This window comes from Tissierella simiarum, assembly GCF_018917865.1.
In the GTDB taxonomy this organism is placed as follows: Bacteria; Bacillota; Clostridia; order Tissierellales; family Tissierellaceae; genus Tissierella_C; species Tissierella_C simiarum.
On record NZ_JAHLPM010000017.1, the window covers coordinates 1 to 85207 of the forward strand.

Here is an 85207-nt window from a genome sequence, read left to right on the forward strand (position 1 = left end):
GATTTTTAGTTATGGTTGGCTAGACCTAACTTTATTATATCAAAGGAGGTTTTGTTTTTTTACTCACCGCTAAAAGCTCTTTAGAACCACCCGCATAGCGGGTGGTATTCATAATACAATTAAAAGGACTAAGTCCTATTCAATACAGGACTCAGTCCTCAAAAGTTGGTTAATTAAATTTTGTCTAACTTTTTGGGGGCAGTTCATATAAGGCTCTTCTTAATATCAGCTTTCTTCTATTAATTGCTTAAGGTTTTGTACTTTAATCAAATTCTCTTTCAATTTCAAGTATTTCTCCTGTATTAGCATCTATTTTTACTTCATACACTCCAGTAGAAGCCCTTATGGTAATTTCATAAACCAATATGCCATGCTCAGTGTCTAGCTCAACTTTTAATACTTCTCCTGGAACATATCTTAAAGCAATTTGGATAGCTTCTGCACCATTAATTTGATGAATTCTCCAATAATTATCCCATGAATTATAGTAATTATCTACCATTATAAGTCTCTCCCTTCTAACTTTTATATAATTACTATATTCAATTACTTAAAAATTTGTGTTTTATAATAGAAATAAGGTTTGTTCCATAACATAATTTTAATCGCTATTATTTTATTTACTTTATCTTACCTCTATCTCTTTTATAACTACTATGTCCCATACATTCCTTTATAGAGTCATGAGCGCCAGTTACCACTATATTTTTATGTCTACGATAAGGACAAGTTATATAGCTGCCTTGTTTTTCATTGTATTTAACTTCACTAGCAGGTAATATAAAGCTGTTTCTACAGACTTTGCATTTACATGTTATATACTATTTCACTATCCTCACTCTTTATAAGTTTTATGTAAGCTTTAATTATCATTTATGAGTAAATCTGTTATGATTACTAATTTGTTATAATAAAAAATTCCACCTAGACAATTATGTGAGATGCTCCTAAACTCTTTTATTAAGTTTACTTTTGCAACACATGATTTTGGTGAAACTTTCCACACTATCATATTAACAGATTTAAAATGAACATATCGAACATATTTAAAGATTTTACAAAAATCTATTATGCATCATCCTTACATTATCTGCTGTATCATTCCCTCATATGTACATAGCTACTCCTTCCCAAGTTAATCCATTTATGTATCTTAAGGTTAATATCCGTCTTATTAAACTATCATCTATATTATTCATATAATCATTTATCTCTTCAACTAAATCAATTAATTCTTCTACTCTTCTGTTTAACTTTCTCTGTAGCCTTTCTATTTTATCATTATGGCTTTTATAGTCTATTCCTCTTATTTTTATGCTATGCTCCACATAAGGAAAATAAGGACTAGATCCTTTTACAGTATCAGTTGTCATAGTAAAATCAATATCTCCTATTTATTTTTTTAATATTTCTATCTCACTTTTTAGGTACCTTAATTGTGATAATTACTTTTTATTCATCTTCCTATCCCTCCTCAAAAAAACAACCCGAGGGTCTAATCTCCTTGGGCTTCTTGAGCCTCTACTGTATTAAATTTATTTATCTTCTTACACCTAGGGCATTTTATTTCTGCTATTCCTTCTATTTCTCCTAATTTCTTTCCACAATATTTACATTTGATTTCTTCCAAAGTTGCCTCCCTTGATTTCAATTCCTGTATATATCAAACATCCGTATTTTCTTAGTTCCGACATGAAAATACCGTAAGATTCATCTCTGAATAATACGGTATTAAAATAAATTATTGATTTCTAATATTTTTATTATCAAATTCTATCTTGTAAAAACTTTATCTCTCAATAAAATTCATCAATTCTTTATTAAATTTATCTCGCTGGTCATAGAATGATCCGTGACCGCTATATTGAAATGGTATAAGCTTCGAATTTTTAATGCCTTGGTTTTGTATTTCACCTAGTTGGAATGGAACAACTTTGTCATGAATGCCATGAATAATTAATGTTGGGACATTTATTGTTCCTAAGTCATGAAATAGTTCTTCACGTAGCCAAGTATTTGCTATGGCAGCAGTTGCCCATCCTGCTGCCTGTAAGCCCAATTGTAAGAACCATTGGGAAAATGGTTCAGTTATATGCTGAAAGAAAAATATATCACCAAAATCGTTTAGCATTTTAGGGCGGTCAGTATATGTTCCCTCAATAATTCTGATCACAGTTTCCTTCTCTAAGCCATAAGGAAAGTTAGGAAGTTTGATAAGACTAGGAGCTGCTGCGGCGAAAAGAGCAAGTTTAGATACCCCATATCCATTATGCCTAGACATATATCTGATAGCAATTGCCCCACCTGTTGAATGACCTGCCAGTATAAAATCTTGTAATTTAAGTGTTTCAACTACACATCTAACATCGTCAGCTAATCGATTGTAGTCGTATCCTCTCCACGGCTTATCTGATTTACCAAATCCTCTTTGATCTATCCCAATACATCTGTATCCATTTTTAGGCAGTTCATTAAACTGATATTCAAATAATTTATGGCTTCCAGGCCAACCATGTAAAAACACAATTGTCTTATAACCTTCTGGATTAAGATCCTCCACATAAATTTTTATGTTTTGCTCTACACTAACATAGTATCCCATCAAAACACCTCCTATAGTTAAATGGCTATATTGACATGCTATTCACTTAAATGATAGTTTATGAATGATTGAGTTAAATTTTCAATACCGTATTATTCAGTTTTCAAAAAACATTATTTATATTTTAAATATCATGTTTACATCTCGTTATCGTCATATTTGCCTCCTATGCTACTATCTCATACAACTTCTTTCTAACCTGCTTAGGTATTCTTTCTTCAACTCTAGAAATACACCTATCTTCAAAGGTTACTTTATTATGCAATTCTAGTACTTTATTTTTATATATTAGCTTTATGCTCTTCTTCATTCAACAAACGTCCTATACGTCTTAAACAAAACTCCAACATCTTGTCCAACTTTATCCCTCCGCTAAATAATTTACATATCTTTATTTTATTACATAGAACCTACTAGACATCCCTTAATATAATGTAGTGTAAATTGCATGAAGAACTAATAGGCATCACTTCTATTCATGCAAATTTACAAATTATAAATAAGGATGTGGTCTTAATGGATAATATAGACGTGAATTCCTCTAGGTATCTTGATCCTGAGCATTTTGATCGTTGCCCTCCTAAAGAAGAAGATGGTCAAACTCACGTTCATGAATTTTTAGGTAGTACTAGATTAGCCGAGCAAGGTGAAGATCGTCATAATCACCGATTTGCAGGGGTTACAAGTGAAGCTATTCCAATACAAGGAGGAGGTCACAAGCATGGGCTATTTACAAACACCGATTTCTTTATAGATCATCTCCATGAACTTGCAACTGAAACTGGTCCTGCTATTCCTGTAGGAGGCGGAAAACATGTTCACTTTGTTACAGCTAGAACCACAATAGACGATGGTCATTTCCATGAAGTTGTCTTTGCTACCTTAATTGAAAATCCTATAGGCTAGAGAGTTACACTGGCAATTTGTCTTATATGTGATATATAAGGCAGATTGCCTTTTACTTAGCTAATCTTAAACTAAACATATCTAACTGTTTGGCTGCTGGCTCTAATTCTCTGTAACACTTAGCTGCATCAAATTCTTTTTTAGCTTGTCTTATTTTGTTAAAAGCTTCATGATTCTTTACCTCCTTTACTTTCTCAATTGCATCTTTAGCGCTTATATTTTCACTAAAATATATTCTTTCAGCTTCTTTAGCTATAGCTGCTATTTCTTTATTATTTATTGTTTATCACTTCTTTTAAAAATAATTAATCTTAAACATTAACACTTTTTCTTCAATCTGCATAAACTGTTAAGGAGAGTTTAAATAAAAAATATTTATCTCAAATCCCTTGTTTTCCACATTATTTTTATACTTAAACATTAACAATTTATTAACAGTACTCATATGTTAATATGAGAGTTCTCGTTCACAATTTTTTATTAGGAGGTATTGGTTATGACGGATGGTCAAGGTCGTGGATTTTTCGGTGATGGATTTTGTATGGATGATTCATTACTATTCTTCTTCTTGCTACTAGTAATTTTATTCTGTAGCTGTGGTGGATTTGGTAGATGCTAAATTGCCACATAGATCGGGGTTCGTCCCCGATTTTTTCTTTTTTGATTATTTTCCATTTCCTTTTTAGAGAAACTTACTTTAAATATTAGCAATTCATTAATAATTTCATACTATATATTAGGAGTTAGGTATTCCCTCCAATAACTCTTTATTTTTTACTCCTCATTTATTAATATGTTAAGGAGGTATCGTCATGGTTGATAAACAAGGTCGTGGTGGATTCTTTGGTGGATGTTTTGATGAATCAATAATATTCATATTTTTAATATTGATAATTTTGTTCTGCTTCTGTTTCTAATGTTACAACCTTTTTATAAAAATCTATTTATATATCACACACTAAAAACCATCTTTTATTACTTTGTAGGAGGTGTTTATTATGACTGACAGAAGATTTGATGATTCTCTATTATTCTTCTTTTTGATATTGGTGATTATATTCTGTAACTGTGATTTCTTCTAATCCATTATGATTGAGTCGGGGCTTGACCCCCCGATTCTTTTATGCCCATCTACTTTTTCCTTTCATCCTTGATATTGCTCCATTCACATATCCTATATATTCCTGTTCTTCAGTATCTTTTGATTTAAAGCAACTTTTATATTTAACATACTTCTTGCATTTACTATGACAGTTGAAATGCCTATTTTCGCAGTACAAACATGGTGAATTCATAGTATCCTCCTATGCTTCTTCTTTTTCTTTTTGCTCCTTTACCTTCTTATAATATTCTTCCCTCTTCCTTCTAGCTATATTCTCCAACTGTTCAGCAGTATATTTTTCAGTTCTCCCTTCAAAGTTATGAAATTTAGTTTTTCTAGTCTGAACTTTATTTCCGCTATAGTACTATATATGATAAACAAACATATACTCATCTATTTTCCATTTAATTGAGACAGTGAAAGAGCTTCAAGTAATAAATTTACTTGCCCTTAAGTGAAATGACATAGATTTCATAAATAAGAGTTTGACTGTTGATGAATCTTTGGTGGTAAATGAAAATAAAAATGAGTTGATATTTAAAGAACCTAAAAGCGAAAGTAAAAATAGGATTATTTCTTTATCTGATTAACCTATAGCTATATTGAAAAAACACGAAACTCAACAAAATGAGCAGAAACTAAAATTAGGGAAAATTTACACTGATAATGACTTAGCTTTTGTAGCTGATAACAGACAACCTATCAACCCTTCAACTTTTTCCAAGATGTTTGGAAATATGATAAGAGAAAGTGAATTGCCCCATATAATGCTCATGATCTAAGGCATACTAATGCCCCAAGGCTCATGAGCATTGGGATATCTGCTAAAGTGGTTTCTGAAAGATTAGACCATTCTAATATATCGATTACATTAGATACTTATTTTCATGTATTACAAGATGCACAGAAAGAAGCAGCTGAAAAAATAGACAATTTCTTTAGTTCTACTAAGTAAAAAATACCTACTAAAATAGTCGGGTTTGCAAAATGTTTGCATTTTAAAGTTTTTTAGTGTATAATAAGAATTGTTAAAAACAATAAAATTACTATATTTTTGTCCTAACCAGGGGTATAGTGGTCGGAGAATATAACGGGATGTGGCGCAGCATGGTAGCGCACAAGTCTGGGGGACTTGGGGTCGCTGGTTCAAATCCAGTCATCCCGACCAAATTATAAAAAGGTAGAAAAATTCTACCTTTTTTCTTTATCTTTTATTTATATTATAATACAGATTAACCCTCCACTACCATCATTAATAATCCTTTCTAAAGTTCTTCTGATTTTCTGTCTAGCATCTTCTGGCATAGTGCTTAATTTTCCTTGAAGTTGTTCATTTACTAAATCATACAGAGACTTACCAAATATATTTGATTGCCAAATCTTTGTTGGATCTTCTTCAAATTCACTTAAGAAATATTGTACTAATTCTTCACTCTGTTTTTCTGTACCAATTAAAGGAGATACCTCAGTAGTTATATCTGCCCTCAATAAATGTAGTGAAGGAGCCTTGGCTTTTAACTTTACTCCAAAACGGTTACCTTGACGATATATTTCAGGCTCTGCTAATTCCAATTCTTCTAGACTCGGACTAACTAATCCATAACCAATTTCTTTAGCTTCAGTTAAAGCTTTTTCAATTTTATCATATGCCTTTTTAGTTTGAGCTAGCTTAGAAACAAGACCTAGAATTTGATGATCTCCTTCTATAGTATAACCTGTCATTTCATTAAGTATCTTATAAAATAGCCCTTCTTCTATAACTACATCTGAATATACTACTCCTTCCCCAAGATTTATTTGTTTTAAATTGATCTCTTTAATAATATCTAATTGATTTAAGGGATTTAAACAGTTGGTAACTTCGTTTAATTTTTGTAAAGTTTGTATAGACTCTTTTAGAGACTCTAAAATATTTGATTTAATCCAATGATTTCTTGGAAGCCCTTCTATCCATCCAGGTAAATTTATGTTTACCTCTTTTACAGGAAACTCTAATAAAAGTTTTTCAAACAATTTCTCTACATCGTCTATTTCCATGTTTAAACAGTCTACAGCTACTACAGATACACCATATTTTTCTTCTAAACTTTCCCTTAATGCTATAGTGCTATCTAAATTAGGATGTTTAGAATTTAATATTATTAAGAAAGGTTTCTCTAATTCCTTTAACTCTTTAACCACTCTTTCTTCAGACTTAATATAGTTGGATCTTTCTATATCTGTAATAGATCCATCAGTAGTAATTACTATACCAATAGTAGAGTGGTCTGCTATAACCTTTCTTGTACCTATTTCTGCTGCTTCTTCAAAAGGTATTTCTTTTTCATACCAAGGAGTAGTAACCATCCGTGGAATATCATTTTCTTCATGACCTAATGCACCTTTAACTAAATAGCCAACGCAATCTACCATTCTAACTTTAAATTTTACATTATCCTTTAAAGTTAGCTCAACGGCTTCATTAGGAACGAATTTAGGTTCAGTAGTCATTATAGTTTTACCTGCACCACTTAAGGGCAGTTCATCTTTTGCTCTTTCCTTCTTATGTCTGTTATCAATATTCGGTAAAACTAATAGTTCCATAAATCTTTTAATAAATGTAGATTTGCCCGTTCTGACTGGTCCGACTATTCCTGCATAAATATCGCCATCAGTACGTTCTGCAATATCTTTGTATATGTCAAATCTCTCCACTTTCCTTCCCCCCTTACGAGATTATTATAAGAAATAACATTACTTAACATTATATATATACGTTTGGACTCAAAGAATATTACAAGCTTATGAAAAAAACCTGCTAAAATTAGCAGGTTACCAAGATATATTTTTATCTATAATTACATCTTCCATCTCATGTTTTCTATCTCTTAACATTAAATTTATTACAGAATTTTTAACATCTTTCCCTTCATAAAGTACTCCATAAATTTCTTTAGTTATAGGCATTATAACTCCATACTTTTCAGCAAGCTCATAAGCAGACTTTGTAGTCTTTATACCTTCAACTACCATTCCAACAGTCTTAATAGATTGTTCTAAAGTCTTACCTTCACCTATTAGTATACCAGCTCTCCTATTTCTACTATGCATACTAGTACAAGTTACAATCAAATCTCCTATTCCTGATAATCCAGCAAAGGTAGATGTATTAGCACCCATTTTTTCTCCCAATCTTGCCATTTCTATAATTCCTCTAGTCATCAATGCAGCTTTAGTATTATCTCCACACTCTAAACCGTCAGATATTCCAGCTCCTAAAGCTATAACATTTTTTAAAGATCCTCCTAACTCTACACCAACTACATCAGGATTGGTGTAAACTCTGAAGAAAGGTGTTATAAACAGATCTTGAACAAATTCTGCTACTGTTTTATCTTCAGATGCAGATACTACAGTAGTAGGCATATTCTTTGCCACCTCTTCTGCATGAGAAGGTCCAGAAAGGATAGAATACTTATTTTGTGGTAATATCTCTTTTACTATTTCAGATATTCTTAGTAAGCTGTCATTTTCAATTCCTTTAGCAACATTTACAATAATTTGATCTTTATTTATATATCTTTTACAATTGTATAAAGTTTCTCTAACTCCATGAGTAGGTACTGATAAAAGTATAACATCCTTATTAAAGCTTACCTTTTCTAAATCATTCGTTACCTTTAAGTTAGAGGGCAATTTTACATTGGGTAAATATTTCTTGTTTTCTCTGCTATTTTCTATTTCTTCTACTTGTAACTTATCTCTAAGCCACATTTCCACTTGATATCCTTTTTCCGATAACAGAATCGCCAAAGCAGTACCCCAACTACCTCCACCAATTACCCCTATTTTTTCAGTCATAATAAAAAGTCACCTGCCTATTCTACCTTTTCTCCCAGTTTGTATTCTTTACCTTTTGCTAACCTTTCTATATTTGCTCTATGTCTAAAGATAGCTAAAATTGCTAAAAATAATGTTGTTAAAAAAAATTCTCTATTGAAGGGTCTATTGACTATAGAACCTATAATAGGTGTTATAGCTGCTGCTACAATTGAGCCTAAAGACACATATCTTGTTTTATATATTATAAAGGCGCCTATTAATATACATATAATTCCTGTGGGCCAATGAAGAAAGAATATAACTCCTAAGGAGGTAGCTATTCCTTTACCTCCTTTAAAATTTAAAAATATCGGCCAATTATGTCCTAAAACTACAAATATCCCCCCTAATAAACTACCATTATAGCCCATAAGCTTATAACCAACAAATGTAGCTAATATTCCTTTAGTTACATCTAAAATAAAAGCCAATGCTCCTATTCTTTTACCAAAAGTCCTTAAAGCATTAGTAGCTCCTGCATTACCACTACCATGCTCTCTAATATCTACTTTCCTTAAAATTTTTCCTAAAATATAAGCAGAAGAGAAATTACCAATCAAATAGGATATAGATACAACCATTAAAAGTTGTTTCAAATTAATCACCCTTTTCTCTAAACTCAAATTGGAGTGGTACTCCTGCAAAACCAAAATGTTGTCTTATCTGATTTTCTAAATATCTTTGGTAAGAAAAATGAACAAGTTCTTTGTTTTTTACAAATATTACAAACTTAGGTGGTCTAACGGCTACCTGAGTTCCATAATATATTTTTAATCTTACTCCCTTATCAGACGGTGGCTGATTAAGAAGAACTGCTTCATTTATAATATCATTTAATACACCTGTACTTATCCTTAAATTATAATTGTTATTTACTATATTTATAAGATCGAATAGCTTATTAATTCTTTGTCCAGTTTTAGCAGAAATAAATACAATAGGTGCATAGTTTATAAACCCTAAAGTTTCTCTTATTTCTTTTTCATACTGCAAATAAGTTTTATCTCCTTTTTCTACCAGATCCCACTTATTAACAGCTATAATAATAGCTTTACCATTATCATGGGCATAGCCAGCAATCTTAGTATCCTGCTCTGTTACACCCTCTGTTGCATCTATAACTAAAATACAAATATCTGACCTATCTACAGCAGTTAATGTTCTTACTACACTGTATCTTTCAATTTTTTCGGAAATATTCCTTTTTCTTCTTAATCCTGCCGTATCTATAAAAACATATCTTTCATCTCCATAATTAAAAAATGTATCTATAGCGTCTCTAGTTGTTCCAGGAATATTTGTGACAATTACTCTTTCTTCTCCTAAAATGTTGTTGATCAATGATGATTTTCCCACATTAGGTTTTCCCACAAGAGCTACTTTAATCAAATCTTCATCATATTCAGTATCCTTGTTTTCAGGAAAATGTTCTACAATTTCATCTAATAAGTCTCCAATACCTAACCCTTGTTCTCCTGAAATAACTATAGGATCTCCCAATCCTAATTCATAAAATTCAAATATTTCATTAGGAGTTTTAGGTGTATCAATTTTATTGCAAGCTAAAAGAACTTCTTTTCCTGACTTTCTTAAAATATTACCGATTTCTCTATCTGTAGAAGTAAGCCCATCTAACCCATCTACAACGAATAATATTACATCAGCAGTATCAATAGCTATCTCAGCTTGTTTTTTAATATTACTCATTATAGTATCTTCATTTTCTGGCTCTAGTCCTCCAGTATCTATTAAAGTAAAATACTTATTTAACCATTCAGCCTCTGCATATATTCTATCTCTAGTTACTCCGGGTTTATCCTCCGTTATAGCTATTCTTTTTCCAACAATTTTATTAAACAAAGTTGACTTTCCAACATTAGGTCTTCCAACTATGCAAACTATAGGTCTATCCATTTAATCACCTCTTATTTCTTTAGTATTTCAATTATTTCCTTACCTGATACTTCTGAAGGAATCACCGATACTTCTAACTCCTTACTAATATCTTCTACAGTTAAGTTATCTAAAAATATATCCTCATCCCTTTTTAACATAGATTTAGGAATTATTACACCACTAATATCTTTATAACTCTTTAACTGCTCAATTAGATCTTGACCTGTTACAAGCCCTGATACTGTAATAGTGTGCCCGAAAAAATTGTTAATTATAGGAACTACCTGAAGGTCTAATCCAACAAACTTTTTAATTATCTTCTCTCTTATATTACTCATAAAATCATATGCCAATGTTCCAGTAGCTAAAATATATTTCTTGTTAACATTGATAGGAACCTTTATATTATTTAATTCTTTATCTATTTCATATTCAAAAGATTTCATTAGACCTACTCCATTTTCTAATTGAGGAAATCCTTCGTACTCTTCGTAGTCAGGTGATTTTCTTCCAGATAAAGCAAAAAATTCATCAGAAGCGAATACAAATCTAGTATTTAAAGCTTCTAAGAAATATTTTTGTTTTTTATCAATATAATCTAAAAGCTCTTCTGCAGTTTCTTTATTAAATGGCTTTACTTTATAAAGATTTTCTCTATATTTAGTTATACCTACAGGCACAACTGCTACACTTTCTATGGTAGGGTATAGTTTAGATAAATCTTCTAATGTTCTTTCTAGTTCTATTCCATCATTTACTCCAGGTACTAGAACTATTTGACAGTTTACTTGAAGATTAGCCTCATTAAATCTCTTCAATATATTTAATATTTTTCCTGCGTTTTTATTATTCAACATTTTAACTCTTAGATCTGGATTAGTGGTATGAACACTAACATTAATAGGACTTAATCTATAATTTATAATTCTATCTATTTCCTCGTCACTCATATTAGTTAAAGTAACAAAATTACCTTGAAGAAATGATAATCTTGAATCGTCATCTTTAAAATACAAGGTTTCTCTCATATTTGGAGGTAATTGATCTATAAAGCAAAACATACAATTATTTCTACAACTTCTAGCCTTATCTATTAAAGGATTGGTAAACAATATACCCAGATCCTCATCAAAATCTTTCTCTATTTCAAACTCCCAAATTTCACCATTTAATTTTTCTATAGCCACTACTACATAATCATCAGATATTAGATACTTATAATCTATTATATCTTTTACTTTATTATCATTAATAGATAATAATATATCTCCAGGCTCAATTTCAAGTTCTTCCGCAATGCTTCCTTCTATTACTTTTTCTATGATATTTTTGTCTTCTGTTAACTTTTTCAATTCCATATTTTTCTTTCCACCTTTTTTGTCCAAGCTTAATATTATTCTAATATAGTAAAATATATATGTAAATAGCTAGAACCAATATCCTTTGATTATATTCCCACGCTAAATTATTTATATACCATTACAAATAGGTAAGCCTACAGAATCTTCTGTAGGCTTGTTTACTAATTAATATAGTGGAAACCTATCACATAACTTAATTACTCTTTCTAAAATCGGTTCTCTATCATTACTTTCATTTAAAGCTAAATTCATTATTTCTGCTATTTCTCTCATTTCATCTTCTTTCATTCCACGAGTTGTCATTGCTGGAGTTCCTATTCTTATACCACTAGTTACAAAAGGACTTTCTGGATCAAAAGGTATTGTATTCTTATTAGTAGTAACACCAACTGCATCTAATAAAGCTTCTGCTTTCTTACCAGTTAATCCTTTGTTTCTAACGTCTATTAAAATTAAGTGATTATCTGTTCCTCCTGAAACTAATCTAAATCCTTTTTCTATTAAAGCTTCAGCTAATGCTTTAGAATTGGCAATAGTTTGTTTTTGATAGTCTATAAAATCCTCTTCTAAAGCTTCTCCAAAGGCTACTGCTTTAGCTGCTATAACATGCATTAAAGGTCCACCTTGTATCCCAGGGAATATAGCTTTATCTACTATCTTAGCATATTCTTCTTTACATAATATAGCTCCTCCACGAGGTCCTCTTAATGTTTTATGAGTTGTAGTTGTCACAAAGTCTGCATAAGGCACTGGACTTGGATGTAATCCTGCCGCTACTAATCCTGCTATATGCGCCATATCTACCATTAAGTAAGCCTGTATCTCATCAGCTATTTCTCTAAACTTTTTAAAATCAATTATTCTTGGATAAGCACTAGCACCAGCTACAATCATCTTTGGTTTCTCTCTTAAGGCAATTTCTCTTACTTCATCATAATCTATAGTTTCTGTTTCTTTATTTACGCCATAAGATATAAAATTGAAATAAACACCAGAAATATTAACAGGACTACCGTGAGTTAAGTGTCCACCTTGTGATAAGTTCATTCCTAATACCTTATCTTCTGGTTTTAATACTGAGAAATAAACACCTAAATTTGCATTAGATCCTGAATGAGGTTGAACATTAGCATGATCTGCATTAAATAACTTTTTAAGTCTGTCTCTAGCTAAATCTTCAGCTAAATCTACACAATCACATCCCCCATAGTATCTTTTTCTTGGATATCCCTCTGCATACTTATTTGTCAACTGACTTCCCATAGCTTCCATTACTTGTGGAGTAACAAAATTTTCAGAAGCAATTAACTCAATATGCTTTCTCTGCCTATTTGTTTCCATTTCAACTATATTCATTACTTCAGGGTCATATTTTTTTAAATTTGTAAAATCCATTTTTTCAGTCTCCCTTCATTCTAAAATATAATTCAATGGTATTTGATTAATTAAGAAATAATACTATAATATAATCAAGTAAACCCGTTAACAACTTACATTATCATTATATAGATATTTCATCATATTTACAAGAATATTAAATTTTGGAGGTGAAAAAATGGAGCAAAATGAAAAAAATGATAGAAAAGAAGTAAAGAAACTATTAGTTTTAGCAATATTAGCAGGAAAAATTATGTTAAAGAATGGAGCAGAAACCTATAGAGTAGAAGATACTATTGAAAGAATTTGTAAATCAAGAAAAAATATTAAATATGTAGATGCCTTTGTTACCCCAACAGGAATCTTTCTTTCACTAGAATACAATGAAGAAGTAATGACATATTTACAAAGAATAAAAACTATTTCTATAGATTTAAATAAAATTAATTTAGTAAATGAATTTTCTCGAAAATTTGTTAATTCCTCAATGTCTATAGATGAAGCTTTAATAGAATTGAAAAAAATTGATAAAATACATACTTATAAACTATTATCTAAAGTTTGTTTTGGAAGTATGGCTTGTGCTTTTTTCTCTTTATTATTTGGAGGGACTTTTCTAGATTTTATTTCAAGTTATTTAGTTAGTTTTACAGTATTATTTACTTTAAACAAAATTGATAAGCTAGATTTAACTTTTTTCCTTAGAAATTTTGTTGGTGCTCTTTTAGCATCACTCCTATCCTTCTTGGCAGTAAAACTTGGTATTGGAGAAAATATGGATAAAATTATCATAGGTTCTATAATGTCTTTAGTTCCAGGTGTATCAATAACTAATGCTATTAGAGATACTATGTCTGGTGATTATGTTTCTGGATTATCTAGAGGTATGGAAGCTATTTTTTCTGCTTTAGCTATAGCCTTTGGTGTAGGTATACTGCTTAATTTTTACCTTAGGGGGGTTATATAAATGGAAGTATTAAAACAATTTATTTTATCTTTTTTATCGACTATTGGATTTGCAGTATTATTTAGTATTCCAAAGGATTCTATAGGAAGATCTGGATTTGTTGGAGCTACTGGATGGGTAGTGTATTTTTTAACCTATAATCTATTACAAGGAAAAGTAGCAGGCACATTTTGTGCAGCACTATCTGTAGGTATTTTAGGAGAAATATTGGCACGATATTATAAAAAACCAGCAACGGTTTATATAATACCAGGAATAGTTCCTCTGGTACCCGGTGCTGGAATGTATTATACCATGTTGGCCTTAGTTGAAAAAGATTTTTTAATGGCAGCTAATACAGGTACTGAAACCTTATTTATTGCTGCTTCTATTTCAGTAGGTATAATAATATCTACGACTCTCTCTAGATCCATAAAAAGGGTTAGACAGAAAGATTAGTTTTGTTTAGTGTATTTTAACATGGTGTCTACTAATTTGTCTAAAGCTTCTTCTTCAGTAGCTCCGTCTAAATAACTTTTTAAACAATTCTTCATATAATTTTCTAATATTAATCCACCTACACTATTCAATGCAGCTCTTGCAGCTGCAATTTGGATTAATATATCTCCACAAAACTTTTCTTCTTCTACCATTTTTTGTATTCCCTTAATTTGTCCTTCTACTCTTCTAAGCCGTTTAATAATAGCATCATTGTCTTTAGTCTTTAAAGTCAACCCATTTTCCTCCCTTTAAATATTATAAAATTCTAAGTATCTCCATGGTGTCCTCTTCCTTTTTTTCTATTATCTTATCAATCTTCTTTACTATAAAATAGGAACCACCTAGAAAAATTAAACCGATTAAAAAGCTTATCATTTCATAATTGGCTATTTGTAATTTTTTCAACACTTCCATACTTATTACAATACCTACTAGTAGCATTATAAAGGGAATCATGTAAACTATCATAGCATACTTTAATATATTTTTAGTTTTACCTTTAATCTCTACATAATCTCCTACCTTTGCATTAACTGTATTAGGTAAGTTTACTATATGGGCTGGTTTATTACAAGCTCCACCACAACTTTTACAATTATCACCGCAAGCAGAAATTCTTTTAACAGCTACTTCCACTTTTTCTCCATTTACTTTTTTTACAAAACCTACTTGTTCCATAATATCACCTCCTATAAAGCTATATCCTTTATAACCTCAGAAGCAATTATCAATCCAACTACAGAAGGAACAAAAGCAATACTACCGGGTACAGCTTTTCTTAAATGTGAATTTTCTAGATTTACTTTTTTAGGTACTTCTTCAGACCAAACTACCTTAAGACTTTCTATTTCTCTTTTTCTAAGCTCATTTCTCATTACTTTAGCTAAAGGGCAAACCTTAGTGCTATAAATATCTCCTATCTTAAACATAGTGGGATTAAGTTTATTTCCTGCTCCCATAGAGCTTATAATGGGTATACCTATTTCTTTACATTTAACAATTAAGTCTATTTTTGAAGAAATCATATCTATTGCATCTATTACATAGTCATAAGAAGGTTTAAGAAGCTTTTCTCTAGTTTCTTCATTATATTTTTCCTTATATATAATAACATTTGTCTCCGGATTAATGTCCAAAAGCCTATCTCTCATAACCTCTACCTTTGGTAGTCCTACAGTTTTATTAGTGGCATGAATTTGCCTGTTAATATTAGTTATATCTATTATATCATAATCTATTAAAACAATGTTACCTAAACCAGTTCTCACCAAAGCTTCAGCAGCAAAAGATCCTACACCACCAACTCCAAACACAGCTACAGTAGCTTTACTTAGCTTTTCCATACCATCTGTACCTAATAGCAGTTCACTTCTTATAAATTGATTACTCATTACATTCTCCTTCCAAATATACAGTCTTAATAGCAAGGAAATAATTTACTTCCTTGCTATTAAACTCTTAATCCATGATTAAAATAGTATTATTCTAAATCTAATTTTACATGAACTTCTTCTAATTGTTTTTCTGAAACTGTAGTTGGTGCATTAGTCATTAAACAAGTTGCAGATTGGGTTTTAGGAAAAGCTATAACATCTCGAATATTTGTACTATTAGTAAGTAACATTATAAGTCTATCGAAACCGTAAGCAATTCCTCCATGAGGTGGTGTACCATATTTAAATGCTTCAAGCAAGAATCCAAATTTGTTCCAAGCCTCTTCTTCACTAAATCCTAAAGCCTTAAACATATTTTTTTGAAGATCTGGATTATTGATTCTAATACTTCCTCCACCCATTTCATCTCCATTAATAACTATATCATAAGCTTTAGCCCTAACTTTCTCTGGTTCAGTTTCAAGTAAATCAATATCTTCTTCCATTGGATGAGTAAATGGATGGTGTTTAGCCACGTATCTGCCTTCTTCTTCATCATATTCAAATAAAGGGAATTCTGTTATCCATACTAACTTTAAATCATCTTTTTCAATAATGTCTAATCGCTTAGCTACTTCATTTCTTAAATTGCCTAGACTATCAAATACAACAGAGGATTTATCGGCTACAAATAAAATTAAATCACCTTTATCTCCTTCCATTCTTTCTAATATATTCTTCATTTCTTCTTCACTAAAAAATTTGGCTATAGGTGATGTAATTCCTTCTTCTGTAATTTTAATCCAAGCCAATCCTTTAGCACCAAAAGTTTTTACATAATCTTCTAAGCTTGAAATATCTTTTCTAGTGAATTTATCACCATAGCCTTTGACGTTTATTCCTCTAACAGAACCTTGATTTTCTATAGTACTGCTAAATACTTTAAAACCGCAGTTGGCCACAAGATCTGATATATCCTTTAATTCAAATCCAAATCGTAAATCTGGCTTATCTACTCCAAACCTCTCCATAGCTTCCTTATATGTCATTCTCTTTATTGGTAGTTCTATCTCTATTCCTTTGATCTCTTTAAAAAGATTATAAAGAAGCTTTTCATTAATAGAAATTACATCTTCTACATCTACAAAGGACATTTCAATATCTACTTGAGTAAACTCAGGTTGTCTATTGGCTCTTAAGTCTTCATCCCTAAAACACTTTACTATTTGGTAATATCTATCCATACCAGCTACCATTAAAAGTTGTTTCATTAATTGTGGAGATTGAGGTAATGCATAGAATTCTCCTGGATTAACCCTACTAGGAACTAAATAGTCTCTAGCTCCTTCTGGAGTTGGTTTTGTCAGCATTGGAGTTTCTATTTCTACAAAATTATTTTCATCTAAGAAATCCCTAATAACTTTTGCAGTTTTATGTCTCAGTTTTAGGTTTTCCTGCATTGAAGGCTTTCTTAAATCTAAATATCTATATTTTAATCTCATTGATTCAGAAACATTATCTTCATCCTTAATATAAATAGGTGTTGTTTCTGCTTCATCTAATATCTTTAATTCTTCTGCCAATATTTCTACCTCTCCGGTAGGAATCTCTTTGTTAATTGATTGTCTTATTCTTACTTTACCTCTTACTGCCAATACATATTCAGACCTAATTTTTTCAGCTTTTGCGAATATTTCATCTAATACAGTGTTGTCAAATACTATTTGTGAAATACCTGTAGTATCTCTTAAATCTACAAATATTAAGGAACCTAAATTCCTTTCTCTTTGTACCCATCCCATTAACACTACTTCTTCACCCTTATGTTCTGGTCTTAAATCTCCACACATATGAGTTCTTCTCAAATTTCCCATTTTCTCTCTCATAAAATTACCTCCTCAAAAAATAATAAGTCCCCTCATCTCTGATATTCAGGGACGAGAGGATCATCTCGCGGTGCCACCCTAATTAGGTACTTTCCTCACTCTAAAATTATAACGCATTTCTGCGAACTAATCCTTTCAGATTATTTACTCAAAGATGTCTTCAATAAATATCAGTATCGGATTTCCACCACCACCGACTCTCTATTACTAAGGGATCTACCTACTATTCCTTATCTTCGTATTAATTATGTTTTTATCCATTATAAAATAAAAAATATATAGTGTCAAGGATTGAAGTAGATAATAATAAGTTTTACATTATCTTATCATGCTTCAAAAATCTGGGTAATACACTGAACATCATCAATGACTCTTTCATTCTCTATATAATCAATGTTATTATTGGCATAATAGTTATGCCAGAAACCTATTGCAGGTTTGTTTTCTGCTAATTGTGCTATAATATATTTGCCTTTATATTTTTCTAATAATTTATTTATAGCTTCAGTTCCAAGACCTTTTTTTCTGTAACTTTTTAAAATAAAAAATTCATGTACGCAAAAATCCACATTTTTAGGTACAAATTTTCCTGAATTCAAAAGAATAAATCCTGCTAGATTTTCTTTAGAATATATGAAAAAAGGTTTTAAATCTTCTTCTTTGAAATAGAATTCTATTCCCTCATATTCAAATAACCCTGTATCACCTATTTTTAGATCATTAGTATATTCAGATAAATCATGTAAATATAAAGTCATCAAATTTTTAAAAACACTTTCTGATTCATATGTAATTGGAACTAATTTTACTCTATTTTCAATCATATATATTCCCCCTATCAATAGCATTATATCATGTTGTAACATTAATACCTATATCCTATATCTTATTTAATTAACATTTTAAATGATAAATATTATTATAATTGGGTATTTATTAATAAATTTAAATATTATTTCAGGAGTGAATAGTTAATGGAAACATTAAGTTTATTTGAAAAAATAATTTCTCAGTCTAAAGACATAAATAACTTACCTACATTATCTGAAATATTTGAAGAGTTAGAGAATCAAGCAAAGATAAATAACTATGATTATGATGAAGAAACAGATAAAATGTTTGATAATTGGAATGAATCTAAAATCACATTGTTGGATGGCTCTCAGATAGAATTAATCGCCTATAAAACTTGTATATTACATTCTTTTCATGATATTGAAAGAGAATATTCCTATAGAATTGGTGACAATTTATATCTTTGTGCAAGTTGTCTTACAATTTTAGTAGAGCATAAATATTTATGTGAAAAATACTATACTTACAGTTCTGAAAATTTGCTTTTCCCTAAAAAATGGGATAAAAATAGAGTAATTCTTTGGATTCGAAATTCAGAAAAAAGGCAAGAAGAATACTTTTCAAGAAGAAATAACTATTTAAATTATCAATACGATTATTTTAACGATGAAGATGATAATTATGACGATGAAGATTATTTCAATAATGAAGAATACATATTGTTTCAAGAAGAAGTAAATAAAATTAAAGAAGAGAGAAATAATATATGGAAACAAGAAGAATGTCAAATTCTCTATAAAAAGCTTATTGATTATGCTGGTGGTTCATTACATTTAAAAAAATCTCAATTACAACAAGCTAAAGATATGGCAATTTCAGCAATCCAAAAAAATAAAACTCCAGACTTTAAAAAACTAAAAAATAGAGTAGAACAAGAAAATGAAAAAGATTTAAAACGAAAGAAAAAGAAACAAATGAAAAAGGAACGACAAGGAAACTAGTAGTAGGGAGTCTGGATCAAGTCAGGCTCCCTACTTATATACCTTTTTTATTTAATTGCTTCTTTTAATTTATCTCCAAACTCTTTTTCAATATATAAATCATTTAGCCCCCAAAATTCTTTAAATTTTATATATGATTCTACAGCTTTCTCATTATTCATACCATCAGCTTTTATTGCCCTTATTAATATATTTTTAGGAGTATGTTCCATATCAATAAATTCAAGTAACTGTACTTGATACCCTAGTATTTCTAGTACATTAGCTCTAAGGCTATCTGTCACTAAAGATGATAACTTTTCTTTTATTATTCCATGGCTTAACATTGGTTCTAATATTGGATTTTGAATTTTATCATAAAATTCATGCTGGCAACATGGCACTGAAAGTATAGCCTCAGCTTCCCAATTTACAGCTTTTACTAATGCTGCATCAGTAGCAGTATCACAAGCATGTAGTGTTACCACCATATCCACTTTGTCAAAATCATTATAATCTTTAATATCGCCATGTATAAATTTGAGTCTATTATAATTTAAATCCATAGCTACTTCGTTGCAAAAATTAATTACATCTCTTTTTAAATCAAGTCCTATTATATTTACATCTAAATTTAATACATTTACTAGATAATGATATAATGCAAAAGTTAAATAAGATTTTCCGCATCCAAAATCTATAATATTTAACCCTTTATCTGTCTTTATTTTTGGAATAACATCAACTACCATTTCTAAAAATCTATTTATCTGTCTAAATTTATCATATCTCTTTGAAAGAACCTTTCCATTCTCATTCATTACTCCAAGCCTTATAAGGAAATCACAGGGCTCTCCATCTTCTATTATATAAGTCTTTTTTCTATTATGAGATAAATATACTTTCTCTTTTGTAGGTTTCTTTTTTAATATTGTTACTTTTTCTCTCTTACTTATTAATATATGGTAGTCTGATTCTTTTGCAAAAATTACACCTTGTTTAAAATTTTCATCTAAAAGGTTTACTATTTCATTAATTGATTCAGCAAGCTCTAGATTCTTATGTAATACCTTATTTTTATAATTATAGGCAAACTGAAGTTTCATATTACCTTTTATAAGCACTGGTTTTATAGTAACCTTATTAAAGTTATTCTCATCTTTCTTCCTAACACCACTAAGTACTGCATATATAATTTCTTCATTTAATATAATGTCATTTAGTAATTTTATAACCTCATTCATCTTTATATCTCCTTAATATCATTTAAAATTTTATTCTCAAAATACGCAATAGCAATATTTTTAGTCTTTCATAATTCTTTCAATTTCCTTTAATACAAATTCAGTATATTCATTATCCTTGGCTACCTTACCAATACTATAAAAGTGCATGTAAATCAGTACAGTACAATAATTTAATGCTTTCTTATCATATGAACCATATTTATTATAGCCTTCCAAAAAAGCTTCCCGTTCAACTCTAGTTTTCATAAATCTTTGTAATGGCCGTAAAATCAATGCCCAGGCAATGTCAAATTCTTTCCACCCTACACCACATAGTTCCCAATCCAATACGGAAGAAATATTTCCATCTTTCCATAATATATTTGCATAATGATGGTCTCCATGTATAAAAGTCATTGTTTTAGCCAAAGGTTCGTTTTCAGCCAGCCAATCACCTGCTTTTATAAGGTTAAATTTCTTTAAATATTCATCATCAGGATGAAAATGAAATTTTCTTGGCTTTACATTATCCCAACTTAAATCTAATGAGTGAATTTTTCCAAGATTCTCCCCGAATTTAGGCATATAATGTAAAGATTGATCAAGAATTTCATTTTCTTCATATATAGAAAGTATGTTAGATAGTCGCTTTCCTTGGACTTCTAATGTGGCTATAAATGGATACTTATATTTTATATTACTATCAATAATCTGAGGCACTAATATATTCGAATTGCTAAGTTTATTAATAGCTTCTATTTCATTTTCAATATCTGCACCAATTTGACGAGATACCTTTAAATAAAAATTAATCAGCTCTCCATTTTTTATACCACTACATTGAAATACATCATTTCCTGCATGGGGATAGCCATCTACCGATAAAAGTTTTATATCCTTCGATAAAGGAATCAAGAAAGAATCTATTATTGGCTCTCTCCATTTTTTTATTCCCATATTAATTTCTCCCAACTATATCTTTAAAATTCATTATAGTATACAAGTCTAAAATAATCTTATATGTTTAAACCATATTCTAAGCTTATACACTTTTTTCTCAATGAAATTTCGATTATCTAGCAATAAATCAAACTTACATAATTCAGCTATATAATCAACTACTTCATATATTGTCATTTTATCTGTATTTATATGTTCCTTAAAAACAGGACTACTTAGAGCATTTAGACACCTATCAATTTGCCTAGCAGGCCATGAATTTTTCCCATCGCCTCTTTTCCTTAGTCTTTTAAGTAAAGTTTCTTTGCTTGCCATCAAGGTAAAATGCTTAATATCAACGCCTTTCTGCTGTAGCCTTCCTATTATTTCATTATAATAAATTTCACTTGTAATAGTCATAGGAACAATAATAATACCATTATGATTATTAATAAAATATTCAAGCATTTGATAATTAAATTGTCTCCACATAGGGAAATCTTGAAAATCGTTTAATTTCAATTTCTTAGGTACATTATCTCGAATAAAATATCCAACTTCTTCTGGATCATATACATATGAGTTCTTTAATCGTCTATTCAATTCATAAGCTACATTTGTTTTTCCACTACCAAATGCTCCGTTAATCCAAACAATCATAGTTACCTCCAAGTATTTATCATATATTATTTATTTATTTTTTATAAATTTAAATTAGGAACATTTATCCAATACCTTTGAACAATATTACCATCTTCTTCAATAACTTCATTTTCTAATATTCCACCATTAGCAAGTATAGTCCTAGCTGATGCTATATTATCCTTATCACATGTAACAAGTACTCTTTTAATACCAATCTCTTTACATTTTTCTAGTGCCATTTTAAGCATCATCTTTGCATATCCTTTTTTTCTTTCTGCTGGGCGAATCCCATATCCTATATGACCTCCTGTACTTAGCAAATCATCATTTAAATAATGACGTATGCTAATTGCTCCGAGAATTTTCTCATCACTATTTATTAAAAAATATGTGTCTGAAGAAACATATCCAGACGGACATGTATCTTTATTTCTACAAGATTTAATATAATTCAGCCAAGTAATATAATCCATCTCTCTTCTTTTAATTACACCAGGGTATATTCTTCCTCCAACATTTATCCATTCATTCATCATATTAATATATGCAGCTTCATGTTCTTCAGATGGCAATACTAAATATACTCTATCCAAACTCATTTACCTCCCCTTTCAAATTTTCCTTTTCTGTATCTAAATTTGTTCAATAATTCAGAATTTCTGATAGAAAAGTTCATTTATAAATCTAATCTTTTCTTAAAACATACCAAATATCATCGCCAATAAATCCACAACTTCTATATAATCTTTCAGCATTCGTTTTATTATCTAATTCCCCAGAAACTGTAGTGAAATCAGCATACTGACCTAGACGTTTTAATAATTCAATAACAAGCACTTTTCCCAATTTATTGCCATGGTAATCAGGAAGTACCTGAACCCACTCCAGAGTCCCTTCCTTAATATTTATATCTAGTTCAGCTATTCCGAGAGCAACTGGTTTTTCTCTTTTTTTATCTATTACCCATATCCATAAATTCTTCTGAAATACATGATGTCTTGTCCATTTAGTTACTTCTTTTACGCTAGGTTTAATATTATCATAGCAATGACATATTAATTCTGAGACCATATGTAATTCTGAATCAATATTAACATCTCTAATATAATAATCATCTGAAATCTTAATATCTGGAATATCTCTATTATTATGTATCAATTTAAAATATGCTTTTACACTTGAAAATTTTTCTTTCAAATTATCATTGAGTTGTCTCTCATGGACAACCATCATCTTAAATAGATTTATATCTTTTTCATCTATATCAATATAATTTTTATCTCTATCCCAAAATGTATACAACATATTGCTATTCCAAAGCTTTAGATTTTTAACCTCATCATCTTCTAATATAAAATTACTATTAAAATTATTAATCTGCACTAGTGTTTTCCATAAAGCATTTGGTAGTATTCTACATGGATTTTTAATATAAATATTTGTTAGTGCTTCTGAAAATGATTCTATTCCCATTTTAACACTCCTTCAAATAACTAATTAATAATCATTATTTAGATTATATAGTACTTTATCGATAATTACTTAAAATTTAATAATAAAAAATAGATAGTCTTTGAACCGACCCCCAAAAGTTAGATTTTTAATCTGACTTTTGGGGGTCACCTTACTTCGCTACCTACTTTCTTATATTCTATCATGTATTATGAAATCTTAACTATAATGTTTATATTCTATTTTCATACCAATATACTATATTATCATCCTCAGTACACTTAGCTCCCGATGATTCATATAAGTTTACTGCTGGAATATTTGATTTATTAGTTATAAGAAACATTTTTGAAAGTTCTCTCGTATCACAAATCATCTTCATTTGATTCATCAGTTCTTTCCCAATTCCCATCCTTCTATATTCCTCTAGTATACCTACCTCATGGATGTACATCATATTGTTTTTATCATCATAACGATTTAATTCATATCCTAGTACAAAGCCAATTACTCTTTCGTTATGGTCAAGACAAACGACTAAGTAATTTTGGCTGTTCTTTAAAAACTTTTTAGCTTTTTCTGCCACTGTTTCAATTGAACGAAAATCTTTTACCATTTCTATAACTTTATTAAAATCATTGACATTTAATCGTCTATACTCCATGTTATCCTCCAAATATTTAATACTTCAATTCTTTCATACTCACAAACTCAGCGCCATCAAATTCAAATCTAATAATATAGGGCATAATAGGTCTAATTCTTTCAAAATCTTCATATCCAAAATTTGGATTAAAATACTTGATTATAGTGCTTAATGCTGTACCATGTGTTCCAACTACAATATTTTCTCCTCTATTTTTTTCTAGGATTTCATATAATGCATTAATATTTCTCACTTGAACTTCTTTTAAATTCTCTCCACCTTCCAGCTTATAACCAAAATCTTCCCATTGTCTCATTGCAAAGTTGGTAAAATCATCTACCCATGTACCAATATTTCTCTCTCTCAGATCATATACTAATCTAATCTCTAATCCAATTGAATCAGCAAAACTTTTTATAGTATCCACTGCTCTTTTAAATGGACTTGAATATATTCTAGATATAGATTTATTCTCCAAATAATTTTTTATTTTAATACTGTCTATAATTCCTCTTTCCGTCAGAGGTCTTGTCATATCATCTTTAATCTTAATATCTGGTTCAGCATGTCTCACAAAATATATCTTCGTCATCATAATTATTATTTCTCCTATTAACGCTTTGATATTGTCTAGATAATATTTCCCTATCATCTATGATTGATAGTTTTTGTATAAAAGAAATCTTAGAGAGCCATCTGATTTTTAACCTTATCATTTTATAATTTTTTCATAATTCTTTATAAAATAGCTTAACTGGTGTTTTTCTTCAAAACCTACTTTTTTATATAAGTTAATTGCCTTCTCATTTTTTAAATTAACACAAAGTGTAATAGAATCTATAGAATTAAATGAAAATAACCATTTTAGTCCCATAGTTAATAGCTTACTTCCTATTCCTTTACCTCTATAAGATTCATTAACTGCAAAAAATTCTATATTTCCCTCTCCAAATTCAGGCTCAGCTTCAACATAAATATAACCTGCTAATTTATTGTTTTCTTTACATATAAATACTTTTCTATCCATATTTAATCTTTCTATTATCTCATTACCACTATAATAAGTGTTAGGAAAAACTTTATCATGAAGTTCTTTCATGAACTCGTAATCATCATTAGTCAATTCTATTAATGGCCTTTCTCCTAAATTTTTTATATTACTTCTCTCAAATTCCAATATAATTTCTTCACTAATTTTGCTGAAACCAAGAGTATTTGCTAATTCTAAGCAATTTATATTTTCATTGTTAATAAACATACTTATTAACTTTATTTCTTTTGGAAGTAATTTTAACATCCTATTCCATATTTCAGTTACAATATTCCATTTTCCTTCTTTAATAAAAGGTCCCCATATTTCAGCAGTATTCCTTTCAATATCTGCATCAAATCCTAATACACCAATTATCTCATCTTTTTCTGTGGCAATTAAAAAGCTTCTATCAAATGTAATATCTGTTACATCCTCTATTAATGAATTTTCTATTTCCTCACTATCATTGCCACAGTAAGCAATATGATTTTCTTCTTTTCTATTTAGTTCTGCTATAAAATTACTAATTTTCTTTATATCCTCTTTTTTAGCTAAGGTAAACTCTATCATCATATAGATCTCCTAATCTTTATTCATTTAATACTTTTTCATTTATTCTATCTAGTAACATTAGAATCTTTTCTTATCCTTTTATATATATATACAGGATATCTTTCTATTTTCTCAAATCCAAGTTTTGCAGCTAGGCATATTGATGGCATATTATCTTCTCTAGTCTCCCAAAATGGTTTCTTCTCTTTATTTAACAGATTTTTTATTAGTTCATAAGCTACTATAGTTGCATAGCCTTTATTTCTTTCTTCGTCATCAAAAGTATCAACATCAATAAAATACTTATTATCATTTTCAAAGCCATTATTTATACACTGAGATACCACTTCCCCTTCATCCAATAAAATTATACCGTCTACCTCTTTATTCATTTCATTTATTTTAAAATACTGTTCATATTTTTTAGGTATAATTGGAAACTTCTCTTCAAGAACTTCTTTTTTATCGTATTTAAAATTAAAACTTCTAAACTTTTCTTCATTTAAAGTAAATGTATTTTCATAATGTTTATCGTATAAATAGAACCCTTGTATTTCTTCTTTTAAGATTCTATCATAATCATCATTTAAAGAATAGATTTCAAAGTATTCTTCATTTAAGTCATCTATAATAGGTATAATTTCTTCTTCCATGAATTCTTTAAAAAACTCCCTATTTTTTTCTATATTTTCTAATTCAAAATATGCATAAGCCCATCTTGATATAGCCCACACAATAATTCCCTTAGGATTTTCCTTATTATCAACATAAACTTTCCCAGGAAAATATCCATTAATAACAGCTAGTGCAGGAGTTTGAAAATCAAAATTAAAATAATTGCTTACGATTCCATATTCATCTTTCCTTAATTCTATGTACATAATGTCACCCTCTTTTTTTAAGTATTATAAACTTTTTTACTATTCTCTTTAAATTTCCAATAATTTTCTCATAATTATAAATGTTTTTCATATAAATTTTGTTTGATATCTGTCATCTTCGTGAACTATTCATAAATACTATATCAGAAAATTTTTAAACTAAAATTGCGTCTAGTATTATTGATATCTTCTTTTATTAACTATCTATATTATTTGTTAATAAAAAATTAGATAGATCCTCTAATGATTTGATTATTGGATATTTGCTTTTTAGATCATTTCTTTCATACCTATCAATCAATATAGGTACCATACCAAATTCCTCTGCGGCTACAAGATTTGTTTCATTGTCATCAATAAATATAGTTTCATAAGGTTGTGTGTTCAATTCCTCAAGTGCAATTTTAAATAATACTTTTTCAGATTTATACGAACCATATATTGAAGATATTATAAAAGTTGAGAAATATTCTCTTAGTCCTCTGTTAATAAATACCCTCTCCAAAGAAGGCCATGTGTCGGAAACTATCCCTAATATATAATTTTGATTCAATTTCTTTATTGAAGATTCCACATCATCAAAAAATAAAAATTTATCATCATTATAAACGTTATCTTCTGCTAAATTATTTAAAATGCGATCATCTATATCTGGATATTTAGTTTCTTCCAGAACAATTCTATAAAATTCCCTAAACATTCTAAACTCTTCTTCTTCGTTTTTTATAAGCTTAATTTTATCTGCATAGTCACAAGCTTTCCTTATCCCATCATCAAGTAACTCCTGCTTATCTTTAAGTTTAGATGCATCGATTATTTCATAAAATTTGGGTGTTATAAACCAATGACCAGTTCTAGGTATATTTAAAGTTCTTCCTGAATCAAACAAAATAGCTTTAACATTTTTAATATCTATTATTATCACTCCTCTATAAAAGTTATGAAATTAATCGTGTACTTCATACATAATCACATAATTAATTGTTCTACAAGTTTTGTTAAATTCCTTCTTTTCATAGGAAGCACTCTGCAAGACATCCAAAAAAGCACTCAATCTTCCAATTGAATGCTTTTATGCCTCTAGAAAATTATTTTTTATTAATATCTTTTTCATAATAACTACTTATATTTATAGTTCTTGAACATTTGTCAAAGTATTTGTAATCGGTGGAACTACTTGTTTTTTTCTCGAAAGTATGCCTGGTGCATAGAAAGAATTGTTATCAAGTGTCTTTCCAAAAGCCTTTGCCACTAATTCTTTATTATGTCCTACTACAACCATTTCTGAAGCTTGTTCAAATATATCGGTTAACATTAATATAAAAATAGAATATTTGTATTCCTTTGCTCGTTCTTCCATCAACGATATTAAATCCAATTTCATATCTTCTAAACTATCTGGATCCATAGTATATACTTGGGCTATTCCTATCTTATCTTCATCTATGGTAAATGCCTTGAAATCTTGACTAAGTAACTCTTGTGGTGTCTTTCCTACTAGAGAAGTCCCTGCCTTAAACATTTCCATTGCAAATTTTTCTACATCTAAATCTGCAATTCTTGCTAATCTCTCTAATATCATTTTATCTACATTTGTTGATGTAGGAGATCTAAATAATAAGGTATCAGAAATTATAGCCGCTGCCAATACTCCAGCCATTTTTTTTGAAGGTCTCCTACCATTTTCAAATAATATAGAAGCAATTATCGTAGATGTGCTACCTACTGGCTCATTTCTGAAGTATATTGGATTCCCCGTAAAAACGTCGGCTACTCTATGGTGATCAATAATCTCTAATATTTCACATTCTTCTAAACCGTCTACAGACTGACTACGCTCATTATGATCAACCAATATTACCTTCTTCTTCATACTGGATATTAAATGATATCTAGATATTAATCCGACTACTTTATTGTTATTATTATCATCTATTACTGGATAGGATCTAAATCTCGTTTGAGACATTTGTTCTTTTACATTATCTACTAAATCATCAAGGGTAAATACCACTAAATTATCTGTAGTCATTACATAGCTAAGAGGAACGGATTGAGTTATCAATCTAGATGTAGTAAAAGTATCGTGAGGTGTTGATATGATAGTTATACCTTTTTCTTCTGCTAGGCTTATTATTTCTTCATCTACTTTTACATCTCCAGTTACGATCATTAAAGAAATATCCTTATTGATGGCAAGTTCTTGAGCGTCCTTTCTATCACCGCATATAACTATGTCGTTTTCTTCTATATATTCTACTACAGATTTAGGTTCCATAGCTAACACTAAAAGTTTTCCAGTAATCGGTTTCATTATATTTGGAATTAATATAGATTTAGCGGAAAGAGTATCTATAATATTGTCTATAGAAGTACTTGACTTTCCCAAAATAGTATTGTCCCATACATCTATGTAACTTTGAATTATATCTGATATTGTTACAATACCTGCAAGTTGTTCATTTTCATCTATAATAGGAAGACTATTTAAATTGTTTTTCTTCATTAAGTCCAAAGCCATACGTAATGATATATCTGGACTAACAGGAGCTATTTTATCAAAGTTTAAATCTTCGACACTTAGTCTTACTGTTTCTATAAGCATTGGAGCATCAACTCCAAAATATTCAAGTATGAACTTTGTCTCCCTATTCATCTCTCCAAGTCTTACGGGAATAGCATTAATATCTCCGTTAGCATTCTTATACTCTGCATATGCCAGAGCTGCACATATTGAATCTGAGTCAGGATTTTTATGCCCTGTTATATATATTGTTTCCTTCATATTATCCTCCTCTAAGGTTTATCTTTAGATTTTATATTAAATTATTATATCATTTAAATCCTATAAATACCTTAAATATCGCTCTGGATTATTTAGAAAATCTTTTGTTAAATTTATATGTTTTAAATTATTTTAATTCATTCACCAGAAGTTATATTATAAATAATCTCCAAAATACATTTTATTGATAATTACCTAGTTAACTTGATATAGTTATCATCCTTTACAAATGTTGCATCGAGTGATTACTAAGTTTAAGTTCTACATAAATCATCTCTTATATTTAATTATAAAGTTTTTCTTAATCTTTTTATCTCCTCTATAACAATATCATCCCTGTATCCTAAGGTAATTATAGGATCAATATTGTTTTTAATTAATATTTAAATACAAAATCTCTTCCAACATCTAATGCAGTATGAGCATCAGACCCGTAAACGACCTTTACCGCATAGTGTTCCACTAATTCTGCAAATACACCAGAAGGATAAGTTTCTTTGCAATATGGCTTTCTAATTCCTGCTGTATTAAAATCTACTTCATAGTTCCTTATTTTTATTTCTTTTATAATTTCCTCTAAAAGTTCAACATTAGTATATTCTAAAGGATATTCTGTATTAAAAATCCTAACTAAAGTAGGATGACCTATACGTTTAGGTTTAAATATCCCTAAATCAGCTTTCACTGATTTTAGTAAAGTTTCATAATATCTATCGTATACTTTCTCTACGCTACCTAATTTTTGTGCTAACTTTCCAAATTCTTCAGGACTAGCATCTACACAATAGTATTCATCCCCTACTTTAATAAAATGTACAGATAATATACTATCTTCTATTTTATTGCCATATATATTTAGCAACTCCTTAATTTTTTCCTCATAACCTTCAACATAATCTACCTCTAAACCAGTATTTATTTTTATTACTGATTTAAACTTTTCTTTTATATAATCTAACTCTCTAATATACTTTTCTATTACATCTAGTGTGGGAGAACAATGCTTTAGAAATTCTGGATCCATAAAATTCCCTGGCAAAGGCATATGTTCCGTGAAAGTTATTTCTTCCAATCCTAATTCAATAGCCTTTTGTACATAGAATTCAAAAGAATCTTTTGTGCCATGAGGGCAATATGGTGAATGAATGTGTCCATCCCTTAAAATTATCTTATTATCCATAATAAATTCTCCTTTGTATATCCTTTATTCTCTACCCTAAATTTACTATATTTAATTTTATAGTTAAGCTAAGATATTTTATTATTGTATCCCATAGTTGTTCGAAAGTAAATCAATCTAAAAAGTTATCATGGATTCCAGCTATTATTGCTAAATACTTCTTTACCCATGACCTTTTCTATATGATAGTCAAAGTATTTTAGTTCATCTAATTAATTGATTAAAATATTCATAAGCTTCTTTTGAATCTTTGTGATATAACTTTAGCTCTTCTTTCCTTAGTTCTAAATCAGTTAAGTAACATAACATAGCCTTTTCTTTTGAGTGTTTTATAGCATCGTTAATCTTGTTTACAATTTCTTTACATTCTTCGTCTTTCCAGCTTAGTTTATCGGCTAGAAATACTTCAATTTCTGTTTTACTTGGTTGTTTCCTTGATGTCGTATGATATCTAATTGCATTTAGTACATCATTATCTTTTATTTCAAAGAGATTCTCTGCTATAAATTTAGATATTTTCTGATGTAAAATTGAAGGCGCTTGCTTTTCTTCATCAGTAATATTAATGTTATTTTCCATACAGAATTTTATTACTTCATCCTTTTCCACTACTCTACCTAAATCATGGCAATAACAAGCAATTTCACTGCCTTGTTCTAAGAATCCAAATTGCTGTCCCATATTATGTAGTTCTCTCACTACATCCATGGTATGTTCATATATATCTGACATATTATGCAGCATAAAGTATGCTTTTATATCTTTTTTAAGGTCACCTGTCACTTGAAAACTTAAATATTTATCCATGTTTTATCCCCTTTCGTAATCATTCTATAAATAATACATTATAGTAAATACAGCTAAATCAATTGTATGTATTGTGATATAACTTAAAACAATCTTTCCATCATCTTAAATTCCTCAATTAGCGTTTCTTTTCCTAACTATTCCACATTTCACATCAAAATATTTAATTATATTTCTTTTAAAAACTCTTTAACACATCTTGATACGAATATAGTAAAATGCAGCGTTGTATTGAGAACGCTTTAAATAGCCTTAAACATTTTGAAACATATTTATAAATTTTTATTTGACGATTTTTTGACGTCAAACAAAATAGGGACTTTTTAGTCCCTTTCTTTATCTTATCACAAAATTAATTAATTTAAATCCAAATAAATTTATCACACTTAAAATTATTCCTACGACTGCTAACTTTTTAAAATATTTCATTTATAAAAAACCTTTGATATTCAAAAAACTAAAACATATTATCCATATTAAAAAATATATAATATATTTTCTTTCAATATCTGTATAGAAAGTTTTTATATCATAATTTTCAGTATGATATTTAAAATATTTAGCTAATAAATATCTAAAAACAAAATATATTAATGAAAATATAAATAAGGGTTTGAATAATTTTTTAGGCAAGCTTATAGATAGTGTACTTAGTAAAGATGAAATGATAAAAACAAATATTATAAATAGTATATTTTTTGTATTCTCATTTTTTTTACCATTATAATATTTATTTAAATGTATTTTTTCAAAAAACTTCAACATAATAAATCCACCTTTTATTTACTTTCTCTAAATTTTCCATTACTTCACATTCTACATACCATATTTACCTATCATTTCTATAAATAATCAATAATTCCTGCTAAAATATAGTAAAATATTTGATATACTGTTTTAAGGCTTATATAGGCTTATAGAAAGGCTTTATATATGTAGTATAGTATTTATATTAATGTATGTATAAAAGCTTGTCTAGAGTTAATATATTGGATGGTTTTGATGCAGGTTTTGGTTTTAGAGTTGCAAAAAGAAAAGGAGCTGTCTCAAAATAAAATTTGAGACAGCCCCTTTATTTATTATTTTATATATCCGGAAGCATTAACTGGGCTGTAGTACAAAAAATAAAATTTGTCACTTGTTGTAATTGTATATGTTCTTGCAGTGTTGCCAGGTACTTTAATTGTCCTTATGGTAATTCCTGTCCAGTTATCTTTTTTTATCTTAATTGTTAATTGCTTATCATATTCATTCTTTACATAATATGTGTATTTATTTTTTCCTGTAAATACATATTCACTATACAAGTTACTTCTACTTGCCTTACCCTTAAAATGACACCTACCTTTAGTCGCTACATTCCATAATTTTTTAGGTCTTTGAAGACCTTGTACAATTATTTCATCTCTTGATTGAAGCTCTGATTTTTCTCCAGTAAGTTTTTCTTAAGATATTACTTCGATAACAAAATCATTTTCATCAGCGCCTTTTAACAATTCATCATTACTATCTGCGTATAATGGTAAAGAAAATCCACAAATAACTAATGTAATCGCTAAAAAGATACTTATCACTTTAAAATTTTTCATAAAAATACCTCCTTTATTTTTCTTAATTAATACCTTCTATAGACAATGAAAAAACTCCTTTATCCCCCGATAAGAAAAATAATAAAAATTAGGTCATAGTAAAAGAATTTACCACAATCATTCATATTTATAGATAAAAAGCAACATAATTCTTTGTTTAATTTAATAGGAATATCTTGAAAATCAAAAAAGACCAGGATATCTAGCTTTTATACATTTCTATCATGCTTCTTAAACTTATAACCTTAAGTCCTTTGCGTATACTTTTAATTGATTATCCGGTCTTCCTTATGTAGGATAACATACAAAAAATTAGGGTAGCCTTAAGCTACCCTAACATTTCCCTTCAATCTTTATTACTCAATCCTAATTTGCTAGTTATATTAAATGATAGTGCATAAAGGTACTCTAACTAGAACTAAACGATCAGTCATATTTTCAACGTTAAATACTAAGAACACGTTTCTTCCTACTACAAATGCACAAATAAGCTCTACTTCTCTTCCTGTAGGAATTCTATCAACTATTTGACAACGCATAACTCCTGCTGCTATTAGTGCTGCCGCTTGTGCTGCTGTTATCTCTATTACAATAACGTCTTCAATATCTCTACCTGGAATCTTTATTTCTATTTTAATAAGCAAGAAAAATCTGTCATCTATCCGCGCTACACATGTCGCACCTATCCTAATTGGCTCATTGCATCTTGCTGCATCAATCCCTTGATTATAATCCATTATTCTCGCCTTCCTTTACCTTATATTAGGAAAGTAACTTGTTGCTCTTCTTCTTTCCCAGTACAAGTATATTACGGACCAGTAAAAGTTGTTACTACAATATAAAATCTAAACTTAAATTTCTATCTTATAAATTTTCTATGTAAAATTAAATAAAAAAGTTTCAAAAGATAAAAAAGACTAGGAAATTAATCCTAGTCTCGTTAATAAGGATATGGTTGGAAATGTCCTACTTTATTATTTCTTTTTATCCGTTTTGAGGTATTTATTAATGCTATATTAATAGCTATTAGTACAATTCCTATAGAAAGAAGGGAAAAGCTTATTTTTATATTTTTAGCAGGAGCAAGCATGTTCTTAGTATTTAAAGTTACTTAATGTTTTACTCCATACTACAAGTATATTCTAGATTGATAAAAGTGTTACTATAATATAAACTTTATGCCACAAATCAAAAAAGACCAGGAACTTAATCCTGGTCTAATTAATAAGAGGTCGTTTAAAAAAATGGCTTGTTGTTATTTCCTTTTGCTTACTATTCAATCTTCCTTATACCCTAATAGGTCTTTCCCTTACTTTAAGTACTCTTTTAAATACACAACCCCATCCTCTATTAGTGTATCCAATTCTTTTTTAGATATTAATATTTTTAGTATAGGGTTTACTAAAGTTTAACGTATTATTTTCATTATTACCTAAACAAAAACAGGACGTTTAAAACGACCTCTTTTATTTACTTTTCTCTGCTTTAGGATCTACTATCATTTCATAAGTACCTGTACTAGCTATAGTAATTAATACTGCATTAATAATAGTTAAAACTATACCTTGTAATCCTTGTCCACTTCTAGCAAATATAAAAGTAAGGATTAAGGATATTATAAAAGCATATAATCTCACTGCAGAGTCATCAAACTTTTTCTTTACTATAGATTTAGTAAATTGGACAATCACAGATACCGTCATTACTAATCCTGCAAACGTCGCTAATATTTCTAGTGTAATAAATTCGTTTAACATATTATTTTACCTTCCTTTCTATATAATCTAATGCTTTATCTACAAGAGCCATAGCTTCCCCTCGTGTAATTTTATCGTCAAAACGCTTGTCTGTAATGTTGATTATACTTTTAAGATTGTTGTAATGTTCCTCTGCCCAATGTTTTTTATCAGTCAATGCTTTAGCCTCCTTAATAAGCATAATTTTATCTAATCTTGTACCTGGACAAGTCTTAGTTACTCCTGGACCTTCTCTATGAAACTTTATGGAATCTTCTCCATACTTATTTATAAAATATCTCATTAGCTTTAATATTTCCTCTCTCTGCTTACCTTGTAAAAGATCATATCCTAGATCATTTATAGCTCCTGTTCCTGGTATATCAAAGTTGCCTATCATTTCTACAGCTAATGCTCCTGTATTCCAACCCTTTATACTTGCTGGAGCTATATTAAAAGGTCTACCGGTTACCCAAGCACCATCTGGAAATAGTGTTAAATGTTGCCCTATGTCACTCCATCCATTTGAATTTACATGATAGTTATACATAGATTGTTGGATTGCTATATGATTATTGCCAGTAAAACTTTTATGAGCAGGCTTCCAAGTATGATGTATATGGAGCTGCTTGAATTTATATTTATCTAATTCTTTTATAAGATTATCAAAGTTAAGCATTCTAAAGTTCCCCATCTCATTACCTCCTAATTCTTAAATATATATTTTTTAATGTCTTTAACATCTTCCTGAACATTCTCTATTATATTAAACTTCTTGGATAGTTCCTCTATAATTGATTGATAATTAACTTCTCTTTTACTATTTTCTTTTAACACATAAAACAGCGGGTAGACAAATAGTACCGCAAATATCCCTTGTGTAATTACATATTTTAATATTTCATTCTCCATCCCACACCTCCGAATTTTACATTAAAAAGAACCTGGGTTTAAAACCCAGATTCTTTTTAATTGTTAATATATAGATTTTATTAGCGTTATAATAAACGCTAGATACGCTACCATAAAGCCCATTCTTGTAAAACCTTCTTCATTTAACTTTACAAAACAAACTAATCCTAATCCGATTAAAATAACTAATAAGAACATAATAATCCCCTCCTTTTTAATGTGATACTGGCATTATACATACTAAAAAGGGGAAATCAAATTTTCATCCTATTTTCTAATACGCATTTCCAACCTAGTTACAATATCCTTGTTGTTGTCAATATAATAACAAGTTGTCTGCTTTGGGTTTTCGGATCCACGAGGATTATATGCAAATCCTACGTCGACACCCCTATTACTTGTTGTTGTTAAAAATATAAAACTAGTATCTAGATCAACATTTAGATCAAAATCCTCCTTAAAAACTAAACTTCCTAATTAAATATTAAAAGGTATCTAATCTATGACAAATTAGATACCTTTTAATATAATAGAAAAACTACTATTTCGAATACTTTTTATGTGTTAAAATCATTTCTTTAGTAATTTCTTTTAATGTTTCTGTTGCCATTAATTGATCTTCTGCATGAATTAAAAGTAATGATATATTTACTAGTTCTCCAGAAGCTTCTTGATGAATTAATGAACTATGAAATTCATGGGCTTTTAGTAAACTTGTCTCTGCATCTTTAACATAGTTTTCTGCATCATCAAATTTTTCTTCTCTAGATGCTTTTAAAGCTTTAAATAGAAATGCTCTTGCATCTCCAGCATTAGTAATTAATTGGAATAATATTAGTTCTAAATCTTGCATATATATGTCTCCTTTTCCTTATATTCTTTTTATAACTTATCCTTCTTTATCTTCTAACTAAGTTCGCAATATTTATTAATCAAAAGTTATAGGAGATTTGATTCTCTCAATATATTTATCTAGCCATTCTTTACTTGCAACTTCATAAGTTGTTTTTCCATCTGTATTCTTACATACATAAACTGTAGGTTCTTGATTTTCTGTAACTAGAGAAAAAGAAAAACCATCAATATTTGTTGCTACACCAAATTCACCTTTATTATTTAAGCATACTACTGATAAATCTCCTGATTTTCCTCTTCTTTTGGCTAAAACATTATTTAAATCTAAAACCGCTTTATCTGCAGCATCTTGAGGATGATATCCCTCTCTCATTAATCTAACTATCTCATAAGAAATACAGCCCTTCATTAAATCTTCTCCAAGTCCTGTTGCTGTCGCTCCTCCTATTTCACTATCTACATAGAATCCTGAACCACATACTGGCGAATCACCAGCTCTACCTCTTTTTTTCATAAATAAGCCACTAGTTGATGTCCCTGCAACCATAGTCTTATTTCTATCTAACGCTATCATACCAACTGTATCATGACCGTCATAAGGACTCAAGCCTTTTTCTATTGTTTCTTTAATTCTTTTTTCATAATGCTGTTTTGCTCTATCAGTTAACATGTTTTTTCTCTCAAAGCCATTTTTCTGAGCATATTCTTCTGCCCCGATTCCTACTAAAAAGCAATTAAACCTTTCTTCACTTAATTTTTTAGCTATACTTATTGGATTTCCAAAATCTCTTATTCCAGCTACTGCCCCTATAGATAGTGTATCTCCATCCATGTATCCTGCATCTAATTCAACTATACCATTTTCATTTGGCAATCCTCCATATCCAACTGATTTATAGTAGGGATAGTCCTCAACCATCTTAATTGCTTTTTCTATTGCATTACCTGCCGACTCTCTATTTTCCAATAATTTTGATGCTTCAGTTATTCCCTCAATTGCCATCCTCCATGTTGCTATCATTGCCCATTCCATAATATTCTCCTCCATTCCTAGTTCCTTAATGATATTACATATGCAACAACTATGCCATTCGCAAACCATGGGTATATTTATACATTTACTTATGTTTTATTATATTTCTTTATCTAATAATTGATTTTCTACATTAAGTGTGTTATATAATAATAAATATGTATATTTATATATATTGAATTTAACACAGTATAACTTAATTTCACAATTATCTATACAATAATTAGGGATTAAATTATACACATTATGGTTTACAAGGAGATAGTTTAATATGAAAAGAATAGATTTAGTTCACAATTCTATGAAAACGCTAGATAAAGGTGATGGAGTAACAACTATTGAACTTAGTAGGTTTTTAGGTTTACAGAGATCTAATATAAGTAGAGACTTAAATATACTTGTTGAAAAAGGTTTTTTATATAAAAACAATTCTAGACCTGTAAAATACTTTTTAAATAATACTAATAACATAGATTTTACTGCTAAATCATCTATGGATAATTTATCCTATCTTTATCCTTCTTTAATTCCATCTATCAAACTCGCAAAAACTGCTATTCTTTATCCACCTAATGGAATGAATTGCCTGATTATTGGTGATACCGGTGTAGGTAAATCTATGTTAGCAAAGTTGATGCATGAATATGCGAATTCACTAGATATCAGTAAGAATATGCCCTTTTTACATTTCAATTGTTCTGACTTTTCCAATAACCCTCAGTTATTAAGTGCCCATTTATTTGGAGTTAAAAAAGGTACTTTTACTGGAGCAAATGAAGATAGACCTGGACTAATCCAGCAGGCAGATGGTGGTATTTTATTTCTAGATGAGATACACAATCTTCCTAGTGAAGGACAGGAAATGCTTTTTGTCTTTATGGATACTGGATACTTTAAAAGATTTGGAGAAGTTACAACTAAAATTAAATCTTCTGCTCGAATAATATGTGCAACAAATAGGGATATAAGTTCTTCTCTTCTAGATACATTTATAAGGAGAATTCCAATAAAAATTTATCTTCCAAGGTTAGAGGAAAGATTGTTAGAGGAAAGACTTACTCTTGTAGAATATTTTATAAAAAACGAAAGTATAAAGTTAGGTAAACCTGTTTCAGTTTCCTATAATGCAATGCTTTGTTTATTATCCTATCCTTGTCCATATAATGTAGGACAACTTAAAAATGATATTACTCTGGCTATTGCTAATGCATATTCAGAGTATTTTATCAATAATAAAATACATATTAAAATCAACAGTCCTGATTTGCCAAAGGAATTAAGAAAAATGCTTAATACTCCATTGTTAGAAGAAAGGGCATTATTAGATTCTCTAGATAGTGTTGATTCCTACTTTACTTATGATGAAAACTCACAGATAACTAGTCATTCATTTTTAAAACAAAAACAGCTTATTCTTAACAGTTTTAAAAAGCTAATGATGGATATTTCTAGAGTTACAATTAATAAAGAAACTGATAGCAGCTCTATAATTAATTTGTTTGGAGATTATTTGAGTATCATCAAAAATAATATTTCAAGCTATCAATATAGTCTAAATAGCTCTGCATATGAAGAAGTTTTATCTAACATATCTAGTCTGGATAATAAACTTAAGACATTTCTTAATGATGATATATTGAAAACTTTTTTTCATATTCATCTTGATATGATATATGATAGGATCAATTTAATAAATTTTGATTTTTTTCCTACTTTGAACAAGGTAAAATGTATTTTTCCAGAATACTATACTATTTCTTTAGGTCTAAAGTCCATTATAGAAAAAACCCATAATATAAACTTACTGAATACAGAAATATTGTTTCTGATACTTTTTACAATATATTTACATAAGAACCAGATATCAATGGCATGAATGGGTTAATTTTAACTCATCCATGCCATTATATTTGATTAATTATGCTACCTAGCTAATTCATAAATAGCCCTCGCATAGATTTGGATACATTTTTCAAGTAAAGAAACATGTATAAACTCATTAGCTTGATGAGCTAAGTTCTCATTATCTTTAAACAAAGGTCCAAAAGCTACTGTGTTGGGCATTAGCTTTGCATAAGTACCTCCGCCTGTTGATAATAATTCTGCCTCTTCACCTACTACCTCTTCATAAGCCTTTTTTAAAGACATCACTAATCTATGATCCTTTGGAAAATATAATGGAGCATTATGATTACCTTCATGGAATATAAAATTAGTATCTTTTATCTTATGCTTTATATTATTTAATATATCCTCATGAGATATAGTCACTGGGTATCTTATATTAAATCTCATACGTATTTCTGAGTTGTTTTCATTAATTACTCCAAGATTTAATGTTAATGCTCCCGACTCTTCATCATAGAAATTTATTCCAAGTTTATTGCCATCCCAATCTTTTCCTATTAATTCTGAAAAATCTTCTAAAAACATAGTAAAATCATTTTTTAATTTTAATACCTTGTTTAAGTATAATAGTATATTAGCTATAGCATTTTCACCTAACTCTGGTGTGCTTCCATGAGAAGCTATTCCCTTACTTTTTATTATTATATAATTTTCACTATATTCTAAGTCTATTTTATATATTTCTTTTAGACTTGTATCATTAAGTGCCATAATTAGCTGATTGTTATTATTATGTATTATCTTACATTCACAATAATCAGGAACTATATTAGATCTTTTTCCTCCCTTAATATAATCAATTTCATAATCATCAAAGACATTTTCTAAATTTTGTACTAATTCAAAAGTAAGAATTCCTTTTTCAGAAGTTACTATAGGAAAATAAGCATCGGGAGTAAAACAGTATAGTGGAGATTCTTCCCTCTTTAAGTAATAATCTATATCCTCTGTTCCAGATTCTTCATTAGTACCAAATATTACTCTAACTTTTTTAGATAATTTTATATTTGAATCCTTTAATAGTTTTAATGCATAAAGTGCAGCTAGTAATGGTCCTTTATCATCTAAAGCTCCTCTACCATGGACTTTGCCATCTTTTATTATAGGTTCAAAGGGATTTGTACTCCAACCATTCCCTTCTGGCACAACATCTATATGACCTAATACACCCACGTATTCATCGCCTTGTCCAAATTCTGCATACCCTATATAGTTATTTAAGTTAACTGTCCTAAACCCATATGACTTAGCTATGTCTAATATACAGTTTAAACCTTCTGTTATTCCCGCACCAAAAGGATGATCTTTAACAGAAACATCTTTTACTGTTTTTTTCCTTAATATGCTTTTTAAATCTATTAAAAACTCATCTTCTATTTTAATGTCCTTAATAAACACCATAAAATCACTCCCTAAGACATTTAACTTATCTTAATATCATATAAATAAGATTATCTATTAGTTGTTTTCATTTCTCTCAATAATTCTGAGTTTACTCTTTTACAAAATTCTGTAATAACTTCTACCGTTTGAATATAATCTTTACAATGAATTATTAGTCTAGGTGAATGCATATAACGTGTTGGTATAGAAAGTGTCATTGTAATAATCCCATCAAATGTTTTGTGTATGATACCAGAATCTGTTCCTCCTGCAGTCATAAGGTCATAATTTATATCTAGCTTTAGCTCTTTACAAATTTCTTCTATTTTTTCAATTAATCCTCTGTGTGCTAATGCTGTAGAATCTAATACACTAAGTATAACTCCACATCCTAGCTTTATTTCACCTTTATCTACTGGTGTATCTTTAGCTGTTGTTACATCTAATGCAAAGGCAATATCTGGTTTAATAATCTGGGTTGAAGTTCTAGCTCCCCTCAGTCCAACTTCCTCCTGAACCGTGCCAACTACATAAATATTTGCATCATGCTCAATATTTTGTAGTTTCTTTAATACATCTATACCTACTGCTATACCTATCCTATCATCCCATGCCTTACCTAATAAATAATTTTGATTATTCATAATAGAAAAGTTAACATTGGGAGTAATCATATCTCCTATTTGTATTCCCAAATCTTCCGCTTCTTCTTTTGTTGCTACTCCCAAATCTATGAATAAATCAATTGGTTTAATCACTTTTTCTTTTTCGGAATTTGACATTCCATGAGGTGCACGACTTCCAACAATACCATTAATCTTTTTACCTGCTGATGTGGTTATGGTCATTTCTTGGGAAGGCAATACATGCCCCCACCATCCTCCTACAGGCAATATTTTTATATATCCATTACTATCAATATCTCTTACAACAAATCCTACTTCATCCATATGTCCAGCAATCATAATTTTAGGTCCATTCGGTTTACCTTTTTTTAATCCTATAATTGAACCTAAATTATCATATGAAATTTCATCAATATAATTATTTAGATACTTTTTAACAACTCTACTAACTTCTTTTTCGCAACCTGATATACCGTCAGCTTCACTTAGTTCTTTTAGCATTTGTAAATCTATATTATGGTAAGTTACTTCTTTGTTTTTACTCATGAATCTTCCTCCAAGACTTTAAATTCTTATATTTTTTATACTAAATATAAATATCTTACCTATTTTCAGCTTTAAATTTATTAATGCTTTCTGTGTTCAATGATTTTACAACATTAATGATTGCTTCTTTTGCGGCAATGTAATCATCAACGTCTATTATTGAACTATTAGTATTAATGTTTCTAGCACAAATACAAGTGGTTAAAGTTGGACATCCCACCAATAGTTTATGAATCCATCCAGCATCACTATCACCCATAGAATAAAAATACTGATGTTTTATATGATTTGTTTTACAAATATGGATTAAATGCTGCAACAATGTTCTATTAGGCATCATTGATTTATCATAATAATTAATTAATATTCCTTCTCCTAGTTTTCCTACCGTATCATCACCACTTTTTATATCATTTGCTTGTAAACATTCCATTACAATTCCTAAATCTGGCTTAATTAAGTTAGTAGAAGTTTGAGCACCTCTTAATCCCACCTTATTTTGTACTGTAGAACCAATATATAAATCTACATCTAACTCTATATCCTTTAGTGCTTCTAATAATTCTATACCCATGATACAGCCATAACGATTATTCCAAGCTTTAGAAAGAATTCTTTTACCTTTAGTTAGTACTTCAAATTGTCCATCAATAACAATTGAATCACCAAACTTTATTCCTAACTCTGCAATTTCTTCTTTACTAGTTCCTCCAATATCCACTAAAATTTCACTAGCTTTTATTAATTTATCCTCGTCTGCTTGAGGATTAGGAACAATTATACTTCCTTTAAATTCCTTTCCCTCATGATTTATCAATCTAACCCTTTGTGCTAATACAGTTTGATTTTGAATACTACCTAATGGCAAAACTCTAATTAATCCTGTATCTGTAATTCCATTAACTACAAATCCAACTTCATCCATATGCCCACAAATTATAACTTTTTTAGCATTTTCTTTTCCACAACGCTTTACCGCAAAAACAGAACCTAAATTATCAAAAATTATTTCATCTGTATATTTTTTATAATGCTTTTGTAATACTCTAGAAATATATTTTTCATTTCCTGAAACTCCAATTATTTGAGTAATCTCTTCCATTAATTCTAATGTATTATCATTTAATTTCATAGTTCTTACCTCTTCTCTTTTATTGAGTTGCTTTCCTATTTTGCTAATTTATATATTGCCTGAGCAAATATTTTTGTATTTAATACTATATCGCTAATATCCATATATTCATTAGGATTGTGAGCAATTCCCTTTTGTCCTGGAAATGATGGACCAAATGGTACAATGTTGGGCATAATCTTTGCGTAAGTTCCACCAGTAGTTGTAACTGGAGTTCCATCTAAATTAGTTACTTCTTCATAAGCTTCTTGTAAAGATTTAACTAGAAAACAATCTTTTTTAAATTTAACTGGATTATAATTTTGTAATAGCTCTATGCTTAAGTTTCTACTCATTTTTGATTCTATCTGACTAATTATTTCATCTATCGTACATATTGCTGGATAGCTTAAATCAAACAGAAAATTTAAATGATTATCCTTAATATCCAAATTGTAATTTCTCATTTCCATAATCCCAAACTCTTTATCACTATAATTAATCCCTAACCTATCACCATTTGATTTACTTGATAGAAAATAACTATTGATAAAATTGAAAAATTCTTGTGTAGATTCTTCATAATTTTCTTTATTTATATGGACTCTTATTTTAATTTTTGCTCTCCCTCGTTCACCATAAACTACTGGATACTTGCAATCAGGAGTAAATCCCATAATTGGAGGCTTTTCTCTATCTAAATAATGAGGTATGTCCTGGAATCCACTTTCTTCATCAGTACCAAATATAATACGTACTGGTTTTTTTAATTCTAATTTAGATTCTTTTATGGCGTATAATGCATATAATGCACTTATTATTGGTCCCTTGTTATCAAGTACTCCCCGACTATAAATCCTATCATTTTCAACATGTCCACTAAATGGTGGATTAATCCACCCTTCTTCTGAAGGAACTACATCTAAATGTCCTACAACTCCTATATAATCATCACCATCACCTAATTGTGCATATCCTACATATCCATCAATATTTTTCGTTTTGAAATTCAGTTTTTCAGATATTTCTAATGCTTTTAATAACGCATTATGGACATTTACTCCAAATGGAGCATCTACTATAGGTACATCTTTTACACTTGGTATCTTTACTATTTCAATAATATCCTTTATTAGCTGTTCTTTGAACTCATCTATTTTTTCATTTAAAATTTGTTCCATTGTTTGTCAGCAACTTGTAGTAAATATTTACTACAAAGCTTATTCACCCCTTAATATATATTTTTTGTTATCTAAAAAGGTAGCCTAATTAATTTTAGACTACCTATTTTTTAATAGCATATTTCTTTTAAATACTCACTTATATCTTCCCCATCAACTTTCTTTCTAGCTAAAGAGCAAATATTTCTAAGGGATTCACTTAATCCAGTTCCACCTTTTTTGGGCATAACTACAATATTCACTAAATCTTTATAATCTAAAATAGTTTGTTCATTTTCTTTAGACATTGCAGCTATAGCTGGAATATTAGTTTTTTCATTAATTTCGTAAGCTAATACTGCACACATTTCTGCATATCCTGCATAGTTAAAAGCTGGTCCACATATAACTATATCTGGATTAATTTTTTTCACCATAGCTGTCATTTTTAACTTTACTTCATCTCTATTATCTTTGAAAAAACCATCTCCGCAATATAAGCATGCTACAACCTTCCCATTTACTTCCTTTAAAGCTGGTTCCAACATACTTGCAGATCCTATAGCCATAGATTTACCCCCTAATGGTAAATTAGGGTTTTCTTTGCCTCCTTGACCAGCCTGTACTTGATCGAATATCATTAAAACCTTCATTTCCTTACCTCCTAAAAATCATCAAAAGATAAATCTTCAAAAGAAATATCTTCTTCCTCTTGCAGATTATTTTTTGCATCTTCTTCATCTTTTAGGTATTGTTTATCTAGCATCTTTATAAACGGATAATAAATTACACATCCCAGTACCAATAATCCTATTTGCCACAATCCTGCGAACAAACTTCCCGTTGACAAGTATCCAGAAAATCCTATTGGAGTTGTCCACGGTAATGATACTCCTGTAGTATAAGGAATAATTCCTGCCTTAGTAGCAAATGTGGAAAGTATCAAATTTATTAGTGGAACACCAATAAATGGAACAATTAACACTGGATTTAATACAATTGGTAATCCAAAGATAATTGGCTCATTAATTCCAAAAATTCCTGGAACGATTGATAACTTACCTAATTGATTAATTCTTTTTGATTTACAGAAAAGTAACATAACTATAACTAGCGAAAGAGTACTTCCTCCTCCTCCAAATCCTGTGAAGAAATTTGAAAAGGGATCTGTAAATATATTTGGTAACGGTAATCCAGCTTGGAATGCTTCCAAGTTTTCAATAGTTAGTATTTTAGTAATTGGTGCAAATACTGTATTTGCAACTGCTGGACCGTTAATTCCAAAGAACCAAAATAGCGTACATACTATACTATATACAATTTGAGCTACCAATGTGTTTCCTACACCTTGTAACGGTGCCTGTAATACTGTATATATAAAGTTATGTGCTGTTTCAAAGGGTGTAAATTCAAATCCTATACGAATAAAGAAAAATAGTCCAATAACTATAGCACTTGGAATCAATGCTGCAAAAGAATCACATACTGCTGGCGGAACACCTTCTGGCATCTTAATCGTCCAACCTTTTCTATATGCCCAATTAAATACACTTACTGATGTTAAGGATATAATAAGAGCTAAAAATATACCATTAGAGCCTACATACTCAAAGCCTAGTGCATTCATAGTGGCTGGTCCATCAACACCTTCAAACGGAATTCTTGTTGGCATCAAGATAATGAATGCGACTAAAGCCACAACTGCTCCTTGAATCTTATCACCTTTTATTTCTCTAGAATATGCATAGCCTGTCCCCACACAGGTCAACAAACCAATTATGTTAAAGGTTGCTCTTGAAACATTTATAAACCATAACTCCCAATCTACTCCAAGATATTTTGTCCAAAACTCAGACCAACCTGGAACTGGAAAATTTGCTATTAATAAAAAGATAGAACCTACAATTAACAATGGTGTTGATATCAGAAAACCATCACGAATTGCAACTAAAACTTTATTTTTGCCTAGTCTATCAGCAATAGGCATTAGCACCTTTTCTAATGATGCAAGCATTTTATCTCCTCCTATTTTTTATTTTTTTTAATAAGAATAATTGCAGTTTTTAAAACCTTTTCTGCATTCATCATTCCATAGTCTTGTGAGTCAATTACTGCTATTGGAGTATTAATATCCTTGAATCTCTCTACTGTTTCATCATATAAGTACTTAACTTGTGGTCCTAATAGTATACAATCAGGATTAAGAGTTTCAACAATTTCTTCAAGTTTACCATGTGGAAAAGCTTTTACCTCAATTGGAAGCTCATGAGTATCTGCCACATCCTGCATCTTATTTGCTAATAAACTTGTAGACATACCATGGCTGCAGAATAAATAAATCTTTTTCATCGTTTACACCTACTTTCTCTAATATTATTATTTTATTTGTTTAATAAAAACTTTGTTAACCTCTAGCTTATATTATCCTCTCATCTTAGCTGTTTATCAATGATAGATGCCAATCAATCTTTGTGGCAAACGTTCTCCTTAAAATTTTTATCCTATTATTTTATGTACTCAGTAATTTTTTCTTATCTTTAATCATCACATCCTCCTATTTATAGAAAACATTAATTATAACACATAATTATATTAATCAATTTCTTAACTACCTTTATCTTTTATATAGCAATTCTTATGCCAACTTTAAATTAGTGCTATAACCATATTGTTTTAGGATTCTCTTTATGATTTCTTGTATAGTTTTATCTTCAATTCTAAAAGTGTATCCTATTTCAACACACATCTTAAGAGTTTATTGGATTTGATTTTGATAGTGTATTGTTTTTTTTATATTTCATACACTATTATCCTCAACTCAACACAATCAATATTAAAACAATATTCTTCCTTTTATCAGCATATATAATTAGAGCAGTTATTTGAAAATAGGGACTCAACAGTTTCTTATTATTTGACGTAAAATAATCTATATTTATATAAAAATAAATACTCTTTTCTGGCAAAAATTAAACAAAACCAAAAAAGAGTATATTATAAAAAAATTTTAATAGAAATAATTTAAAATTGGGACTTACAGATTGATAGTTCCCTAAGAAATAATGATTATTAATTATTACATCCATTTTTTTAGACTATTTAATATTCTATTCTTAAATTTATTAGTAGTCGATTTGGTTAATGATTCTTTAAGAATCTCAGGTTGAATGCTTATCAACTCCCATGAATTTCCCTCACATGCATTTACAATCTCATGTACTATTTTTATATTTTCCCTATTTTCAGCTCCCCAGTCATGTAGCAATGTTCCACCCTTACCTCCGCTGATAACTACTTCTATTTCAGCTTCATTGTAATCAGTAAATTTTAGAATAATTACTGACATAAGCGTTGACCAAGTTCTTGCATAAAAGCTCTCTCTCATCAAGACTGCTATGTTTTCTGAACTATACACATGTGGTTTATTGTAATAATATTCATTTCTATAATTATATAAAATATCAATTATGTCTCTTATATTTTCTCCCTTCACAACTAAATTAGACACTTTCATATATATCCTCCATTATTTTTATGGATCTACTTATATTGAATAAAGAATCTATTAACTTACTTTCTAAATCCAGAATTTCTTATAATACTACTATAGTGTACTTAATTTTATGTTTTCTAACTTTTCCTGTATTATATAAAGATATTTACTACTTTTATCTTCTTTAAGAATTCTAAAATATAGACCTCTCAAAAAATTTTTTATATTAATATAAATATTATCATTTTTATCAGAATATTTCCCTAATTTTAAATTTTGTCTGAACCCCACTATCCAGCTTATTATCTCAGATTCACTAAGCATTTCTCTATTCAATATGCTCATTACTGCCGTTATCATACGTTCATCTTCATCATGAATATATATATAATAATCTACTTCTACCTTTTCATAAATTATATTAAGAATTTCTCTTAAATCCTCTTTATCTATTTCTGTACATTGTGCAATCTCATCTAAAGCATCAGATCCATGAGCAACACTATGTGCCCATCCTTTCTTATCTACATACCCTCGTAAATCTTTCTCTTTTCTCATATAGCAAATTAATTTATCCTTTACTATTCCTAAGTCTTCTTTAGTTAAAAAATTGTTTTTTCTATGTGCATACAAAATTGCTGCTACTATTAGCATTGAAAAGCTTCGAGTAAATACTGAATCATCAATATTGCCTATATTGTAAAATAAATGACCGTCATCTAAACTTATTCCTAAAATTTTGTATAATTCATCAACACTAAATACATCATTTACTATCCAATTTGACATTACAGAATATATCAAATCATCCCTTAGTTCACTATCTGTATCTCCTATATATCTTAACATTATCAATGCCAATTCTAATGCATTTTCTCCTTTACCCAACTTATATTCTTCTTTTTTTATTGTTCTCAATTTTTGTATTAAATAGCTTTTATCCATAGTTAACCTCCTTATATAGTATATTTAGGTTTTTAAATGATTTGAAATTCTCCCCATTTTAAATCATTCCATACAAATTATTATTATAATTCTAATTGAAATCTTATACTACCTATTCAATACTTTTTATTAAATTCCTTCTTGAAAACAAAAAAGAGAACATCCTATTATACTATCTAATGTAGTACAGAAATGTTCTCTTTATGTCTAACATTGTATTATCATAATATAAGTGCTTTTTTCTTTCTCTTAATTAATTCCTCTGTTCTTCCTAAATATTCTTTTAAATCTTTAAAATTAGGTACTCTTTCAATTCTATTTTCTTGTGGAAAAAAGATTTTTGATACAGATCCCATACCTACTGCCATTATGGTTTCCTTTTCTTCCATAATTGCCATATTATAAATACACTCCATACCTTCTTTGCTATAACCTACGTTTTCAAAGTTTCCTAATATTTGTTTTTGTCTATATAGATAATAAGGTTCAAGATACATTCTATCTGCAAAGTTAACAGTTTCCTGTATCATCTCTTCTATAATATTTTGATCTTCAATACTATACTCATCTATAGTTTCCTTAAATTTAGATCCTCTTTTAATAGCAAGAGTATGAACTGTTAAATTTTCTGGATTCAATTTTTCTATCTCCATAAGGGTCTTAATGATTTCATTCTTTCCCTCAGAAGGAAGTCCAACTATTAAATCCATGTTTATAACCTTAAAACCAATTTCCTTCGCTAAATAATAAGCCCTTTTTATATCCTCACTGTTATGTTTTCTTCCAATTAACTTTAAAGTTTTATCATTCATAGTTTGAGGATTTATACTAATCCTATCTATATTATTTCTATTTAACATAGTTAAAATCTCTTGAGTTATAGTATCTGGTCTTCCAGCTTCTACAGTAAATTCCCTTATATTTTCTTTTCCAAAGGTTAAATAAATTGCTTCAATAATTTCTTCCAAATCTCTTGATGGAATAGCAGTTGGAGTACCACCACCAATATATACTGTATTAATAATTTTTCCTTCCATTAACTCTTTAACTTTTTTAATTTCATATATAACTTTATCTTTATAATCTTCAATTAAATTCTTATATATATTTATAGGCACCGACGGAAACGAACAATAAATACATCTAGTGGGACAAAAAGGAATACTAACATAAAGACTAAATTTATCTCTATTTAAAGGATAAATATATTGTCTTTGCTTTTTACCTATATTTAAAATCAATTCTGCCTTATGGGGATGTAGCTTATATTCTTTAACTAAAATATTCAGTATTTTTTCTTGATTGATTTCTCTATCTAAAAAATCGTGAACAATTTTAACAGGTCTAATACCTGTTAAAATCCCCCAAGGTACTTTCCTATCAATAATAGATAAAAGGGCTTCGTAAATAGATTTTTTTATACCAATCTTTATTGACTTTTCCATAGAATTTTTGCCTATATCAATGTCATTAATATTTTCCGTTTTATCTATATAAAAAACTCCATTTAAGTAAAGAGTAGTTTTAGCATAAATTTTATTACCTTCTTTATGCAAAATGCTTTCTATAAGATAGCCCTCTTCGTTATATTCCTTTTTGTCTTCTAAAAATAGAATTTCCTCATTAGGAAAAAACACTCTGGTCAGTTCAAACAAATCATATTTAAAATCATGTCCCCCTAAAAAAACATATACCATTTTCATTATCACCTTATCTATCTTTGTGAATTTCATCCATCATATCTATTACTTGTTTCTCAGATATTCCAAACTCCTTAGCTATTTCTTCTTTTCCTGCACCTAATTCAATTAATTCATATAAATCATGTAAATCTGTATTTTCATTATATCTATTTTTCAAATTCTTTTTATTTAACATTATAATAGCCACCTCCTAAAGATAGCTTTCCCTAAAAGATGGCTTACAATTCTATCTTAAAAACGGATTTGAAGATTTCTCATTTTTAATAGTAGAAGATGGTCCATGACCTGGATACACCTGTGTATTATCCGGATATATTACAAGTTTTTCTTTAATAGACTTAATAATTTCTTCATAGGAACCACCAAGAAAATCTGTTCTGCCTATAGATCCTGCAAAAAGTGTATCTCCTGTAAATAAGTTATCACCTATTTTTAAACAAATTCCTCCTGGAGTATGTCCTGGAGTATGAATAACTTCTGCTGCTAAGCCTCCAAACTCTATTTTATCTCCATCTTTCAAAAGAACATCTGGCTCTATTTCTACAGTACCCATAGCCATTACACTAGATAAATTCTTATCTCCATCAATAAGCAATTCTCTATCTTTTTCATGTATCATAACAGGTACTCCCAATTTATCTTTTAATCCTTTTACTCCTCCTATATGATCTGCATGGCCATGAGTTAAAATTATATACTTAATATTTAAATCATTCCTATCAATAGCTGCAATAATATCTTCAACATCTCCACCAGGATCCAACACTATACCTTCCTTTTTATCTTCTGGATAAATTATATAACAATTAGCAGCATATATTCCTGCTGGTATTCTAAGTATTTTCAAATATATCACTCCTAAAATATTTTTTTACTATCTAACATTATAGTTACTGGTCCATCGTTTATAAGTCCGACTTTCATATAAGCACCAAAAACGCCTTTCTCTGTTTTTACCCCTTTTTCGATACACCTATTTATAAACTCATTATATAATTTTTCAGCAATATCCGGTTGAGCTGAGCCGCTAAAATTAGGTCTTTTACCTTTTCTAACATCCCCGTATAAAGTAAATTGAGAGACTACTAAAAGTTCGCCTTCCACATCTAATAAAGATAAGTTCATCTTTTCCATATCATCTTCAAATATCCTTAAGCCTAATACTTTATCAACTAGATAATCTAAATCCTTATTATCGTCTCCTTCTCCTACACCAAGCAAAACTAACAGACCTTTGCCTATTTCCCCAACCACTTCTCCTTCTACTTTAACGTAAGCCTCTGTTACCCTTTGTACTACTGCTCTCATTTAATTTCTTCCTTTCTATACTGTAACTCTATATACATCAATGACACCTTTTATTCTCTTAATCTTTCTCATTAAATCTCTTAATTGTTCTATGTCTTTAATTTCTAAAGTAATATTTATAATTACTAATTTTTCTTTATTCGTTCTAGCATTTAAAGATAGTAATCCTAAGTCAGAGTCTGTAATTTTCTGAGTTATTTCTGTTAATAATCCAGATTTATCAGTAGCCTTGATTTGTATCTCAGCTGGATATGAAGCTTTTTTATGGAAATCCCATTCTACCTCTATAAATCTTTCTGTTCCGTCAACATCACTGACATTAGGACAATCAGTTCTATGAACAGAAACTCCTCTACCTCTAGTTATATATCCAACTATATCATCTCCAGGTACTGGATTACAGCACTTTGAAAATCTAACTTTTATATTATCTAGCCCTTTAATAGTAACTCCTTGGGTAGGTTTTTTCTCTTTCTTCTGAGTACTTTGTTGAATCTTACTTTCAACAAATCCTTTCTCATCTTTAATTTTATAGTAATCATTATAATATTCTTTAAGCTTACTTAATACTTGGTTTACTGTAATACTTCCATATCCTAAGGCTGCGTATAAATCTTCTACTGAGTTTATACTAAGCTTATTGGTAGTTCCTTTTATCCACTCATCCTTTAAAATTTCCGTCAATTTATAACCCTGACGTTTAATTTCTTTTTCTAATATTTCTTTGCCTCTGGTAATATTTAAGTCTCTTTCCTTTAACTTAAACCATTGTCTTATCTTGTTTTTTGCTTGATTACTTTTAACAATTTTAAGCCAATCTCTACTAGGACCATTGCTATTAGTAGAGGTGATTACTTCTACAATATTTCCATTTTTAAGTTTATAATCTAAAGGTACAATTCTTCCGTCAACTTTAGCTCCAACACAGTTGTTTCCTACTGCAGTGTGGACTCTATAAGCAAAATCTACTGGTGTAGATCCATTAGGTAAATTAATAACATCTCCTCTAGGAGTAAAAACAAAGACTTCATCAGTAAAAAAGTCTATCTTTAGAGTTTCCATAAATTCTTTAGGATCTTTTAAATCTTTCTGCCATTCTAGAAGTTGCCTTAGCCAAGTTAGCTTCTCATCAAAATTATCTGCTTTCACTACTCCTTCTTTATACTTCCAGTGAGCAGCAATACCGTATTCTGCTGTTCGATGCATTTCCCAAGTACGTATTTGTACTTCAAATATTTCTCCCTGTGGACCTATAACTGTTGTATGAAGAGACTGATACATATTTGGTTTAGGCATGGCAATATAGTCTTTAAAACGACCGGGTATAGGTTTCCACATAGTGTGAACTATACCTAAAACACCATAACAGTCTTTTATATTATCTACTATAATTCTAATTGCTGTCAAATCAAAAATTTGTTCAAAGCTTTTTCCTTGATAAACCATTTTCTTATATATACTATAAAAGTTTTTTGGTCTACCACTTATTTCGTAACTGATATCCATTTCATCTAATTTCTTACTTAAAGATTCAATTAACTTTTTGACATACGCTTCCCTTTCCCTTCTTCTCTTAGAAACCTTTTCTACTAAATCATAATATCCAGCAGGGTCTAAATATCTTAGAGATAAGTCTTCTAGTTCCCATTTAATCTTAGAAATTCCCAGTCTATGAGCTAAAGGAGCATATATTTCTATAGTCTCTAAGGCCTTTTCTTTTTTCTTAGCATCGCTCATATATTCAAGAGTTCTCATATTGTGAAGTCTATCGGCTAATTTAATTATAATTACTCTAATATCTTTAGCCATAGCCATAACCATTTTTCTTAAATTCTCCGCTTGGTTTTCTTGTTTAGTTTTATATTGAAGTTTCTTTAGCTTAGTCACGCCTTCGACTAAATCAGCTATTTCAGTTCCAAATTCTTCTACAACTTTTTCGTAAGTCGTATTTGTATCTTCTATAATATCATGAAGAAGTCCAGCTATTATAGTAGCTGTATCCATATTTAAGTCAGCTAATATCATTGCCACATTAAAAGGATGTATAAAGAATCTCTCTCCAGAGTTTCTTGCTTGACCTTCATGAGCTGATTCAGCAAAATTATAAGCCTTTATTATTTGTTGCAAATCTGCTTGTGGGTTATATTGCTCTATTTTTAATAGTAAATTCTCTAACATGATATTCACCTGCTCAAAGTTTATTGGTAGTTTAATATTATCTAAATTTTTTATAATGATTATATAAATACCATTTTATACAAGTATTTAATTAAATCTTTAAAATATTATAAATGTATTTAACTTATATTAAATATCATTTTACAATCTATTTCAACTAATATTTTAAAATTTTTATTATGACCATCTATAGTTTTGAATTATAACTTGTAAAGTTGTATTTCCCATATATTCATTTACAGATGGTGTAAATAATATATCCATATTTAATCTGTTATTCAATCCATCGTATAACTTTGCTATTTCCTCTTTTCCATATTTGCGATTTATACTTTCTTCAAAATCTTCAATATTTCCAAAATACAAGCCATCAATAGTCTTCCCACTATTAGATTCCAATATTAACTTAAGTACATTTCTATTATTTCCAAAAACAAATCCTCTTTTAACTTTTAAGCCCTTTTCACCAAATATTGGTTTATTGTTCCCTTTTCCAAAAGGTTCTAATAACTTTAATTCTTCTATTAAATTAAAATTAATAAAATCTAAAGGAAGCTGCATATCTATATATACTTTCGGAATTAAATCATCATCTGTTAAGCTAGTTTCCTTATTTAACCTATCTCTAAGAATATCTATATTACAGGGGTCTAAGGATAATCCTGCTGCCATTGGATGACCACCAAATCTATTTAATAAATCTTTACATTTTGATAGTTCTTCAAACATATTATATTCTTCAATAGACCTGCCTGATCCTTTAACACCTTGTTCTCCCTCTGTAAGTATAATGGTTGGAACATAATATTTATCTTTAATTCTTCCAGCAATTATTCCTGCTATGCTTTCATGAATCTCTGGCTCATAAATAACGAAAACCTTATCATCTTTTAAATTAGAATTCTCAATTATATCGACAACCTTTTCTACACCTTTTATAGTCATATATTTTCTTTCTTCATTAAGCTCCTTAAGATCTCTTGCTAAATCTATAGCTTCATCCACATCATTGCTAAGCAATAGTTTTAAAGATAATAGAGCGCTATCCAACCTACCTGATGCATTTATACATGGTCCAATAATGAACCCTAAATGATATACTCCTAAGTCCTTCCCCTCTATGCTAGTTTCTTTTATAAGTGCTTTTAAACCCATATTATTAGTATTATTTATAAGTTCCAATCCTTTCTTAACTATAACTCTATTTTCATCAATTAGATCTACAACATCACAAACCGTTGCAATTGCCACATATTCTAACAGTTGATAAGACTCTTCAAAGGGTAGATTCATTGCTTTATAAAGCTGTTGTATCAATTTAAAAGCAACTCCTGCACCACATAAACTCTTAAAAGGATATCTACATTCTAATTGTTTTGGATTTACAACAGCATCAGCTTCTAAAGATATGTACTTCTTATGGTTTTCTTCATCTATAATGAAGGGAATATCATGATGATCAGTAACTATTATTGTTAATCCTATTTCTTTTGCTAATTTTACTTGCTCTATAGCAGCTATTCCATTATCACATGTAATTATAGTATCTATTCCGTCTAACTTTGCTTTCTCTATAATTTCGTTGTTTATACCATAGCCATCCTTAACTCTATCAGGTATAACATAGTCTACAACTCCACCACATTTCTTTATACTAGTATAAAGAATAAATACACTAATTACACCATCTACATCAAAATCTCCAACTATACGAATTCTTTTCTTCTCATATATTTTATCTCTAATTATATCTACTGCTTTTTCTAGATCTTTCATTAAAATTGGATTATAAAGTTTATTTAGTTGAGGACTAATAAATCTATCTATTAGATCATAATCCGTTATATCTCTGTTTACAAGTAGTTTAGATACAAATGGACTAATACCTAAGTCCTTTGCTATCTTTCTATGATCTACCTTTTTATTTTTTATAAACCATTTCTCCAAAAATATTCACTCCTATAAATTCTAATAAAAAGTATAATATAATAAAAAGACTTCTATAAATATAGATTAAATTAATGAAGTCCTTGTTAAAATTCATTCTAGGTTAAGTTTATACTAAGAAATTTAGATGTCTCTATATGTTATAAAAAATTTAGATACCTATGCAGATATCTAAATTTTATCATTTTATAATAACTAATTCTAGTTAATATTATCTATTTCTTCATTATTGCTATCTGTCATCTTATTATTCTTTAATTCTCTAATTTCGTCTTCCTTTTCCCCTATCATGATAGTCAATTTATTTCTTTCTTCTTCTATTGAATTTAACTTTTTATTTAAATCCTTAATTTCTTTCTTAAACTTTAAATTATTTACCCAACCTAATAAGGCTACCACTACTGCTCCTAAAATTGCAGAAGCAAAGATAATTATAGCTTGAGATATTTCTACTTTAGTGAAAATAAAATCTATAAGTACTTTATCTCCATTATTTAGAGCAAAAATAGCAACTATTGCTGCAAAGATTAAAGAAAATATAAAACCTTTTTCCACAGCTACACCCCCATAATATCCATATTGTTCCTTATAAGATTTTTACCCAAAATTCAAGTACAAAAACTGCTAAATAGCAGTTTTTGTACTCTCTCTATTTTTTAAATCATACCATAAAGGGCTAGCTATAAATAAAGATGAATAAGTTCCAGAAATTATCCCTATAATTAATGGGAAAGCTAGTACTCTAACGTCTTCAACACCCAATATATATAATACAGTTATAGAAACTAAAGTAGTTAAGGATGTATTAATAGTTCTCCTTAAAGATTGTTTAATACTGTTATTTATAATATTATCAATAGACTCTTTAGGATTTAATTTTAAGTTTTCTCTTATTCTATCAAATATAACTATTGTATCGTTTATAGAGTAACCAAGAATAGTTAATATTGCAGCTATAAAAGCACTATTAACTGGTATTCTAAATATAGCATAAACTGATAAAGTAATTAATACATCGTGAACTAATGCTACAATTGCTGCTATACCAAACTTAACTTCAAATCTCCAAGATATATATATTAACATGGCAACTGTAGCTATAAGAGCAGAAAGCAATGCTTTACTTCTTATTTCCTTGCCCATAAATGGTCCAAATTTTTGAGATTGATAGTTCTTATTTTCTATATTATATTTTTCCACAAATTTATCAATGATATTAGTTATGTCATCATTGCTAAGGTCTAAAGTACTCTTAATAATAATCTCATCTTTTTCAGCACCAGCATGTAAAATGCTTGCATTCTTATCATATTCATCTACTATTTCCTTGGCTTCATCTACAGTAATGGTTTTACCAATTTTTATTTGAATTAAAGTACCTCCTGTAAAATCAATACCATAATTAAATCCTTTCGTTAAAAGCATAACCATACCAACTATTATTATTGCTAATGAAATACCTAAAAATATCTTCTTATTCTTAATAATATTCATATTGTCACCCCTTTTCTACGCTCCATAAAGCTTAGTATTTTTTCCACCAGTTATTGATACCATAAGTTTTAATAAATATTTAGTTATGAAAACTGCTGTTATCATGGAAGCAACGATACCAAGAATTAAAGTAACTCCAAATCCTTTAATTGGTCCAGTACCAAAATAATATAAAACTACACCCGCAATTAAGGTAGTAATATTTGAATCTAGTACTGATGTTAATGCTCTTTTAAATCCGTAATCTATAGAGGTTCTAACAGTTTTTCCAATTCTTAATTCCTCTTTAATCCTTTCAAAAATTAAAACATTAGCATCAACTGCCATACCTATTGATAAAATTAATCCTGCGATACCTGGAAGAGTTAATTTTACCCCAAGAAGCTCCATACTAAATATTACTATTAGTGTATAAATCGTCAATGCTATACAAGAAATAAATCCCGGTAATTTATACATAATTATCATGAATATAAATATTAACAAAATTGCAATGCCGCCAGCTTTAACACTTCTATCAAAAGCTTCTAAACCTAGAGTTGGTCCTATTACTGATGTTTGTAATTCTTTCATTTCTACTGGTAAAGCTCCTGCTCTTATTAAAGTAGCAAGTTTACTAGCACTATCTATATCAAAACTACCACTAATAACGGCTTTACCATCAGTTATAACATCTTGAACAACAGGGCTGGAAATTACTTGATTATCTAAAACGATATAGATTATCTTTTCTTCAATGTTAGTTTTTTCTGCTACTCGTTTCGTAGCAGCTGCAAAATTTTCAGTGCCTTCTTTATCAAATTCCAAAGCCACTACAGGATTTTCTTTTCCCGTATTACTTTGTTGGAACTTTACTTCTGAAGATCTAACATTTTTACCTGTTACAACAACATTTTTATTTGAATCAATAAATTGAAGTTGAGCAGTTTTACCTATTATATCTATAGCTTCTTGTGGATCATCAATACCTGCCAACTCAACTCTTATTCTTTTTTCACCTTCAATAGAAATATTAGGTTCAGAAACCCCTAATCCATTTACTCTTTCATTTATTATAGCTTTAGTTTGCTCCATTAATTTTTGAAGTTCTTCTCCTTTTGCATCCGTTTGAGCTTCTAATATTACATAAACTCCTCCTGCTAAATCCAGACCTAAATCAATAGATTCTTTAGCCTTACCTATTTTATATTTTCCTATTTCAACTCCATTTATGGCTACAAAAGAGCTAAAAGCTACTATAGCTACTATTAATATAAATAGTATAGTATTTTTCATATTCATCTTAATCCCTCCTAGTTATCAAGATTTGCCAATATGGAAATGGCACATTCTATTCTTTTCTTCTCCATTTCACACCCAATTTCATAAGGCTTCATAATATCTTTATGTGAATTATATGCGTTAGCATGACAGCCGCCACTGCAATAAAATCTGGCCCAACAGCTTCTACATTCTTCTTTATTATAAACATTGGCTTTTTTAAAAGTATCTCTTAATTCCGTATTAAAAACTCCCTCAAAAACATTACCTATTTTAAACTCTTCTTCTCCTACAAACTGATGACAAGGATATAAATCTCCTTCTGGAGTAACAGCCATATATTCAGAACCAGCGCCACAACCAACTGCTCTTTTTACGATACAAGGTCCTTGCTTCAAATCAATCATAAAATGGAAAAAGTAAAAATCTTTGTCTTTATTCTTAATCTCTATATACTTCTTCGAAAAGTTTTCATATTCTTCCAATACTTTCTGTAAATGTTCTTCTCTTAAAGCATAATCTTTATCAGGGGAAGTAACTACAGGCTCTATAGAAATCTTTTTAAAACCTTGATTATAGAAATCTATAGCATCTTCTGAAAAATCAATATTATTGCTAGTAAAAGTTCCTCTTATATAGTAGTCTTTATCTCCTCTTTTATCTACCATTGCTTTAAATTTGGGTACAATTATATCATAGCTACCTTGTCCACTAACAGTTTTTCTCATATGGTCATTAACTTCTTTTCTTCCATCTAAACTTAAAACTACATTATCCATATTTTCGTTAATATAATCAATTTTTTCTTCATCCAAGAGAACACCATTAGTAGTTATAGTGAATCTAAAATTTTTATTATATTCTTTTTCTAAACTTCTACCATAGTCTACCAATTTTTTAACTAAATCAAAATTCATCAATGGCTCTCCACCAAAGAAGTCTACTTCTAAATTTCTTCTTGTCCCAGAATTTTCAACTAAAAATTCTAAGGCTTTTTTTCCTACTTCCAAGGACATAAAAGATCTATCTCCTTTAAAATCACCTTGAGAAGCAAAACAATAGCTACACCTTAAATTACAATCATGGGCTACATGAAGACACATAGCTTTTACAATATTATCTTCGTTATATTTAAGATTTCTAATATTAGACTCTTCTGAAAAAAGAAGTCCTCTTTCAGTTAATGTTTTTATTTCTTCATATACATCTACTATAGTCTTTTCATCATAATTGTCTTTAAAAATTTCTTTTATCTCTTGAAGAGATTTGTCTTCAAAATAGTCTATAATTTCATATACTACCTTATCAACTACATGAACTGCTCCACTATTTATGTCAAGAATAATATTTTGATCATTTAAATTAAACTTGTGAATTTTTACTGCCTTACTCATCATAAGCCTCCTAAAAACAGATTTAATGCAAATAAAAAGTAGTGGATAAACCACCACCTTTCACATGCTATTTATTTTCGCATTTTTGATTTCCTACTGTACAGGACGTTTTACATGCTGATTGGCAGGAAGTTTGGCATTCACCACAGCCACCTTTAGCTAAAGTATCTTTTAAGTTACTTCCACTTATAGTCTTAATATGTTTCATCTTTAACCCCCCTTAAACTGGAATTATGCTGTTTATCATTATATCATATATTTTTTCTAATTTAAAGAATTATTTTAAGTTTATACCTATGACCCCCCCTATAACTCCAGTAACCAAAGCTATTACAAATTTGCTTATAGAATAAATATCTAGTATAAAAGGTTTTATAAAAAGGAAGCTAAGGAACATTAGTATTAAGTAATAAATAACTCCTATTATTCCTCCATTAATCCATCCTTTTTCTTTTACCTTCATAGCTGCATATACACTTCCAGATGTAATGCTAATAATCATAACAATGGTATTCAACAACGGTATCCTAGATTCCTTTAAAGAAGTAAAGGTTAATAGCATAGAGAAAACCAAGATTAGAATACAAGTCATTATGTAGGATAATAATAAAGCCTTTGCTAGATATGCACTTCTATCTAATCCTTTAACTTTCATAAAAACACCTCCCTATCTCTACTTTAAATTTATTTATGATAAGGAAGATTTATTACTTAAATAAAAAACTTCCTCATTAAAAGGAAGCTTTTCTGCTAGTCATTGTCTTTAGTATCATTCTCTTCTACACTAGTTTCTTCTTTTTCTTTTTTATTGTTTTTGGATTCATTCTTTTTAACAACATTTCCAATAGCCCATTTAGTTACATCAAGTTTTGTCTTGGAGGAACCAACTTCAATAGTTATTATGTCCTCTTTTGCTCTTATTACCTTACCATAGATACCACCAATTGTGATAATATCGTCTCCAACACGTAGGTTGTTTCTCATTTCTCTAATTTCTTGTTCTTTCTTCTTTTGTGGTCTAATGACAAACAGGTAAAATACTACTAAAAAACCTATTGGTAAAATTAAACCTTGTAATGCTTGTGCGTTCATTTTAAAAACCCTCCCTTTCTAATTATTATTTATTCAACATAAATTAAATAAATCCTTCTTTTTTAATCATTATATCCATATTTTTTATAAAACTCATCTTTATATTCTAAAAGTCTATCTTCTTTTATAGCTTGCCTTATATTTTCCATAAGTTTTATTAAGAAATATAAATTATGAATTGTAGCAAGTCTAGCTCCCAATATTTCATCTACATTGAAAAGATGTCGAATATAAGCTCTAGAATAGTTGGTACATGCATAACAATCACATTCAGGATCTAACTTAGAAAAATCTTTAGTATATTTAGCATTCCTTATAACTAACTTCCCTTGACTTGTAAGTACAGTTCCATTTCTAGCAATTCTGGTAGGCAATACACAATCTGCCATATCTATTCCTCTGATTACCGATTCAAAAAGATAATCTGGAGTACCTACCCCCATATGATATCTTGGTTTATTTTTAGGAAGTAGTGGAGTAGTAAAATCTAACATTTCACACATTAAATCCTTAGGTTCTCCAACACTTAGTCCACCAATAGCATATCCAGGGAAATCTAGCTCTACTATATCTTTAGCACTTTGTTCTCTCAAGTCCTTATACATTCCACCTTGAACTATTCCAAAAAGCCCTTGTTTATCCCAGTTTTTATGATAATCCTTACATCTTTTAGCCCATCTTGAGGTCCTTTCCATGGATTGCTTTGCATATTCATAAGTTGCAGGATAAGGAGTACATTCATCAAAACACATCATTATGTCTGAACCTAAAGAGTTTTGTATTTCTATAGATTTTTCTGGACTAATAAAATGTTTTGATCCATCTATATGAGATCTAAACTCTACTCCTTCTTCTGTTATTTTTCTTAAATCTCCTAAACTAAAAACTTGAAATCCCCCACTATCAGTTAAAATAGGTCCATCCCAATTCATAAACTTATGAAGTCCTCCTGCTTCTTCAACCAGTTTATGGCCTGGTTTTAAGTATAGATGATAAGTGTTACTTAAAATTATTTGAGCACCCAGTTCCTTCACTTCTTCTGGAGTCATGGCTTTCACCGTTGCTCTAGTTCCTACAGGCATGAATATAGGTGTTTCTATTACACCATGAGGTGTATATAGCTTCCCTAATCTAGCTTTACATTCCTTCGATTCTTTCAATAATTCAAACTTTATCGCCATAATTATCCTCCTATTACTTAATTAACATTGCATCGCCAAAACTAAAAAATCTATATTTTTCATTGACGGCTATATTATAAACCCTAAGAATTTCCTCTCTGCCAGCCAAAGCACTTATAAGCATTAATAAGGTTGATTCTGGTAAATGAAAATTAGTGATTAATCCATCAATAACTTTAAACTCATATCCTGGATAAATGAATATATCTGTCCAACCAGATTTTACATCTATATATCCATTCTTATTTCCTACAGTTTCAAGAGTTCTAGTAGAAGTTGTACCTACAGATATAATTCTTCCACCATTTTTTTTAGTTTTATTAATAATATCTGCAGTTTCTTTAGATATTTGGTAGTATTCAGAATGCATATGATGCTCTTCTATATTATCAACCTTTACCGGCCTAAAAGTACCTAGACCAACATGAAGAGTTATATATGCAATAGAAACACCTTTTGCTTGGATCTTATCTAATAAGCTCTTTGTAAAATGAAGTCCTGCCGTTGGTGCTGCAGCAGAACCAATATTCTTAGAATATACAGTTTGGTATCTTTCTTTGTCTTCTAATCTTTCTTTAATATATGGAGGCAATGGCATCTCTCCTAATTTATCCAATATTTCTTCAAATATTCCCTCGTAATCAAATTCTACAATTCTTGTACCATCTTCTCCTATGGATAAAACTTTACCTGTTAAAAGTCCATTTCCAAATTCTATGACTGCATTGGGTCTAGCTTTTTTTCCTGGTTTAACTAGTGTTTCCCAAGTTTTATCTTTCACTCTTTTAAGAAGTAAAAACTCAATGTTTTCTTCCTTCCCTATTCTATTTCCAAATAATCTAGCTGGAATAACCCTTGTATCGTTTAATACCAAACAATCACCAGGATTTAAGTAATCTATAATATTTTTAAACCGTTTATGTTCTACAATACCAGTTTCTCTATCTAAAACTAAAAGTCTTGATTCCTCTCTATTTTCAATAGGATATTGAGCAATCAACTCTTCTGGTAAATCGTAATAAAAATCTTCTGTTTTCATTAAATCATCCTCTTCTATTTGTAAAATTACCAATCATTATATAAAATATCCACTCCGCTATAGTAGTGCTTTAATATTTCTTCATAACTATATCCTTCTTCAGCCATTTTTTTTGCTCCCCACTGACTCATTCCTACACCGTGTCCATAGCCTTTGCCTTCAATAATGTAATACTGACCTGTATGATTATAAAGTCCTCCCAATGTTTCAGTATTGTTTTTATTTATTACTCTACTAATAATTCCTCTAGAAGCAGTTTGTTTATTTTGACCGTCTATTATATGTGCATTATTTAAATTTATTTTATCAGCTTTTTCATTGTTTCCATCTAGTACATAAGCTGTGTTGTTTTCACCACTAGAACCTTCTTTTCTAACACTAAACCAAGTACTTTTTAAATCGGCACTTCCTAATATTGCTCGAATCTTACTGCTTCCAAGGACTTGTTCACCTAAAGTACCTTTTACTTTAAGTTTCTGTACCCGTCCTGCAGAAGTAGTTTCCAATACTTCCATATCTAAAACTTCTCCCACGTTTACCCCTGCAGAAACCAATCTCTTATTTAATTCACTACTACTGATTTGTAAAGTCCAGCTACTGTTAGGGGAATCTTTTGAATAAATATCCTCTACAGGTTTTAAATAAGGAAAATCATTCCCCCATACTTGACTACTATCTTCAGTATATCCTCCACTAGTAGAGTGATATACTGCATCTATTAATTCACCATTATAATAGATATACATACCCTTAGTTTCATCTATAGCTTTATTGGTTGAATCCTTTTCCCAGTCCAAGCCTGAATACACTTGGCAATGTACTGTATCACAAAGATTATATCCTTCCTTTATATGTTTATTTACATTTCTTAAAGTATAATTTCTTGCTGCTATAGCTTGAGCTTTTAAAGCTTCTATTGGAAAAGAAGAAGGCATTTCACTTGGAACTACTCCATATAAATAATGATCTAATTTCACATGATTTATTATAGTCAATTCATTTCCATTAGATAAGAATCTTATATAATCTCTATACCTGTCCTTTCCCACCTTTAAAAAATGATTTTCCATAGAGCCAGAACCTAATATCATACTCCCATCTCTAGGAAGGATATAAACAATATTATTTTGTACATCTAAAACGTTTATATCTCCTATTTCATTAGGCGTAACGGTTATCACACTATCAGGCAGCTTTGCTATTTCCATCAGCTTGTCTTCCTTGTTATAAATAGAAAATCCACTATTGCTTTCTAATGTTATCATATTAGATGTTTTTATAGGCTTAGTTAATTTTACATCTATGTATTCAATATTTAAGTATGATCCATAAACAGGAAGATTAGAAATATTAGTTAAAATTAAAAAGCATATTAATATTAAGCATATCTTTTTCTTCATTTGTATTCCTCCTCATCTTCTAAAAAGTTTTAGCAATAAAGTAAGTATTAAACTTATAATAATGGAAGAGGCAAGAGGAAAGAAAAAAGTAAAGTTCCCTTTTTGAATAAAAATATCTCCAGGTAATTTTCCTAAACCAAATCTATTGCCAACAACCATTATTCCGCCAACTATCACCAATAAAATGCCTATACTGATTAATATTTTACCAAAGGAATCCATAAAATCCCTCCTATTCCTCAATGAAAGGTATCTCAAAATGATCATAAGCTTTTTTAGTAACTACTCTTCCCCTGGGAGTCCTATTAATGAATCCAATTTGAAGTAAATAAGGTTCATAAACATCTTCTATAGTGTTTCTCTCCTCACCAGTAGCTGCAGATAAAGTGTCTACTCCTACAGGACCACCATTAAAATTTTCTATCATAGTAAGAATTATTTTTCTATCTACACTATCTAGTCCTAAATCATCTATTTCTAATATTTCTAATCCTTTTCTTGCTACCTCCCAAGTAATAATACCATTTTCAACTACTTGGGCATAATCTCTAACTCTTTTTAATAATCTATTGGCTATTCTTGGAGTCCCTCTAGATCTTTTGGCTATTTCTAGAGCACCTTGATCTTCTATTTCAATATCTAATATGGCTGCTGATCTAGTAACTATTTTTTGTAAATTATAGATATCGTATAAATCTAAATTTAACATTACACCAAATCTATCCCTTAAAGGTGATGTTAGAAGACCTGCTCTAGTCGTTGCCCCTATTAAAGTAAATTTTGAAAGATCAAGTCTTACAGACCTAGCACTCGGTCCCTTGCCTATTATAATATCCAACGCAAAATCCTCCATAGCTGGATATAAAATTTCCTCTACAGTCCTATTAATCCTATGAATTTCGTCAATAAACAATACATCATCTTCTCCTAAGTTTGTCAAAATACTAGCTAAGTCTCCTGGTCTCTCTATGGCAGGCCCAGAGGTTATTCTAATATTAACTCCCATTTCATTTGCTATTATATTAGCTAATGTAGTTTTACCTAATCCAGGGGGACCAAATAATAATACATGATCTAAAGGTTCTTTCCTTTCTCTTGCTGCCTGTATAAAAATTTTAAGTTTTTCCTTAACTTTATCTTGACCAATGTATTCATCAATCCATTTTGGTCTAAGAGTAACTTCATTATCTATATCTTCTTTTTTTAACGTGCCAGCCACAATTCTATCATTCATGCCTTCCATTCTCACATAACCCTTTCTTAATGTTTAGATAGTTTTTTCAAAACTTCTCTTATTATATCTTCTGTACTCATCTTACTAGTATCTATTTTCCTTAAAACTTTATCTATTTCGTTTCTACTATAACCCAAAAACATTAAACCATTAATAGCTTCGTCATAATCATTACCTTTAATCTCTTCTAAATCCAACTCCATTTCTACATTTGTATCAATTCTATCCTTTAACTCCAGTATAATCCTAGAAGCAGTTTTTTTCCCAATTCCTGGAGCTTTGCATAAAACGTCGGAATCATTGTTCATTATTCCTAGTTTTATTTGATTAGGAGTTAATGTAGATAGTATACCTAAACCAATTTTAGGCCCAATTTTAGATACTAATAACAATAACTTAAACATACTCATTTCTTCCTCAGAAGTAAAACCATATAAGTATACTCCATCTTCCCTAACATTAAAGTATGTATACATCACAACCGATTTCTTTCCAATTTCAATATTAGCAATAGAATTAGTTGAAGTATATATTCTGTAACCTATTCCATTATTCTGTAAAACTACATAGTCTTCTTTAAGAGCTACTACATCACCAATAATAAATTCATACAAATTCATCACCCTTTATAATCTATTATTTCATTCTAAAGGAATCTTTAAACTTTAAAGAGCTTCCATGACATATAGCTACAGCCAAAGCATCTGCTACATCATCTGGTTTAGGTATTTCCTTTAAATTTAATAAAATTTTTACCATCTCTTGTACTTGTTTTTTATCTGCTCTACCATACCCTACTACACTTTGCTTAATTTGCAAAGGGGTATATTCAAAAATATCTAAACCTTTATTTACACAAGCAAGAACCTCAACCCCCCTTGCTTGTCCTACCTTTATAGCAGTCTTAACATTTTTATTAAAAAATAATTCTTCTACTGCTAAATCTTCTGGTTGATATTTTTCAATTATCTTAGTAATCTCATCATATACTATTTTTAATCTTTCAGGAAATAACATATTTGCTTCCGTAGTTATACAACCATAATCTATGGCTTTAAAACTATTACCTTTACATTCAATTATACTATATCCTACTATAGCTATTCCTGGGTCAATTCCTAGTATAATCATATAACTCTCCTTTCAATAAGCCTATACATTATTCTACCATATTTCATTAAAAAAACTAAGTTAGAAATTCTAACTTAGTTAACTAATAAAATTTTCAAGAATATCTGATAATTCTTCTTCACTATCTACCATAATTCCCTCTTTTAATTTTTCTTGATCTATTTCTTTCAATAAGGAAATCGGATAATCTGGAAAAACCTTATCTAATATTCTTTGTCCTCTTTCATCTACTTTGAAAATAGCAATATTTCCTTCTTTTTCTCCAATTATGTAGTGATTAGGACATAAATGGTTTCTATCCTCTCTTAAAACTATTTGCTTATTAGTATAAGAAATTATTTTTATGTTTGGATAATTCATTTGTATGTATTCTCTATATTCTTTTTCCGTCATATTAACTATTTCCTCATTAGCTCTATTGAGTTTTGTCAAAACATGACCACAAGGTTTATAATGAACTCTTTCTTCTATAAAAGTATTAGGGGAAATTCTATTATCCTCTTTAAGTATTTCCATGTCTGAATACTCATTAGAATCTAGATCTTCCTCTTTAGTCTTAGCAGTGTCGAATTTTCCATTAATTTTTTTACCCATCATTTGATAACCAAATACGAAACTTGTCAAAAATAGAGCTAAAGAAAGCACAAAAACAAGTGTAAAATTATATTTTTTCACAAATATCCCTCCAGAATACTATCTAGAGGGATATTTTTCCCATTTTTTATAATTTTATACCTTTTTATATCTTTTCAAATTATTTCGTTACTTCACCGATTTTAAATCCAGCATCTTCGATCTTCTTTATTAACTCCTCTACATTTTCTGAATCTACTCTCAGTATTACTCTTACTACATCTAATATTTTAGCATCCATTATAGCAAAATTTATTATATTAGCATTTTCTTTTTTTATAACTTCTGTAAGTTTTGCTAGTTGCCCTGGAATATCAAATAAATTAACAACTATTCTTGTACCTTTATCAAATCCAAAGATTTCAGAGAATGCATTGAATATAGAAAAATGAGTTAGAATACCAACAAACTTATCATATGAATTAAATACTGGTAAAAAAGGAGTTCTTAATTCCTTTAATAAGTAGGAAGCATTTTCTATCTTTTCTCCTTCTTTTATAGACTTATAATTATCATTATATAATTCCTTCACTTTGGTTCCTTTTAAAAATTCATCTTTATCCATACAGCCCATATCAAAATAACGTCTATATATAGCTTCCTTCATTATAAATCCTTTAAATTCACTGCCATCCAAAACAGGTAAAGACAAAAAATCTCCTTCAATTATTTTTTCTAAAGCACTACCTATGTTCTCCTCTAAACTTACTGTAGTTAGCTTCTCCTTTGGTAACATGTGAGTTTTTACATACATATTGATTCCCCCTTATTAATAATATTAGCTATATCTCTTCAAAACCCTATCATTTAATCCATTCCAATAGGCATCTTTATAGAGTTTTATACCATTTTTAATAGCTATTTTAACCAATTCTTTATAAATCCCGTTTAACTCCTCTAAAGTTAAAAAAGGTTCCTCTTCTTTTATATTAAGATTATCGGAATTATATTCTATAGTTAATTGTTTATCCATAAATTTATTTAGACTATATACTTTATTTTTAATAACTTTATTGCAATAAGAGCTAATAAGACTATATAAATAGTTGGAATCCTTTTCTCCTTTATGAATCTCTTCCCCTAAAGCAGCCTTTAACTTAGATATTTCTTCTATAGAAGTATCAAAATGGAATAAATATTTTATGTCGTATAATTCTTCTATAGAAAAATGCTTTACTGTTTCTTCCTCTAAAATATTTACCCATTTGTTATCAATATAACCATATTTATAACCTTCTAAATAAATATATAATTCCAGTCTATTGATATCTTCATGTATTAATTGTCCAATGTTTAAGGAAATTAAATGGTTATCTCTTCTATGTTTTAAATACCTAGTAATATGTTTTTTAATATGATTAATAGAAACATATTTGGGATAGATGTTAGTAATATTTTCTTCTAAATCATAAAGGTTAAGGAGGATATGTATACAATTAATATCATTGTTAAACAAAAAATTATGCTTTAATCCTTCATAAATATTGTATAAATTGTTATTTGCTAATACCATATTAAATCCCTCCTTTTAGCAATTGTTTCCAATTATTTGGAGGATTAAACCTTCTAATAATAAAAAAGTATCTATAAAAGCATCTTAAACTAAGGAGGATCCTTTTGTATTTTACAGAAAATCTACACTAAAGAAATCTATACTTTTCTACGAATTATAAAAATGTATAATGACAGCATATTCTATTATACTACATTCTTCTTTATTATTGTTGAAAAATAAATAATAGTATTTTACAAAATTTTAATATTTAGATAGTAGAAAATGTTTCTAATAAAAATATTTTAAATTAAGAAAGCTCGTAGATTCTTATACATTATAAAAATAACAAGCACTAAAAGTGCTTGTTATAAGTTTTTAACTAATTCTTCAATTTCTTTTAACATTCTTTTTCTTTCTTCATTTGTAGCAGAAGTTACGGCATATGAATTTTTTCTATTCATATTTTTAAAGCTACAATATTTGAAAGTTCCATCCAATAAAACTTTGTCCATAGCCGCATCATAATCTTTAGCTAACTTTTCTTTGGTTCTTCCTGATGTAGTAAAAATATATAAACTTTTTTCTTCTAAAGTTTTAATTATTTCTCCATTTTCTTTTTTACGTGCAAAACCTTCTGTAATTACTTTGTCTATCCATCCCTTTAACATTGCTGGCATAGACATCCACCATATAGGATATATTAAAAAAATATTATCTGCCCATAATATACCTCTTTGCTGTTTTTTAACATCTTCACTGTATATATTTTTGCTTTGGTTTTCCCATTCTTCTAAAGTAAGTACTGGATTAAACCCATCACTATACAGGTCATTTATCCTATATTCCCATCCTTTATTATCTAGTTCTCTAACTATTGTTGATAATACAGCCCCATTGAAACTATCTCTAGTTGGATGTGAAAATATAATAAGATTTTTCATAAATTCACCTTCCTATTATTCAAGTCTATCTATGAGTATTTTACCCATATTAGAGAATTGATAACCATTTAATATAGCATTTACTGTTTAGTAGTTAGCATCTTCATTATATCAGAATAACTAGTATTAGGTTTAATATAATAGGTCCCAGTTCTAAATTTAGAATTCAATTTATTTTCTTTAGCTAATTGTACAAACTCCTCTTCATCATCTATTATTCTTGCATCTAATAGATTTTTTGCTATTCCCATTAGAGTATCACCATAATTGATAACAAATTTGATTTTTTCTTCCTTTTCATCTGATTTATTGGTTCCTTCCTCTGTTTTTATACTGACTTCTATTTTATCTTCTTTCGGTTCATTAGTTGAGATTTCATCCTTTGTTGTATCAATATTATCTTTTATTTTTACCATCCCCATCTCTCTAGCCTTTTCTATTATTTCTTGATCTGTATAATCTATATACTTAGTCTTAGGGTTAAATATATAAATAGTATTGGTTAAAACGATTCCGATCCCTATCCCTAATATTAAATATAGTAATTTATATCTATTGTTCAAAGTCCCACTCCTCTACCCTTTTTCATCTATTGTATAATAAATATCGATTAAAGTAAAAATATATTCTCTTTTTCACAATCCCTGATTATTTCTTCTGTCCAAACAGAAGCTTGAACTTGTCCTATATGCTTTTTTTCTAAGAAATACATACATATTCTTGATTGACCTATGCCACCACCTATAGTATATGGAAGTTGTCCTTCTAATAACATCTTATGATAAGAAAGAGATTTCCTTTCTTCCGCATTAGCTAATTTAAGTTGTTTGATCAAAGATTTCTCATCAACCCTAATGCCCATACTAGATAATTCTAAAGATTCATTTGAAACTGGATTCCAAAATAATATATCTCCATTCAATTCCCAATCATCATAATCAGGGGATCTTCCGTCATGAGGATTTCCAGATTTTAACTTGCCTCCTATCTTCATTAAAAATACTGCACCATATTTTTCAGCTATAAGGTGTTCTCTTTCTTTAGGAGTTTTATCAGGATATATATCTTCCAATTCTTGAGTAGTTATAAATTTAATCTCTTCTGGTAGCTTATTAGTTAAAAAAGAATATGATTTATTAATATACCTTTCAGTTTCCTTAAAAACTTCATATAAACTAGTTACTACTTCCTCCAAATACTTTTCAGTTCTATCTTCTTTTTTTATGACTTTTTCCCAATCCCATTGATCTACATAAATAGAATGAGTATAATCAAGCTTTTCATCTGGACGAATAGCATTCATATCTGCATAAATTCCTTCATCATCATTAAAATCATATAACTTCAAAGCTATTCTTTTCCATTTAGCCAAAGATTGAACTATTTCAATTTCTTGATTATACTTTCTCATATTAAAAGACACTGCTTTTTCTACTCCACTTAAATTATCATTTAGCCCTGTTTCAGGTTTTACAAACAGGGGTGCAGATACTCTAATTAAATTTAATCTACCAGCCAGTTTCCTTTCAAAATAATCTTTAATCAATTTTATTGCAATTTGAGTTTCTTTGAGACTTAATCTTTCCATTACTATTCCTCCTATAACTTCATAATAAATTTTTTTATTAAATATTTATTTCCTCTACATTATAAAAATAAAAAAACCTTCCATCCATAAAGGACGAAAGGTATAACTTCCGCGGTACCACCTAAATTAGCAAAGGGCTCACTTAAAAAAGTACGGATTGATATCAATCGATACTCTATAGTTTTTATCGGACTATAACCGTCTAAGCCTACTCTTTAATAATTTCGGTTAGATACTCAGGGATGTTCTTCAATTATAAATTCGTATCGGATTTCCACCTTACTCCGACTCTCTATAACTTCCTTTATAAACTACTCTTCCCATCATTGTGTTAAATTTATTTTATTGATTAAGTATTATATTATAATAATCAAGTGATGTCAATAACATTTTCATTCAATTAATCATCTTTTTCAATTAAAGAATGAAATAAATCTCTTATTTCCTTTTCTCTTTTCTTCGTCTCATCTTCCAAAATAATAAACTTATCTTCTTCATATTCAACTAAATCTCCTTCTTTAATATTTTCAGGAAAAAGATCTATATTAAAGTTAAATATCTCTTTTTCTATTTCAATAACTACTACATCTTTCTCAATCCTATCAACTATTCCTTTCATAAAATCCTCCTATTTAATACATTTTCCATGAGGTTTATATCCTTCTTTTAATGCTTCTTCTTCACTTTTGAAGGTTATTTGATTTTCTTTATTAGGTAAGGAATTACAATCCTTGCTATGAAATACCTTGGTATTTTTGTTTCCTATGAAATATTTACCTTCTAACACAGTTTTGTCATTTTCAATTTTATTTAGTATTTCTATATTCTCACCATCAGTTTTTATGACAATAGTCCCTAATTCATCTGTTCTTAGAATCTTAGTATTTATTTGTTCCAACCTTTCTATCGCTTCTTTATGAGGATGACCATAAGAATTATCTTTCCCCAAACTTATAATAGAGTAATCAGGATTTACCTTTTCTAGAAATTCAGATGTACTAGAAGTACTGCTTCCGTGATGTCCTACCTTTAACACTTTAGATTTTAGATCATATCCTTTTTCTACCATTTCTAGTTCTGATTCTCTTTCCGCATCCCCAGTAACTAAAAGAGAAAAGTCCTTATATACAATTTTAGTTACTATAGAATAATTGTTAGTGTTGGAATAGTTTTCATTATTTGGTGCTATAATATCGAATTTAATTCCATCTTTATCAGCAATATTTAATCCACTTTTACCTACAATAATTTTTAAATCATTCTTCTTTATCTCTTTAAGTAAATCTTCAAATATTACTGTATTAGCCGTTTTGTTAGGTAAATAAACTTTTTCCACCTTAAAGTTTTTAAGTACTTCTGGCAATCCACCTATATGATCTTCATGAGGATGAGTTCCGATAAGATAGTCTATTTTTTCAATTTTTTTTGTCTTTAAAAAGTCTATTAAATCTTCGCTACTACTTCTAGGTCCTCCATCTATAAGACAAGTCTCTCCATTAGGAAATTCTATAAGAGTACTGTCCCCTTGACCTACATCTATGAAATTAACCAAAAGGTTATTTCCATCATCTTCATCTAGAAAGTCGATATTCGATTCACACCCAAATAAAAACATACCTAAGACTAATAATAATGATAATAATAATGATACTTTTCTTTTGTTCATATAATTTCCTCCTGCTAAATTTATTAGTATTTAAAGTCAAATTTAATACTACCATTTTCTTTGTTTAAATAGTATGTATAACTAGTTAAACGAATTTTCTGAGGATTACTCCATACTATATTCTCTATAGAGTCTTCAATACTAAAATCTTTTTTATCGAAATTAGTTATTTTTCCTTCAAAAGATTTCTTTCTTCTAATTAAGACATCTTTTAATTTATCGTCAAATTCCTTCTTATCATTAATAATAAGATCGTTATAAACGAAATAATTAAATTTATCATTGTTACATACAGGATATTTTTCTCTGTTCCAAGAATGGGTTTTTGATATTTGATCATCACTTAAGTTAAAATAATCGTAACTTAAAATATTAGATCCATCATCGGTAATTGGATCATCCCATGTTGGATCAACATGATAATGCTCTCCTTCTATTTCTACTATATTCCAAGCATGATTTTGTCCTTTTGACTTTCCTACAACTACCAATGATTTAACTTGAACCTCATCTAACAAATATTTCATAGCCTTAGCATAGCCTTCACATACACCTACTCCTAAAACTAACACTCCATATGGTACATAAGATTCTGGAGGAACTTCACCTGTTTCAAACAATCTCTTGTCATATTTTGCATTATTTACGATATAATCATGAACTGCTTTTACTTTTTCATAATCCGTCATAGATGAATTAATATATTCAGAGATAAATTTATCCCTAGCTTTTCTTATCTCTTCTTGATGATTTAATATTTCCTCATTAGTTTTTGAATAACTAGGGGTTAAAACCCCTTGAAAATACTTAGTGCCAGTATAATACATTATCTCTGGGTTATTTATAACAATTTCTTCTATAACTTTAAACACTTGATCTGAATTTTTATAACCAGCCATCCCTTTAATATTTATATGCCCTTTTCCCTCAATTAAAGCGTTTTCTAATTCATCATATAATTGTGGTTCTTTAACTATCTCATTCTTAAGGGATTTCTTCAAGCTTGAACTTGGAATTATATTAAACGAAAATTTATCTTTATTATTGTAGAAGTAGTAAGATGTAAAAAGCATTAGAATAATTAATATTTCAGCTAAAAGAATCTTAAAAAGCTTTTTACCCATGATATCCTCCTTTTTATTGATATATTAATAGTATATAATAAAAAAGACTTATATTAAAGAAAAAACCTTCTTATCGATGATAAGAAGGTTTTAAATTTCAAAAGCAAATTGTCTATCAATTTCTTCAGAGTAAGCAATTATTGTGTCTATAATAAAATATGAAATTTTCAAACTTAAAGATAAAGAAAAGTTCAGGTCATTTTCAAAACTAGTTTTTAATGAGTATTCTTCTATTACCTTTTCTATATACTGTTTTATTTTATTTCGTAATCGAATAACTTCTCCTTGATAAATGTCTATATCTTCTAAATTAATTACATTCTTTTTGAAGCTATGATTGATTACATAATCATTTAGTTTTGATTCATATTTAATATGCTTAATCATACTATCAGCAAAAGTCCATCTCTGAGCATGAGGTAAACATACATAATCACTTAGGTAATGAGATATTATCCCAATCTTTTTACTCAGTAACTTCATTGCTATAGGATCTAATTTCTTGTTAAATTCTATATACCTACTAATGAAAATAACTTTCATTATTTCATTTACTATAAAATTTAAACTTTCTTCCTTATAATGTCTACGAAGTTTAAGTTGAGGTAATATATCCGGAGCAACGGATCCCCATAATAATTTATCCTTATCTAACTTAATACCGTAAGTGTCAAAAATACTATTATACATATTGGTTGCTATGATTTTATGAGTATCTCCAAATATTTGAAACACTCCCTTTTCTTAAATTTTAGAAGCTTCTTTGATAGTATAATAAATAAAAATAAAAGTCAACATAAAATATATACCAATATTGTAATGTTTTGTAAATAACTGTTAATTATTTAACTCAGATTTAAAATAATTTTTATATAACAAATAGTCATTTTCATTAAATAAAACAAAAATAATCTCTTCTGGAGAATTTTCTATATCTATAAAATCTTTAATAGCTTTTAAAACCACTTTTACTGCTTTTTCAATTGGATATTTATATGCTCCCGTAGAAATAGAAGGAAAAACTACAGTTTTTAAATTATATTCTTTCACTAATCTTAATGAATTATAATAGGAATTATATAGAAATTTTTCTTCTCCGCTGTTTCCATCTTTGTATATGGGTCCTACAGTATGGATAACATATTTAGATGGAAGATTTCCAGCTGTAGTTATTCTTGCTTCTCCTGTAGGACAACCACCTATTTTTTTGCATTGTTCTAGAATTATTTTGCCGCCTTTCCTATGAATGGCACCATCTACTCCTCCTCCACCTAACAAAGTATTATTGGCAGCATTTACAATTGCATCTGCCTGTATTTCTGTAATATCTCCTTGAATTATATCTAAGTTGACATTTTTATAATTAAACATTGAATCATCTCCTATCATATTTTTATTTTTCTTATATTTTCCCTATGTATTATAAAAAATGATACAATATATATTATACTTAATTTTAGGAGGTAATGCATTTGAAATACAATAATATTATTGAAGGCATATTTATTGATAGACCTAATAGATTCATAGCAAATGTTCTCATAAATGGAATTAAAGAAAAAGTACATGTGAAAAATACTGGCAGATGTAGAGAAATATTAACATCTGGTACTAAAGTTTATTTAGAAGAATCTAACAATCCAAATAGAAAAACAAAATATTCTTTGATATCAGCTTTTAAAGATAATATGCTAATAAACATTGACTCCCAAGTTCCTAATCCAGTAGTTTATAATGCTATAGTAAATAATGAAATACCCCAATTATCCAATGTTGATTTCTTAAAAAGAGAAGTAACTTTTGGTAATTCTAGATTTGATTTATATTATGAAAAAGGTGAAGAAAAAGGTTTTATAGAAGTCAAAGGAGTTACTTTGGAAAATCAAGGAATATCTATGTTTCCAGATGCTCCTACCGAAAGAGGAAGTAAACATGTTTATGAAATGATTAAAGCTGTTGAAGAAGGATGTAGAGGATACATTTTATTTTTAATTCAAATTAATAACATAAAATACTTTAAACCACATGAGGAAATGGATAAGGAATTTTCTAATGCTATTATAAAGGCAAAAAAACATGGAGTTAATATTTTAGCCTATAACTCCATAGTTAAGCCTGACGAAATATTATTGAAAGATCAAGTCGATATTCTAATTTAAAACACCATCAATACTATTCCAAACATCTATAGTTTCGAATCCTTTTCTCCAAGAAGCTATACCCCCTAAACCATATTTATGAATAAGAGTAGCTTTGAGGTTTAAAGACTTGGCATCTTCCAACCATATCTTATAAGTTATATCCTCTTTCTTGGTTTCTCCATAATATTGTCCACTCTCTTCATCCCATTGAAGTTGAATATTATTTTTTTCTATAAATTCCTTTGCACTTTCCATAGATAAAGCTTGAGAAGAAACTTTTTCTGTTTCATCTACATTTTCAACTTTCCATAATCTAGAGTAAAAAGGTACCCCTAAAATTATTTTTTCCTTTGGTATTACTTCAAAAACTTTTATTAGACTCTTTTCTACCCAAGAATATTGGGCTACAGAACCAGCTACAGGGCTACTAGCCCAATGCTGGTCATAGGCCATAAGCATTATATAATCTACTGTTTCAGAAAGTCTTTCTCTATCGAAACTTAAAGACCAATTTTCACTAGTTGATATCGGTGTCACATCTATAGATACTTTCATTCCCCTTTCTTTAAAAATAGGGTAGAGTTCTCTAACAAATTGAGTTAAAAAGTCTTTATCATCCAAATGAACATTCTCAAAATCTAAATTTATTCCTTGAAACCCATATTCACCGTAAATATTTATTATATCTTTAATTAACTTTTCTCTCATGCTACTACTGGATAAAAGCTCATGAGTTAAATCTGGATCAAAGTTATTATTAATAAGGGGCCATATTTCATAGCCCAATTCTTTGTATTTAACAACATATTCAAAATTTCCTTTATCTAATATTGTTCCTTTATTATCAGTTATTGAAAACCAAGTTGGAGATATAACATTTATCCCAGGTATAAAGTTTATATTATCAGTATTCTTTACCTTACCATAGGTATAATCCCAAGTTAAATTTATTATTGGATTGTTTTGAGATAGCTGTTGATTATCTTCAATCTCTACTTTGAAAGTGTCTTTAGTATAGTTTAGCTTAATATACCTTTTTTCAATAAATCCTGATATTCCATCATAAGTTCTAACTCTATACCAGTTTTCATACTCTGCATAAACTATTAACGGTGTGCTAATAAGAATATCTTTTAATATTATTGGAGATTTTATATCTAAATCTGTTCTTATATGACCACCTTCTAATATAGTCTCTCCCTGTAAATAATGATTATCTTTATAATCTAATACTACCGCCTTTGTATCCTCAAAATAGCTTATATCAATATTGTAATCATTAATAAAAATATCCAAAGGTATGTATACTCTATTATCAATCTTTTTTATTAAATTGGTAATATAGAATTCTTTATTATTTATACTAGCTTTATTACTATCTATTTTATATCTTTTTACTTTTTCTTTATTTGTAAATATTATAGTCTCCTCTCCTTCATCGTAGAATAGATTTGGATCTATATATTCTTTTATAATATCATATGAAAGATATATTATTTTATCCTCTAATATTACTGGATTATTTTCTCCTATGACTTTATCTTCTATAACTAAGTAGATTTCGTCTGATAATGCTATTACTTGATTGTTAGGCTTGTTACTCCAATAAAAAATAAGACTACCTATAATACTTAATATGATAATAAAGGGTATGACTTTTTTCATTTGGACTCCCCCTTTTTATGTTCATGTAAAAGTCAACTACTCTATTTATTATAACTTATATAGTATTATAAAGTAAATTTAAAATATTTTAAATAGAAAAAGTCCTAAAGTAATTGAACTTAAATATTAACCTTTTAATAACAATACCATACTATGTATTAGGGTTTAAGAAAAGCCCTTTCCAAATTATCCTCTAATTAACTCTCTAAAATCATCTATAGGAGGTGCTCGTTATGGTAAATAATGAAGTACGCAGTAATTGGTTTGGTGGCGATTGTGGTCGTGGCGTGGACACTTCACTATTATTTTTCTTTTTAATATTAGTGATTATATTCTGTAACTGTGATTGGTGCTAATTAATTATAATTAAGTCGGGGCTTTTGTCCCCGATCTTCTTTATATGTAAATAGAAAATAATCATTAACATTTCATCAATAATATTCATACTATATATCAAGGTCATAGAGACCTAAATTCAGTTAGTTTATTTATATAACCCCCTTTTATTCTGTTATCTTATTCTAGTTAGGAGGTGCTCGTTATGACAGACAATCAATGTCGTGGTGGATTTTTCGGTGATAGATGTGATACAAATAGTTCATTACTATTTTTCTTTTTAATATTAGTGATTATATTCTGTAACTGTGATTTCTTCTAAATTAAAACAAAAAACCTGTAACCGTTATGATTACAGGTTTTTTTACGTTTATCTATAAATTTGAACTGAATTTTTTAAGAAAATAAACCTATTATTTATGTTATCTTAAAATTATTCCTACAATAGAGTAAATAGTAGTTTATTTTTACAAATTAAAACCTATAAATTTTATATTTTTAGAATAAATCTACATATATAGTATTAGTATAAATGAAAGTCTCTATTAAAGAAGTTTCTAATATTACAACTGCATTTTGTAAACACTAATTAATGGAGGTGATAAAATGAAAGCCAAAAAATTTACATTAGGTAACACCAATATAACTGATGAAAGAACTATAAAAGACTCTCTCAAAACAGTAGAAGGGATAAATGCAGTCAGATTAGATACTACCGCTCAAACTATTACAGTTGATTATGATGATTCAGTAGTTTCCTTATCCACTATAGAATCTAAATTGAAAGAAAACAACTTTATTTAATATAATTCTCTTTAGAACTAAGAAATAGGTTAGAAATCTATATCTAGCCTATTTCTTATTATTTATAACATTATTAATTAAATTAGTTTCTTTTTATCATTTATGAGTAAATCTGTTATGATTATCGGTTTTTAATAATATATAAACTCGATTTTCTAGCTATCTTTTAGTCTATTAATCTGTCTATAATTTCTATCAGCTTATCTAGTTTTTCTTCGAAGTATTCTGTCAACTCCTCTGCCTTTGCAGCTGCTGCATATATTAACAAATCACTTTTCTCTTTTGCTAATTCCTCAAGTTTCTGAATTAAAAATTTATTATCTGTATATATTTTTTCTTTATATTTCATTGGTCCACATTTTCTTGTACATTCTCTTAGCTTATCACATTCTTGACAACAACGGTCATCGCATATACAGTCATCTTTACAGCATCTGAACATATCTTTCATTAACATCCCCCCATATTAAATATATTCTTTTACCTATTTTTCTGCCATCATATGGTTTTAGTAATTTTTTAGCATCTTTAGTTATATCTCTTTACTTATGTATCATTTCTTTAAATTCATATACGTAATTCTAAACTCTTTTTATGTAAATAAAAAAATCTTCTGTAGAATAGAAGATCTTTTTTATTTATATTCACTTTTTAATTCTAGTAATTTAAACTTATCCTTTTAAAAACTTATTATAACAAATATTTAGAAGTTAATTATCTTTATTTAAAAACAACTTATGAATAATATAATAATATATTTTAACGAGCTATACTTTTAAAATATATTTCTGAAATCTATAATTTAAAATATCCCAGTTAATATTTTGAATAAATGTAGAAATATATTTTGCTTTATCTGTTCCAAAATCCATAAAATATGCATGCTCATAAACATCCATAACTAATATTGGATAAGAAAGCCATACAGATCCTGTATCGTGCAAATCACTTCCTATTATGTGTAATTTTTTATCAAGTGAATCAATACAAAGAACTGCCCATCCTCTCATAGATAATCCCACATTTGTAAGGTAACTAAGAAAATTATCGTAAGAATAAAATTGATCTATTATAGAGTTAAATATAGGCCCATAAGGAATATTGCTACCTCCAGTCATATTCTCAAAGTAAAGTTTATGAAGTTTTACACCATTTAATGAATATGTTTCACCAAGCTTTAAGCTACGCATTTTTGAATAGGTTGAATTACTATCAATATAATTTCCAGGTATGTATGGAATATTCCAGATTTCATTTAGCTTGTTTACGTAGCCAACATATAATTTATAATGCTCATCAAGTTGTTTCATGGAAATACCCTTCACTGATTTTAAGTCAAAAACTTCAGGCTTTATATTACTCATCAAATCACCCCTATAAAATGTACTCTTACATAATATGTAATAAGATCTTAGATGTTCATACTTTTTATAGGATATAAAGATGATACATAACATTTCGCCAGTAAATATTATCTTATTTATTAGTATTATTTTCAAAATCCGACTCTATTAAATCTATCTCGTCTTTCATCCTTTCATATAAAGTATCTACTTTTTTAATATCTTGGATTCTTGTAGATTCTAAAAGTTGATTAAGCGTATCTGATAAACTTCTAGCATGATTTAAATTAATATCTTCATACTGTTTTTTTATTTTATTCCAAGTATCAATTGTTAATTCACTTTCTTTTTTAGCTCTTTCCCAGTCATCATATTTAGCAGTAATAACAACCTGTCTTCCATAATATTCCATTCTTTCTAAATCAGTTAAAACTTTTGCTTCATATAAGTCCATAAAATTAACAGCATTTAAATACACTTTATTAGCTGCTAGAGAAGCCTCATACGGTTTCTTATCTTCAATTGTACTCCTTAGACTTATTAAATCTTTATCAAAGGTATCAATTTCCTTTTTAGAAACTTTTTTTTCCTCAGCAATAGGCTTATAAATACCCCATTCTTTTTCTATTAAGGATAATTTTTCATTTACATCTGCCCAATCTTGTTCTAATATATCTCCTATTATGTCTTCGGCATAATCTTGTATATCGTCTAATGAATCAGGTATTCTTTCAATTGTATTTTGATGAGTTGCATTTTGTGGAATATTTTCTGCACTTTGTTTTGATTTTGCTGGTACCTTTCTATTAGTGCTACAACCTACAGTAAATAAAGACATAATAATAACAACAAATATAAATTTCCATAATATGCTTCTTTTCCCTTTCATAATAAACTCCTTTCATAAAATTACTTTTATATTTTTCATATTGCTTTTAGTTTTTCCTACTTAATTAAAATAATACTAATCATGTAAAAATAACAACTTAAAAAGTTCATTATTCAAGAATATTAACCTAGTATATTAATCAAACTATATAGTAGATAATAATAAAATATAAATTAACTACAAGGAAGGTAGATATGACTAAAAAATTTAGAATAATAAACATCACTTTTATTATTATATTTTTAATAGTTTTAGGATCTTCTATTAAACAAGTAAATACTAAAAGTATTCATACATTAGCAAATAACGAAGTAAAAATAATTAGCCATGGTCCTAAAAAACAAAAAGTTGTAGCCTTAACTTTTGATGACGGACCACATCCTGTATATACAACTGAAATACTAGACTTATTAAATGAATATAATATTAAAGCTACTTTTTTTGTACTAGGAAAGTTTGCGGAACAATATCCCGACATAATAAAAAGACAGGCAGAAGAACAGCATGAAATTGGAAACCACACTTATTCCCATATAAATATAAATAAAGTTTCCAGAGAAAAATTTGAAGAAGAATTTGATAAAACTCAAAAAGTGATTTTTTCCTTAACTGGCATTGAATCTAAAGTATTTAGACCGCCTTATGGTTCTTGTAATGAAAAAACAATGAAAGTCGTCAACACTCAAGAGTGTAATGTTGTATTATGGTCTTATAAGCAAGATTCCAAAGATTGGAGCAACCCAGATGTAGATAAAATCATTGACACTACTCTTTCAAATGTAGAAAATGGTGATATTATCTTATTCCATGATTATGTCTATTATGACAAAAGTAATACAGTAGAAGCTTTAAAAGTTATTATACCTGAGTTAATTAATAGAGGTTATAATTTTGTTACTGTATCTGAATTAATGCAATTGCCAGAAGAATAGGAGACTATGGAATAGACTTCCATAGTCTCCTATTTAATCTTTCTTTTTATCTTTTAAAGATTTAATGACATAATAAAAAGCCACGAAAAACGTGACTCTTCTTGGCGCTACTTTTCTATTCTTCTATATTAACTATGTTTTTATAATCTTGGACCGCCTGAACATTTATTTTTTTATCTTTATATTTATCTTTTAATTCTTCAGCATATTTTTGAGCTAATTTTTTTGCTCTATCTTCTGAAACTCTATCTTTAATAACTATAGCTCCTATAATTAAATCATCACGTATATATACTTGTCCAGATAATACTTCTTTTTCTTCTAATAATTTACTTGTTAATTCTTTATCTTGGTTTAAATCACTTTCAATTATTTCTTTATTATCATTATTTGCTGAACAAGCAACTAAACATATAAGCAATATACATACAATGACTATTCCAGTAAGTTTTTTAAGTACACTATTAGATTTCATGTAATAACTACCTCCCTACTAAATAGTATATATTAATATAATAGGCACTTCAACTTACTTAATTTGTGAATATATGCATTATTATCCTGCAAGTTAAAATGATGAATAAAAATCTATTTCTCAATCTTATATTATTAGTATATTTAAATTTATTTAAAACATCCTATTACTTAGGAGGTGTTAATTTTGTCTGAGATAGAAGAATTAATGAAAGATATAAATGAGTTAAAAAAAAATTTAAATAAATTAATTGAGAAAAAAGAGTTTAATTTACAAGATCCTGAAATCATTAAAGCTAGTCAAGAACTTAATGATGTCATTACTAAATATAACGAGCTAATTACTAAAAAATTATAGTTGATAAATTTTTATATATTAACCTAGACTATTAATATACAAAATATATTTATATCTTTAGAATAGAAAGGATGGTGCTTACTTAATGGAAATAAGAGAAAATGTTATTGTCCCCTTAGGATATGGTAAGTTTATTAGGTCCGATAAGATTATTGCACTTGAACCTATAGAAAATGATCGAGGTCCTGGGAAAAGGACTTATGTTTATGTCGAAGAAATAGATAATCCTTTAATTGCTTCTCGAACAGAAACATCAATTTTAGCTAATATAGTAGAAACCCCTAAAGAAGTCATTGAAGCCACAGCTGCATTAGAACTTTTACAAGATATATTAGACGATATTCAACAAATTGGACCAATGTTAAGAAAAAGTATAAAAAAAGAAGCTAACCTTGATTTAGATAAGATTGTAATTCGAATTGAAGAAATTCTTAATCATGAAATAGGAATTGATGAAAAACACTAATGAATATGAAGGCCTTGTAGCTTCAATAATTACAAGGCTTTCACTTGGCATACCTACAGGATACAAGTTCAAAACCACAATTAATTAATATATAATCCTATTTTAAGTCTTTTATATCTCATATTATTTTAAGAACTATTTTTATAATAAATGAGAATGATATAGTGGATGCTTATTTAGTTATCTTAGATATCATTGAAAGATTAATTAAAAAAGGAAAACAGGAAGCGAATAAAGAAGCAAATACTACAGCAATATACAAATAAAAAATCAGAGTAGAAATCATCTTAATTTCCACTCTGAAAAAAGTCTAACTTTTTGGGGTCACCTTAAATAGTCTCTGTTTTTATTTAATTATTAAATTAATCAACCTAAATCCTACTAAATTAATCATGCCCAAAATTACTCCTACAGCTGCCAATGTTTTAATCTTTTTTATCTTATACTTATCACTCCACAGGTAACATATATACATACTTAATAGTAATATAATTTCATTTTGATGTTTGAAATAATAAGGCATCATTTCTATATGTCTTATAAATAATATAACTAAACCCATCATTATTAAAATAGTAAATACTAAAATAGTTAATTTTATAATTTTTATTGAGACCCTCTTTGTGTTTTCCATAATTTTACACCTCGCATACCATATTTATCTATTATTTCTATAAATAATTAATAATTCCTGCTAAAATAATAGGAAATATTCGATATAGTGTTTTAAGGCTTGTCTTAATCAAGTTTATAAGGTTATTCTTATGTTGATTTATAATTGGAAAATTATATTTTATTTATAGATAATATTGCCATGAATTTAAATAGTCCCTATGGTGAATATATATTATAGGGAGGTGAAGATATGAATGATAATAGAACATTAGCTCCACATGAAACAATTGCATTGCGTGAATTGATGAGTAATTCAATATTAGGTGTTAAGAAAATCAATGCAAGTT

General features: G+C 28.8%; 97 protein-coding genes, 1 tRNA gene and 2 other annotated features. Of the genes, 14 read left to right on the forward strand and 84 right to left on the reverse strand.

Going from position 1 to position 85207, the window contains the following annotated elements; translation table 11 throughout:
* Positions 1 to 262: 262 nt before the first annotated feature.
* The 5 genes from KQI42_RS16375 to KQI42_RS16390 form a co-directional block, all read right to left on the reverse strand.
* Positions 263 to 502: a PepSY domain-containing protein gene (locus tag KQI42_RS16375; RefSeq protein WP_216521302.1), complete on the reverse strand. Its 240-nt coding sequence runs from the start codon at positions 500 to 502 to the stop codon at positions 263 to 265.
* A 604-nt stretch (positions 503 to 1106) separates the two neighbouring features.
* Positions 1107 to 1373 carry a hypothetical protein gene (locus KQI42_RS16380; RefSeq protein WP_216521303.1) on the reverse strand — a complete coding sequence of 89 codons (267 nt, stop codon included), beginning with the start codon at positions 1371 to 1373 and terminating at the stop codon, positions 1107 to 1109.
* A 122-nt stretch (positions 1374 to 1495) separates the two neighbouring features.
* Complete coding sequence (locus tag KQI42_RS21495; protein WP_281420488.1) at positions 1496 to 1630, reverse strand: hypothetical protein; 135 nt, start codon at positions 1628 to 1630, stop codon at positions 1496 to 1498.
* A gap of 159 nt (positions 1631 to 1789) precedes the next feature.
* Entirely contained in the window at positions 1790 to 2602 is an 813-nt protein-coding gene (locus tag KQI42_RS16385) for an alpha/beta fold hydrolase (RefSeq protein WP_216521304.1), read from the reverse strand.
* 166 nt (positions 2603 to 2768) lie between these two features.
* A complete protein-coding gene (locus KQI42_RS16390) occupies positions 2769 to 2912 on the reverse strand; it encodes a hypothetical protein (protein ID WP_216521305.1) in 144 nt (47 codons plus the stop codon).
* 206 nt (positions 2913 to 3118) lie between these two features.
* Here KQI42_RS16390 and KQI42_RS16395 point away from each other — a divergent pair, with 206 nt between their 5' ends.
* Together KQI42_RS16395 and KQI42_RS21500 are read left to right on the forward strand one after the other, a co-directional pair.
* Positions 3119 to 3508 carry a YmaF family protein gene (locus KQI42_RS16395; RefSeq protein WP_246566706.1) on the forward strand — a complete coding sequence of 130 codons (390 nt, stop codon included), beginning with the start codon at positions 3119 to 3121 and terminating at the stop codon, positions 3506 to 3508.
* A gap of 496 nt (positions 3509 to 4004) precedes the next feature.
* Positions 4005 to 4127 carry a hypothetical protein gene (locus KQI42_RS21500; RefSeq protein WP_281420489.1) on the forward strand — a complete coding sequence of 41 codons (123 nt, stop codon included), beginning with the start codon at positions 4005 to 4007 and terminating at the stop codon, positions 4125 to 4127.
* Positions 4128 to 4629: 502 nt separating this feature from the next.
* Here KQI42_RS21500 and KQI42_RS16400 read toward each other — a convergent pair.
* Positions 4630 to 4803, reverse strand: a complete 174-nt coding sequence (locus tag KQI42_RS16400; protein ID WP_216521307.1) for a hypothetical protein — start codon at positions 4801 to 4803, stop codon at positions 4630 to 4632.
* A 561-nt stretch (positions 4804 to 5364) separates the two neighbouring features.
* Here KQI42_RS16400 and KQI42_RS16405 point away from each other — a divergent pair.
* The gene (locus tag KQI42_RS16405) at positions 5365 to 5565 is read left to right on the forward strand and encodes a tyrosine-type recombinase/integrase (protein ID WP_343231711.1); all 201 of its coding nucleotides are present in this window, start codon (positions 5365 to 5367) and stop codon (positions 5563 to 5565) included.
* A gap of 136 nt (positions 5566 to 5701) precedes the next feature.
* Positions 5702 to 5778 (forward strand) — tRNA-Pro (locus tag KQI42_RS16410).
* A 47-nt stretch (positions 5779 to 5825) separates the two neighbouring features.
* On the opposite strand, the gene spoIVA is transcribed toward KQI42_RS16410, so the two are convergent.
* The 6 genes from spoIVA to glyA all read right to left on the reverse strand — a co-directional run bounded on the left by spoIVA (position 5826) and on the right by glyA (position 13123).
* Complete coding sequence (spoIVA, locus tag KQI42_RS16415) at positions 5826 to 7304, reverse strand: stage IV sporulation protein A (protein WP_216521309.1); 1479 nt, start codon at positions 7302 to 7304, stop codon at positions 5826 to 5828.
* 117 nt (positions 7305 to 7421) lie between these two features.
* The gene (locus KQI42_RS16420; RefSeq protein WP_216521312.1) at positions 7422 to 8450 is read right to left on the reverse strand and encodes an NAD(P)H-dependent glycerol-3-phosphate dehydrogenase; all 1029 of its coding nucleotides are present in this window, start codon (positions 8448 to 8450) and stop codon (positions 7422 to 7424) included.
* A gap of 17 nt (positions 8451 to 8467) precedes the next feature.
* A complete protein-coding gene (gene plsY, locus KQI42_RS16425; protein WP_343231709.1) occupies positions 8468 to 9076 on the reverse strand; it encodes a glycerol-3-phosphate 1-O-acyltransferase PlsY in 609 nt (202 codons plus the stop codon).
* A complete protein-coding gene (gene der / locus KQI42_RS16430; protein ID WP_216521316.1) occupies positions 9069 to 10385 on the reverse strand; it encodes a ribosome biogenesis GTPase Der in 1317 nt (438 codons plus the stop codon). Before der ends, plsY begins: the two co-directional genes overlap by 8 nt.
* A gap of 11 nt (positions 10386 to 10396) precedes the next feature.
* A complete protein-coding gene (locus tag KQI42_RS16435; RefSeq protein ID WP_216521321.1) occupies positions 10397 to 11725 on the reverse strand; it encodes a DUF512 domain-containing protein in 1329 nt (442 codons plus the stop codon).
* Positions 11726 to 11893: 168 nt separating this feature from the next.
* On the reverse strand, positions 11894 to 13123 hold the full coding sequence (gene glyA / locus KQI42_RS16440) for a serine hydroxymethyltransferase (RefSeq protein WP_216521322.1): 1230 nt from the start codon (positions 13121 to 13123) through the stop codon (positions 11894 to 11896).
* Between the two features lie 160 nt (positions 13124 to 13283).
* Between glyA and KQI42_RS16445 the strand changes: the two genes are divergently transcribed.
* Positions 13284 to 14072 carry a threonine/serine exporter family protein gene (locus KQI42_RS16445; protein WP_216521323.1) on the forward strand — a complete coding sequence of 263 codons (789 nt, stop codon included), beginning with the start codon at positions 13284 to 13286 and terminating at the stop codon, positions 14070 to 14072.
* Complete coding sequence (locus tag KQI42_RS16450; RefSeq protein ID WP_216521325.1) at positions 14073 to 14510, forward strand: threonine/serine exporter family protein; 438 nt, start codon at positions 14073 to 14075, stop codon at positions 14508 to 14510.
* Here the strand turns inward: KQI42_RS16450 and KQI42_RS16455 are convergent.
* The 5 genes from KQI42_RS16455 to KQI42_RS16475 form a co-directional block, all read right to left on the reverse strand.
* A complete protein-coding gene (locus KQI42_RS16455; RefSeq protein WP_216521327.1) occupies positions 14507 to 14785 on the reverse strand; it encodes a metal-sensitive transcriptional regulator in 279 nt (92 codons plus the stop codon). The genes KQI42_RS16450 and KQI42_RS16455 overlap by 4 nt on opposite strands.
* A 22-nt stretch (positions 14786 to 14807) precedes the next feature.
* The gene (locus KQI42_RS16460; protein WP_216521329.1) at positions 14808 to 15230 is read right to left on the reverse strand and encodes a SoxR reducing system RseC family protein; all 423 of its coding nucleotides are present in this window, start codon (positions 15228 to 15230) and stop codon (positions 14808 to 14810) included.
* An 11-nt stretch (positions 15231 to 15241) separates the two neighbouring features.
* Positions 15242 to 15943 (reverse strand): tRNA threonylcarbamoyladenosine dehydratase, encoded by a 702-nt coding sequence (locus tag KQI42_RS16465; protein WP_216521331.1) that lies wholly within the window; start codon positions 15941 to 15943, stop codon positions 15242 to 15244.
* An 89-nt stretch (positions 15944 to 16032) separates the two neighbouring features.
* A complete protein-coding gene (gene aspS, locus KQI42_RS16470; RefSeq protein ID WP_216521333.1) occupies positions 16033 to 17811 on the reverse strand; it encodes an aspartate--tRNA ligase in 1779 nt (592 codons plus the stop codon).
* 44 nt (positions 17812 to 17855) lie between these two features.
* Positions 17856 to 18057: a binding site (T-box leader), on the reverse strand.
* Between the two features lie 80 nt (positions 18058 to 18137).
* Positions 18138 to 18635 carry a GNAT family N-acetyltransferase gene (locus KQI42_RS16475; protein WP_216521335.1) on the reverse strand — a complete coding sequence of 166 codons (498 nt, stop codon included), beginning with the start codon at positions 18633 to 18635 and terminating at the stop codon, positions 18138 to 18140.
* A gap of 150 nt (positions 18636 to 18785) precedes the next feature.
* Between KQI42_RS16475 and KQI42_RS16480 the strand changes: the two genes are divergently transcribed.
* Positions 18786 to 19607, forward strand: coding sequence for a hypothetical protein (locus KQI42_RS16480; protein ID WP_216521336.1), 822 nt, complete (start codon positions 18786 to 18788; stop codon positions 19605 to 19607).
* Positions 19608 to 19654: 47 nt separating this feature from the next.
* Here KQI42_RS16480 and KQI42_RS16485 read toward each other — a convergent pair whose 3' ends face one another.
* The 21 genes from KQI42_RS16485 to KQI42_RS16580 all read right to left on the reverse strand — a co-directional run bounded on the left by KQI42_RS16485 (position 19655) and on the right by KQI42_RS16580 (position 37857).
* Positions 19655 to 20830, reverse strand: a complete 1176-nt coding sequence (locus KQI42_RS16485) for a class I SAM-dependent methyltransferase (protein ID WP_216521337.1) — start codon at positions 20828 to 20830, stop codon at positions 19655 to 19657.
* Positions 20831 to 20890: 60 nt separating this feature from the next.
* Entirely contained in the window at positions 20891 to 21769 is an 879-nt protein-coding gene (locus KQI42_RS16490; protein WP_216521338.1) for a phosphotransferase family protein, read from the reverse strand.
* 48 nt (positions 21770 to 21817) lie between these two features.
* Complete coding sequence (locus KQI42_RS16495; RefSeq protein WP_216521340.1) at positions 21818 to 22411, reverse strand: AAA family ATPase; 594 nt, start codon at positions 22409 to 22411, stop codon at positions 21818 to 21820.
* A gap of 41 nt (positions 22412 to 22452) precedes the next feature.
* Positions 22453 to 22989 carry a GNAT family N-acetyltransferase gene (locus tag KQI42_RS16500; RefSeq protein WP_216521342.1) on the reverse strand — a complete coding sequence of 179 codons (537 nt, stop codon included), beginning with the start codon at positions 22987 to 22989 and terminating at the stop codon, positions 22453 to 22455.
* 91 nt (positions 22990 to 23080) lie between these two features.
* Positions 23081 to 23869, reverse strand: coding sequence for a GNAT family N-acetyltransferase (locus KQI42_RS16505; protein WP_216521344.1), 789 nt, complete (start codon positions 23867 to 23869; stop codon positions 23081 to 23083).
* A gap of 211 nt (positions 23870 to 24080) precedes the next feature.
* Positions 24081 to 24512, reverse strand: a complete 432-nt coding sequence (locus KQI42_RS16510) for a GNAT family N-acetyltransferase (protein WP_216521346.1) — start codon at positions 24510 to 24512, stop codon at positions 24081 to 24083.
* A 16-nt stretch (positions 24513 to 24528) separates the two neighbouring features.
* Entirely contained in the window at positions 24529 to 25089 is a 561-nt protein-coding gene (locus KQI42_RS16515; protein WP_216521348.1) for a histidine phosphatase family protein, read from the reverse strand.
* Between the two features lie 117 nt (positions 25090 to 25206).
* Entirely contained in the window at positions 25207 to 26097 is an 891-nt protein-coding gene (locus tag KQI42_RS16520) for a GNAT family N-acetyltransferase (protein WP_216521352.1), read from the reverse strand.
* A gap of 47 nt (positions 26098 to 26144) precedes the next feature.
* Complete coding sequence (locus KQI42_RS16525) at positions 26145 to 26960, reverse strand: GNAT family N-acetyltransferase (RefSeq protein WP_216521354.1); 816 nt, start codon at positions 26958 to 26960, stop codon at positions 26145 to 26147.
* A gap of 196 nt (positions 26961 to 27156) precedes the next feature.
* Positions 27157 to 27885 (reverse strand): HAD family hydrolase, encoded by a 729-nt coding sequence (locus KQI42_RS16530; protein ID WP_216521360.1) that lies wholly within the window; start codon positions 27883 to 27885, stop codon positions 27157 to 27159.
* Between the two features lie 204 nt (positions 27886 to 28089).
* A complete protein-coding gene (locus KQI42_RS16535) occupies positions 28090 to 29745 on the reverse strand; it encodes a putative manganese-dependent inorganic diphosphatase (RefSeq protein WP_216521370.1) in 1656 nt (551 codons plus the stop codon).
* A 376-nt stretch (positions 29746 to 30121) separates the two neighbouring features.
* Complete coding sequence (gene hisJ, locus KQI42_RS16540) at positions 30122 to 30925, reverse strand: histidinol-phosphatase HisJ (protein WP_216521371.1); 804 nt, start codon at positions 30923 to 30925, stop codon at positions 30122 to 30124.
* A gap of 204 nt (positions 30926 to 31129) precedes the next feature.
* Positions 31130 to 31732: an HD domain-containing protein gene (locus tag KQI42_RS16545; RefSeq protein ID WP_216521372.1), complete on the reverse strand. Its 603-nt coding sequence runs from the start codon at positions 31730 to 31732 to the stop codon at positions 31130 to 31132.
* Between the two features lie 1445 nt (positions 31733 to 33177).
* Positions 33178 to 33321 carry a hypothetical protein gene (locus tag KQI42_RS16550; RefSeq protein ID WP_216521373.1) on the reverse strand — a complete coding sequence of 48 codons (144 nt, stop codon included), beginning with the start codon at positions 33319 to 33321 and terminating at the stop codon, positions 33178 to 33180.
* Between the two features lie 383 nt (positions 33322 to 33704).
* Positions 33705 to 34058, reverse strand: coding sequence for a hypothetical protein (locus KQI42_RS16555; protein WP_216521374.1), 354 nt, complete (start codon positions 34056 to 34058; stop codon positions 33705 to 33707).
* Positions 34059 to 34787: 729 nt separating this feature from the next.
* Entirely contained in the window at positions 34788 to 35078 is a 291-nt protein-coding gene (locus tag KQI42_RS16560; RefSeq protein WP_216521375.1) for a hypothetical protein, read from the reverse strand.
* Between the two features lies 1 nt (position 35079).
* The gene (locus KQI42_RS16565; RefSeq protein ID WP_216521376.1) at positions 35080 to 35751 is read right to left on the reverse strand and encodes an N-acetylmuramoyl-L-alanine amidase; all 672 of its coding nucleotides are present in this window, start codon (positions 35749 to 35751) and stop codon (positions 35080 to 35082) included.
* Between the two features lie 11 nt (positions 35752 to 35762).
* A complete protein-coding gene (locus tag KQI42_RS16570; protein WP_216521377.1) occupies positions 35763 to 35969 on the reverse strand; it encodes a BhlA/UviB family holin-like peptide in 207 nt (68 codons plus the stop codon).
* A 63-nt stretch (positions 35970 to 36032) separates the two neighbouring features.
* Positions 36033 to 36167, reverse strand: a complete 135-nt coding sequence (locus KQI42_RS21505; protein ID WP_281420491.1) for a hypothetical protein — start codon at positions 36165 to 36167, stop codon at positions 36033 to 36035.
* Between the two features lie 343 nt (positions 36168 to 36510).
* A complete protein-coding gene (locus KQI42_RS16575; protein WP_216521379.1) occupies positions 36511 to 36822 on the reverse strand; it encodes a PTS sugar transporter subunit IIA in 312 nt (103 codons plus the stop codon).
* Between the two features lie 75 nt (positions 36823 to 36897).
* Complete coding sequence (locus KQI42_RS16580) at positions 36898 to 37857, reverse strand: glycosylasparaginase (protein WP_216521381.1); 960 nt, start codon at positions 37855 to 37857, stop codon at positions 36898 to 36900.
* A 271-nt stretch (positions 37858 to 38128) separates the two neighbouring features.
* Between KQI42_RS16580 and KQI42_RS16585 the strand changes: the two genes are divergently transcribed.
* On the forward strand, positions 38129 to 39733 hold the full coding sequence (locus KQI42_RS16585) for a sigma 54-interacting transcriptional regulator (protein ID WP_216521383.1): 1605 nt from the start codon (positions 38129 to 38131) through the stop codon (positions 39731 to 39733).
* A 47-nt stretch (positions 39734 to 39780) separates the two neighbouring features.
* On the opposite strand, the gene pepV is transcribed toward KQI42_RS16585, so the two are convergent.
* The 40 genes from pepV to KQI42_RS16785 form a co-directional block, all read right to left on the reverse strand.
* Positions 39781 to 41166 carry a dipeptidase PepV gene (gene pepV, locus KQI42_RS16590; protein ID WP_216521385.1) on the reverse strand — a complete coding sequence of 462 codons (1386 nt, stop codon included), beginning with the start codon at positions 41164 to 41166 and terminating at the stop codon, positions 39781 to 39783.
* A 50-nt stretch (positions 41167 to 41216) separates the two neighbouring features.
* Positions 41217 to 42320, reverse strand: coding sequence for a M42 family metallopeptidase (locus KQI42_RS16595; protein ID WP_216521386.1), 1104 nt, complete (start codon positions 42318 to 42320; stop codon positions 41217 to 41219).
* 55 nt (positions 42321 to 42375) lie between these two features.
* Positions 42376 to 43452, reverse strand: a complete 1077-nt coding sequence (locus KQI42_RS16600; protein ID WP_216521387.1) for a M42 family metallopeptidase — start codon at positions 43450 to 43452, stop codon at positions 42376 to 42378.
* A gap of 35 nt (positions 43453 to 43487) precedes the next feature.
* Complete coding sequence (locus tag KQI42_RS16605) at positions 43488 to 44612, reverse strand: Sapep family Mn(2+)-dependent dipeptidase (RefSeq protein WP_216521388.1); 1125 nt, start codon at positions 44610 to 44612, stop codon at positions 43488 to 43490.
* 110 nt (positions 44613 to 44722) lie between these two features.
* Positions 44723 to 45244, reverse strand: coding sequence for a GrdB-related putative oxidoreductase (locus KQI42_RS16610; protein ID WP_216521389.1), 522 nt, complete (start codon positions 45242 to 45244; stop codon positions 44723 to 44725).
* A gap of 11 nt (positions 45245 to 45255) precedes the next feature.
* Positions 45256 to 46605 (reverse strand): PTS sugar transporter subunit IIC, encoded by a 1350-nt coding sequence (locus KQI42_RS16615; protein WP_216521391.1) that lies wholly within the window; start codon positions 46603 to 46605, stop codon positions 45256 to 45258.
* A gap of 11 nt (positions 46606 to 46616) precedes the next feature.
* The gene (locus KQI42_RS16620) at positions 46617 to 46940 is read right to left on the reverse strand and encodes a PTS sugar transporter subunit IIB (protein WP_216521393.1); all 324 of its coding nucleotides are present in this window, start codon (positions 46938 to 46940) and stop codon (positions 46617 to 46619) included.
* Between the two features lie 727 nt (positions 46941 to 47667).
* On the reverse strand, positions 47668 to 48105 hold the full coding sequence (locus KQI42_RS16625; protein WP_216521395.1) for a hypothetical protein: 438 nt from the start codon (positions 48103 to 48105) through the stop codon (positions 47668 to 47670).
* A gap of 90 nt (positions 48106 to 48195) precedes the next feature.
* Positions 48196 to 49029, reverse strand: coding sequence for a DUF2785 domain-containing protein (locus KQI42_RS16630; protein WP_216521397.1), 834 nt, complete (start codon positions 49027 to 49029; stop codon positions 48196 to 48198).
* Between the two features lie 221 nt (positions 49030 to 49250).
* Positions 49251 to 50726 (reverse strand): coproporphyrinogen dehydrogenase HemZ, encoded by a 1476-nt coding sequence (gene hemZ, locus KQI42_RS16635; RefSeq protein WP_216521399.1) that lies wholly within the window; start codon positions 50724 to 50726, stop codon positions 49251 to 49253.
* Positions 50727 to 50739: 13 nt separating this feature from the next.
* Positions 50740 to 50907, reverse strand: a complete 168-nt coding sequence (locus KQI42_RS16640; protein WP_216521401.1) for a hypothetical protein — start codon at positions 50905 to 50907, stop codon at positions 50740 to 50742.
* A gap of 51 nt (positions 50908 to 50958) precedes the next feature.
* On the reverse strand, positions 50959 to 51579 hold the full coding sequence (locus tag KQI42_RS16645; protein ID WP_216521403.1) for an MBL fold metallo-hydrolase: 621 nt from the start codon (positions 51577 to 51579) through the stop codon (positions 50959 to 50961).
* A gap of 11 nt (positions 51580 to 51590) precedes the next feature.
* A complete protein-coding gene (dtd, locus tag KQI42_RS16650; protein ID WP_216521405.1) occupies positions 51591 to 52040 on the reverse strand; it encodes a D-aminoacyl-tRNA deacylase in 450 nt (149 codons plus the stop codon).
* Positions 52041 to 52055: 15 nt separating this feature from the next.
* Positions 52056 to 54218, reverse strand: coding sequence for a RelA/SpoT family protein (locus tag KQI42_RS16655; RefSeq protein WP_246566701.1), 2163 nt, complete (start codon positions 54216 to 54218; stop codon positions 52056 to 52058).
* Positions 54219 to 54395: 177 nt separating this feature from the next.
* The gene (gene recJ, locus KQI42_RS16660; RefSeq protein WP_216521407.1) at positions 54396 to 56165 is read right to left on the reverse strand and encodes a single-stranded-DNA-specific exonuclease RecJ; all 1770 of its coding nucleotides are present in this window, start codon (positions 56163 to 56165) and stop codon (positions 54396 to 54398) included.
* Between the two features lie 201 nt (positions 56166 to 56366).
* Positions 56367 to 56720 carry a LapA family protein gene (locus tag KQI42_RS16665; protein ID WP_216521409.1) on the reverse strand — a complete coding sequence of 118 codons (354 nt, stop codon included), beginning with the start codon at positions 56718 to 56720 and terminating at the stop codon, positions 56367 to 56369.
* 69 nt (positions 56721 to 56789) lie between these two features.
* Complete coding sequence (secF, locus tag KQI42_RS16670) at positions 56790 to 57659, reverse strand: protein translocase subunit SecF (protein ID WP_216521412.1); 870 nt, start codon at positions 57657 to 57659, stop codon at positions 56790 to 56792.
* 15 nt (positions 57660 to 57674) lie between these two features.
* Positions 57675 to 58940 carry a protein translocase subunit SecD gene (secD, locus tag KQI42_RS16675; protein ID WP_246566702.1) on the reverse strand — a complete coding sequence of 422 codons (1266 nt, stop codon included), beginning with the start codon at positions 58938 to 58940 and terminating at the stop codon, positions 57675 to 57677.
* 11 nt (positions 58941 to 58951) lie between these two features.
* Positions 58952 to 60313, reverse strand: a complete 1362-nt coding sequence (gene scfB, locus KQI42_RS16680) for a thioether cross-link-forming SCIFF peptide maturase (protein ID WP_216521414.1) — start codon at positions 60311 to 60313, stop codon at positions 58952 to 58954.
* A gap of 67 nt (positions 60314 to 60380) precedes the next feature.
* The gene (gene scfA, locus KQI42_RS16685; protein ID WP_216521415.1) at positions 60381 to 60521 is read right to left on the reverse strand and encodes a six-cysteine ranthipeptide SCIFF; all 141 of its coding nucleotides are present in this window, start codon (positions 60519 to 60521) and stop codon (positions 60381 to 60383) included.
* Between the two features lie 69 nt (positions 60522 to 60590).
* A complete protein-coding gene (locus KQI42_RS16690; RefSeq protein ID WP_216521416.1) occupies positions 60591 to 60968 on the reverse strand; it encodes a TIGR04086 family membrane protein in 378 nt (125 codons plus the stop codon).
* A gap of 95 nt (positions 60969 to 61063) precedes the next feature.
* The gene (yajC, locus tag KQI42_RS16695) at positions 61064 to 61405 is read right to left on the reverse strand and encodes a preprotein translocase subunit YajC (RefSeq protein WP_216521417.1); all 342 of its coding nucleotides are present in this window, start codon (positions 61403 to 61405) and stop codon (positions 61064 to 61066) included.
* A gap of 62 nt (positions 61406 to 61467) precedes the next feature.
* A complete protein-coding gene (gene tgt, locus KQI42_RS16700; RefSeq protein WP_216521419.1) occupies positions 61468 to 62586 on the reverse strand; it encodes a tRNA guanosine(34) transglycosylase Tgt in 1119 nt (372 codons plus the stop codon).
* Positions 62587 to 62599: 13 nt separating this feature from the next.
* Positions 62600 to 63625, reverse strand: coding sequence for a tRNA preQ1(34) S-adenosylmethionine ribosyltransferase-isomerase QueA (gene queA, locus KQI42_RS16705; RefSeq protein ID WP_216521420.1), 1026 nt, complete (start codon positions 63623 to 63625; stop codon positions 62600 to 62602).
* A gap of 26 nt (positions 63626 to 63651) precedes the next feature.
* Positions 63652 to 65025, reverse strand: a complete 1374-nt coding sequence (locus tag KQI42_RS16710; protein WP_246566703.1) for a SpoIID/LytB domain-containing protein — start codon at positions 65023 to 65025, stop codon at positions 63652 to 63654.
* A gap of 12 nt (positions 65026 to 65037) precedes the next feature.
* Positions 65038 to 65247, reverse strand: a complete 210-nt coding sequence (locus KQI42_RS16715) for a DUF2905 domain-containing protein (protein WP_216521421.1) — start codon at positions 65245 to 65247, stop codon at positions 65038 to 65040.
* Positions 65248 to 65257: 10 nt separating this feature from the next.
* Positions 65258 to 66268, reverse strand: coding sequence for a Holliday junction branch migration DNA helicase RuvB (gene ruvB / locus KQI42_RS16720; protein ID WP_216521422.1), 1011 nt, complete (start codon positions 66266 to 66268; stop codon positions 65258 to 65260).
* Positions 66269 to 66285: 17 nt separating this feature from the next.
* A complete protein-coding gene (ruvA, locus tag KQI42_RS16725) occupies positions 66286 to 66873 on the reverse strand; it encodes a Holliday junction branch migration protein RuvA (RefSeq protein ID WP_343231710.1) in 588 nt (195 codons plus the stop codon).
* A 22-nt stretch (positions 66874 to 66895) separates the two neighbouring features.
* Entirely contained in the window at positions 66896 to 67390 is a 495-nt protein-coding gene (gene ruvC / locus KQI42_RS16730; RefSeq protein ID WP_216521426.1) for a crossover junction endodeoxyribonuclease RuvC, read from the reverse strand.
* A 78-nt stretch (positions 67391 to 67468) separates the two neighbouring features.
* Positions 67469 to 68065 carry a BofC C-terminal domain-containing protein gene (locus KQI42_RS21715; RefSeq protein ID WP_216521427.1) on the reverse strand — a complete coding sequence of 199 codons (597 nt, stop codon included), beginning with the start codon at positions 68063 to 68065 and terminating at the stop codon, positions 67469 to 67471.
* Positions 68066 to 68144: 79 nt separating this feature from the next.
* Complete coding sequence (locus KQI42_RS16740; RefSeq protein WP_216521428.1) at positions 68145 to 68777, reverse strand: CBS domain-containing protein; 633 nt, start codon at positions 68775 to 68777, stop codon at positions 68145 to 68147.
* A 24-nt stretch (positions 68778 to 68801) separates the two neighbouring features.
* Positions 68802 to 69536: a hypothetical protein gene (locus tag KQI42_RS16745; RefSeq protein WP_216521429.1), complete on the reverse strand. Its 735-nt coding sequence runs from the start codon at positions 69534 to 69536 to the stop codon at positions 68802 to 68804.
* A 347-nt stretch (positions 69537 to 69883) separates the two neighbouring features.
* Positions 69884 to 70459, reverse strand: coding sequence for an NAD(P)H-dependent oxidoreductase (locus KQI42_RS16750; RefSeq protein WP_216521430.1), 576 nt, complete (start codon positions 70457 to 70459; stop codon positions 69884 to 69886).
* An 80-nt stretch (positions 70460 to 70539) separates the two neighbouring features.
* Positions 70540 to 71022 carry an endolytic transglycosylase MltG gene (locus tag KQI42_RS16755; protein WP_216521432.1) on the reverse strand — a complete coding sequence of 161 codons (483 nt, stop codon included), beginning with the start codon at positions 71020 to 71022 and terminating at the stop codon, positions 70540 to 70542.
* Between the two features lie 47 nt (positions 71023 to 71069).
* Positions 71070 to 72047, reverse strand: a complete 978-nt coding sequence (asnA, locus tag KQI42_RS16760; RefSeq protein WP_216521434.1) for an aspartate--ammonia ligase — start codon at positions 72045 to 72047, stop codon at positions 71070 to 71072.
* Positions 72048 to 72133: 86 nt separating this feature from the next.
* Positions 72134 to 72383: a binding site (T-box leader), on the reverse strand.
* 64 nt (positions 72384 to 72447) lie between these two features.
* Complete coding sequence (locus KQI42_RS16765; RefSeq protein ID WP_216521436.1) at positions 72448 to 72666, reverse strand: DUF3006 domain-containing protein; 219 nt, start codon at positions 72664 to 72666, stop codon at positions 72448 to 72450.
* A gap of 9 nt (positions 72667 to 72675) precedes the next feature.
* Positions 72676 to 73713, reverse strand: coding sequence for a ComEC/Rec2 family competence protein (locus KQI42_RS16770; protein ID WP_216521438.1), 1038 nt, complete (start codon positions 73711 to 73713; stop codon positions 72676 to 72678).
* A 23-nt stretch (positions 73714 to 73736) separates the two neighbouring features.
* A complete protein-coding gene (locus KQI42_RS16775) occupies positions 73737 to 74837 on the reverse strand; it encodes a transglutaminase domain-containing protein (RefSeq protein WP_216521440.1) in 1101 nt (366 codons plus the stop codon).
* 90 nt (positions 74838 to 74927) lie between these two features.
* Positions 74928 to 75572, reverse strand: a complete 645-nt coding sequence (locus KQI42_RS16780; protein WP_216521442.1) for a zinc dependent phospholipase C family protein — start codon at positions 75570 to 75572, stop codon at positions 74928 to 74930.
* Positions 75573 to 75674: 102 nt separating this feature from the next.
* Positions 75675 to 76208, reverse strand: a complete 534-nt coding sequence (locus KQI42_RS16785) for a macro domain-containing protein (protein WP_216521444.1) — start codon at positions 76206 to 76208, stop codon at positions 75675 to 75677.
* Positions 76209 to 76303: 95 nt separating this feature from the next.
* On the opposite strand from KQI42_RS16785, the gene sfsA reads away from it, so the two are divergent.
* Positions 76304 to 76996 (forward strand): DNA/RNA nuclease SfsA, encoded by a 693-nt coding sequence (gene sfsA, locus KQI42_RS16790; protein ID WP_246566705.1) that lies wholly within the window; start codon positions 76304 to 76306, stop codon positions 76994 to 76996.
* On the opposite strand, the gene KQI42_RS16795 is transcribed toward sfsA, so the two are convergent.
* Positions 76988 to 78643 (reverse strand): glycosyl hydrolase family 18 protein, encoded by a 1656-nt coding sequence (locus KQI42_RS16795; RefSeq protein ID WP_216521447.1) that lies wholly within the window; start codon positions 78641 to 78643, stop codon positions 76988 to 76990. The two genes, sfsA and KQI42_RS16795, sit on opposite strands and share 9 nt — an antisense overlap.
* A 233-nt stretch (positions 78644 to 78876) precedes the next feature.
* Between KQI42_RS16795 and KQI42_RS21510 the strand changes: the two genes are divergently transcribed.
* Positions 78877 to 78999 carry a hypothetical protein gene (locus KQI42_RS21510; protein ID WP_281420492.1) on the forward strand — a complete coding sequence of 41 codons (123 nt, stop codon included), beginning with the start codon at positions 78877 to 78879 and terminating at the stop codon, positions 78997 to 78999.
* 586 nt (positions 79000 to 79585) lie between these two features.
* Positions 79586 to 79783 (forward strand): heavy-metal-associated domain-containing protein, encoded by a 198-nt coding sequence (locus KQI42_RS16800; protein WP_216521448.1) that lies wholly within the window; start codon positions 79586 to 79588, stop codon positions 79781 to 79783.
* Positions 79784 to 79949: 166 nt separating this feature from the next.
* On the opposite strand, the gene KQI42_RS16805 is transcribed toward KQI42_RS16800, so the two are convergent.
* The 3 genes from KQI42_RS16805 to KQI42_RS16815 form a co-directional block, all read right to left on the reverse strand.
* Entirely contained in the window at positions 79950 to 80234 is a 285-nt protein-coding gene (locus KQI42_RS16805) for a hypothetical protein (RefSeq protein ID WP_216521449.1), read from the reverse strand.
* A gap of 316 nt (positions 80235 to 80550) precedes the next feature.
* Positions 80551 to 81147: a superoxide dismutase gene (locus tag KQI42_RS16810; protein ID WP_216521450.1), complete on the reverse strand. Its 597-nt coding sequence runs from the start codon at positions 81145 to 81147 to the stop codon at positions 80551 to 80553.
* Between the two features lie 112 nt (positions 81148 to 81259).
* Positions 81260 to 82015, reverse strand: coding sequence for a hypothetical protein (locus KQI42_RS16815; protein ID WP_216521452.1), 756 nt, complete (start codon positions 82013 to 82015; stop codon positions 81260 to 81262).
* Between the two features lie 194 nt (positions 82016 to 82209).
* Between KQI42_RS16815 and KQI42_RS16820 the strand changes: the two genes are divergently transcribed.
* Positions 82210 to 82947 (forward strand): polysaccharide deacetylase family protein, encoded by a 738-nt coding sequence (locus KQI42_RS16820; RefSeq protein WP_216521454.1) that lies wholly within the window; start codon positions 82210 to 82212, stop codon positions 82945 to 82947.
* Between the two features lie 115 nt (positions 82948 to 83062).
* Here the strand turns inward: KQI42_RS16820 and KQI42_RS16825 are convergent, their stop codons facing one another.
* Positions 83063 to 83422, reverse strand: coding sequence for a hypothetical protein (locus KQI42_RS16825; protein ID WP_216521455.1), 360 nt, complete (start codon positions 83420 to 83422; stop codon positions 83063 to 83065).
* 186 nt (positions 83423 to 83608) lie between these two features.
* Here KQI42_RS16825 and KQI42_RS16830 point away from each other — a divergent pair, with 186 nt between their 5' ends.
* The gene (locus KQI42_RS16830; RefSeq protein ID WP_216521456.1) at positions 83609 to 83779 is read left to right on the forward strand and encodes an aspartyl-phosphate phosphatase Spo0E family protein; all 171 of its coding nucleotides are present in this window, start codon (positions 83609 to 83611) and stop codon (positions 83777 to 83779) included.
* Between the two features lie 85 nt (positions 83780 to 83864).
* Complete coding sequence (locus KQI42_RS16835; RefSeq protein ID WP_216521457.1) at positions 83865 to 84245, forward strand: hypothetical protein; 381 nt, start codon at positions 83865 to 83867, stop codon at positions 84243 to 84245.
* A gap of 346 nt (positions 84246 to 84591) precedes the next feature.
* Here the strand turns inward: KQI42_RS16835 and KQI42_RS16840 are convergent, their stop codons facing one another.
* Positions 84592 to 84879, reverse strand: coding sequence for a hypothetical protein (locus KQI42_RS16840; RefSeq protein WP_216521458.1), 288 nt, complete (start codon positions 84877 to 84879; stop codon positions 84592 to 84594).
* Between the last annotated feature and the right edge of the window lie 328 nt (positions 84880 to 85207).

Excerpts from the sequence above, each read along its gene's own strand:
- KQI42_RS16375 (WP_216521302.1), bottom strand. The coding sequence starts at position 502 with ATGGTAGATAATTACTATAATTCATGGGATAATTATTGGAGAATTCAT.
- KQI42_RS16380 (WP_216521303.1), bottom strand. The coding sequence starts at position 1,373 with ATGACAACTGATACTGTAAAAGGATCTAGTCCTTATTTTCCTTATGTG.
- KQI42_RS16385 (WP_216521304.1), bottom strand. The coding sequence starts at position 2,602 with ATGGGATACTATGTTAGTGTAGAGCAAAACATAAAAATTTATGTGGAG.
- KQI42_RS16390 (WP_216521305.1), bottom strand. The coding sequence starts at position 2,912 with ATGAAGAAGAGCATAAAGCTAATATATAAAAATAAAGTACTAGAATTG.
- KQI42_RS16395 (WP_246566706.1), top strand. The coding sequence starts at position 3,119 with ATGGATAATATAGACGTGAATTCCTCTAGGTATCTTGATCCTGAGCAT.
- KQI42_RS21500 (WP_281420489.1), top strand. The coding sequence starts at position 4,005 with ATGACGGATGGTCAAGGTCGTGGATTTTTCGGTGATGGATTTTGTATG.
- KQI42_RS16400 (WP_216521307.1), bottom strand. The coding sequence starts at position 4,803 with ATGAATTCACCATGTTTGTACTGCGAAAATAGGCATTTCAACTGTCAT.
- KQI42_RS16420 (WP_216521312.1), bottom strand. The coding sequence starts at position 8,450 with ATGACTGAAAAAATAGGGGTAATTGGTGGAGGTAGTTGGGGTACTGCT.
- der (WP_216521316.1), bottom strand. The coding sequence starts at position 10,385 with ATGGATAGACCTATAGTTTGCATAGTTGGAAGACCTAATGTTGGAAAG.
- KQI42_RS16435 (WP_216521321.1), bottom strand. The coding sequence starts at position 11,725 with ATGGAATTGAAAAAGTTAACAGAAGACAAAAATATCATAGAAAAAGTA.
- glyA (WP_216521322.1), bottom strand. The coding sequence starts at position 13,123 with ATGGATTTTACAAATTTAAAAAAATATGACCCTGAAGTAATGAATATA.
- KQI42_RS16445 (WP_216521323.1), top strand. The coding sequence starts at position 13,284 with ATGGAGCAAAATGAAAAAAATGATAGAAAAGAAGTAAAGAAACTATTA.
- KQI42_RS16450 (WP_216521325.1), top strand. The coding sequence starts at position 14,073 with ATGGAAGTATTAAAACAATTTATTTTATCTTTTTTATCGACTATTGGA.
- KQI42_RS16460 (WP_216521329.1), bottom strand. The coding sequence starts at position 15,230 with ATGGAACAAGTAGGTTTTGTAAAAAAAGTAAATGGAGAAAAAGTGGAA.
- KQI42_RS16465 (WP_216521331.1), bottom strand. The coding sequence starts at position 15,943 with ATGAGTAATCAATTTATAAGAAGTGAACTGCTATTAGGTACAGATGGT.
- aspS (WP_216521333.1), bottom strand. The coding sequence starts at position 17,811 with ATGAGAGAGAAAATGGGAAATTTGAGAAGAACTCATATGTGTGGAGAT.
- KQI42_RS16475 (WP_216521335.1), bottom strand. The coding sequence starts at position 18,635 with ATGATTGAAAATAGAGTAAAATTAGTTCCAATTACATATGAATCAGAA.
- KQI42_RS16480 (WP_216521336.1), top strand. The coding sequence starts at position 18,786 with ATGGAAACATTAAGTTTATTTGAAAAAATAATTTCTCAGTCTAAAGAC.
- KQI42_RS16485 (WP_216521337.1), bottom strand. The coding sequence starts at position 20,830 with ATGAATGAGGTTATAAAATTACTAAATGACATTATATTAAATGAAGAA.
- KQI42_RS16490 (WP_216521338.1), bottom strand. The coding sequence starts at position 21,769 with ATGGGAATAAAAAAATGGAGAGAGCCAATAATAGATTCTTTCTTGATT.
- KQI42_RS16495 (WP_216521340.1), bottom strand. The coding sequence starts at position 22,411 with ATGATTGTTTGGATTAACGGAGCATTTGGTAGTGGAAAAACAAATGTA.
- KQI42_RS16505 (WP_216521344.1), bottom strand. The coding sequence starts at position 23,869 with ATGGGAATAGAATCATTTTCAGAAGCACTAACAAATATTTATATTAAA.
- KQI42_RS16510 (WP_216521346.1), bottom strand. The coding sequence starts at position 24,512 with ATGGAGTATAGACGATTAAATGTCAATGATTTTAATAAAGTTATAGAA.
- KQI42_RS16515 (WP_216521348.1), bottom strand. The coding sequence starts at position 25,089 with ATGATGACGAAGATATATTTTGTGAGACATGCTGAACCAGATATTAAG.
- KQI42_RS16520 (WP_216521352.1), bottom strand. The coding sequence starts at position 26,097 with ATGATAGAGTTTACCTTAGCTAAAAAAGAGGATATAAAGAAAATTAGT.
- KQI42_RS16525 (WP_216521354.1), bottom strand. The coding sequence starts at position 26,960 with ATGTACATAGAATTAAGGAAAGATGAATATGGAATCGTAAGCAATTAT.
- KQI42_RS16535 (WP_216521370.1), bottom strand. The coding sequence starts at position 29,745 with ATGAAGGAAACAATATATATAACAGGGCATAAAAATCCTGACTCAGAT.
- hisJ (WP_216521371.1), bottom strand. The coding sequence starts at position 30,925 with ATGGATAATAAGATAATTTTAAGGGATGGACACATTCATTCACCATAT.
- KQI42_RS16545 (WP_216521372.1), bottom strand. The coding sequence starts at position 31,732 with ATGGATAAATATTTAAGTTTTCAAGTGACAGGTGACCTTAAAAAAGAT.
- KQI42_RS16550 (WP_216521373.1), bottom strand. The coding sequence starts at position 33,321 with ATGAAAAATTTTAAAGTGATAAGTATCTTTTTAGCGATTACATTAGTT.
- KQI42_RS16555 (WP_216521374.1), bottom strand. The coding sequence starts at position 34,058 with ATGGATTATAATCAAGGGATTGATGCAGCAAGATGCAATGAGCCAATT.
- KQI42_RS16560 (WP_216521375.1), bottom strand. The coding sequence starts at position 35,078 with ATGTTAAACGAATTTATTACACTAGAAATATTAGCGACGTTTGCAGGA.
- KQI42_RS16565 (WP_216521376.1), bottom strand. The coding sequence starts at position 35,751 with ATGGGGAACTTTAGAATGCTTAACTTTGATAATCTTATAAAAGAATTA.
- KQI42_RS16570 (WP_216521377.1), bottom strand. The coding sequence starts at position 35,969 with ATGGAGAATGAAATATTAAAATATGTAATTACACAAGGGATATTTGCG.
- KQI42_RS21505 (WP_281420491.1), bottom strand. The coding sequence starts at position 36,167 with ATGTTCTTATTAGTTATTTTAATCGGATTAGGATTAGTTTGTTTTGTA.
- KQI42_RS16575 (WP_216521379.1), bottom strand. The coding sequence starts at position 36,822 with ATGCAAGATTTAGAACTAATATTATTCCAATTAATTACTAATGCTGGA.
- KQI42_RS16580 (WP_216521381.1), bottom strand. The coding sequence starts at position 37,857 with ATGGAATGGGCAATGATAGCAACATGGAGGATGGCAATTGAGGGAATA.
- KQI42_RS16585 (WP_216521383.1), top strand. The coding sequence starts at position 38,129 with ATGAAAAGAATAGATTTAGTTCACAATTCTATGAAAACGCTAGATAAA.
- pepV (WP_216521385.1), bottom strand. The coding sequence starts at position 41,166 with ATGGTGTTTATTAAGGACATTAAAATAGAAGATGAGTTTTTAATAGAT.
- KQI42_RS16595 (WP_216521386.1), bottom strand. The coding sequence starts at position 42,320 with ATGAGTAAAAACAAAGAAGTAACTTACCATAATATAGATTTACAAATG.
- KQI42_RS16600 (WP_216521387.1), bottom strand. The coding sequence starts at position 43,452 with ATGAAATTAAATGATAATACATTAGAATTAATGGAAGAGATTACTCAA.
- KQI42_RS16605 (WP_216521388.1), bottom strand. The coding sequence starts at position 44,612 with ATGGAACAAATTTTAAATGAAAAAATAGATGAGTTCAAAGAACAGCTA.
- KQI42_RS16610 (WP_216521389.1), bottom strand. The coding sequence starts at position 45,244 with ATGAAGGTTTTAATGATATTCGATCAAGTACAGGCTGGTCAAGGAGGC.
- KQI42_RS16615 (WP_216521391.1), bottom strand. The coding sequence starts at position 46,605 with ATGCTTGCATCATTAGAAAAGGTGCTAATGCCTATTGCTGATAGACTA.
- KQI42_RS16620 (WP_216521393.1), bottom strand. The coding sequence starts at position 46,940 with ATGAAAAAGATTTATTTATTCTGCAGCCATGGTATGTCTACAAGTTTA.
- KQI42_RS16625 (WP_216521395.1), bottom strand. The coding sequence starts at position 48,105 with ATGAAAGTGTCTAATTTAGTTGTGAAGGGAGAAAATATAAGAGACATA.
- KQI42_RS16630 (WP_216521397.1), bottom strand. The coding sequence starts at position 49,029 with ATGGATAAAAGCTATTTAATACAAAAATTGAGAACAATAAAAAAAGAA.
- hemZ (WP_216521399.1), bottom strand. The coding sequence starts at position 50,726 with ATGGTATATGTTTTTTTAGGGGGACATGATTTTAAATATGATTTGTTT.
- KQI42_RS16640 (WP_216521401.1), bottom strand. The coding sequence starts at position 50,907 with ATGTTAAATAAAAAGAATTTGAAAAATAGATATAATGAAAATACAGAT.
- dtd (WP_216521405.1), bottom strand. The coding sequence starts at position 52,040 with ATGAGAGCAGTAGTACAAAGGGTAACAGAGGCTTACGTTAAAGTAGAA.
- KQI42_RS16655 (WP_246566701.1), bottom strand. The coding sequence starts at position 54,218 with ATGTTAGAGAATTTACTATTAAAAATAGAGCAATATAACCCACAAGCA.
- secF (WP_216521412.1), bottom strand. The coding sequence starts at position 57,659 with ATGAATATTATTAAGAATAAGAAGATATTTTTAGGTATTTCATTAGCA.
- secD (WP_246566702.1), bottom strand. The coding sequence starts at position 58,940 with ATGAATATGAAAAATACTATACTATTTATATTAATAGTAGCTATAGTA.
- scfB (WP_216521414.1), bottom strand. The coding sequence starts at position 60,313 with ATGAGTAAGGCAGTAAAAATTCACAAGTTTAATTTAAATGATCAAAAT.
- scfA (WP_216521415.1), bottom strand. The coding sequence starts at position 60,521 with ATGAAACATATTAAGACTATAAGTGGAAGTAACTTAAAAGATACTTTA.
- KQI42_RS16690 (WP_216521416.1), bottom strand. The coding sequence starts at position 60,968 with ATGAAAGTTAAAGGATTAGATAGAAGTGCATATCTAGCAAAGGCTTTA.
- yajC (WP_216521417.1), bottom strand. The coding sequence starts at position 61,405 with ATGAACGCACAAGCATTACAAGGTTTAATTTTACCAATAGGTTTTTTA.
- tgt (WP_216521419.1), bottom strand. The coding sequence starts at position 62,586 with ATGGCGATAAAGTTTGAATTATTGAAAGAATCGAAGGAATGTAAAGCT.
- queA (WP_216521420.1), bottom strand. The coding sequence starts at position 63,625 with ATGAAAACAGAAGATTTTTATTACGATTTACCAGAAGAGTTGATTGCT.
- KQI42_RS16710 (WP_246566703.1), bottom strand. The coding sequence starts at position 65,025 with ATGAAGAAAAAGATATGCTTAATATTAATATGCTTTTTAATTTTAACT.
- KQI42_RS16715 (WP_216521421.1), bottom strand. The coding sequence starts at position 65,247 with ATGGATTCCTTTGGTAAAATATTAATCAGTATAGGCATTTTATTGGTG.
- ruvB (WP_216521422.1), bottom strand. The coding sequence starts at position 66,268 with ATGGAAGGCATGAATGATAGAATTGTGGCTGGCACGTTAAAAAAAGAA.
- ruvC (WP_216521426.1), bottom strand. The coding sequence starts at position 67,390 with ATGATTATACTAGGAATTGACCCAGGAATAGCTATAGTAGGATATAGT.
- KQI42_RS16740 (WP_216521428.1), bottom strand. The coding sequence starts at position 68,777 with ATGTATGTAAAAACTCACATGTTACCAAAGGAGAAGCTAACTACAGTA.
- KQI42_RS16745 (WP_216521429.1), bottom strand. The coding sequence starts at position 69,536 with ATGGTATTAGCAAATAACAATTTATACAATATTTATGAAGGATTAAAG.
- KQI42_RS16750 (WP_216521430.1), bottom strand. The coding sequence starts at position 70,459 with ATGAAAAATCTTATTATATTTTCACATCCAACTAGAGATAGTTTCAAT.
- asnA (WP_216521434.1), bottom strand. The coding sequence starts at position 72,047 with ATGGAAAGATTAAGTCTCAAAGAAACTCAAATTGCAATAAAATTGATT.
- KQI42_RS16765 (WP_216521436.1), bottom strand. The coding sequence starts at position 72,666 with ATGAAAGGAATAGTTGATAGGATTGAGAAAGATGTAGTAGTTATTGAA.
- KQI42_RS16770 (WP_216521438.1), bottom strand. The coding sequence starts at position 73,713 with ATGAACAAAAGAAAAGTATCATTATTATTATCATTATTATTAGTCTTA.
- KQI42_RS16775 (WP_216521440.1), bottom strand. The coding sequence starts at position 74,837 with ATGGGTAAAAAGCTTTTTAAGATTCTTTTAGCTGAAATATTAATTATT.
- KQI42_RS16785 (WP_216521444.1), bottom strand. The coding sequence starts at position 76,208 with ATGTTTAATTATAAAAATGTCAACTTAGATATAATTCAAGGAGATATT.
- sfsA (WP_246566705.1), top strand. The coding sequence starts at position 76,304 with ATGCATTTGAAATACAATAATATTATTGAAGGCATATTTATTGATAGA.
- KQI42_RS16795 (WP_216521447.1), bottom strand. The coding sequence starts at position 78,643 with ATGAAAAAAGTCATACCCTTTATTATCATATTAAGTATTATAGGTAGT.
- KQI42_RS21510 (WP_281420492.1), top strand. The coding sequence starts at position 78,877 with ATGGTAAATAATGAAGTACGCAGTAATTGGTTTGGTGGCGATTGTGGT.
- KQI42_RS16800 (WP_216521448.1), top strand. The coding sequence starts at position 79,586 with ATGAAAGCCAAAAAATTTACATTAGGTAACACCAATATAACTGATGAA.
- KQI42_RS16805 (WP_216521449.1), bottom strand. The coding sequence starts at position 80,234 with ATGAAAGATATGTTCAGATGCTGTAAAGATGACTGTATATGCGATGAC.
- KQI42_RS16810 (WP_216521450.1), bottom strand. The coding sequence starts at position 81,147 with ATGAGTAATATAAAGCCTGAAGTTTTTGACTTAAAATCAGTGAAGGGT.
- KQI42_RS16815 (WP_216521452.1), bottom strand. The coding sequence starts at position 82,015 with ATGAAAGGGAAAAGAAGCATATTATGGAAATTTATATTTGTTGTTATT.
- KQI42_RS16820 (WP_216521454.1), top strand. The coding sequence starts at position 82,210 with ATGACTAAAAAATTTAGAATAATAAACATCACTTTTATTATTATATTT.
- KQI42_RS16825 (WP_216521455.1), bottom strand. The coding sequence starts at position 83,422 with ATGAAATCTAATAGTGTACTTAAAAAACTTACTGGAATAGTCATTGTA.
- KQI42_RS16835 (WP_216521457.1), top strand. The coding sequence starts at position 83,865 with ATGGAAATAAGAGAAAATGTTATTGTCCCCTTAGGATATGGTAAGTTT.
- KQI42_RS16840 (WP_216521458.1), bottom strand. The coding sequence starts at position 84,879 with ATGGAAAACACAAAGAGGGTCTCAATAAAAATTATAAAATTAACTATT.